Source organism: Devosia aquimaris (genome assembly GCF_020169335.1).
Lineage (GTDB): Bacteria > Pseudomonadota > Alphaproteobacteria > Rhizobiales > Devosiaceae > Devosia > Devosia aquimaris.
The window spans coordinates 385,097-495,101 of sequence record NZ_JAIEZN010000001.1 but is presented as its reverse complement, the minus strand read 5'-3'; the positions used below and the strand labels follow the sequence as shown (position 1 = coordinate 495,101).

At 64.9% G+C, this 110,005-nt stretch carries 116 protein-coding genes (2 of these 116 cut by a window edge); 40 read left to right on the top strand and 76 right to left on the bottom strand.

Annotation, left to right across the window (positions count from 1 at the left end; all coding sequences use genetic code 11):
- The 21 genes from K1177_RS02445 to K1177_RS02350 all read right to left on the bottom strand — a co-directional run.
- Positions 1-527, bottom strand: partial view of a DUF2163 domain-containing protein gene (locus tag K1177_RS02445; RefSeq protein WP_224701735.1) — the 5' portion only. The gene continues 364 nt to the left of window position 1, outside the view; only the first 527 of its 891 coding nucleotides appear in the window; its start codon is at positions 525-527; its stop codon lies off the left edge, out of view.
- Complete coding sequence (locus tag K1177_RS02440) at positions 524-1,144, bottom strand: DUF2460 domain-containing protein (protein WP_224701734.1); 621 nt, start codon at positions 1,142-1,144, stop codon at positions 524-526. The genes K1177_RS02445 and K1177_RS02440 overlap by 4 nt, the downstream gene beginning before the upstream one ends.
- A 116-nt stretch (positions 1,145-1,260) precedes the next feature.
- The gene (locus tag K1177_RS02435) at positions 1,261-1,809 is read right to left on the bottom strand and encodes a phage tail tape measure protein (protein ID WP_224701733.1); all 549 of its coding nucleotides are present in this window, start codon (positions 1,807-1,809) and stop codon (positions 1,261-1,263) included.
- Positions 1,799-1,990 (bottom strand): rcc01693 family protein, encoded by a 192-nt coding sequence (locus K1177_RS02430; RefSeq protein ID WP_224701732.1) that lies wholly within the window; start codon positions 1,988-1,990, stop codon positions 1,799-1,801. Before K1177_RS02430 ends, K1177_RS02435 begins: the two co-directional genes overlap by 11 nt.
- A complete protein-coding gene (locus K1177_RS02425) occupies positions 1,987-2,301 on the bottom strand; it encodes a gene transfer agent family protein (RefSeq protein ID WP_224701731.1) in 315 nt (104 codons plus the stop codon). The genes K1177_RS02430 and K1177_RS02425 overlap by 4 nt, the downstream gene beginning before the upstream one ends.
- A 17-nt stretch (positions 2,302-2,318) precedes the next feature.
- The gene (locus K1177_RS02420; RefSeq protein WP_224701730.1) at positions 2,319-2,732 is read right to left on the bottom strand and encodes a phage major tail protein, TP901-1 family; all 414 of its coding nucleotides are present in this window, start codon (positions 2,730-2,732) and stop codon (positions 2,319-2,321) included.
- Positions 2,733-2,769: 37 nt separating this feature from the next.
- Positions 2,770-3,168: a DUF3168 domain-containing protein gene (locus K1177_RS02415; protein WP_224701729.1), complete on the bottom strand. Its 399-nt coding sequence runs from the start codon at positions 3,166-3,168 to the stop codon at positions 2,770-2,772.
- Between the two features lie 3 nt (positions 3,169-3,171).
- Positions 3,172-3,513 carry a phage head closure protein gene (locus tag K1177_RS02410; protein ID WP_224701728.1) on the bottom strand — a complete coding sequence of 114 codons (342 nt, stop codon included), beginning with the start codon at positions 3,511-3,513 and terminating at the stop codon, positions 3,172-3,174.
- Entirely contained in the window at positions 3,510-4,076 is a 567-nt protein-coding gene (locus K1177_RS02405) for a head-tail connector protein (protein WP_224701727.1), read from the bottom strand. The genes K1177_RS02410 and K1177_RS02405 overlap by 4 nt, the downstream gene beginning before the upstream one ends.
- Positions 4,077-4,239: 163 nt before the next feature.
- Positions 4,240-5,460 (bottom strand): phage major capsid protein, encoded by a 1,221-nt coding sequence (locus K1177_RS02400; RefSeq protein WP_224701726.1) that lies wholly within the window; start codon positions 5,458-5,460, stop codon positions 4,240-4,242.
- A gap of 14 nt (positions 5,461-5,474) precedes the next feature.
- Positions 5,475-5,960: an HK97 family phage prohead protease gene (locus K1177_RS02395; protein ID WP_224701725.1), complete on the bottom strand. Its 486-nt coding sequence runs from the start codon at positions 5,958-5,960 to the stop codon at positions 5,475-5,477.
- Positions 5,960-6,088 carry a hypothetical protein gene (locus K1177_RS18325; RefSeq protein ID WP_263574750.1) on the bottom strand — a complete coding sequence of 43 codons (129 nt, stop codon included), beginning with the start codon at positions 6,086-6,088 and terminating at the stop codon, positions 5,960-5,962. The genes K1177_RS02395 and K1177_RS18325 overlap by 1 nt, the downstream gene beginning before the upstream one ends.
- Positions 6,089-6,092: 4 nt before the next feature.
- Positions 6,093-6,281, bottom strand: coding sequence for a hypothetical protein (locus tag K1177_RS02390; RefSeq protein ID WP_224701724.1), 189 nt, complete (start codon positions 6,279-6,281; stop codon positions 6,093-6,095).
- 62 nt (positions 6,282-6,343) lie between these two features.
- The gene (locus K1177_RS02385) at positions 6,344-6,676 is read right to left on the bottom strand and encodes a hypothetical protein (RefSeq protein ID WP_224701723.1); all 333 of its coding nucleotides are present in this window, start codon (positions 6,674-6,676) and stop codon (positions 6,344-6,346) included.
- Between the two features lie 365 nt (positions 6,677-7,041).
- Complete coding sequence (locus K1177_RS02380) at positions 7,042-8,193, bottom strand: phage portal protein (RefSeq protein WP_224701722.1); 1,152 nt, start codon at positions 8,191-8,193, stop codon at positions 7,042-7,044.
- 41 nt (positions 8,194-8,234) lie between these two features.
- Complete coding sequence (locus K1177_RS02375; RefSeq protein ID WP_224703673.1) at positions 8,235-9,449, bottom strand: DNA-packaging protein; 1,215 nt, start codon at positions 9,447-9,449, stop codon at positions 8,235-8,237.
- A gap of 22 nt (positions 9,450-9,471) precedes the next feature.
- Positions 9,472-9,924, bottom strand: a complete 453-nt coding sequence (locus K1177_RS02370) for a hypothetical protein (protein ID WP_224701721.1) — start codon at positions 9,922-9,924, stop codon at positions 9,472-9,474.
- A 121-nt stretch (positions 9,925-10,045) separates the two neighbouring features.
- A complete protein-coding gene (locus tag K1177_RS02365; RefSeq protein WP_224701720.1) occupies positions 10,046-11,323 on the bottom strand; it encodes a DUF2254 domain-containing protein in 1,278 nt (425 codons plus the stop codon).
- A gap of 120 nt (positions 11,324-11,443) precedes the next feature.
- On the bottom strand, positions 11,444-12,700 hold the full coding sequence (locus K1177_RS02360; RefSeq protein WP_224701719.1) for an Hsp70 family protein: 1,257 nt from the start codon (positions 12,698-12,700) through the stop codon (positions 11,444-11,446).
- 95 nt (positions 12,701-12,795) lie between these two features.
- Entirely contained in the window at positions 12,796-13,452 is a 657-nt protein-coding gene (locus tag K1177_RS02355; RefSeq protein ID WP_224701718.1) for a diguanylate cyclase domain-containing protein, read from the bottom strand.
- Positions 13,453-13,546: 94 nt separating this feature from the next.
- A complete protein-coding gene (locus K1177_RS02350) occupies positions 13,547-14,002 on the bottom strand; it encodes a YcgN family cysteine cluster protein (protein WP_224701717.1) in 456 nt (151 codons plus the stop codon).
- A 132-nt stretch (positions 14,003-14,134) separates the two neighbouring features.
- Between K1177_RS02350 and K1177_RS02345 the strand changes: the two genes are divergently transcribed.
- From K1177_RS02345 to K1177_RS02335, 3 genes are all read left to right on the top strand, one after another.
- Positions 14,135-16,294 carry a transglycosylase domain-containing protein gene (locus tag K1177_RS02345; RefSeq protein WP_224701716.1) on the top strand — a complete coding sequence of 720 codons (2,160 nt, stop codon included), beginning with the start codon at positions 14,135-14,137 and terminating at the stop codon, positions 16,292-16,294.
- A gap of 109 nt (positions 16,295-16,403) precedes the next feature.
- Complete coding sequence (locus K1177_RS02340) at positions 16,404-16,976, top strand: DUF1214 domain-containing protein (protein ID WP_224701715.1); 573 nt, start codon at positions 16,404-16,406, stop codon at positions 16,974-16,976.
- Positions 16,973-17,518, top strand: a complete 546-nt coding sequence (locus K1177_RS02335; RefSeq protein WP_224701714.1) for a DUF1254 domain-containing protein — start codon at positions 16,973-16,975, stop codon at positions 17,516-17,518. Before K1177_RS02340 ends, K1177_RS02335 begins: the two co-directional genes overlap by 4 nt.
- A 66-nt stretch (positions 17,519-17,584) precedes the next feature.
- Here K1177_RS02335 and K1177_RS02330 read toward each other — a convergent pair whose 3' ends face one another.
- From K1177_RS02330 to K1177_RS02315, 4 genes are all read right to left on the bottom strand, one after another.
- Positions 17,585-18,628, bottom strand: a complete 1,044-nt coding sequence (locus K1177_RS02330) for a S66 family peptidase (RefSeq protein WP_224701713.1) — start codon at positions 18,626-18,628, stop codon at positions 17,585-17,587.
- 70 nt (positions 18,629-18,698) lie between these two features.
- Positions 18,699-19,895, bottom strand: a complete 1,197-nt coding sequence (gene chrA / locus K1177_RS02325) for a chromate efflux transporter (RefSeq protein WP_224701712.1) — start codon at positions 19,893-19,895, stop codon at positions 18,699-18,701.
- 18 nt (positions 19,896-19,913) lie between these two features.
- Positions 19,914-20,705: a hypothetical protein gene (locus tag K1177_RS02320; protein WP_224701711.1), complete on the bottom strand. Its 792-nt coding sequence runs from the start codon at positions 20,703-20,705 to the stop codon at positions 19,914-19,916.
- A gap of 25 nt (positions 20,706-20,730) precedes the next feature.
- Positions 20,731-20,898: a hypothetical protein gene (locus K1177_RS02315; RefSeq protein WP_224701710.1), complete on the bottom strand. Its 168-nt coding sequence runs from the start codon at positions 20,896-20,898 to the stop codon at positions 20,731-20,733.
- A gap of 246 nt (positions 20,899-21,144) precedes the next feature.
- Between K1177_RS02315 and K1177_RS02310 the strand changes: the two genes are divergently transcribed.
- A complete protein-coding gene (locus K1177_RS02310) occupies positions 21,145-22,233 on the top strand; it encodes a DUF2336 domain-containing protein (RefSeq protein ID WP_224701709.1) in 1,089 nt (362 codons plus the stop codon).
- Between the two features lie 34 nt (positions 22,234-22,267).
- Here the strand turns inward: K1177_RS02310 and K1177_RS02305 are convergent, their stop codons facing one another.
- The 3 genes from K1177_RS02305 to K1177_RS02295 are packed head-to-tail and all read right to left on the bottom strand — an operon-like array spanning position 22,268 to position 25,584.
- Entirely contained in the window at positions 22,268-22,606 is a 339-nt protein-coding gene (locus K1177_RS02305; protein WP_224701708.1) for a DUF1491 family protein, read from the bottom strand.
- The gene (locus tag K1177_RS02300; protein ID WP_224701707.1) at positions 22,607-23,776 is read right to left on the bottom strand and encodes a peptidoglycan-binding domain-containing protein; all 1,170 of its coding nucleotides are present in this window, start codon (positions 23,774-23,776) and stop codon (positions 22,607-22,609) included.
- Entirely contained in the window at positions 23,773-25,584 is a 1,812-nt protein-coding gene (locus K1177_RS02295) for a PAS domain-containing sensor histidine kinase (protein ID WP_224701706.1), read from the bottom strand. The genes K1177_RS02300 and K1177_RS02295 overlap by 4 nt, the downstream gene beginning before the upstream one ends.
- Before the next feature lie 342 nt (positions 25,585-25,926).
- On the opposite strand from K1177_RS02295, the gene K1177_RS02290 reads away from it, so the two are divergent.
- The gene (locus K1177_RS02290) at positions 25,927-26,220 is read left to right on the top strand and encodes a hypothetical protein (protein ID WP_224701705.1); all 294 of its coding nucleotides are present in this window, start codon (positions 25,927-25,929) and stop codon (positions 26,218-26,220) included.
- A 177-nt stretch (positions 26,221-26,397) separates the two neighbouring features.
- Complete coding sequence (locus tag K1177_RS02285) at positions 26,398-26,823, top strand: SufE family protein (protein WP_224701704.1); 426 nt, start codon at positions 26,398-26,400, stop codon at positions 26,821-26,823.
- A 16-nt stretch (positions 26,824-26,839) separates the two neighbouring features.
- Here the strand turns inward: K1177_RS02285 and K1177_RS02280 are convergent, their stop codons facing one another.
- The 10 genes from K1177_RS02280 to mbhE all read right to left on the bottom strand — a co-directional run bounded on the left by K1177_RS02280 (position 26,840) and on the right by mbhE (position 34,411).
- Positions 26,840-27,328, bottom strand: coding sequence for a DUF6456 domain-containing protein (locus tag K1177_RS02280; protein ID WP_224701703.1), 489 nt, complete (start codon positions 27,326-27,328; stop codon positions 26,840-26,842).
- A complete protein-coding gene (locus K1177_RS02275) occupies positions 27,318-27,692 on the bottom strand; it encodes a helix-turn-helix domain-containing protein (protein ID WP_224701702.1) in 375 nt (124 codons plus the stop codon). Before K1177_RS02275 ends, K1177_RS02280 begins: the two co-directional genes overlap by 11 nt.
- 211 nt (positions 27,693-27,903) lie before the next feature.
- Complete coding sequence (locus K1177_RS02270; RefSeq protein ID WP_224701701.1) at positions 27,904-28,326, bottom strand: MucR family transcriptional regulator; 423 nt, start codon at positions 28,324-28,326, stop codon at positions 27,904-27,906.
- A gap of 116 nt (positions 28,327-28,442) precedes the next feature.
- A complete protein-coding gene (gene mnhG, locus K1177_RS02265) occupies positions 28,443-28,802 on the bottom strand; it encodes a monovalent cation/H(+) antiporter subunit G (RefSeq protein ID WP_224701700.1) in 360 nt (119 codons plus the stop codon).
- Positions 28,799-29,095: a cation:proton antiporter gene (locus tag K1177_RS02260; RefSeq protein ID WP_224701699.1), complete on the bottom strand. Its 297-nt coding sequence runs from the start codon at positions 29,093-29,095 to the stop codon at positions 28,799-28,801. The genes mnhG and K1177_RS02260 overlap by 4 nt, the downstream gene beginning before the upstream one ends.
- Positions 29,092-29,571 (bottom strand): Na+/H+ antiporter subunit E, encoded by a 480-nt coding sequence (locus K1177_RS02255; protein ID WP_224701698.1) that lies wholly within the window; start codon positions 29,569-29,571, stop codon positions 29,092-29,094. Before K1177_RS02255 ends, K1177_RS02260 begins: the two co-directional genes overlap by 4 nt.
- Complete coding sequence (locus tag K1177_RS02250) at positions 29,568-31,130, bottom strand: proton-conducting transporter transmembrane domain-containing protein (RefSeq protein WP_224701697.1); 1,563 nt, start codon at positions 31,128-31,130, stop codon at positions 29,568-29,570. Before K1177_RS02250 ends, K1177_RS02255 begins: the two co-directional genes overlap by 4 nt.
- Position 31,131: 1 nt before the next feature.
- Complete coding sequence (locus tag K1177_RS02245; protein WP_224701696.1) at positions 31,132-31,509, bottom strand: Na+/H+ antiporter subunit C; 378 nt, start codon at positions 31,507-31,509, stop codon at positions 31,132-31,134.
- Positions 31,509-31,934, bottom strand: a complete 426-nt coding sequence (locus tag K1177_RS02240) for an MnhB domain-containing protein (RefSeq protein ID WP_224701695.1) — start codon at positions 31,932-31,934, stop codon at positions 31,509-31,511. The genes K1177_RS02245 and K1177_RS02240 overlap by 1 nt, the downstream gene beginning before the upstream one ends.
- Positions 31,931-34,411, bottom strand: coding sequence for a hydrogen gas-evolving membrane-bound hydrogenase subunit E (gene mbhE / locus K1177_RS02235; protein WP_224701694.1), 2,481 nt, complete (start codon positions 34,409-34,411; stop codon positions 31,931-31,933). Before mbhE ends, K1177_RS02240 begins: the two co-directional genes overlap by 4 nt.
- A gap of 234 nt (positions 34,412-34,645) precedes the next feature.
- Here mbhE and K1177_RS02230 point away from each other — a divergent pair, with 234 nt between their 5' ends.
- From K1177_RS02230 to K1177_RS02220, 3 genes are all read left to right on the top strand, one after another.
- Entirely contained in the window at positions 34,646-36,742 is a 2,097-nt protein-coding gene (locus K1177_RS02230) for a S9 family peptidase (protein ID WP_224701693.1), read from the top strand.
- A gap of 78 nt (positions 36,743-36,820) precedes the next feature.
- Positions 36,821-37,426: a superoxide dismutase gene (locus tag K1177_RS02225; protein ID WP_224701692.1), complete on the top strand. Its 606-nt coding sequence runs from the start codon at positions 36,821-36,823 to the stop codon at positions 37,424-37,426.
- Between the two features lie 173 nt (positions 37,427-37,599).
- Positions 37,600-38,145 carry a response regulator gene (locus K1177_RS02220; RefSeq protein ID WP_224701691.1) on the top strand — a complete coding sequence of 182 codons (546 nt, stop codon included), beginning with the start codon at positions 37,600-37,602 and terminating at the stop codon, positions 38,143-38,145.
- A 36-nt stretch (positions 38,146-38,181) separates the two neighbouring features.
- On the opposite strand, the gene K1177_RS02215 is transcribed toward K1177_RS02220, so the two are convergent.
- Complete coding sequence (locus K1177_RS02215) at positions 38,182-38,742, bottom strand: LOG family protein (protein WP_224701690.1); 561 nt, start codon at positions 38,740-38,742, stop codon at positions 38,182-38,184.
- Positions 38,743-38,747: 5 nt separating this feature from the next.
- On the bottom strand, positions 38,748-40,247 hold the full coding sequence (locus tag K1177_RS02210; protein WP_224701689.1) for a helicase HerA-like domain-containing protein: 1,500 nt from the start codon (positions 40,245-40,247) through the stop codon (positions 38,748-38,750).
- A 117-nt stretch (positions 40,248-40,364) separates the two neighbouring features.
- Between K1177_RS02210 and K1177_RS02205 the strand changes: the two genes are divergently transcribed.
- Positions 40,365-41,666, top strand: coding sequence for a TIGR03808 family TAT-translocated repetitive protein (locus K1177_RS02205; protein ID WP_224701688.1), 1,302 nt, complete (start codon positions 40,365-40,367; stop codon positions 41,664-41,666).
- A 9-nt stretch (positions 41,667-41,675) separates the two neighbouring features.
- Here K1177_RS02205 and K1177_RS02200 read toward each other — a convergent pair whose 3' ends face one another.
- Both K1177_RS02200 and K1177_RS02195 read right to left on the bottom strand, forming a co-directional pair.
- Positions 41,676-42,680, bottom strand: coding sequence for an asparaginase (locus tag K1177_RS02200; protein ID WP_224701687.1), 1,005 nt, complete (start codon positions 42,678-42,680; stop codon positions 41,676-41,678).
- A gap of 122 nt (positions 42,681-42,802) precedes the next feature.
- Positions 42,803-42,988 (bottom strand): hypothetical protein, encoded by a 186-nt coding sequence (locus K1177_RS02195; protein WP_224701686.1) that lies wholly within the window; start codon positions 42,986-42,988, stop codon positions 42,803-42,805.
- Between the two features lie 204 nt (positions 42,989-43,192).
- On the opposite strand from K1177_RS02195, the gene K1177_RS02190 reads away from it, so the two are divergent.
- The 8 genes from K1177_RS02190 to cysG all read left to right on the top strand — a co-directional run bounded on the left by K1177_RS02190 (position 43,193) and on the right by cysG (position 54,652).
- The gene (locus K1177_RS02190) at positions 43,193-44,062 is read left to right on the top strand and encodes an NAD-dependent epimerase/dehydratase family protein (RefSeq protein WP_224701685.1); all 870 of its coding nucleotides are present in this window, start codon (positions 43,193-43,195) and stop codon (positions 44,060-44,062) included.
- A 92-nt stretch (positions 44,063-44,154) separates the two neighbouring features.
- On the top strand, positions 44,155-44,745 hold the full coding sequence (locus K1177_RS02185; RefSeq protein ID WP_224701684.1) for an ANTAR domain-containing response regulator: 591 nt from the start codon (positions 44,155-44,157) through the stop codon (positions 44,743-44,745).
- An 8-nt stretch (positions 44,746-44,753) separates the two neighbouring features.
- A complete protein-coding gene (locus K1177_RS02180; RefSeq protein ID WP_318153266.1) occupies positions 44,754-45,968 on the top strand; it encodes a CmpA/NrtA family ABC transporter substrate-binding protein in 1,215 nt (404 codons plus the stop codon).
- A gap of 331 nt (positions 45,969-46,299) precedes the next feature.
- Positions 46,300-47,706, top strand: a complete 1,407-nt coding sequence (locus K1177_RS02175) for a CmpA/NrtA family ABC transporter substrate-binding protein (protein WP_224701682.1) — start codon at positions 46,300-46,302, stop codon at positions 47,704-47,706.
- 63 nt (positions 47,707-47,769) lie between these two features.
- On the top strand, positions 47,770-48,849 hold the full coding sequence (locus K1177_RS02170; RefSeq protein ID WP_224701681.1) for an ABC transporter permease: 1,080 nt from the start codon (positions 47,770-47,772) through the stop codon (positions 48,847-48,849).
- 9 nt (positions 48,850-48,858) lie between these two features.
- On the top strand, positions 48,859-50,610 hold the full coding sequence (locus tag K1177_RS02165) for an ABC transporter ATP-binding protein (RefSeq protein WP_224701680.1): 1,752 nt from the start codon (positions 48,859-48,861) through the stop codon (positions 50,608-50,610).
- A gap of 3 nt (positions 50,611-50,613) precedes the next feature.
- A complete protein-coding gene (locus K1177_RS02160; RefSeq protein ID WP_224701679.1) occupies positions 50,614-53,256 on the top strand; it encodes a nitrate reductase in 2,643 nt (880 codons plus the stop codon).
- Complete coding sequence (gene cysG / locus K1177_RS02155; protein WP_224701678.1) at positions 53,225-54,652, top strand: siroheme synthase CysG; 1,428 nt, start codon at positions 53,225-53,227, stop codon at positions 54,650-54,652. The genes K1177_RS02160 and cysG overlap by 32 nt, the downstream gene beginning before the upstream one ends.
- Before the next feature lie 8 nt (positions 54,653-54,660).
- Here the strand turns inward: cysG and K1177_RS02150 are convergent, their stop codons facing one another.
- The 10 genes from K1177_RS02150 to K1177_RS02105 form a co-directional block, all read right to left on the bottom strand.
- A complete protein-coding gene (locus K1177_RS02150) occupies positions 54,661-55,404 on the bottom strand; it encodes an ABC transporter permease (RefSeq protein WP_224701677.1) in 744 nt (247 codons plus the stop codon).
- On the bottom strand, positions 55,401-56,336 hold the full coding sequence (locus tag K1177_RS02145) for an ABC transporter ATP-binding protein (protein ID WP_224701676.1): 936 nt from the start codon (positions 56,334-56,336) through the stop codon (positions 55,401-55,403). The genes K1177_RS02150 and K1177_RS02145 overlap by 4 nt, the downstream gene beginning before the upstream one ends.
- Positions 56,333-57,523, bottom strand: coding sequence for an ABC transporter permease (locus tag K1177_RS02140; protein ID WP_224701675.1), 1,191 nt, complete (start codon positions 57,521-57,523; stop codon positions 56,333-56,335). The genes K1177_RS02145 and K1177_RS02140 overlap by 4 nt, the downstream gene beginning before the upstream one ends.
- 95 nt (positions 57,524-57,618) lie before the next feature.
- Positions 57,619-58,530, bottom strand: coding sequence for a glycine betaine ABC transporter substrate-binding protein OsmF (gene osmF, locus K1177_RS02135; protein WP_224701674.1), 912 nt, complete (start codon positions 58,528-58,530; stop codon positions 57,619-57,621).
- Positions 58,531-58,779: 249 nt separating this feature from the next.
- Entirely contained in the window at positions 58,780-59,115 is a 336-nt protein-coding gene (gene rhaM, locus K1177_RS02130) for an L-rhamnose mutarotase (protein ID WP_224701673.1), read from the bottom strand.
- Positions 59,112-60,107 (bottom strand): ABC transporter permease, encoded by a 996-nt coding sequence (locus K1177_RS02125; RefSeq protein WP_224701672.1) that lies wholly within the window; start codon positions 60,105-60,107, stop codon positions 59,112-59,114. The genes rhaM and K1177_RS02125 overlap by 4 nt, the downstream gene beginning before the upstream one ends.
- Positions 60,104-61,081 (bottom strand): ABC transporter permease, encoded by a 978-nt coding sequence (locus K1177_RS02120; protein WP_224701671.1) that lies wholly within the window; start codon positions 61,079-61,081, stop codon positions 60,104-60,106. The genes K1177_RS02125 and K1177_RS02120 overlap by 4 nt, the downstream gene beginning before the upstream one ends.
- Entirely contained in the window at positions 61,078-62,586 is a 1,509-nt protein-coding gene (locus K1177_RS02115) for a sugar ABC transporter ATP-binding protein (protein ID WP_224701670.1), read from the bottom strand. Before K1177_RS02115 ends, K1177_RS02120 begins: the two co-directional genes overlap by 4 nt.
- Positions 62,587-62,855: 269 nt before the next feature.
- Positions 62,856-63,842: a rhamnose ABC transporter substrate-binding protein gene (rhaS, locus tag K1177_RS02110; protein ID WP_224701669.1), complete on the bottom strand. Its 987-nt coding sequence runs from the start codon at positions 63,840-63,842 to the stop codon at positions 62,856-62,858.
- Positions 63,843-63,878: 36 nt separating this feature from the next.
- A complete protein-coding gene (locus K1177_RS02105; RefSeq protein WP_224701668.1) occupies positions 63,879-64,685 on the bottom strand; it encodes a DeoR/GlpR family DNA-binding transcription regulator in 807 nt (268 codons plus the stop codon).
- A gap of 182 nt (positions 64,686-64,867) precedes the next feature.
- Between K1177_RS02105 and K1177_RS02100 the strand changes: the two genes are divergently transcribed.
- Both K1177_RS02100 and rhaI read left to right on the top strand, forming a co-directional pair.
- Positions 64,868-66,967 carry a bifunctional rhamnulose-1-phosphate aldolase/short-chain dehydrogenase gene (locus K1177_RS02100; protein ID WP_224701667.1) on the top strand — a complete coding sequence of 700 codons (2,100 nt, stop codon included), beginning with the start codon at positions 64,868-64,870 and terminating at the stop codon, positions 66,965-66,967.
- Positions 66,968-67,116: 149 nt separating this feature from the next.
- Positions 67,117-68,406 (top strand): L-rhamnose catabolism isomerase, encoded by a 1,290-nt coding sequence (gene rhaI, locus K1177_RS02095; RefSeq protein WP_224701666.1) that lies wholly within the window; start codon positions 67,117-67,119, stop codon positions 68,404-68,406.
- 74 nt (positions 68,407-68,480) lie between these two features.
- On the opposite strand, the gene K1177_RS02090 is transcribed toward rhaI, so the two are convergent.
- Both K1177_RS02090 and K1177_RS02085 read right to left on the bottom strand, forming a co-directional pair.
- Positions 68,481-68,942 carry a DUF5680 domain-containing protein gene (locus K1177_RS02090; RefSeq protein WP_224701665.1) on the bottom strand — a complete coding sequence of 154 codons (462 nt, stop codon included), beginning with the start codon at positions 68,940-68,942 and terminating at the stop codon, positions 68,481-68,483.
- A gap of 73 nt (positions 68,943-69,015) precedes the next feature.
- Positions 69,016-70,512, bottom strand: coding sequence for a CoA-acylating methylmalonate-semialdehyde dehydrogenase (locus K1177_RS02085; protein ID WP_224701664.1), 1,497 nt, complete (start codon positions 70,510-70,512; stop codon positions 69,016-69,018).
- Positions 70,513-70,865: 353 nt separating this feature from the next.
- Between K1177_RS02085 and K1177_RS02080 the strand changes: the two genes are divergently transcribed.
- Positions 70,866-71,741, top strand: a complete 876-nt coding sequence (locus K1177_RS02080; RefSeq protein WP_224701663.1) for a LysR family transcriptional regulator — start codon at positions 70,866-70,868, stop codon at positions 71,739-71,741.
- Between the two features lie 70 nt (positions 71,742-71,811).
- On the opposite strand, the gene K1177_RS02075 is transcribed toward K1177_RS02080, so the two are convergent.
- Positions 71,812-72,714, bottom strand: a complete 903-nt coding sequence (locus K1177_RS02075) for a LysR substrate-binding domain-containing protein (RefSeq protein WP_224701662.1) — start codon at positions 72,712-72,714, stop codon at positions 71,812-71,814.
- 117 nt (positions 72,715-72,831) lie between these two features.
- Here K1177_RS02075 and K1177_RS02070 point away from each other — a divergent pair, with 117 nt between their 5' ends.
- Together K1177_RS02070 and ybaK are read left to right on the top strand one after the other, a co-directional pair.
- Entirely contained in the window at positions 72,832-73,050 is a 219-nt protein-coding gene (locus K1177_RS02070) for a hypothetical protein (protein ID WP_224701661.1), read from the top strand.
- Between the two features lie 20 nt (positions 73,051-73,070).
- A complete protein-coding gene (gene ybaK, locus K1177_RS02065; protein WP_224701660.1) occupies positions 73,071-73,544 on the top strand; it encodes a Cys-tRNA(Pro) deacylase in 474 nt (157 codons plus the stop codon).
- Positions 73,545-73,710: 166 nt separating this feature from the next.
- Here the strand turns inward: ybaK and K1177_RS02060 are convergent, their stop codons facing one another.
- The gene (locus K1177_RS02060; RefSeq protein WP_224701659.1) at positions 73,711-73,857 is read right to left on the bottom strand and encodes a DUF1127 domain-containing protein; all 147 of its coding nucleotides are present in this window, start codon (positions 73,855-73,857) and stop codon (positions 73,711-73,713) included.
- Between the two features lie 307 nt (positions 73,858-74,164).
- Complete coding sequence (locus K1177_RS02055; protein WP_224701658.1) at positions 74,165-74,887, bottom strand: Crp/Fnr family transcriptional regulator; 723 nt, start codon at positions 74,885-74,887, stop codon at positions 74,165-74,167.
- 145 nt (positions 74,888-75,032) lie between these two features.
- Here K1177_RS02055 and K1177_RS02050 point away from each other — a divergent pair, with 145 nt between their 5' ends.
- The 3 genes from K1177_RS02050 to K1177_RS02040 are packed head-to-tail and all read left to right on the top strand — an operon-like array spanning position 75,033 to position 77,897.
- Positions 75,033-77,288, top strand: a complete 2,256-nt coding sequence (locus K1177_RS02050) for a heavy metal translocating P-type ATPase (protein ID WP_224701657.1) — start codon at positions 75,033-75,035, stop codon at positions 77,286-77,288.
- Complete coding sequence (gene cueR / locus K1177_RS02045; RefSeq protein ID WP_224701656.1) at positions 77,285-77,695, top strand: Cu(I)-responsive transcriptional regulator; 411 nt, start codon at positions 77,285-77,287, stop codon at positions 77,693-77,695. Before K1177_RS02050 ends, cueR begins: the two co-directional genes overlap by 4 nt.
- Position 77,696: 1 nt before the next feature.
- Complete coding sequence (locus K1177_RS02040; protein ID WP_224701655.1) at positions 77,697-77,897, top strand: heavy-metal-associated domain-containing protein; 201 nt, start codon at positions 77,697-77,699, stop codon at positions 77,895-77,897.
- A 118-nt stretch (positions 77,898-78,015) separates the two neighbouring features.
- Here K1177_RS02040 and K1177_RS02035 read toward each other — a convergent pair whose 3' ends face one another.
- From K1177_RS02035 to K1177_RS02025, 3 genes are read right to left on the bottom strand one after another with little or no spacing between them, the layout of a single operon-like run.
- A complete protein-coding gene (locus tag K1177_RS02035; protein ID WP_224701654.1) occupies positions 78,016-78,966 on the bottom strand; it encodes a substrate-binding domain-containing protein in 951 nt (316 codons plus the stop codon).
- A 48-nt stretch (positions 78,967-79,014) separates the two neighbouring features.
- Positions 79,015-80,016 carry an ABC transporter permease gene (locus tag K1177_RS02030; protein WP_224701653.1) on the bottom strand — a complete coding sequence of 334 codons (1,002 nt, stop codon included), beginning with the start codon at positions 80,014-80,016 and terminating at the stop codon, positions 79,015-79,017.
- Positions 79,997-81,538, bottom strand: coding sequence for a sugar ABC transporter ATP-binding protein (locus K1177_RS02025; RefSeq protein WP_224701652.1), 1,542 nt, complete (start codon positions 81,536-81,538; stop codon positions 79,997-79,999). The genes K1177_RS02030 and K1177_RS02025 overlap by 20 nt, the downstream gene beginning before the upstream one ends.
- Positions 81,539-81,734: 196 nt before the next feature.
- Between K1177_RS02025 and K1177_RS02020 the strand changes: the two genes are divergently transcribed.
- Positions 81,735-82,763 (top strand): LacI family DNA-binding transcriptional regulator, encoded by a 1,029-nt coding sequence (locus K1177_RS02020; protein WP_224701651.1) that lies wholly within the window; start codon positions 81,735-81,737, stop codon positions 82,761-82,763.
- 34 nt (positions 82,764-82,797) lie between these two features.
- Here the strand turns inward: K1177_RS02020 and copM are convergent, their stop codons facing one another.
- Positions 82,798-83,166 carry a CopM family metallochaperone gene (gene copM / locus K1177_RS02015; RefSeq protein ID WP_224701650.1) on the bottom strand — a complete coding sequence of 123 codons (369 nt, stop codon included), beginning with the start codon at positions 83,164-83,166 and terminating at the stop codon, positions 82,798-82,800.
- 164 nt (positions 83,167-83,330) lie between these two features.
- Between copM and cobF the strand changes: the two genes are divergently transcribed.
- From cobF to cobM, 7 genes are all read left to right on the top strand, one after another.
- A complete protein-coding gene (cobF, locus tag K1177_RS02010) occupies positions 83,331-84,071 on the top strand; it encodes a precorrin-6A synthase (deacetylating) (protein ID WP_224701649.1) in 741 nt (246 codons plus the stop codon).
- Positions 84,072-84,133: 62 nt separating this feature from the next.
- Positions 84,134-85,312: a precorrin-3B synthase gene (cobG, locus tag K1177_RS02005; protein ID WP_224701648.1), complete on the top strand. Its 1,179-nt coding sequence runs from the start codon at positions 84,134-84,136 to the stop codon at positions 85,310-85,312.
- A gap of 2 nt (positions 85,313-85,314) precedes the next feature.
- Entirely contained in the window at positions 85,315-85,947 is a 633-nt protein-coding gene (locus K1177_RS02000; protein ID WP_224701647.1) for a precorrin-8X methylmutase, read from the top strand.
- On the top strand, positions 85,944-86,666 hold the full coding sequence (locus K1177_RS01995) for a precorrin-2 C(20)-methyltransferase (protein ID WP_224701646.1): 723 nt from the start codon (positions 85,944-85,946) through the stop codon (positions 86,664-86,666). Before K1177_RS02000 ends, K1177_RS01995 begins: the two co-directional genes overlap by 4 nt.
- On the top strand, positions 86,663-87,424 hold the full coding sequence (locus K1177_RS01990; RefSeq protein WP_224701645.1) for a precorrin-3B C(17)-methyltransferase: 762 nt from the start codon (positions 86,663-86,665) through the stop codon (positions 87,422-87,424). Before K1177_RS01995 ends, K1177_RS01990 begins: the two co-directional genes overlap by 4 nt.
- Positions 87,421-88,626: a precorrin-6y C5,15-methyltransferase (decarboxylating) subunit CbiE gene (gene cbiE / locus K1177_RS01985; RefSeq protein WP_224701644.1), complete on the top strand. Its 1,206-nt coding sequence runs from the start codon at positions 87,421-87,423 to the stop codon at positions 88,624-88,626. The genes K1177_RS01990 and cbiE overlap by 4 nt, the downstream gene beginning before the upstream one ends.
- Positions 88,623-89,381 (top strand): precorrin-4 C(11)-methyltransferase, encoded by a 759-nt coding sequence (cobM, locus tag K1177_RS01980; protein ID WP_224701643.1) that lies wholly within the window; start codon positions 88,623-88,625, stop codon positions 89,379-89,381. The genes cbiE and cobM overlap by 4 nt, the downstream gene beginning before the upstream one ends.
- 27 nt (positions 89,382-89,408) lie before the next feature.
- On the opposite strand, the gene K1177_RS01975 is transcribed toward cobM, so the two are convergent.
- The 12 genes from K1177_RS01975 to phnG all read right to left on the bottom strand — a co-directional run bounded on the left by K1177_RS01975 (position 89,409) and on the right by phnG (position 101,681).
- Positions 89,409-91,853 (bottom strand): bifunctional diguanylate cyclase/phosphodiesterase, encoded by a 2,445-nt coding sequence (locus tag K1177_RS01975; protein WP_224701642.1) that lies wholly within the window; start codon positions 91,851-91,853, stop codon positions 89,409-89,411.
- A 120-nt stretch (positions 91,854-91,973) separates the two neighbouring features.
- Positions 91,974-93,323: a phosphonate ABC transporter, permease protein PhnE gene (phnE, locus tag K1177_RS01970; RefSeq protein ID WP_224701641.1), complete on the bottom strand. Its 1,350-nt coding sequence runs from the start codon at positions 93,321-93,323 to the stop codon at positions 91,974-91,976.
- A 3-nt stretch (positions 93,324-93,326) separates the two neighbouring features.
- The gene (gene phnE / locus K1177_RS01965; RefSeq protein ID WP_224701640.1) at positions 93,327-94,298 is read right to left on the bottom strand and encodes a phosphonate ABC transporter, permease protein PhnE; all 972 of its coding nucleotides are present in this window, start codon (positions 94,296-94,298) and stop codon (positions 93,327-93,329) included.
- Positions 94,299-94,362: 64 nt separating this feature from the next.
- Positions 94,363-95,274 (bottom strand): phosphonate ABC transporter substrate-binding protein, encoded by a 912-nt coding sequence (gene phnD / locus K1177_RS01960; RefSeq protein ID WP_224701639.1) that lies wholly within the window; start codon positions 95,272-95,274, stop codon positions 94,363-94,365.
- A 76-nt stretch (positions 95,275-95,350) separates the two neighbouring features.
- The gene (gene phnC / locus K1177_RS01955; protein ID WP_224701638.1) at positions 95,351-96,181 is read right to left on the bottom strand and encodes a phosphonate ABC transporter ATP-binding protein; all 831 of its coding nucleotides are present in this window, start codon (positions 96,179-96,181) and stop codon (positions 95,351-95,353) included.
- 163 nt (positions 96,182-96,344) lie between these two features.
- Positions 96,345-96,959, bottom strand: coding sequence for a DapH/DapD/GlmU-related protein (locus K1177_RS01950; RefSeq protein WP_224701637.1), 615 nt, complete (start codon positions 96,957-96,959; stop codon positions 96,345-96,347).
- Complete coding sequence (gene phnL, locus K1177_RS01945) at positions 96,956-97,657, bottom strand: phosphonate C-P lyase system protein PhnL (RefSeq protein ID WP_224701636.1); 702 nt, start codon at positions 97,655-97,657, stop codon at positions 96,956-96,958. Before phnL ends, K1177_RS01950 begins: the two co-directional genes overlap by 4 nt.
- A gap of 81 nt (positions 97,658-97,738) precedes the next feature.
- The gene (phnK, locus tag K1177_RS01940; protein WP_224701635.1) at positions 97,739-98,518 is read right to left on the bottom strand and encodes a phosphonate C-P lyase system protein PhnK; all 780 of its coding nucleotides are present in this window, start codon (positions 98,516-98,518) and stop codon (positions 97,739-97,741) included.
- A 76-nt stretch (positions 98,519-98,594) separates the two neighbouring features.
- The gene (locus tag K1177_RS01935) at positions 98,595-99,473 is read right to left on the bottom strand and encodes an alpha-D-ribose 1-methylphosphonate 5-phosphate C-P-lyase PhnJ (RefSeq protein ID WP_224701634.1); all 879 of its coding nucleotides are present in this window, start codon (positions 99,471-99,473) and stop codon (positions 98,595-98,597) included.
- Positions 99,474-99,534: 61 nt separating this feature from the next.
- Complete coding sequence (locus tag K1177_RS01930; RefSeq protein ID WP_224701633.1) at positions 99,535-100,623, bottom strand: carbon-phosphorus lyase complex subunit PhnI; 1,089 nt, start codon at positions 100,621-100,623, stop codon at positions 99,535-99,537.
- Between the two features lies 1 nt (position 100,624).
- Positions 100,625-101,224 (bottom strand): phosphonate C-P lyase system protein PhnH, encoded by a 600-nt coding sequence (phnH, locus tag K1177_RS01925; protein ID WP_224701632.1) that lies wholly within the window; start codon positions 101,222-101,224, stop codon positions 100,625-100,627.
- Position 101,225: 1 nt separating this feature from the next.
- The gene (phnG, locus tag K1177_RS01920) at positions 101,226-101,681 is read right to left on the bottom strand and encodes a phosphonate C-P lyase system protein PhnG (protein ID WP_224701631.1); all 456 of its coding nucleotides are present in this window, start codon (positions 101,679-101,681) and stop codon (positions 101,226-101,228) included.
- Between the two features lie 76 nt (positions 101,682-101,757).
- Here phnG and phnF point away from each other — a divergent pair, with 76 nt between their 5' ends.
- Positions 101,758-102,483 (top strand): phosphonate metabolism transcriptional regulator PhnF, encoded by a 726-nt coding sequence (gene phnF / locus K1177_RS01915; RefSeq protein ID WP_224701630.1) that lies wholly within the window; start codon positions 101,758-101,760, stop codon positions 102,481-102,483.
- Here the strand turns inward: phnF and phnN are convergent.
- Together phnN and K1177_RS01905 are read right to left on the bottom strand one after the other, a co-directional pair.
- Positions 102,480-103,043: a phosphonate metabolism protein/1,5-bisphosphokinase (PRPP-forming) PhnN gene (phnN, locus tag K1177_RS01910; protein ID WP_224701629.1), complete on the bottom strand. Its 564-nt coding sequence runs from the start codon at positions 103,041-103,043 to the stop codon at positions 102,480-102,482. The two genes, phnF and phnN, sit on opposite strands and share 4 nt — an antisense overlap.
- Positions 103,040-104,188 carry an alpha-D-ribose 1-methylphosphonate 5-triphosphate diphosphatase gene (locus tag K1177_RS01905; RefSeq protein WP_224701628.1) on the bottom strand — a complete coding sequence of 383 codons (1,149 nt, stop codon included), beginning with the start codon at positions 104,186-104,188 and terminating at the stop codon, positions 103,040-103,042. The genes phnN and K1177_RS01905 overlap by 4 nt, the downstream gene beginning before the upstream one ends.
- A gap of 204 nt (positions 104,189-104,392) precedes the next feature.
- Here K1177_RS01905 and K1177_RS01900 point away from each other — a divergent pair, with 204 nt between their 5' ends.
- The 5 genes from K1177_RS01900 to K1177_RS01880 all read left to right on the top strand — a co-directional run bounded on the left by K1177_RS01900 (position 104,393) and on the right by K1177_RS01880 (position 109,679).
- A complete protein-coding gene (locus K1177_RS01900) occupies positions 104,393-105,733 on the top strand; it encodes an extracellular solute-binding protein (RefSeq protein WP_224701627.1) in 1,341 nt (446 codons plus the stop codon).
- A gap of 72 nt (positions 105,734-105,805) precedes the next feature.
- Entirely contained in the window at positions 105,806-106,690 is an 885-nt protein-coding gene (locus K1177_RS01895; RefSeq protein ID WP_224701626.1) for an ABC transporter permease subunit, read from the top strand.
- A 10-nt stretch (positions 106,691-106,700) separates the two neighbouring features.
- Positions 106,701-107,618, top strand: a complete 918-nt coding sequence (locus K1177_RS01890; protein WP_224701625.1) for an ABC transporter permease subunit — start codon at positions 106,701-106,703, stop codon at positions 107,616-107,618.
- 8 nt (positions 107,619-107,626) lie between these two features.
- On the top strand, positions 107,627-108,742 hold the full coding sequence (locus K1177_RS01885) for an ABC transporter ATP-binding protein (RefSeq protein WP_263574737.1): 1,116 nt from the start codon (positions 107,627-107,629) through the stop codon (positions 108,740-108,742).
- Positions 108,743-108,767: 25 nt separating this feature from the next.
- On the top strand, positions 108,768-109,679 hold the full coding sequence (locus K1177_RS01880) for a TIM barrel protein (RefSeq protein WP_224701624.1): 912 nt from the start codon (positions 108,768-108,770) through the stop codon (positions 109,677-109,679).
- Between the two features lie 198 nt (positions 109,680-109,877).
- Here the strand turns inward: K1177_RS01880 and mce are convergent, their stop codons facing one another.
- Positions 109,878-110,005, bottom strand: partial view of a methylmalonyl-CoA epimerase gene (mce, locus tag K1177_RS01875; protein ID WP_224701623.1) — the end only. Its footprint extends 283 nt past the window's final position; the window shows 128 of its 411 coding nt (coding positions 284-411); its start codon lies off the right edge, out of view; the stop codon is at positions 109,878-109,880.

The following is a 110,005-nucleotide window of genomic DNA, read 5'->3' as shown; positions in this document are numbered from 1 at the left end:
ACGACGGTTGCCGTGCCGCGCCATGTGCTGCTGGCGAGGCTCACCCCGCATCGGCTGTCGCCCAGCCGCGCATCACACAGGCTCTGGTAGATGCGGCCATGGGTGGCGTTGAGCCCCTGCTGGGCCGAGCGCAGTTCGGCGCGGAACACGCCATCTTCGCGGGCGATCTCGCCAATGCTGTCGCGCCGCAGCAGCAAGCGCTGACTCACATTGGCCCAGTTCACCCGCCAGGTCTCGACTGCCGCGCCGTCATAGCGCCCGAGCAGAATATCGTCTTCGCTGATCGCCTCGGCGTCGAGCACGCCCAGAACCTCGGCGGTATCGACCTGGCTGCCCAGCCGCGCCGGCACCGTGCCACCATCGAGCCCATTGGCAGGCGAGAAACTGGTGCCATCAAAGCTCAGCGTCCCGTCATGGTCTGTGAAGCCCAGCACCAGTCCGTCGCGCCGCGTCAGCCGCCAGCAATGGCACAGCGTCGTTTCGCCCTGCGCCAGATGGCCGGCAAGGCCGGGGTCGAGCTGTCTCATGGCAGGATCTCCACCAGGGGAATGCTGGGCGCCTCGGCGCCGTCAAAGCTGGTTAGCTCCACATCGAGCCGGTCGGTGTCAAAGCGCACCGGCACGTCGAACAGAAAGCCCGCCGTGACCGCCGCGCCGCTGGCGGGCGGAACGGCAAAGCTGATGACACCCGTCGTACTGCTGACACTCCAGCCGCTCGTCCGCTCCACGCCCGCGACGGCCACCCGCACCGAACCCGCCACCGGCTTGCTGATCGGGCGCAGATAGGGGTCGAAGCTGGCGCCATAGCGCTTGATGAGCTGGAAACTGGTGCGGCTGCCGTCGCCGGTGCCGATCAGCTGGTCGGTCGGCAGCGGCACCGGCCCGCCGCTCGAATGGTCGAGCCCGTCGCGCCACAAGAAACCATGCAGCCGCCCGCGTCGCTCCTCGAAAAACGCCAGCACGACCGCCATGTCGGCCCGCGACTTGACGCCATAGCCGGCGTTGTAGCGGCGGCGGCTGTGCTGCCAGCGCCCATTGCGCTGCTCGCCGCCGCCCGCCAGCGTCACCACATCGGTGCGCCGCTCTGGCCCACCCCGCGCCCCCAGCGCAATATCGAGCGGAAAGCGAATGGCATGAAAGGCCATGTTGGAGTCCTTTGGATAGAGCACCGGTCATGCAGTCTGCCTCCCCTCCCCCTTGAGGGGAGGGGTCGGGGGTGGGGGTCGTTGGATGTATCCCCGACGTCGCCCACCCCATTGCCTCAACTCCCGCGCGTGCCGCGCCGAACGGCCCGCAACAGCATGGCGCTGAGGTCGGCTTCGGAGGCAGCAAAGCTGCGCGCGTCGCTGGCAGTGACATTGAACGTGACGTTGACCGCACCGTTCCCGCCGCCCACGCCCAGCCGCCCATCCGCGCCGCGTTGCAATGGCAACACCGCCTCGGGCCCCGCCTCGCCCATCAGGCCGAGGCCCCCGCCATGCGGAAAATAGCGCGGCGTGGCGATCACACCGCCCTTGGCAAAGGGCGTCACGCTGCCCAGCGCCGGATTGGTGGCGGTGAAGAGTTGCCCCACCAGCCCGCCGAGCAGATCGCCCAGCGGCTTGACCGCCGCCTTGAGCGCAAGATCGGCAAAGCTGCGGGCAATGTCGCCCAGCAGCGACTTGAATGACTTGCCCTCGGTGAGCGCGCCGCGAAACGCCGTCGAAATGCTGCGCGCCACGCCATTGGCGAGGTCGCCGATGCGATCGAGCTCGCTGGCCACGCTGCCCAGCTCGTCGCGGAACCCGTCGGGAAACAGTTCACCGGCCATCGGGAAAGCGCTCCATCAGTCCATCGAGATCGCGCCGCTCCAGCGGCCAGGCCCGGTCACCCATCAGCGCGCCCCAGGCCGCCGCCAGCTCGCGCGGCGTCATGCGCCAGAACTGCTCGGGCGGCAGGCGCAGCACGCCCAGGCCAAAGCGCATGGCGTCAGTCCAGGGAAAGGGCGTCATGCCGCCTCTCCAAAGCTCGCCTTGAGCAGGCGCACGGCGATCTCGGCGGCACCCTTGAGCCCGCCCTCGATGCTCAGCCGCGCCAGATCGTCATCGGTGATGGCGTGGCCACCGCCGCGCAGTCCGGCGCCCAGGATTGCCGTGAGGTCTCGGGCCGAGATGCGTCCGGCGCTGAAGCGTTCGGCCAGCCCCACCAGATCCCCGGCCTCCAGCCGGCTTTCGAGCTCCGCCAGCGCGCCCAGCGTCAGGCACAGCGTCATCACCTCGCCGCCAATGGTGGCGTCGATCTCGCCCCGGTGTGCAATGGCCATGGATCAGTCCCTTTCTGTCAGATGGCGGCAAAGCCGAGTTCGCCGGCGCTTTCCAGCGCCAGCTCGAAGGTCACTTCCCCGGCATGGTCGGCGGCAAATTCCAGCGCCACGATCTGGAATGGCCCTTCGACCACGCCGAAATCGGGCAGGATCAGCTGCCAGTTGCGGATGGTGCCGGCAAAGAACAGCGCGCGGATCTGCGCATCCGACGCCGCGTCCTTGAACACGCCGCTGCCCGAGACCGAGGCGCGCTTGACGCCGCCGCCGGCCAGCAATTCGCGCCAGCGCCCGGCGCTTTCCTGGTCGGTGGTGTCGACGCTGGCGGCGTTGAAGGCGAGGCTCCGCGTGCGCAGGCCGGCCACGGTGAGAAAGCTGCCCGCCCCGCTCTGGTCGAGCTTGAGCAGCATGTTGCGTCCGCTTTGGGCGGCCATGGTTGTGTCCCCTGTGATTGAGTTTGATGGCCGGCCGCTAGCCTGCCTCGCTGAACATCCGCAGGCTCACGGCGGCCCTCGCCAGCCCGGTGTCGGCGTCGATCCCGCTTTCGGTGCGCACATGGTCGATGTGGCTCAGCACCAGCCCCGGCGCGTTCAGCGTCAGGGCCAGCGCCACCACGCGCTCGGCCATGTCCAGCGCCCGCTTGCGGCTGGGCTGGTCGCCCCAGCAGGCCAGCAGCAGCCGATGCTCAAAGCCAGGCGTGGCGTCGCCATCGTGCGGCAAGAGGTCATGGCGGGCGATCACCACATAGGGCGGCGGCCGGTCGCGCGGCGCCGCGTCGAACACGCCGTCGGGTCCGGTGATGGCCAGCAGCGCCGGATCAGCCTTGAGCGCTGCCACCAGCGCCGTCTGCACAAGCGCAATGGGATGCATGGCCTACCCCGTGAAGCTGGTTTCGCTGCAGGCGCAGCTCAGGAAAGCCCGCCGCCCGTCGAGGTCTGCCGCGCTCACCACATCGAGAGCGCGGTCGCGATAGACGATGCGGTCGCCAGGGGCGATGTCGCTGCGAAAGCGCAGCACCACCGCGTGCGAGATTTCCACCGCGCGGCCGTCGGCGCTGGTGCCCTGCCGCCCGCGCAGCGAGCGCACCCGCGCCCAAGCGCTGGCCAGCGGCACGAACAGCGCCACATGACCGCCTTCGGGCTGGCTCACCATTTCGCGGCGCTTGAGCGCCACGCGGTCGGTCATACTGCCGATGGGCGGGCGTTCCTCGCTCATAGCCGCACCCGCTTGTAGCCGGCCACCAGCCGGTCAAACCCCGATGGCATCACGGCGCCCGACCCCGCCACGATCACCGCGTCACGGTGCTCGAACCAATAGCCGAGCAGGACCAGCATGGCCTGGCGGATATCCTGCGGCACGTCATCGGCGTCCGTCCCGAAGCCGGCCCGATAGTCGATCTCTAGCCCCTGCCGCTCGCGCAGCGCCGGCATGCCGGCGACTGCCGCCGGCAGCACCAGCGCCTCGGGCTCGCGCAGAAATTGCGCCAGCGGCACGGCGTGGCCCGCCCCGGCATCGTCATAGGCGGTGATGGCGATGACATTGAGCAGCGGCCCGACCGGCAGCCGCACATGGCGGTTGTCCGGCCAGGCGTCGAGCACGACCCGCCAGTCCTGCGCCAGCAGCGCCCGCCCGGTCACGCCCTCGATATGCAATCGCGCCGCGCCGATGAGCGTGGTGATCAGCCCGTCCTCGGCACTGTCATCCACCTTGAGAAAGGCCCTGGCCTCGGCAAGCGAAACCGGCTCCTGCGCGGGTCCCGCCAGAAGATAGGAAATCATGGTTCTGCCTTTCGGCTCTCTGTTGGGGGCACGGCGCCGCGATGTGAGGTCCGTCAGCCTGAGTCAGATGGAGTGGAGGCCCGCGCACCGGAGCGGAGCGTACTGTGAGTACGTGAGCACCGGAGCACAGGGCCTCCGCTTCAGATGGCCAGGCTCACGGACCTCAAGAGACGGCGAACTTGAGGAGCTTGATCGCGTCATAGTCTGCAATGCCGCCGCCGACGCGCTTGGTGGTGTAGAACAGCACATAGGGCTTGGCGCTGAAGGGGTCGCGCAGCACGCTCACGCCCTGGCGGTCGACGATCAGATAGCCGCGGCGGAAGTCGCCGAAGGCGATCGACAGCGAGTTGGCGGCGATATTGGGCATGTCCTCGGCCTCGACCAGGTCAAAGCCCATCAGCCGCGCCTTGCCATCGGCCGTGGCCGCGGGCTGCCAGAGGTAGTTGCCGTCGGCGTCCTTGAGTTTGCGCACGGCGCCCTGCACCTTGCGGTTCATCACCCAGCTGGCGTTCTGGCGATAGCCGGCCTTGAGCGCATAGACCAGATCGATCAGCACGTCGCTGGCATTATTGGTCGGCAGCGCCCCGGCCGCGCCGGTGGCGATATAGCCGAGGTTCCCCCAGCTCCAGCTCGCCTCGGCCACAGCCGTCGCCGCCAGGAAGCCATTGGGCTTGTTGACGCCATTGCCGGTGACAAAGGCCGTGGTCTCCTGCGCGGCAAAAGCGGCATTGACCTCGTCGGCGATCCACTGGCCCACGTCCACGGCCGCATCATCGAGAAAGGCCGAGGTCGCGGCCGGCATGGCATAGAGCTCCATGGTGGGGTAGCTCAGCTCGGCCAGCGTCTGGGACGCCGTGATCGGCCGCGCCGCCGTCTCGCCCACCCAGCCCACCGCCGGCCCGGTCACCGAAATGGGGCGCTTATAGACCGCGCCCGACACCTGACGTACGCCGGCAATGGCGCGGATGGGCGAGAGCACCGTCATCAGCCGGGTAATTTCCGTCTCGGTCTCGGGGGGCACCACATAGCCGCCATCGGCATTGACGCCGATCGAGAGCGCCTTTTCCTCGCCGCGCTTCACATAGGCCGAAAAGGCCGCCTTGTGCTCGCTGTCGGTCGGGGCACCCTTGCCGTCGAGCTGCGGGCGGGCGCGGTCGATCAGCGCGCGGTCCATGGCCGCCTTGTTGCTGTCGAGCACGGCGTTGAGCCGGTCGAGCTTGCCCTCCAGCAGCCCATCGGCGCTGCCGCGCTTTTCCAGCTCGCCCAGGCGCTGGTCATTGGTGGCCTTGAACTCTTCAAAGGCGGTCGAGAACTCGGCGAAGAGAGCGGCAATATCGCCCCCTGCGCCGGCCTTGGTTTCAAGGCCATCACTGCTGGTGGTCATCAGGGTCTGTCCTGTCAGTTGCGGATGGATTGGGTGGCGGCCGCAATGGCGGCGCCGGTCGCCAGGTCGGGGCGCGCGATGCGCGCGTCCTCGAGCATGGGAAAAGTCACGATGGAGATTTCATAGAGGTCGATCTGCCAGAGCTGGCGCAGGCCATTGGCCTTGGTCGCCCGCACGGTGCGAAAGCCGATGGACAGGCCGTCCAGGGCCCCCTCGCCGATCAGCCGCCGCAGCGCATCGGCGCGTTCGACGCCGGGCACCAGATGGCCGGCGACGAACAGGCCATGCCCATCTTCGACCAGGCTGTCCCAGATGCCCACCGGCTCCTTGGGGTCATGCTGGAACAACATGCGGATGCGGTTGCGCCGACGGGCAAGGCTGCGGGCAAAGGCCCCCGGCATCACCACGTCGCCGCCGTCATCGCGGCGATTGAACACGCTGGCATAGCCGGAAAAGCGCCCGTCGGCATCGAGCGGAATGCGCCCTTTGGTCGGCGCCATCAGCGCTTGCCGCCCGGCTTGCCGGGCGTTGGCGTGCTCGTCTTGGGCTGGGCCAGCGTGCCGGCCAGATTCCAGGCGAACTGACGGAACGTCTGCTGCGCCGTCTCGCGATTGCTCTTGTTTGCCATGAGCTTAGTCCTCTTTCCGGAAAAGGCGATTCAAAGCGGCGATCTCCCGCACGAAGTCGTTGAAGTGTTGATTCACCCTGGCCATCTCCCGCAGCGCCCACACCAAAAGCGCGCTGGCACCGCTGGCCCACAGGAAGAGCGCGAGATGCGCCAGGTCGCCACGCTCGATGACGGTGCGTGTGAGGTCGTCCATGAGACCCTCCGGAAAAAGAAAAGCCCGCCGAGGGCCGGCTTTCAGCCAGGCGCTATGTGCTATCAGCCTGTCGCAGCTGCTATCGAAAACAGCGTGCCCTGCCTATCGACGAGATAGTGTTCTTGAGCGCTCCAGGTGAACCGCGGCATGAAGTAAAACTGCGATCCATCCGGCAGCTGCGCCAAAGCCCACGGCGAGGCGAGGCCTTGAGAATAGACAGGCCCGCACATGTAGCCGGGTTCAAATCCCGGCACGGGTGTCCCATCGGCATCGGCGTGGTTTGAGACCCAAACCAGTGCGAAGACCTCGCCCGGATCAGCCCTGAAAGCCAGACGCTTCCGACGGAAGTGGGGTGCCGCCCGTTCGGTCAGCGAGATGTTTGTGATCAGGATCATCTCTACACCCCTAGAGTGGCGCGGCGGGCCATGTTGGCCTGCAGGAGACCATCGCGTTCACCTCAATGGTGATTTGCCGACCAAGCGCGTCCACGTAAATACAATGCCTGACTAACCCTGCGTCGCCAACGCCAACGCGCTGACCGACAAGTACGGCACCCAGGGCAGTCCTGATCCGTTCACCGAGTTGCCCTTCATCCGCGCTTGTCCACCGCCCTCCTTCCGGCGTTCCTCGTGGTGTTCTCGGCTGATCGGAGCGATATTTGCAAGCCAAGGCATTGAGTGCGTCGGCAAATCGCCGCTGCGCGAAACTCAGCCGCAGATCGGAAAAACCGACCCTCGCCTCCAGTAACCTGCCCATTCCCTCAAATCCCCAACATCGCCCGCTTCTCCGCGTCGCTCAAAAACGCCGCCCCGCCCACCCGGCTCCACAGCGCCGCGCGATCTTCGGCCAGGGCCTCGACGCCGTCGAAATCGGGCACCAGCGTTGCGCCCTCAAAGGCCGGGGCCAGCCAATTGCTCAGCTCCTCCGCCACACGGATCACCAGGGGGATCAGTGTCTGGCGCCACAGCGCCCGATGGGCCTCGGCCAGATTGGCATAGGTGTTGTCGCCCGGCAGGCCCAGCAGCATGGGCGGCACGCCGAAGGCCAGGGCGATGTCGCGCGCGGCGGCATGGCGGGCCTCGATGAAATCCATGTCGCGCGGCGTCAGCGCCAGCGCCTTCCAGTCCAGCCCGCCTTCGAGCACCATGGGCCGCCCGGCATTGGCCGCGCCCGAAAAGCTGGCTTCCAGCTCCTGCTTGAGCCGGGTGAACTGATCCTCGGTCAGGTTCTGCCCGGCCGAATAGACCAGGGCGCCGCTTGGCCGCGCCGCATTGTCGAGCAGCGCCTTGTTCCATTGCGCCGAGGCATTGTGGATATCCAGACTGGTCTGCGCCGCCTCCAGCGGGGCCATGCCATAGTGGTCGTCGAGCGGATGAAACAGCGCCATGTGCAGCACGCTGGGCACCGGGCTCAAGTCCTGGCGCAGACGCAGCGTCCGCCCGCCGGCGGTATAGTCATAGGCCATCGGCCAGCCATCGCTGCCGGCCACCACTTTCATGCGGTCGGGCCGCAGGCAGAACAGCCCGCGCACCGTCCCATCGACCACCCCGGCCTGCAGATAGGCATTGCCCGCCGTCTGCAGATAGGCATAGACCGCCTCGAGCAGTTCCCCGCCCGATTGCCGCCCATTGGGCCGCGCCAACAGGGTCGCCAGCGGGTGGCTGTCGAGGCGCCGACCATTCTCGGCCACCACCATCGGCACGCGATTGGCGGTTTCGGCGATCAGCCGCACGCAGCGATAGACCACCGGATTGCGCCCAAAACCCTCGCCGGCGAGGCTGGCAAAGCCACGCTGGCTCCAATTGGCCGCACCCAATTGGCTGAGGCTGAACAGCGTATGCCCGGCAAAAGCCTTGCGTTCAGCCGGCGCATTGTCCCGCCCGCCAAGCAGGCGGTTGATCCAGTTCGGCATGGTGTTGTTTTCCTGTTCTCGGTCGAGCCTGGCGCCCTGCCCTAAAGCCCGCGCACCCTGGGCATATTCTGGTTGAGCAGCAGTTCGGTCAGCGCCCACACCAGCGCATCGACGCGGTCGGGCGAATGGCCGTCGCTGCGGCCGTCGGCGCCAAAGCTGCACATTTCGTCTTCGAGCGCCACGAGGCCAGGGACATGGCGCACCAGCCCCCGGGCATAGAGCGCCGCCACCGGTTCGGCGCGCAGCCATTTGCCGCGATTGGCATGCACGGCGCGCACCGGCACGCTGGGGTCCACCTGCGCGATCACCGCCTTGACCAGATCGCCGCCCTGGTTGACCTCGGCGACGATGGCGTCAGCCTTGTGGGCGTGAAAGGCCGCCACGGCGCGCCGCGCCCAGGCCAACGGCGCCGCAGGCTTGAGCGTACAATCCTCCAGCACCACCGCGCCCTCGCCCACCCGCGCGGCCACGACAATGCCACAGGCATCGGACCGCGCCGTGCCGGTCACCGGTGGGTCCACGGCCACGATCACGCGCCCCGTCTCGCCGCCGGCAAAGGGCATGAACATGCCCCGCTGCCACAGCGCGCCCGGGTCGTCATCGATCAATTCGCCGTCCAGCTCCTGCCGGCCCAGCACGGTGCCGCGATAGCGCTCGACGACGCGCTCCAGAAATCCCCGTGCCAGAAAGCGGTTCTGGTCAGTGCGCTGCCGCGTCACTGCGGTTTGCGGATCGTCCAGCAGCCGCCGGATCAGCCTGGTCGGCCGCGGCGTGGTCGTCGCCATCTGGCGCGGCCGCTTGCCCAGGCGCAGGCCGAATTGCAGCATGTCCCAGGCCGCTTCCGCCTGAGGCCATTTGCCGATTTCGTCAGACCACGCGGCCGCGAACTGCGGGCCGCGAAAGCCCTCCGGATTGCTGGCCGAAAGGACGCTGGCCGTCACGCCATTGGGCCAGGTCAGCGTCTTGTCGCGCAGCACCGGCATCTCTGCCTTGGGATGGACGCTGAGCAGGCCACTCGGCCCGCACACCATAACGGCCAGTGCTTCGGTCATGGTCTGGCCCACCAGCGCGATGGGCGTGACGCCGTCCATGGCCAGACGGCGCACCCATTCGGCGCCGGCCCGTGTTTTTCCGGCGCCGCGGCCACCGATCATCAGCCAGGTGGTCCAGTCGCCTGCGGGCGGCAACTGCGCCGGCTCGGCCCAGGTCAGCCAGTCGAAATAGAGCTTGTCGAGGTCGCGCGCGTCGAGGGCCATCGCCAGGGCGATGTCGGGGTCCTTAATTCTGCTGCTTGAGCTGTTCAATGCGGGCAACCAGTTTGTTGCGGATGTCGCTGGTCTGCTTGTTCTGCGTCGGCCGGTTCGCCCGCTGCGCCGTGTCGAGCTCGATCAGCTTCTCCAGCGTGCGGGACATGGTGCCGAGCAGCGCCGCGTTCCGGTCCAGCCGTGCCTCGGGCCGGCTGTTGTCGGCGTCGTCTTGCTTAGGGTTCATGATCGTCTCCAATTGCCGCACCTGGTCGTCCAGCACACGCAGCATGCGGTTGATCATGGGCGCAACGCGCTGGCTCCAGTCGTGGCGCGGCTTCCAGTTCTGGGTTTCGCGGCGATAGCGCAGCTGCGCTGCCGTCACGCCGTAGCGGGCGTAAATGTCGACCACCCGGCCATTGTCCTGCTCATAGTCCCGCCGCACCGCCTCCCAGTCCACGGTGTCGGTTGACGTCTCTTCCAGCATGGCTGTCTCGCTGCCGCTGCGGCCACTGCCGCCTTACCCAGTTCTCCGACTATGCCTCAAACCTAACACGCCTCCGTCACGCGGGGATTTGTTGCATAGATTGAGTGGCGTCGGCGGGCGGCTATTTGGCGGTCTTGCGCGGCCTGGCCTTTGTTTCCCGGGCAAAGTCCGATGCTTCTTCAAGCACTGCCAGGTCGCTCTCGGCCGTCAGGGCCTGCCGGGCGCGGGCAGCAGCGTCCCGGGCCATCGCCATGGCCGGCTCTTCCAGCATGGGATTGGCCGCCGCGATCATGCGCAGCGCCACCAGCAGGCGCAGCACCACCTCAATGGTGCCGGCGCCGTCCCGGGCGATGGGGCGGAAGCCGTCATGGATCAGGTCGGCCGGATCGAGCGGGGCGACGCTCACCCGGTCATAGCGCGGCTTGCCGTCGCCATCGGGGTCTGAATCGGCCTCGGGCGGCCGGGTCACCAGGACGCGCACCAGCGTGCCGATCACGTCGATGGCCGTGCCCGGGTCATTGATGCCCGGCGACAGCGCCTTGCTGGCGATTTCGCCCAGCACCACCAGGCCGAAGCGCGGGTCGCTGAAGAATGTCCGGCTGTCGCCCAGCACAAAGGCGCCCAGCAGCGCATCCACCGCCTCATCCGGCACCACGCCGCTGACGCGCAGCAACGGGCGGTCGGGGCCGACATAGGCGCCCGGCCGGGCCATCACGCCGACTTTGAGGTCGTGTTCCTCGGCAATGCGCTGCAACACGCCCGCATCGAAATGCTGCACATAGCCCACGTCCCTGGCTGGGATCGCCATGCCCTCGGGCGCCACCACCTGCTCCACGCAGTCAAAGCAGGGATGGGCGGACAGTGTCTTGAAGGCATCGCGCGCCGCCTTCTCCACGCGGTCAATGGTGTGGCCGACCCGGCCAATGGCCGAGATCTGGCCGATCCAGCGGATCAGCGCCGTCACCACCAGCAACAGGACTGCCAGCGTCACCGCGAACAGGAACAGCCGCCCCGCCTCGCTATAGATGCCCGAGGACAGGCCGATGATACCCACCACCGAGAACAGGAAAGCGCCGATGAACACCGAGATCGAAGTCTGGGCGCTGCGGTCGCCGATGATCAGCGGCACGGCCCGCGGCGTCGTCGCCGAAGACGCACTGACCAGCGCGCTGACCATGGTGGAAAGCGCAAAGACCGCCACCGTCAGCAGGCTCGATGCCAGAATGGTCAGGATCGACATCAGCCCGCTTGAAGGCACCGTGAAGGGCAGTGAATCCGGCGCAAACTGGGCCAGCACATAGGCGATGGCGATACTGGCCACGGCGACTGCCGAAAAGGCGGCCGGCAGGAACCACATGCGCTGGGCAAACTGGCGCAACTGAAAGGCAATCTGGCTCATCGCAACTCCTTGCGCCCGCCTGGGCGGGCGGGCAAAGAAAGACACTTGTCCAATTTGCCCGCAATTGCCAGCGCTGCGGCGCTGATTGGCGCCATCTGCGCCGCTGCGTCCCTGGGTCCGTCAGCCAAACTTGCGGCGGGCATCCATGGCCAGGCCCAGGCCCACGCTGCCCAGAACGTCGGTGCGGATCAGCTCGGCTTGCGGGAACATGGCCTCCAGCCGCCTGGCGATGGCCGGCACCTGGGTGGAACCACCGGTCAGGATCAGGCTGTCGATATCGGCGACAGCAACCCCGGCGCGGCGCAGCGTCTCGGCGATGGTGTCCTCGATGCGCTGTACCGACTGGTTCAGCGCCGTGGTCAAGTCGTCCAGCGTCATGGTGGTGGCAATGGTCTGGTCGCGGACCGGAAACACAAAGGGTGTGCTGTCGGCGTCGGAAAGGGCAATCTTGGCCGCTTCCACCGCGCCAACCAGGCGGTGGCCGAGCCGATCCTCGATCAGCGCGATCATGGTCTCGACGCGGGCGCTCTGCTCCGCCTCGTTGCGCGTGCTGCGCAGGTCGCGCAGCGCCTTGGCATTGTAGAGCCGGTTGATGCGGTGCCAGGTAGACAGGTCATAGTAAGGCGCCACCGGCAGGTGCCGCTTGCCGTCGCGGGTCATGCTGCCCAGGCCCAGCTCGGGCATCACCTTGGTCATCGACAGCAGGCGGTCGAAGTCGGTGCCGCCGATGTGCACGCCGGCCGTGGAGAGAATGTCGGCGGCGCGGTCGGTGGCGCGGGCGCGTTCGGGCGAGACGCGCACCACCGAAAAGTCCGAGGTACCGCCCCCCAGGTCGACGATCAGCGCCAGGCGCTCGCGCGAGACCTGCCGCTCATAGTCCAGGGCGGCGGCGATGGGCTCAAACTGGAAGTCGACATGGTCAAATCCCTGCGCCCGTACGGCCCCGGCCAGCTGCTCCTGCGCCTGCGCGTCGGCCACCGGATCGTCATCGACAAAATGCACCGGCCGGCCACAGACGACGCTGTCGACGCGGCGGCCCAATTCGGCTTCGGCGCGTTGCTTGAGCTGGGCAATGAACAGGCCCAGGATTTCCAGAAAGCCGTAGCTGGTCGCCTTGACGCGGGTGGTGTCGCCGATCAGCGCGGTCCCCAGCACGCTCTTGAGCGAGCGCATCAGCCGCCCATCGGCGCCAGTGACATATTCAGCCACGGCGGCGCGGCCGAAATGGATGGAATCATCCTCAAAGCCGAAGAAGATCACGCTGGGAATGGTTGGCTTGCCGTCCTCGAGCGCCAGCAGATGCGGTGTACCGTCGGCGCCCACGCGGGCAAAGGTGGAATTGGACGTGCCAAAGTCGAGGCCGCAAGCTTGGGTCATGCCGATCATCCATGGGAAAGCCGGCGCGCTGGCGCCACGGGGGACGGCTCTCTTAAGGGGTCATGGCGCGGGACGCAACCTGTCCGGCTAGAGGATCAGGCGCGGCGGGCGCGCTTGCGTTCCTGGGCGGGGCGCAGGTCCACCGTCTCGATACGGCCCAGGCCCTTGCGCTGCGCCTTCTTGACCGCCTCGGCGGCGGCCTCGAAGAACTTGCGGTCATAGGTGCCGCGCGGATTGCTCACCGCCAGGCCCATGCTGGCGGTCACCAGGCCCGCGTGGCTTTCCTTGTGCTGCAGGCCCAGGTGGCGGATGGCCTCGTGATATTTGGCGGCCGTGGCGCGGGCCATCAGCACCGGCATGTCGGGCAGCACCACCACAAAGCTGGATTCGCCCAGGCGCAGGCAGGTGTCGGCAGGGCGGGGCAGCCCGCGCACCAGGGCAGCGGTCACTGCCTGAATGCAGTCGTCGCTGGCATCCTTGCCATAGGCAACCAGATATTCGTTCATCAGGTCGAGTTCGATGACCAGCAGGCTCAGCGAGACATGGCGCGCCGCGGCGCTGGCCCAGCCAGAGGCGAGTTCGGCGTCGATCTGGGCGCCCAGCTTCTGCTTGAGCCCCATGGCGCGGGCCATTGCCGCCTGCCTGTAGCCCATGCTGGCGCCCGATCGCATGGGGTGGAGGTTTTCGAGCGCTTCGCGCACCCGCAGCCAGAAGTTACCGTCAGCGTCCTTAGCCAGCGAATAATCGGTCATCTGATGCCCATCCTAGGCCCTACGCAGCCCGTCTGCCCGCTGATCTGGACACAAGATGGTTAATGAGCCGTAAACCACTGTGGGCGCTGGACGGCTAGAGCCGGTCGGGCGGCTCATATTCGGGCCAGTCCACCGCATGGGTTTCCCAGGTGTCGGGCTCCACCTCGGTTTCGAGGAATGTGCGGCCCGTTACCGATACGCCCACGTCCACCACGGTCTGTGGGTCGCCCGAGATCAGCGGATGCCACCAGGCCAGGCCCTTGCCCTCGGCCAGCCGCCGATAGGCGCAGGTGGTGGGGATCCAGGCGATTTCGGTGACATTCTGCGGCGTCAGCTTGATGCAGTCGGGCACCTTGGCCTGGCGCCCGGGATAGTCGGTGCAGGCGCAAGTGTCGCCGTCCAGCAGCTTGCACCTGACATCGGAGGTGATGATCTGGCCGCTGTCCTCGTCTTCAAGCTTGATCAGGCAGCAGCGGCCGCAGCCGTCGCACAGGGCCTCCCATTCGGTCTCGCTCATTTGATCGAGCGTCTTGTCTTCCCAGAAGGCCATTTTAACCCAGTCATCTTAAAGCTGTTGCCGGTTTGCGCTTGTCTGGCGCCAAGGGCAATCATATTGCAGCGATAGCGTTGCATTGCCACGCCTTGCGGACAACACTGCGTGAGGCGCCTAGTGGGGAAATCGGTGCAGGACCCGTTCTATACCAAGCAGAAGCGGAAAAAGGGCTCGAGCCTGCTGGCAGCCGATGCCTGGCTGGATTCTTCGCTGTACGAGTCCGCCCAACGCATGGGCCGGGGCTGGACGCGGCTGCAGGATGCCTTCTCGGTGTTCCGGGTCAGCGGGTTCAAGCGCCTGTTCGTGGAAATCCTCTCCGACGGCTTCTCCTTTTTCGCCATCGGCTGTGTGCTGATGGTGGCGCTGGCCCTGCCGGCCTTCAATGCGACGGCCCTGGGCGAGTTCAACCGCGCAGAAGACTATTCCGTCGTCTTCATGGATCGCTTCGGCAATGAGATCGGCCGCCGCGGCATCCGCTCTGACGATTCGGTGGCTCTGGCCGACATGCCCGACTATCTCATCAAGGCTACCCTCGCCACGGAAGACCGGCGTTTTTATGACCATTTCGGCATCGACGTGGTCGGCACGCTGCGCGCCCTGGTCAGCAATGCGGGGGGCGACAGCTCCACCCAGGGCGGCTCCTCGATCACCCAGCAGCTGGCCAAGAACCTGTTCCTGAGTTCGGAACGCACCATCGAGCGCAAGATCATCGAGGCGTTCCTGGCCGTCTGGCTCGAGTGGCACTACAGCAAGGACCAGATCCTCAAGCTCTATTTCGACCACGCCTATATGGGCGGCGGCAATTTCGGTGTCGTGGCGGCGGCCGACTATTATTTCGGCAAGAAGGTGCAGGACATCAACCTGGCCGAGGCTGCCATGCTCTCGGGCCTGTTCAAGGCCCCGACCCGCTATGCCCCCCATGTCGACCTGGCGGCTGCGCGCGGCCGCGCCAATCTGGTGCTGTCCAACCTGGTCGCTGCCGGCTTCCTCACCGAGGGGCAGGTGTCTGCTGCCCGGCGCCATCCGGCAACCCCGGTGGATCGTGCGGTCGACGCCAATTCGCCCAATTATTTCCTCGACTGGGCCTTCGCCGAAGCCAAGAAGATCATCGAGGCCAGCGGCACCACCGGCAATAATTTCGTCGTCCGCACCACCATCGACACGACACTGCAGAAATATGCCGTCGATGCCGTTGTCTCCACGGTGCATGAAGGCACCGAGCAGTATGATGTCGGCCAGGCGGCCATGGTGGTCACCGATACCCAGGGCGCCGTCCGCGCCATGGTGGGCGGCACCGACTACGGCAAGAGCCAGTTCAACCGCGCCATCGTCTCCACGCGCCAGCCGGGCTCGGCCTACAAGATCTTTGTCTATTCGGAAGCCTTCGAGCAGCTTGGCCTGACGCCCAAGGATGTCATCACCGACCGCCCGGTGTGCATCGGGGACTGGTGCCCGCAGAACTATGGCCGCAGCTACAAGGGCTCGGTGACGCTGGCGAGCGCCTTTGCCCAGTCGCTCAATACGGTGCCGGTGACGCTGTCGATCAAGACCGGTCGCGACACCATCGCCTCGCTCAGCCATCGCATGGGCCTGCAGGCCGATTATCCGGTGACCCGCTCGCTGGCGCTGGGCGTTGCCTCGGTCTCGGTGCTGGACATGACCTCGTCCTATGCGGTTCTGGCCAACCATGGCTACAAGACGCCCGCCTTCGGCATCACCCGCCTGTCCACGCTCGATGGCACCGTGATCTATGACTATGATCCCGATGCCCCGCGCGAGCGGGTGCTGAGCGAAACCACCGTGGCCAATATGAATTCCATGCTGCGCGGCGTGGTCACCGGCGGCACGGGCCGGCGCGCGCAGATCGAGGGCGTCCCCGCGGTCGGCAAGTCGGGCACCACGTCATCGTATCGCGATGCCTGGTTCTGCGGCTTCACCGGCAATTACGTGGCCGCCGTCTGGTTCGGCAATGATGACTATCACCCGACCAACAATCTGACGGGCGGCACATTGCCGGCCATCGCCTGGCAGAAGTTCATGGCCTATGCCCACACCAATATCGAGATCAAGCCGGTGTTCGGCGTCGATTTCACGCCCGAGCCGACCATTGTGGCGGCCAGCGACGCGGAAGCGCTCGAGACCGAGCAGGAACAGCGCCCGCCCAGCCTGACGCCGCAGGCGGCGCGCAAGCTGGTGGTGCTGGCCGACATGTTCAAGTCCGATCTGGCGGCGGGCGGCGGCAAGGTGGAGGCCAGGGCGTCTGTTCCGACAGCGGTCGAGGGGCTCTGACCCCTTGTTGCACCCTTTCGACTCCGCGCCCCCCTTGCTATAGGCTGAACACTGTCCTTGCGCAGGTTGCCGCCGCCCATGCCGTTTCCCGATCCGAGCTGCTGACCCGATGCGCTTCGTCCTCTATCTGCTGATGATGTGCACCGTGGCGCTGGGGGTGGGCTTCGGGCTGAGCTATTACGCGCTCAACGACGGGCGCATGTTCGGTGCTGTCGAGATCGGCCCCTGGGCTGCCTGGCCCGATGCCGGCTCGCCCACACCCAATCCCTATACCCGCAGCTTTCTGGTGCGCGAAGGCGAGTTGCAGCTTGGCCAGGCCGAAGGCATCCGCTTCACCGCCAGCACGGATAGCGCCGGCGATCCACTCACCCGTGACTGCACCTACAAGGTCGTGGGGATGACGCCCCTGGCCACCGGATGGACGCTGGTGGCCCTCGATGAGGACGGCATCAATATCGCCGCGCCCGATGCTGATCCGGTCCTGCGGTCCAATGGCCTGTCCCGGCCCAACGACGGCTCGATCGCCATAGCCATCGGCAAGCATCTTTCGGCGGGCAACTGGCTGGAACTGAGCGGTGACGGCCCGTTCCGCCTGGTGCTCAGCCTTTATGACACCGCAACTTTCTCGGGCTTTTCGAGCGATTCCTCGATGCCGGCCATTACCAAGGAGGCTTGCCCATGACGCGCTTCCTGCTCTGGCTGGCCGGCGGCGTGGTGCTGGGCGGCATCATCCATCTGGTCGTCATCCTCACCCTGCCGCGCCTGGCCGAAGACACGATTTCCGCACACATCGCTGCGCTCGATGCCGCCGATCGCATGGTCATCCTGCCCCCGGTCGAGGCCGGCCAGCCTAATCCGCTCGGGCTCGATCCGGCGCTGATCTATGGCGTATGCAGCATCGATCTCACCGCCGGGCCGGCCTATCTCAATGGTGTGCTGCCCGAGGCGCCCTGGTCGGTGGCGCTGTTCAAGAGCGATGGCGTGGTGGCCTATTCCACCACCAATCGCGACGGCATCAACCAGACCCTCAAGCTGGGCATTTTCAATGCCGCACAGACGCGCCTTTTGGCCCAGCAGACGCTGGATGTGCCCGATGGCCTGTTGGTCGTCGAAGCCGATGTCGATCAGCTTTTCGCCCTGGTGCGACTGATCCCCCCGCACGACGTCATGCGCCCCCGCTTTGCCGAGGCGCTGTCCAAGGTCACCTGCGGGCCAAGGCTCTAGCGTCGGACCGGACTGGACGGAACGTCAGTTTCCAGGGCCATCCAAAGGGTTTGCAAAAGCTGCGGCTCAGATGACGCCGGACGAAAGGATCGTGAGGCTCGCCGTCTCGCAATCGATCTGCGCCATGGCGCCATAGGGCAGCGTCAGCATGGGCTGGGTATGGCCGAAATCGAGCCCGCTCAGCACCGGCAGGCGTTCCAGCCCGGCTTCGGCCAGGCTTTCGCAGATGGCTGTTTCGAGCTTGTCCTGATAGTCGGCATCGCCCAGCGGGTCCGGGCGGGCGATCAGCATGCCGGCCAGCACCGGCAAGATGCCCTGTGCCACCAGATTGCGCATCCAGTACTTGATGTAGCGCGGCGGCGGCGCCTCTTCGGAGGTCTCGTAGAAGAGGATGGCGCCGCGCCACCTCTCGGGCCCCGGCCACCAGGGCGTGCCCTTGACCATTTCGATCACTTCGGCGCAGCCGCCCAGCAGATGACCGCTCACCTGTCCCTGCCCCTGCAAGAGGCGCGGGCGGCCAGCCGGATGCAGCCTTCGCTTCTGGCTCTGCAGCGCCGGGTCGGCCCAGTCCAGCCGCTCAGCCGTCCAGCCTTCGGTGTTGTCGGGCACCAGGCCCATCGGTGCGGGCGCAAAAAGCGCCTTGCGGACACCTTCCACGCTATAAGCATGCATGCCGGCATTCTCACCGAAGCCGGCCATGATGCTGGGGCCGTAAAAGCTCGAAAGCCCTGCCGTCAGGCATGCGAAATGCAGCGAGGTCGTATCCGAAAAGCCCAGAAACACCTTGGGATTGGCGCGGATCACGTCGAGGTCGAGGTAGGGCAAGAGGCGAATGCAGTCATCGCCACCGATGGTGGAGAAGATGCCGGCAATATCGGGATCGGCAAAGGCCGCCATCAGATCGTCGGCACGCGCCTTGGGATTGGCGGCAACAAACTCCGGCGGCGCCAGCGTGTGGGGCATTTCCACCACCCGCAGGCCGAATTCTGCCTCAAGCTGCGCCTTCCCCGCCGCATAGCGCTGCGGAAACGTCCCTGGGCCGCCCCAGGAGGGCGATACGGTGGCGATGGTGTCGCCCTTCTGCAGGCGGCGGGGCTGGATGAGCTGCACGATTGTCTCGCGAACCGAATGGATGTCTGGCCAGCACCATCGCCGCATGGGCCGGCCAAAGCAATGGCCCCTACCCCATCAGCCCGATCAGCCCGCCAGCGATCGCCAAGGCCAGCACCACCACCCAGGGCGGCGCCTTCCAGACAATGAGGGCGACAAAGCCCGCCGTCGCCAGGGCCATATCAAGCGGCGTCAGCACGGCGCTGGTGATCACGGGGTCATAGAGCGCGGCTCCGAGCACGCCCACCACGGCAGCATTGGCGCCGCGCATCCCGGCCTGTGCCAGTGGCGCGGCCCGCAGGCGATTCCAGAACGGCAGCACGCCCACCAGCAGCAGGAAGCCCGGCAGAAACACCGCTATGAGTGCCAGCGCGGCCCCAGCCCAACTCTGGGCCAGCATGCCCAGATAGGCGGCGAAGGTGAAGAGCGGTCCTGGCACCGCCTGGGTGGCGCCATATCCGGCCATGAAGGCGTCGCGGCTCAGCCAGCCGCGCGCCACCGTCTCGCTTTCGAGCAGCGGCAGCACCACATGGCCGCCGCCGAACACCAGCGCCCCGGCGCGATAAAAGCCATCAAAGAGATCCAGTCCCGGCCAGTTGGTCACCCCGGCCAGCAGCGGCAGGCCCAGCAGCAGGATGGCAAACAGCGCCAGCGCAGACCATCCTGCCCGCGCCGACACCGGAAAATGCGTCACCGACACCGGCGCTTGTGCGCCATCGCGGCAGACCGCCAGACCACCGATGACGCCCAGCACAATGGCCGCAATCTGCCCGATTGCGCCCGGCAGCAGCACAACCGCGGCAATGGCGATCACGGCCAGCGTCGCCCGCTGCCGGTCCGGCGTCAGGCTGCGCGCCATGCCCCAGACGGCCTGGGCCACCACGGCGACCGCCACCAGCTTGAGCCCATGCACAATGCCCAGCGCCAGAGGCCCCTCCAGCGTGCCGGCGATGATGGCAAAGGCAACCAGCAGCAGGGCCGATGGCAGCGTAAAGGCCGTCCAGGCGGCGAGTGCGCCCAGCGGCCCGGCCCGCAGCAGGCCAAGGGAAAAGCCGACCTGGCTCGAAGCGGGGCCCGGCAGGAACTGGCAGAGGGCCACCAAATCCGCATAGGCCGCCTCGTCCAGCCAGCGGCGGCGCAGCACCAGTTCGTCGCGGAAATAGCCCAGATGGGCGATCGGCCCGCCGAAGGCGGTCAGGCCCAGCTTGAGGAAGGCGCCAAATACTTCGCCGGGCGTGCCGCTGCGATGCTGGGCTGGGTTGTCCATGTTACGCTCCGGCAGACGCTACTTCTGCAGCACGATCTCGGTGTCGCCCTTATGTTGGTAGCGTGACGGTATGACGACATTGCTGTAGCCGGCCATCTGGCCGCCATTGCCGCAGAAGTCGTGCCGGTTGGCGCGGCCGACATAGACCGAGAGCCGACGCAGCGTCTCGTCCACCGCCAGGGATTGCTCATGCGGTGTTTCCACCAGCAGGCTGTCGAGCGCGAAATTGTAGCTGTCGTAGCGATAGTTGAGCGCGCGCACGAACCAGGCGATGAAGGCATCGTTCTCGGCGCGGCGTGCCGCCACTTCCGCTGCCGCCGTTTCGGGCAGGCGCGGCGACAGATTGCCCAGCGCAATGGCGCGCTGCTGGTCCACCGCAATCACCGCGCAAATGGCGGCAAAGGTGGTCGGCAGCGTTTCGATGTCGATGCTGGCGTGGTTGCCCACGGTGCTGTAGCGGGTGCGCGAGGATTGATATTGCGTGCGCTTGAGCCAGGCGTAATAGCGGTCGGTGGTGTAGCGCTCGTCGCGCGGCGGAATGATGCGGGTGCGCTGCAGCTCCACGGAGCTGTCGAAAAGCCAGTCCTGCGCATGCGGGGCCACCAGGAAGCGCCAGACGCGGTCATGCATCTCCCGCTCCTGGTCGGTGATATTGAAGCGGGAGACCGGCTCCTTGCGGGCGCGGGCCAACATATCCCCGGCCATCGGCATGGCCGTATCATGCACGATGCCCGGCTCGGCGCGGCCGAAGTCACCCGTCGGGCGGGCGACACAGGCAAAAGCCAGATTGGCCAGGACGAGGATGCTCACACCGCGCCCGAGGGCGCGCAGAACATCAGCCACGCTTGCGCTTGGTTGACGGGTCGATGGTCTTGGTCGGCTTGCCAGGCGTGCCGCGTTCATAACGCACTCCGGTGAACATCAGGATTTTTGCGTCACCCGGGAGCGTCTTGCCGGGTGTGGATGCCGTCCGTCGTTCGTTGATACTGAAGAGCTTAGCCAAGCTATCCTCCGTGGGTCCCGCTCCTCCTTCCCCTGGAGGCCGCGCTTCGTGTTGCAAATCAGTCCGCACTTCGCCCCAGTGCGTTCTGTCCCCATTAAGAGATCGTCAAGGTTAACAGTCTGCTAACGAATTGCCGGCAAGAGTGGCTGTGCATCGAATGTGATGCGATTCCGATATGACGGTCCCCACGATATGCTTGGTTTTCAGCCTTACGAGACGTTTCAACTGCTGATTGAGTCCGGCGGCGTGGACCGGACGAACACGCTTCTGATTGCCGCCTGTGACGCCTATGCGCGCCGCGGCAAGGCCACTGCTCCCGAAATGGAACAGTTTGAAGCACTTGCCAGCCGTCTGTTCCCCATTGCCGGCCCACAGGCCCGTGCCAAGGGCGCTGCCATCCTGGGCCGCGCTGCCGTGCTGTCGCCGGTGCTGGAAGCGCTGGTGGTGGAAAATATCGGCGAGGACCTCAACACTTTCCTGACCACGGCCGTCGAACTCAGCGAAGCCACGATGCTGGAGATCATTGCCCGCTACGACGTTCCGGCGGCGGCCACCCTGGCCGCCCGTCCGGACCTGTCCAACATCGTGCTGGCCAAGCTGTTCCAGATGAATTCGCGCAAGGTTTACAGGGCCTTGGCTGCCAATACCCATATCGTGCCGCGCGGCGCCTATCTCAGCGCCCTGGCCCGTTCCGCCCAGATGGACCACATGGTCGCCGAGTCGCTGGCCAAACGCAGCGACTTCGACGCGGCCCTCCTGGCCCCGGCCTTCTTTGACCTCTCCGATGCCGACCGTCTCAAGGTCATCCAGGCCTTCGCGCATCGCGATACCCCTGCCGCGCCGATCAAAAAGACCATCGAGCAGCTCACTGTGGCCAATGCCGAGCTGACCCTGGCGCTGATGAAGCTGTTCTCGGAAAATCGTCGCCCCGAAGTCACCAAGCTGCTCAGCCAGATCACGGGTCTGGATGAAGTGCGCTGCGGCCAGATCGCCCACGACGTCACCGGCGCCTCGCTCTTTGTCATGCTGCGCGCCTTCGGCTGCAGCGCCTATGACGGGCTCAAGGTGCTCATCCACGCCACCAGCCACGACAGCGAGCGCTCGCGCGCCCTGGCCGATTTCGCCACCATGTTCGGCAATGTCTCGCCGGACTCGATGGCCTATCTGATGAGCGCCTGGCGCGGCGAGGTGAACCTGCTCGAGCTGGCCAAGCCCGAATACAAGCCCTTCACCGAGACCAGCCGCCGCACGCCTTCGCTGGCCCCGGCGCACAATCCGGTCGTCGAACAGGCCATCGAAGCCCTCGCCCGCATCGGCATCAAGCGCGCCAGCTAAAGCGAGCAGCATCGGCCCAATGCGGGCTCAGACCCTATTTGACCAGGTCAATCCCAAGGTCATCGCCGCGCAAATCCAGGCTCAATACCCAGAGGTCGGGGTCAAACTCGACCTCGCGGGCAATACGGTCGCGCACCTTGGCGGGTTCGACGTGGTGGAACCGGCATTGGAACACCAGGCCTGCGTCATCCTGCTGGCGACTGGCGATCGGCGCGGGGGTGTAGAGCGAGGCGGTGCCATCAAGGTGGTCGACCTCGATGAACACCTGTCCGGCAATGGAGTCGCCGCGGCGCGACACCACACACATGTGCCCCAGGTCGTTGTGCCTGCGCACAAACACCCCACACCACAGGTCGGCGCGTAGTAGGCTCACCTAGAGTGTTGCGCCGGCATTGCGCAGCAGCTCAACCAGGTCCGGCTTGACCTCGCCGGTCAGCTTGTAGCTGTTGAAATTCTCGAACTCGCGGATCGCGCGCGCCGTGGAATCGCCGGGATGCCCGTCGATGGCGCCATGATAGAACCCCAGGCTGGCCAGGCCGCGCTGAATCTGGGTCACCAGCTGCACATTGTTGGCCGGGTTCACCGGTGGCGCCACGGTCTGCGGCGAAATGTCGGCGACGCGTTGCACGGCCTGCTCGGGCTGGGCCGGCGCGACGCTCTGGGCCTGCGCGGGCACAGTGGCGGCCGGTGTCCTCGCCGGATTGAGCGCCGGCAGGGCAGCGCGCGGCGTCAGCGGTGTAGCCGGGCTCGATTCAAACGCGGCGACGATGGAATCGATGGTGGTTTCGGCAGCGTTGCCGACCACGTCGACAGCGTTATCCACCGGGGTCAGGTTCTGCGTGGTCTGCACCATGGGCTGGGGCTGGGGCGCGACGCTTGCCTGGCGCACAGGCTGGGGCTGCACCACGACCGGCGCGGGTTGCACCTGGGCGACTGGCTGGGCCACCGGCTGCACCACCGGCATGCGCCCTGCAGCATCGGACTGGAGAATAGCGTCGACCACCGAGGGTGTCATCGCCCCGGTCGGCTCAAGGCCGTTGCGCTGTTCAAAGGCGCGGATGGCATTGGCTGTCATGGGGCCATAAAAGCCGTCCACCGTGCCCTGGAACAGGCCCAGTTCGGTCAGCTTCTTCTGCACGGCAAAAGCCTGCTTGTTGCCCACTGGGGCGTCGGGCACCACCGGCGCGGTGACGCTGCCCGTGGTTTCATTGGCCACAACAGGGGCCGGCACCATACTGCGCTGCGCCGGGATCACCGGCAGCGCCGCCGTCTCGTCCTGGCTGGGCTGTGGTGCGGCCTGAGGCACAACGTCGAGCGATGCGGTCTGTGCCGGTGCAAAGAACGGCGCCGGGTGCCGCTTGGTCTGGAAATAGAGGGCATTGCTGCCGGCCAGCGCCGTCAGGGTCACCAGGGCCATCAGCCCGGTGGACGCCAAGGGGGCCCGCATGTAGTGCGTCAGGGCCCAGCGACCCGAACGACCCAGGGCAGCCAGAAGGGCGCTGCCAGCCGCCAGAGGCAGATGAGAGAGGGTGCTAGCCGTCATTGCGCTTTTCTTTTTTCGTCTTGCCATGAGGAGATGGAGGTGGCGACCGATTCTTTGCGGATGGGCGTGATGGTGGCAGTCTCTTCGGCTTTTATTGCCGGACCGTTTATGGGCAGCAACACCGTCATGGTTGTCCCCACCCCGATTTCAGACATGGCCCTGAGCGTGCCGTCATGCAAGTCCACCAGGCCCTTGACGATGGACAGGCCCAGTCCCGTTCCCTCATAGCGGCGATCAAGACCGTCATGAGCCTGGAAGAAGGGCTCGCCAACGCGGGCCAGCGATTCGGGTGCCATGCCGATGCCATTGTCGCTGACCGACAGGTTCAGCGACTGGCCCTGCCGCTTGATGCTGACAGTCACAGTGCCGTGCGGGCGGCTGAACTTGACGGCATTGGACAGCAGATTGATCAGGATCTGGCGGCAGGCGCGTTCATCGGCCATCAGCATGGGCACGTTGGGGCTGATGTCGGCGACGAGGCGAATGTCCTGCTCGCGTGCGATCACGCCCACCATGCTGAAGCAAGGCTCAATCAGGTCCTGCAGCTGGAGCTGCTCGGTCTGCAGCTCGAACTTGCCGGCCTCCAGCCGCGACATGTCGAGCAGCATGCGCACCACTTCGAGCAGATGCTTGCCGCTCTGGTGAATCAGTCCGGCATATTCCTGATGCGTCGGCGACAGTTCGCCGCCGATGCCGCTGCTCATCATTTCCGAAAAGCCGACGACGGCATTGAGCGGTGTGCGCAGCTCATGGCCTATCGTTGCCAGGAAGCGCGACTTGGCGCTCGAGGCCTCCTCGGCAACACGGCGGGCTTCGGCCATCATGGCCTCATCGTCCTTGCGCTCGGTGATGTCGCGCAGCAGTGCCACCACTTCAAAGCGCAGCCCGTTCATGGAGCTTTCCATGACCGGCGAGAAGCACACTTCAACCCAGATGAAGGTCGGCAGCGCAGCGCCCGAGTGCGGATCGTCGCGGCGCATGCGCACTTCGATGGTGCGCGACTGGCCGCCCTGGTTGGCGTCGGCAAAGGCTGTCAAATAGAGGGGCCGGTCCAGCACATGCAGCCGTTCGCCCAGCCCACTGCCGGTCAACTCGTAGCGCTGGCAGCCGAACAGCTTTTCCGACGAGCGCGAGGCGAGCAACAGTTCGCCATCGCTGGAGAAGCGGATCACGGCATCCTGCACATGTTCGATCAGGTGGCGATAAGCTGTCACCTGGGATTTGTCATAGACTTCGTAGGCGCCGCCAATACGGCTGGCGGTGTGAACCAGCACCACGACACTGCCCAAGAACGCCATGCCACCGGCCAGCCACCACGAGGGCGTGCCGGCCACAACAGCGGCCAGGCCCAGCATGCTGCCGATGGCGCCCAGCGCCAGCACCACGCCAGCCATGATCCAGCTCTGGCAACGCAGGTCCTTGCGTCCCAGCAGGGCAGCCAGCACGGGCGCCAGCACGGTCACCGCCATGCCCATGTCGCCCAGTTGGGGATCGGCCAGCGTCATCACCAGGCCCAGCAGCAGGATCGTATAGACCTGCCCGGCCGCGGCCTGTTCGAACAGCCGGCGCTGGTGCAGCGCCAGGGTGATCATGCCCGAAGCCAGCGACATGATGACCAACACGAAGGGCAAGGCGAAGCCGGTGACGAGGAAATAGACGGCCACAGGAATGGCCAGGGCGCTTGCACCGATGGCGATGCGCGCGTTGTCGGCGAGCGTCTTGCGGCGCAGCGCCTCTGGCCGGTGGCCACTGCCGGCAACCGCCTGGGAGATCTCTTTGCTTGCGCTGAAAGAGAACGGGCTACGCATACGCACTACTCTCACTAACGACCCCGCTACTCTGGGGCCGGAACACGTCGGGCTTGATCCCCGGAGGGATCGCGCAGGGCCTGAATCGTCTCCGGGCCTTGTTGCGCCCACACTGGCCGCCAAGAGCTAAAGCGGCCTTAAATGTCTGGCCCGTAACGGCTTGTGCGGGTCGAACGGGGGGCCTTTTTCCGGTTAGCGTAAACAAGGCGTTGCACCCGCCGCCGCGGTGCCGCGCATTTGCATCTAATTTTATCGAAATGTCCCAATAGCGCTTAAGGGGGGCCCGATAGCGTGGGTATCAACGGGGCGAGCGATGCCCTGCCCATAGGTTCGGGACTGGTTATGTTTGTGGTTGTTCGTTCTGTTTTCTGGCTCACGGTTGCCTATCTGGTGATCCGTCCAGGCGCTGATCTGCCCGATACGGGCGCCATGGCGGCACAGGCCATGGCAGCGGGCAGCCAGGTCGTTGCCAGCCAGGTCAACGCCATCGAATGCACCAGCCTGACATGCCTGGGCGGCAAGGCCGTGGTTGCTGCCACGCTGCAGCAGACCGCCGCCGCCCTGCCCCCCACGACGCCCGCCAGCAGCGGCATTGTGGCCCCCATTCCCCGTCCGAGACCGGATCGGGCCGGCTGACCGGGTTCGCCCGGCGCCAAACGTCATCCAGGGTTGCCCGTTTCCCCAAGCGGCGCTCTCCAAAGGCCCTGGGACTGCCCCAAGCACGCTGCCCCGTGCTTGGGGCTTCTTTTTATCGGCCACACCATCCTGGGGTGCGCACTTGCCTGCGCGGCCCCACCCTCCTAGATAGACGGCATGACCGAGCCAGCAGCCTTCCAGGACATTGCCGAAAATCTCTCCTTCCTTGACGACTGGGAGGATCGCTATCGCTATCTGATCGAGCTGGGCCAGGCCCTGCCCCGGCTGGCAGAGAGCGAAAAGTCCGACGCCAATCGCGTGCATGGTTGCGTCTCGCAGGTGTGGCTTTCGGCCAGCACCCAGCAGGACAATGGCCAGACCATTCTCTCCTATCGCGGCGAAAGCGACGCGATGATCGTGCAGGGCCTGGTGGCCGTGCTGCTGGCACTCTATTCCGGTCGCCCCGCCGGCGAGATCGCCGACACCGATGCCATTGCCATCTTTGACCGCCTGGGCCTGCGCGAGCATCTGACGGCGCAGCGCTCCAATGGCCTGGTCGCCATGGTCAACCGCATCCGCGCCGAAGGCCAGGCGCTGCGCTAGCCTGGCTGCCGGCCCGTCAGTCCGCAAGCGGCGGCACGATGGGCAGGCGCTGTTCCATCCATGCGTGTGCGCGCGCCGTCTCGGCCCCCTGCGCCGCGCCGTCCAGTCCCCACGCCGTTGCCAATTGGCTCAGGGCTATGCGCAGCACCAGCTTGGCGCTGCGCCGCGGCCAGCGCCGTTCGCTCTCTATGGTCTGCAGGCCTTTTCCCAATCCACAGACGTCAAACAACACGCTCCAGCAATCGACTGGCAAGGTGCCGGCCAGCTGATTGAGCCGGCGTCGGGCGTCGAATGCACTGTCACCGAGATCGACGCCACCATCACCGCCCGGCTGGCGCCCGATGCGCGCGGGGTCATAGGCCATGGTCACCCGCTGCACCAGTTGCGCGCGCCGGATCAGACCTTCGAGCCGGCTGGCGGCCAGCAGCTGTTCGGGCGACAGGAACGCCGCTTCGCCGGCGCTGGCGGTGGCCAGCCGCGTCAGAACAGTGCCCTCACCAGCCATGGCCGCCCGCCTCCCCTGCTGCCTCTTCGAGCCGCCGCTCGTAGCGGCTGACTTCGGCGTCAAAGCCGGGATCATCGCGCAAATCCTCGATCAGCGCGCAGGCGTGGGAGACTGTTGTCCTATCCCGACCAAAGGCCCGGGCGATCTCGGTCAGCGAATGGCCCATCACCACATGGGACAGATACATGGCCAATTGCCGGGCCCGGGCAGTGGCGCGGCGGCACCGCGACGGATGCACAAGCAAATGCGGCGGAAGATTTTTTTCCTGGGCAACCAGCGCAATCACAGCGCTGCAGGAGCGCGCGTCGCGGCTGGCCACCGGCGGCAAAAGCGCCGCGCGGAGGGGGGAAACGGAATGCAACATGACAATGCCTCGTTCGCAATATAGGAATGATTTCCTAGATATTGCGGCTTGGCAAGGGGGCGGGGATAAGTGGCACCGATCGGCACCCCTGAAACGTCAAACGGCCGCCCCATGGGGCGACCGTTTGACACTAGCTGTCGCCGGGGTTCGGAACTGCGCTTGGGAGCAGGTGATCGAACGCGACGTTTCGTGGTGTTGGCGTAAACGCCTTTTAAGCGGCCTTGCGGCCCAGGCCATTGTCCTTGGCCAGCTTGGAGCGGGTTGCCGAATAGCTCGGGGCAACCATCGGGTAGTCGGCCGGCAGACCCCACTTCTCGCGGTATTCTTCCGGCGAGAGATTGTAGTGGGTGCGCAGGTGGCGCTTGAGCGACTTGAACTTCTTGCCGTCTTCCAGGCAGATGATGTAGTCGGGCGCCACGGACTTGCGGACAGGAACTGCGGGCTTGAGCTCTTCGACGGCAACGACGACTTCGTTGGTCGACAGCGAACGCAGCGCACTGTGAACGTCGGAGATCAGCTTGGGCAGATCGCCGGGGCTCATGGCATTGTGACTTACATATGCCGAGACAATTCCGGCGCTGAGTTCGATCAAATCTTGCTCAAAGCCGGCTCCCGAACCGGTGTTCTCATTCATATTTCAACCTTTCAGATAGGTGGCCATCCATTCGGTCTATGTTGGCCAACGACGTGTACTACGACCGTTTAGTACCGCAAGCAAGCGGACCAACATTAAATTGCACAAAGCAAATTTTACTGCTCGAGAGTGCCTTTACTCGGGGACGCAGCTGCCAACTCATCAATAAACATTGTGGTCTGAGTATGATACCCGCCACGATGGCTGACGCGCGCCAGCAGATGAGCAGAAACCGGCGTGGTGAGAAGCAAAAAGGCAGCGCCGATAACAGCGCGCAGGGCAATACTTGCGTCAAAACTGACCAAAGCCACCGCCACCAGGATCATTCCGCCGCCGACGGCGCCCGCCTTTGAGGCAGCATGCATGCGCGTGTACAGATCCGGCAGGCGCAACACGCCCACTGCACCAAGCAGTGCAAAGCATGAGCCCAACAGGAGCAGAATACAGCCCAGAACCGTGGCCAGCAAAGCTGTCATGGCTGATCATCCTCGTCCTTGATGCGCGACAACATATAGCGAGCCAGGGCCACGGTTGCAAGAAAACCCAATAGCGCCAGACTGATAGCTATATCTAAATACAACATTAACCCTGTTCGGATAGCGATCGCGGCGACAAACCCCATGGCGATGACTGTGAGCAAGTCGAGCGCAAGAATTCGATCCGATAGTGTCGGGCCAATCACCACGCGGATAATGGCGATCAACATGGCGATCCCCAGGATCACCAGAGAAATGGTGGCGGTCAGGGAAAGCAGTTCGGCCGCCGTCATTCGAACACCTCCTGCACCTTGCGCTCGAAGCCATTGGCAATCTCGGCGACCAGTGCGTCGCGATCCTTGAGATTGAGGACATGCACATAGAGCGTGCGGCGGTCCTCGGACACGTCGACACTGAGCGTACCCGGCGTGAGCGTAATGAGATTGGCCAGCAGGGTGATCTCCCGGTCGGTGGTCAGCTTGAGCGGGAATGCCACGATGCCCGGACGCAGCGCGGCGCGGATGTTCGGCGTCATCACAATGGCGGCAACGCGCACCGCCGAGACATTGAGCTCCCAGAAAAACAGCAGCGCCAGCGAGACAATGCGGCGCAGCCGACGCATCACGCGCGGATGGGCAATCCACTTGCGCAGGAGCATGCTGGTCAAAAGACCGATGGCGGCACCGAACAGCAGGTTGAGCGGGCTGAAATTGCCATTGATGGCGGCCCAGGCCAGGGCCAGGCCGGTGATGGTCAGGGCCAGGTTCATGGCGTCACCTCCGCAAGGCCGACGGCACTGACATAGCGCGCTGGGTCCAGCATATCGGCGGCGCCGCTGCGCACCACTTCCATCATCGGATTTGGCCACAGGCCCGCCGCGATGATGAGAGCGAACAGCACACCCGATCCCAGCCAATGCAGCCGCCCGATGGGCAGAGGCTCACCCGGCGTCGCCTCGGCGGGAGTGGGCGCTGCACGCCAGAACATATGCGCCCATAGGCGTGTCCCGGCGATCAGCGTCAGCACGGCATTGACCAGCAATGCTGTGACAAGCAGACCACCGATCCAGCCGCCGGTCTGAAGGCCCCCTTGCAGCAATTGCACTTTGGGCCAGAACCCCAGTGTCGGCGGCACGCCGGCCGCGGCGAGCACCAGCACGAGAAACAACACCGACAGGGGCGCGCTGGTGGCATAGAGCCCACCGATGTAGCGCGTGTCGGACTGTCCGGTTTGCCGCTCGATCAGTCCAGCAACCAGATAGAGTGCCGTCATGGTCAGCATGGCGTGGAAGATATAGAGTCCCGCGCCGCTGACACCGGCCAGATTGGGCAAGGCGATGCCAGCCATGACCGCGCCGATGCCACCGATGACGATGAAGCCCAGCGCGCGACGCAGATTGGTTTCGGCGATGGCGCCCAGCGGACCGATCACCAGCGTGGCGATCGCCACGATGATCAGCACGGGCTCCAGCACGTCACGCGTCGCCGGCAGAACAGCAACCAACGTGCGCAGCAGGGCATAGATGCCCACCTTGGTCAGAAGACCGGCCATTAGAGCGGAAATCGCAGCCGGTGGCGCGTGATAGGAGGCCGGCAGCCAGGCGTTGACCGGGAAGGCGGCCGCCTTCATGCCGAACGCCAGCAGCATCAGCGCGGCAACGCCGGCCATGGCGGCGGGATTGGCCTGGGGCGCCACGCGCATTACGTCGGCCATGTTCAGCGTGCCGAGCAGGCCATAGAGCAGGCCCAGCGAGAGCAGGAAGATCGTGGTCGCGAGGAAATTGAGGAAGCCATATTTCACCGTGCCGTCCAGCTGCACCGCCCGACCGCCCAGCACCATCAGGCCGAACGAGGAGATCAGCAACACCTCGAACCAGACATAGAGGTTGAACAGGTCCCCGGTCAGGAACGAACCGGTGACACCGGCCAGCAACAGCAGCACCAGCGCATAGAAACTGCCCCCGCCCACCGCCGAAGGGTGTTCGGGTTCGGCATAGATCAGCACCACCAGTGTCACCACGGCAGCGGCTAGGGCAAAGCTGGCGCCGAAGGCATCTGCCGTAAAGCTGATGCCGAACGGGGGGAGCCACTTGGCCATGGTCATGCTCACCGGGCCGCTCTCGAAGACGTGCAGCAGCAGGGTGATCTCGCAGGCGATGATGGCCAGCACGCTCACCAGCGCGAGGACAAAGCTCAGCCCATGCGAGCGCCGAACAATCAGCAGGAGGGCTGCGCCCATCAGGGCCAGCACGAGCGGCAACACCACCACCCAGGCCATGGGCAGGGTCGCAGTCTCGATCATGGCAGGCGGCAGGTCATGTGCGGCCATGTCAGTAGCTCAACGGCGGTTGGGGCGCATCGACCGGTTCGGCCAGGCGCATGGTGTCGGTATTGTCGGCATCGAGCGTCTGATAGGTGCGGAAGGCCAGGACCAGCAGGAAGCTGAACATGGCAAAGCCAATCACGATGGCGGTCAGGATCAGCGCCTGCGGCAGCGGATTGGCAATGGCACCATCGGGCTGGTCGAGTCCGGGCGGGACAATGGGCGCGATCTGCAGCGTCAAACGCCCGGCGGTGAAAATCAGCAGATTCACCCCATTGCCCAGGATCACCACGCCCAGCAGCATGCGAATGAGCGAGCGTGACAGCAGCAGATAGACGCCCAGCGCCACAAAGCAGCCCACGAGCGCGGCGAGCACATAATCCATTACGGCTCCTCCCCTTCATTGCTTTCCAGCCCCAGGGCGATCGAGGAGATAGTGCCGAACACCACCAGATAGACGCCAATGTCGAACAGCAGTGGGGTGGACAGCGGCACTGTCGCCTCACCCAGTTCGAGATAGAGCCAGATGCTGGTCATGAAGGGACTGTTGTTGAAGACCGAGACCAGCCCGGTCAGGCCGGCGAGCAGCACGCCAAAGCCGGCAATCGAAAGCGGATCGAAATAGAGCGCCTTGCGCGCCTGGGCAGCGCTTGATGCCATGCCCAGCACGGCAATTGCCGAAGCCGCAATCAGCCCACCAATGAAGCCGCCGCCCGGCTCGTTGTGGCCGCGCAGGCAGACATAGATGGAGAACACCAGCATGGTGGCCACGATCAGCGGCGCAATGGTGCGGAAGATGACGGTGTTCATGACGCGGCCTTCCTGCGGCGGGGGCGGCGTGCCGGCGCGGGTTCGACAGGGGCGACCGGGGCAACAGGCGCGACCGGCGCCACCGGCGGCGTGGGTGAATCGACGGTCTTGACCGAGGCACTGGCCTTGCGCCCACGACTGCTGAGCAGCGCCATGATGGCGATGCCAGCCGCCATGAGAACCGAGATTTCGCCCAGCGTATCAAACCCGCGGTAGTCCACCAGGATGACATTGACGATGTTGTGGCCATGCGCGATCGGCACGCTGGTCGCCGTGAAGAAGTCCGAAAGACGCGTGTCGAGGTCGCCGGTGAGCACCACCATCAGCAACAGGGCAACGCCCGTGCCGCACACCAGCGCCAATATGCCGTCGCGGGCCCAGTCCTCGAAGGGGCGCGGGTCTTCATCCTCCAGGCTCAGCCGGGTCATGACCAGCGCCAGGATCACCACCGAGAGGATTTCCACCATAAACTGGGTGAAGGCGAGGTCAGGCGCGCCAAAGATCAGAAAGATCAGCGCCACTGCGGTGCCCTGGATGCCCAGCGCCAGGATGGAATAGAGCCGCTTGCGCGAGATCACGATCACCAGCAGGCCGATCAGGGCCAGGCCGAACACGCCCCATTCATGGGGGGCCAGGGGCGGCCAGTTCAGCCGCACGCCCCAGTTGCCGAGGTCGGCCGTGGGCAGCAGCGCATGGATGCCGCCCAGCGCAAACAGCGGCAGCATCAATGCCAGCGCCAGCATGGCGAAGGCGGTACCCAGGTAGACTTCGAGCCGCCCGTGATGCAGCAGTCGTGTCAGTGCACCGGCGAAACGGATCAGGCCGAACATTGCCCTGTCGAACAGGTCATCGGCAGTGAATCCAAGCCCAGTGGCGAAGCGGCGCATCAGCGTGCGCAGCATGGCAGCCTGTCGATAGGCCCAGAAGGCGAGGCCCCATGTTGCCACCGACATCCACAACACCGGGTTGGTTGGGTCGATCATCCAGGTGAGGTGGCTCTTGACGGTTTCGTTGAGAATGGCGCCTGCCCCGGGCTCGAGCACATAGTGGCCGAAATCGCCCAGCAGCAGCGCCGCGACGATGCTGATGCCCCCCAGAAGCACCGGCCCCACCAGCATGGCGATGGGGGCTTCATGCGCGGATTTGGGCGTTGCCACCTCGGCACCCAGGAAGGGCTTGATTGCAACCAGCGCGCCGATGGCAGCCAGCAGTGCATTGCCGGCCACCAGCACCACCAGCACGGTGATGTCCTGCCACTGCGGCGCCAGGAGGCCGAGATACATTTCTTCCTTGGCAAAGAAGGCAATCGTCGGCGGCAGGCCGACCATGCCCAGGGCGCCCAGCCCGGCAGCAATGAAGGTCACCGGCATGCGGTCAGCCAGACCGCCGAGCGCGGTGATATCGCGCGTGCCCGATTCATGGTCGATGGCACCCACCACCATGAACAATCCGGCCTTATAGAGGGCATGGGCCACGAAATAGATGATGACGCCGGCAATGGCGGTTTCGCTGCCCAGTCCGATCAGCAGCACCAGCAGGCCCAGCGACGCGATGGTGGACTGCGCCAGCATCTGCTTGAGGTCGGTCTGCTTGAATGCGGCCAGTGCGCCCCACAGCAGTGTCACCGCGCCAAAGCAGACCAGCAACGTCATCCAGATCGCCGTGCCGCCCATCCAGGGCGTGATGCGGGCCAGCAGATAGACGCCAGCCTGCACCATGGTCGCAGAATGGAGGAAAGCCGAGACCGGCGTTGGCGCTTCCATGGCGTTGGGCAGCCAGAAGTGCAGTGGAAACTGCGCCGATTTGGTGAACGCTGCCAGGAGGAAACAGGCCAGTACCAGACCATAGAGCCCATGCCCGCGCATGCCGTCTTCGATCCCGCGCAGCGCGCTCAGCTCCCACTGGCCAGTGATCTGCTGCACCAGCAGCACGCCGACCAGCAGCGCCATGCCGCCGATATTGGTGATCACCAGCGCCTGGATGGCGCCACGCCGCGCTGACTGCCGCACGGCGTCAAAGCCGATCAGCAGGAACGAGGTCACCGCCGTCAGTTCCCAGAATACGAACAGCGCCAGCATATTGTCGGCCAGCACGAGACCAAGCATGGCGCCCATGAAGCCAAGCAGGAACGCCATGAAGCGCCCCAAATGCTCATGGCCACGCAGATAGCCGCCCGAGTAGACAATGATCAGCGCGCCGATCCCCGAGATTGTCGTGGCAAACGTCAGGCTGAGCCCATCGACATAAAACGACAGGTCGAGCCCCAGGGAAGGCACCCAGCCGATACGCGCCGAGATGGCCCCCTCGGCGAGGACCTGCGGCGCGAGCGAGACCAGGAAGGCAAATATCGCCGCCGGAATCAGCGCCAGCAGCCAGCCGGAGAACGGTCGCGTATAGCGATGCAGCAATGGCGCCAGCGCGGCGGCAACAAGTGGCGCAATCGCCACCAGTGCAATGCTCGCGTCAATGTTTGGCACCAACTTGCATTCTCCCGTCCAATGCGGACCTTCGGCAGTCCTTTTCCGGTGCGACCTTAACCATAGATCGTCCATGGACAAGGCAAAACGGACAGAGCGCGACGATGTGTCAGTATCTGCTGGGGAAATCGCCGGGCTGGCATTCGGCGCGCACCCGCCCTATGTGTCAGCTGGTTTCCTGCGGGCCATCCGGTGTTTGCCGGCCCGCCACCTGCCCTGAGCCCGGATCGTTTCATGACCAAGCCCGTCCCGCCTGTCGCCGCCAAGAAATCGCATCGTGTCTCCTTCCACGGCATTGAGCGCGACGATCCCTATCACTGGTTGCGCGCGCCGAACTGGCAGGAGGTCATGCAGAAGCCGGAGACGCTGGATCCGGAAATCCGGGCCTATCTCGATGCCGAGAACAGCTATTTCGAGGCTGCCTTCGGCACGCCCACCGCCGCGCTGCAGGAGACGATCTACAAGGAGATCCGCGGCCGCATCAAGGAAGACGACAGCGGCATCCCGAGCCCGGATGGTCCGTTCGCCTATAATTCGCGCATGCTGGAAGGCAAGCAGTATCCGCTGATCGTGCGCACTGCTCGCGAAGGTGGCCCGGAAACCGTGCTGCTGGACTGCAATATCGAGGCTGGCGACGGCTATTTCGGCTTTGCCGGCGCCGAGCATGATCGCTCACACAACCTGCTGGCCTGGGCCGCCGACCGGGCAGGCTCGGAATACTATGACATTGTCATCAGGGATCTGGCGACCGGCGTGGACAGCCAAGACGTCATCGCCGATACCGCCGGCTCCTACGTCTGGAGCAATGACAGCAAGTCGATCTACTACACCGAATATGACGACAACCACCGCCCCTATCGCGTGCGCCTGCATGTTCTGGGCACCGATCAGGCCAATGACCCCATCATCTTCGAGGAGCAGGACCCCGGCTTCTTCGTCGGTGTTGGCCGCACGCTGAGCGACAAGTTCATTGTCATCGACGCGCATGATCACCAGACCAGCGAATGCTGGCTGATCGATGCCGAGACGGGTGGCGCACCGCGTCTTGTCGCGCCCCGCGTCACCGACCGCGAATATGACATCGAGGAGCGCGACGGCCAGCTCTTCATCCGCACCAATGCCGATGGCGCCGAGGACTTCAAGATCGTCGTGGCACCGGTCGACAATCCCGGTGCCGAGAACTGGACCGATCTCGTGCCGCACCAGCAGGGCGTGCTGATCCTCGACACCATCGTGATCAAGAACCATTTGTTGCGCCTCGAGCGCCACGAGGGCCTGCCGCGCATTGTCGTCCGCGATCTGCGCACCGGCAAGGAAGAGACCGTGCGGTTCGAGGAAGAGGCCTATAGCCTAGGCATGTCCGTGGGCTACGAGTTCGACACCTCGGTGTTCCGCCTTACCTATTCCTCGCCCACCACGCCCTCGCAGACCTTTGACGTGGACCTCGAAACCGGCACGCGCACGCTGCTCAAGGAGCAGGAAGTGCCCTCGGGCCACAACAAGGCGGACTATGAAACGCGCCGCCTGTTCGCCAAGGCCAGCGATGGCGAGCTGGTGCCGGTGACGGTGCTCTATCGCAAGGGAACCCCGCTCGATGGCACGGCCCCGGCCCTGCTCTACGGCTATGGCGCCTATGGCATGTCGATGCCGTCCAATTTCTCGATCTCGGCGCTGTCGCTGGTCGACCGCGGCTTCATCCATGCTACCGCGCACATTCGTGGCGGCATGGAAAAGGGCTATCGCTGGTATGTCGGCGGCCGCCGCGAAAACAAGACCAATACCTTCACCGACTTCATCGCCGCGGCCGAAATGCTGATTGCCGAGAAGTTCACCGCCAAGGGCCGCATCGTCGCCCAGGGCGGCTCGGCGGGCGGCATGCTGATGGGTGCCATCGCCAATCTGCGGCCAGACCTCTGGGCTGGTATTCTGGCGCAGGTGCCGTTCGTGGACGTGCTCAATACCATGCTGGACGAAACCCTGCCGCTGACCCCGCCGGAATGGCCCGAATGGGGCAATCCGCTGGCCTCGGCCGAGGACTATCGGCGCATTGCTGCCTATGCGCCCTATGAGCAGGTGGCCGCAAAGGACTATCCGCCCATCTTTGCACTGGCCGGGCTCACCGATCCGCGGGTGACCTATTGGGAGCCGGCCAAATGGGTGGCGCGCCTGCGAGCCGTGCGCACGGGTTCTGCGCCGCTTTATTTGCGGACCAACATGGGTGCCGGCCACGGCGGCGCGTCGGGCCGCTTTGACCGCCTCAAGGAGACGGCCATGTGCTACGCTTTTGCGCTGAATGCGGTCGGCGTGGAAGGAAGTTTGCCAAGCAACTAATTGTTGCCGCTATCAAAACGCCATATACCAGTTTCACTATCCCCCACAGACGTCACGTCATTATCAATGGAGGCTACCATGTCGACCAAGTTCACCCTGCCGCCCCTGCCCTATGCCTATGATGCGCTGGGTCCCTACATGTCGGCCGAAACGCTGGAATACCATCACGACAAGCACCACCAGGCCTATGTGACCAATGGCGAGAAGCTGCTGGAAGGCTCGGGCCTGGAAATCCTGCCGCTCGAAGACATCGTCAAGGAAGCCTTCGGCAAGAACGCGCCGCTGTTCAACAACGCCGGCCAGCACTACAACCACGTGCACTTCTGGAACTGGATGAAGCCCAATGGCGGCGGCAACAAGCTCCCCGGCAAGCTGCAGGCAGCCATCGAATCCGATCTGGGTGGCTTTGACAAGTTCCGCGCCGATTTCATCGCCGCCGGCACCAGCCAGTTCGGCAGCGGCTGGGCCTGGCTGTCGCTGAAGAACGGCAAGCTGGAAGTCACCAAGACCGCCAATGGCGAATCGCCGCTGGTGCACGGTGGACATCCGCTGCTGGGCGTCGACGTGTGGGAGCACTCCTACTACATCGACTACCGCAACGCGCGTCCGAAGTACCTGGAAGCCTGGTTCGACAATCTGGTGAACTGGGAACATGTCGAGCTGATGTTCGAAGAAGCCAAGTAAGCATCCGACCACCATATCGGTTTGCAATTGGACCCCGCTGGCAGGCAACTGCCGGCGGGGTTCGCTTTTTGGAGGGTGGCGCTTTTCCCCGGGAAATTAGCCATTCCCAACCCGCCCCCTTCTACAGCCCGCTCTCCCATGTTAACGAAATGTTCATAATGTGAGGGAGTCCCGTGTCCGAAACCGCCAAGGTCATTGCCATCATTGCGGCAAACCCTGCCCTGTCGTCCCTGCTGGCGATGGTGGTGGCCGGTGACTCACGCCTCAAGGTTCGGGTCTTCGACACCGAGATCGAGCTGCTTGCCTATATGCGCATTGCCCCTGTGGACATGCTGGTGTGTGACTTCGACCGCGAAGGCCAGCCGGCCCATGAGATGGTCGAGGGCATTCGGCTCAATGCCGGTCTGATCAGTCAGGACGTGCCGGTCATCGCGCTCACCCGACAGATCACCGCCCCGATGCGCCACCAGGCCATCAGCGCGGGCATTGACGAAGTCATCATCAAGCCGATGTCGCCACGCCACCTGCTGCAGCGCATCCAGGCTCGCCTGCGCACCCGCAGCGTTGTGGGCGTGCTCGGCGGCTATCGCGGTCCAGAGCGGCGCAATCGCGTGACCACGCCGGTGCCGCAGCCGGTTCCCGTCCGCCGCGCGACCGACAATGTGGTGTCGCTGTTTCCCGACCGGCGCAAGCCGCAGCATCCCGGCCTTGAAGGCTAACCGAAGCGACCAAGCCGGCTCGTCGCCAGACTTCGCCTAGCGGGACTCCAGCACCAGCCGGCTGATGCGGCTCCACAGATCCTCGACGGTATCGGCGAACTGGATAGCCCGTTCATGACCCGGCAGGCCTGGCGACAGAACGTCGGCAGCATAGCCGCGCATGACCTCGAAGGCTTTGTGGCGATTGAGCATGACCACCGGGATTGGACGGGCGCTGGCCCGGGCGGCCGCCCAGGTGCCAAACAGTCCCGACGCCGAGGCGAGTGAGCCCGGCAGCGCCACCAGACCCTGGGCCAGCTCAGCGATGCGCGCAAAACGCTCGGCCTGGGTTGGCAGAATTTCGATGGTCACGCCAGACAGGGCCGGCGGCAGCACGCTGCTGGCATCGCCGACAATCTGCACCTGGCCGCCAGCGGCGCGAGCCGCGGTAATAAGCGGAATGGGGATGATGCCGTTTTCAGCCAAGCAGATCAGCCGGGCGCCGCGCTTGGCCAGGTAGGTGCCGGCCTGGCTCATCAGGGAAGCGCGTTCAGGGTCCCCAGGGCCCTTGTTGGCGGCAAATACCGCCAGAACGACGGGCGTTGTTGAGCTGTCCATCTGGTTTATCGCCCCCGCTTGAGGCTGCCGAGAATGCCGCGCACCAGCGCGCTTCCCAGCCGGTTGGCGACCGTGCGCGCCAGGGAGTACATGGCTGCCTCGGCCGGTGTCTGCCGCGTCGAGCGGCGCACGGGGCGATCATCCTGATAGCGGCGCTCGGCCTTCTGGGCCGCCTTGGCGTCTTCTTCCTCACGCTGCTGGCGCTCTTCGGCCAGCTGCTTGTCACGGGCCCGGCGAGCCAGCACTTCGAAGGCGGAATCACGATCGACCGGCGTGTCATAGACGCCGGCGACGGGCGAATTGGCGATATAGCTGCGGCGCTCCTCGGGCAGAATCGGACCAACCTGGGCCGAGGGCGGCCTGATCAGCGTCCGGCCGACCATAGACGGCACACCCTTGGCTTCGAGCACCGACACCAGGGCCTCGCCTATGCCCAACTCGGTGATCACGTCTTCTGTCGAGAACGCCGGATTGGGACGGAAAGTCTCGGCGGCAACACGCACAGCCTTCTGCTCGCGCGGCGTATAGGCGCGCAGGGCATGCTGGATGCGGTTGCCCAGCTGCGCCAACACCGTCTCCGGAATATCAACCGGGTTCTGGGTGACGAAATAGACGCCCACGCCCTTGGAGCGCACCAGGCGCACGACCTGTTCAACCTTGTCGATCAGGGCCTTGGGCGCATCGTCGAACAGCAGATGCGCCTCATCGAAGAAGAACACCATCTTGGGTTTGTCTGGATCGCCCACTTCGGGCAGTTCCTCAAACAACTCCGAGAGCATCCACAGCAGGAAGGTCGCGTAGAGGCGCGGCGCGCGCATCAGCTCGTCGGCGGCAAGAATGGAGATGAAGCCGCGCCCATCGCGATCGGTGCGCATGAGGTCGTTGATGTCGAGCGCCCGCTCACCAAAGAAGTTCTCGGCGCCCTGTTGCTCAAGCACCAGCAAGGCACGCTGGATGGCGCCGATCGAGGCCGTGGTGACATTGCCGTATTGGGTCGAGATTTCCTTGGCCCGGTTCTGCAGATCCACCAAAAGGGCGCGCAGATCTTTCAGGTCGAGCAGCAGCAGGCCTTCGTCGTCAGCCACCTTGAAGGCAATGTTGAGCACGCCTTCCTGGGTGTCATTGAGCTCGAGCATGCGGCTGAGCAGCAAGGCGCCCATTTCCGAAATGGTGGCGCGGATGGGGTGGCCCTGGCGCCCGAACAGATCCCAGAAGATCACGGGGAACTGCGCATCGCTGAACTCGGTGAAGCCGATCTCCTGGGCGCGCTGGGTCTGCCAGGATTTGGCATGGCCCATGTTGGCGACGCCGGAGAGATCGCCCTTGATGTCCGCGGCAAACACCGGCACGCCGGCGGCGGAGAAACCCTCTGCCAGCACCTGCAGGCTCACCGTCTTGCCGGTGCCGGTGGCCCCGGTAATCAGCCCGTGCCGGTTGCCATATTTCAGGACGAGATATTCCGGCTGGGTGCTGGTTCCGAGGAAGATCTTGTCGTCAACGAGCATGGTCCGGCACCCCTGGAAACTGCGTTCTTATAGACGTCATGGCGGCCGGGGGACAACTCGTAACTCTGTTTTCCAATGTCAATGGCGCATGCGGTGCGCTTGGGGCATGATGGCATCATGACCCAATTCCCCAAGCTGACCCGCCGCAGCGCCATGACCGGCGCCGCTTCTGCCCTGGTGCTGCTTCCCGCCGTGGCGCGCGCAGCCGACGTGCTGGACGCGACCACGCTGGGCGTTGTCGGCGACAGCGGTGATGATCAGGGCGCAACCCTGCAGGCGGCACTGGACCAGGCCGCGGCCAGTGGCCAATCGCTGCGCCTGCCGCCTGGCACGATCCGGGTGCAGGGGCTGGACCTGCCGGGCAATATGGTGATCACCGGCACACCAGGCAGCACGGAAATCGCGCAGCTCGGCGACGGCGCAGGCATCAGCGTTGCAGACCGGGGCAGCCTGGTGATCCGTGATGTGGGCTTTTCGGGTGGCACCACCGCACTCACGATCGGCGCCAGCGACGACATCCGCCTGGAGGGTTGCCGCTTCCGCAACAGCGGTGTCGGCATTGCCATCAGCGACGCCAGCGTCACCATCACTGCCTGCCATTTCACCGAAATGGGCGATGCGGCCATCCATGCGATGGACAGTCGCGGGCTGATGATCTCGGGCAATCGCATCGACTATTGCGGCAATGCCGGGGTGCGCATCTGGCGCAGCGAAGCCGGCAACGACGGCTCGAGCGTGGTGGACAACACCATCAGCAATATTGACTGGCGCGAGGGCGGCAATGGCCAGAACGGCAATGGCATCAACATCTTCCGGGCTGACGCAGTGATCGTTGCCAACAACCACTTGAGCGATTGCGCCTTTACGGCCGTCCGGCTCAACGCTGCGCGCAACAGCCAGGTGAGCGGCAATACCTGTTTGCGATCAGGCGAAGTGGCGATCTTTTCGGAGTTCGAGTTCTCCGGTTCGATCATCGCCAACAACATCATCGATGGCGCAGCGACCGGCATTTCGATCACCAATCTGGACGTTGGCGGTGCGCTGGCCGTGTGCATGGGCAATCTGGTCCGCAACATCACCCCGATGTCGGCGGTCAATCCGGACACCATTCCGCTGGGCATCTATGCCGAGGCGGACACCGCCATCTCCGGCAATACGGTGGAGAATGTGCCCGGCGTCGGGATCGGCGCCGGCTATGGGCCCTATCTGCGCAATGTGGCCATCACCGGCAATGTGGTGTCCAAATGCCTGATCGGCATTGGCGTCAGTGTGGTAGATGGCGCGGGCGCCGTCACCGTGTCCGGCAATAGCGTCTCGGAGGCGCAGCACGAGATTGCCGGGTTGGCGTGGAAGGACATTGTCGAGCCCGACCTGGCCGGCCACGCAGCCGACCATCCCAATGTGCGCTTTGACCGCTGAGGGTTGAGATCAGACGGCTGCCGCAGCCCGCAGTTCGCCGACATGCGCGCCGCGCACGCTGCGGATGGGCTGGTGGGCCAGACGCTCCAGCACCAGGCGCTGCTCCTGGTCGGGATCCGCGATCTTGAGCAGAAGGCCCGCCAGCATCGCCTGCGACGCCGCGATATTGCCGTCGTCGCACTTGAGGGCATAGCCCCAGCCCTTGTCGCGAATGGCGCCGCATTGCACGCCTTCGGCGCCCACCTTTTGCATCAAGCGCCCCTTGAAGACGCTCATCAGCTGGGTGTCGGCATGGTCGGTGCCGGCAACGAGATGCGGGTGGGCGGTGGCGGCGTCAAACAGTCGGCGGGCCGCTGCGGCAAGATCGGGCGGCAGGCCCTTGCCTGTGGCCATGCGGGCAAAGCCGAAGGCGAAGGCGCGCAGGGGCGCGGCGAACGTGGGGATGGAACAACCGTCGGTGCCGCACTTGCCCTCTGTCAGCGGCTCGCCGATCACCGCCTCAACGGCCGCCCGGACCTGCTTCTGCACGGCGTGCTCGCGGTCGACATAGCCCACGGGTGAAACGCCCATGGCCAGGGCAACGCTCAGCATGCCCGAGTGCTTGCCCGAGCAATTGTTGTGCAGCGCGCTGGGCTCGAGCCCCTGGGCGCGCAGGGCGTCGCGGGCGGCGGCATTGGTGGGCGGGTGGGCGCCGCATTCGAGATCAGCCACAGACAGGCCCAGCTTGGCCAGCAGGCCGCTGGCGGTCGCCACATGGTCGTCCTCGCCATGATGGGAGGCGCAGGCGAGGGCCAGTTCGGCCGAGGTGTGGTGGAACTTGTCTTCGGCATGCTGCGCGAAGATGGGCAGGGCCTGCATGGACTTGATGGCCGAGCGCGGGAAAATGGCGCGCTCGATGTCACCGGCCGAGGCGATGATCTTGCCGTCGGCATCCATCACCGCAAAGGCGCCGCGATGGCGGTTCTCGACCCAATTGCCACGAATGGTCTCGGCGAGAATGGGGTTTGCATCCATGACAAAAAACTCCGGTCCAGGCTGTCTTCATCACAGCGCAGGACCGGAAAAGTCAACAGTGCATGGGAGGCTGGAGGTCGGCACGGCACGTCAGGGTCTGCGATTGCGCCGGATCGAAGGGATCAGCGGTTGGTCGAGGACCAGAGGTTGAGCTTGAGAACCTGACCACTGTGGCTGCTGGCATAGGGGGCAATGCGGTCGCTGCTGCGCATGCTGGCGACGGCGGGCTGCACGGCATAGGCGGCCACGGCGCTGATCACCAGTCCGCACAGGGCGGCGACGAGAACTTTTTCCTGCTGCTTGGTCATTTGTCTCTCCCTCAAGAGCGTTGCGATCCATGACCCGACAATGCCCTGCCCCATTTGAACCCATGCTGAGATCGCCGTTCAGATTGGGTTCATCGACGGCACCCGGCCAATGCCGCGCCCGTGAGCGGCTTGGCAGCGGGGGCGAACCATGCAAACCTTGTGGTCAATCGGGGCAAGAAACCCCTGCAAAATGAGGAGGTTGGTATGCGCAAGGTGCTGGTGACGGGTGGCAGCGGCAAGCTGGGGCGCGCCGTGCTGCGCGACCTGGTGGAGCATGGCTGCGCCGTGCTCAATATCGACCAGGCGCCGCTCAACAACCCGATCTGCAAGAGCGTGAAGGTTGATCTGGCCAATTTCGGCGAAGTCGCCGCCGCCATTCTGGGTGGCATAGACGAGCGCGGCGGCCCGTTTGATGCGGTGGTGCATCTGGCCGCCATTCCGGCACCAGGCCTGGCCAGCAACGCTAGAACCTTCGCCAACAATGTGCCGGGCACCTACAACGTGCTCGAGGCCTGCCGACTTGCCGGCATCAAGAATGTCGTCATCGCCTCCAGCGAGACCGTGCTCGGCCTGCCGTTCGACACGCCGCCGCCCTATGCGCCGGTAGACGAGGAGTATTATCCGCGGCCGGAGTCCGCCTATTCGCTGGGCAAGCTGCTCGATGAGACCATGGCGGCCCAGTTCTGCCGGTGGGATCCGGCGCTGCGCATCTGCGCGCTGCGCTTCTCGAACGTGATGAACCCGGAAGACTATGCGGCCTTTCCCAAGTTTGACAGCGACCCCAAGGCGCGCAAATGGAACCTGTGGGGCTATATCGACGCGCGGGATGGCGCACAGGCCGTGCGGCGGGCGATCCAGGCGGACTTCACAGGCTTTGAGGCCTTCATCATCGCCAATGCGGACAGCGTGATGAGCCGCTCCAACATGTCGCTGCTGGCGGAGGTGTTTCCCGGTGTGCCCACCAAGGGCAATGTGTCGACCAATGGCACGCTGCTGTCGATCGAAAAGGCCAAGCGCATGCTGGGCTATTCTCCCCAATTCAGCTGGCGCAACGAGGCGGCCGCCAAATCCTGAGCACCGCCATCGGCGGCGGCAGACGAAAATGCATAGGCTTTGCGCATATTCGTCTCTTGCGCTGTTTCTAGGCATCGGCCTAAGTGTCGCCGATGCCGCATTCCGACCTGTCCATTCTGATCGTTGATGAAAACCGCATCCGTGCCTCGATCATCGAGGATGGGCTGCGCGAGGCCGGACATCGACGTGTTGCCAGCATTCACGACGTCAACGAGGTGGGGCGCACGATTGCCGCCAATCCGCCCGATGTCATCGTCATCGACCTCGAGAACCCCAATCGCGATACGTTGGAGCATTTCTTCTCGCTAACGCGCGCGGTGCAGCGGCCCATTGCGATGTTCGTGGACCGCTCGGACGGCGCCATGATCGAAAAGGCCGTAGAAGCCGGTGTCTCTGCCTACGTCGTGGACGGCTTGCGCAAGGAACGCGTCAAAGCCATTCTCGATATGGCCATTTCCCGCTTCAATGCCTTTGCCAAACTGACCCGTGAGCTGGAACAGGCCCGCAGCGAACTCGAAGATCGCAAGGTGATCGACCAGGCCAAGGGGATGTTGATGAAAAGTCGCAACCTCAGCGAAGCCGACGCCTATGCACTGCTGCGCACCACGGCCATGAACCAGAACCGGCGCATGGTGGAAATTGCCCAAAGTCTTGTGACAGCAGCCGCGCTGCTCGGCCCATAGGAATGCCCATGTCCCCGACCCCTATTACTGCCGGTTTCCTGCCCTTGCTCGACAGCATCCTGCTGGTGCTGGCGCGGGAAAAGGGCTTTGCAGCAGATGAGGGGCTCGATCTGCACCTGGTGCGCGAAACCAGCTGGGCCAATATTCGGGATCGCTCGGCGCTGGGGCATTTCGACATTGCGCAGATGCTGGCGCCCATGCCGCTTGCGGCCAGCCTTGGCCTGACGCCGCTGGGTACCGAGATGATCGCGCCGATTGTCTGCGGGCTGGGCAACAATGCCATCACGGTCAGCGCGGCGGTCTGGGACGGGATGGTGACCGCGGGCGCACCGGGCGATCTGGCGGCCGCCCCTGCCGGCCGGGCCCTGGCCGAAGTCGTCGCCACCTCCCGCCGCAAGTTGCGCTTTGGCGTGGTGCACCAGACCTCCTCGCACAATTACGAGCTGCGCTACTGGCTGGCCGCCAGTGGCATCCGCCCCGACCGCGACGTCGAGATCGTGGTGCTGCCCCCGCCCCTGCTGCCCGAGGCGCTGGGCAGCGGCGGCATCGATGGCTATTGTGTGGGCGAGCCCTGGAACTCGATCGGCGTTGCCACGCAGAAGGGCCGTATCGTGACGGCCAAGACGCTGATCTGGCAATCGAGCCCCGACAAGGTCATCGGCATGCGCGCCAGCTGGGCAGCCGATCATCCCGACATCGTTGCAGCGGTGATCCGCGCGGTCTACCGCGCCGGGCAATGGTGTGCCGAGCCGGACAATCTGGACGAGGCGGCCCGGATCATGTCCGGCCCGGCCTATCTCAATACGCCACCCGATATCGTGGCCCGATCGCTGACCGGCTGGCTCGACATCGGCAACGGGCAGCGCACCAATGTGCCCGGGTTCTACATCCCGCACTCCAGCGCTGCCAACTTCCCCTGGAAGAGCCACGCGCTGTGGTACTATTCGCAGATGGTGCGCTGGGGCGAACTGTCGGCCACCCCTCAGCACGCCGCCATCGCCGCCGCCTGCTTCCGGCCAGACCTTTATCGCGCAGCCCTGGCCCCACTCGGCGTGGCGCTGCCGATTGCCGATGGCAAGACCGATGGCACCCATGCCCAGAGCCACACCATGGCCACCAGTTCCGGCTCCGTGCTGATGGGGCCGGACCTGTTCTTTGACGGGGTCACTTTCGACCCCGAACAACTGGACGCCTATATCGAAAGCCAGCGCCAGCAGAGCTGAGGACGGATTGGGCACCAGACCCCATTTGGCGTCATAATAGGCAAATTGGCGCGGTTTTAGGCCGCTGCTGTTTTTCGGGTGACTGGCCGAACGGGCAGCCAATCCAGCTAAGGTGCTGATCAATCTCAAAATACCGCCCTGGAACGAACTTGGCACGCTTCGTGCAATGAAGGGATCGAAAGGCGCTCCTCCCAAGACGCTCCTTGAATAGACGTCCAAAGCTGGGCGTTGCCAGGCAAAGCTGCCAACAGGTTCCGCAAGTGGTCATTCGACCCTGCGCAGACCCGTTGGCGGCTTTTTTGTTTTCTGACCGGTGCAGATGGAGAACTCGATGATGCAGACGACCCCCAACCGCCAGCCCGCAAAACCCCGCCGCCGTAGCGTGCTGCAGGCCATTGCAGCCACGCTGCTGACCGCAGCGGCGTTCGCGCCCTTGGCGGCGCAGGCCGAGATGCTCGACGTCGAAAAGGATGAGCTCAAGTTCGGCTTCATCAAGCTGACCGACATGGCCCCGCTGGCTGTCGCCTACGAGAAGGGCTATTTCGAAGACGAGGGTCTGTTCGTCACCCTCGAGCCGCAGGCCAATTGGAAAGTGCTGCTGGACGGGGTGGTCACCGGCACGCTGGATGGCGCCCACATGCTGGCCGGCCAGCCGCTGGCTGCCACCATCGGCTATGGCACCAAGGCTCATATCGTTACGCCCTTCTCGATGGATCTCAATGGCAATGCCATCACGGTGTCCAACGCCGTCTGGGAGATGATGAAGCCGAGCCTCAAGATGGGCGCCGATGGCCTGCCGGAGCACCCGATCAGCGCTGCCGCGCTCAAGCCTGTCATCGAGGCCTTCTCGGCCGAAGGCCGCCCGTTCAACATGGGCATGGTGTTCCCGGTCTCCACGCACAATTACGAGTTGCGCTACTGGCTGGCTGCCGGCGGCATCAACCCCGGCTTCTATTCGCCCGAGGACGTCTCGGGCCAGATCGGCGCCGAGGCCTATCTGTCCGTGACGCCGCCGCCGCAGATGCCCGCCACCATGGAAGCGGGCACCATCGATGGCTATGCCGTGGGCGAGCCCTGGAACCAGGCTGCCGTGTTCAAGAAGATCGGCGTGCCGGTGATCACCGACGACGAGATCTGGAAGAACAATCCAGAAAAGGTCTTCGGCATGACCGCCGAGTTCGTCGAGCAAAATCCCAATACGGCCATCGCCGTCACCAAGGCCCTCATCCGCGCCGCCAAATGGCTCGATGAGAACGACAACGCCAATCGCATGGAAGCGGTGGAGATCCTGTCACGGTCCGAATATGTCGGCGCCGACAAGGCGGTGATCGCCAATTCCATGACCGGCACCTTCGAGTATGAGCCCGGCGACAAGCGCCCGGTCCCCGACTTCAACGTCTTCTACCGGCACTTTGCCACCTATCCCTTCTACTCCGATGCCGTGTGGTACCTGACGCAGATGCGCCGCTGGGGCCAGATCGCCGAAGACAAGCCTGATGACTGGTATGCCGATGTCGCCAAGTCGGTCTATCGCCCGGATATCTACCTCAAGGCTGCGCAGATGCTGGTCGATGAGGGCATGATCGACGCCGCCGACATCCCCTGGGACAGCGATGGCTATCGCGCCGTCACGGCCGAGTTCATCGATGGCATTGCCTACGACGGGCACACCCCCAACGCCTATATCGACAGCATGCCGATCGGTCTGAAGACCGGCGAAACCGCCACCGACAAATAGCTCACGCGGCCAGGCCCATGGCGGCCCGGCCAACTGCCGCACGCCGAACACAGGAACTGCACCATGAGCATCGCCACCGACATCGCGCCCAAGGGCCGGGACAATCCGAGACGTCAGAAGCTGTTCGCGGGCATCAACCGGGCTGCTGCCTGGCTGAGCGCCCTGGGATTGGGATGGCTGACGCCATTGCTGCGCATTGCCGCCGGCGACGACCCGCGCCAGCAGCTGGGAGAACTGCGTGACAGCCTGCTGTTCCCGCTGCTGGGCATCGTCATGTTCGGCGTGGCCTGGGCGGCGCTGGCGCCACAGGTGCAGACGTCGCTGGGGGCTATTCCAGGCCCGGCGCAGGTCTGGGAGCAGGCCGGGGCCCTGTGGCAGGACCATGCGGCCGAAAAGCAGAAGGAGGCCGAGTTCTATGCGCGCCAGGACGAGCGCAATGCCACGCTGATTGCCGAAGGCCGCTCGGATGATGTCAAGCAGCGCGGCTACACCGGCAAGCCGACCTTTATCGACCAGATCTTCACGTCGCTCAAGACCGTGGGGCTGGGCTTTCTGATCGCCACGGTCATCGCCGTGCCCCTTGGCATCGCCTCCGGGCTGAGCCGCCCGTTCAACGGGGCACTGAACCCGCTGGTGCAACTGTTCAAGCCGGTGTCCCCGCTCGCCTGGCTGCCGATCGTCACCATGGTGGTCTCGGCAGTCTATGTCGACGTCAATGACGCGCTGCCCAAGGCGCTAGTGATCTCTGCCGTCACCGTCACGCTGTGCTCGCTGTGGCCGACCCTGATCAATACCGCCCTGGGCGTGGCCTCGATCGACAAGGACCTCGTCAATGTGGGCAAGGTGCTGCAGCTCTCCACCCTCACCACCATTTCCAAGCTGGTGCTGCCGTCGGCCATGCCGCTGATCTTTACCGGGCTGCGCCTGTCGCTGGGTGTGGGCTGGATGGTGCTGATCGCCGCCGAAATGCTGGCGCAGAACCCTGGACTGGGCAAATTCGTCTGGGACGAGTTCCAGAACGGCTCCTCGGACTCGCTGGCCCGCATCATCGTGGCCGTGCTGACCATCGGCATCATCGGCTTCATGCTCGATCGGGTGATGTTCACCCTGCAGACCGCCTTCACCTTCTCGTCCAACCGCTAGGAGGCGTGCATGTCCCCCATTTTGCAGATCTCCGATCTGGGCAAGCATTACGGCGATGGCGACAAGCGTCATCAGGTGCTCTCGGGCATCAACCTGGACGTCAAGGAGGGTGAGTTTGTCGCCATCCTGGGCTTCTCGGGCGCCGGCAAGACCACGCTGATCTCGCTTCTGGCCGGACTGATCCAGCCAGACCAGGGCAGCATCGCGCTGCGCGGGCGGGAGGTGACCGGCCCAGGGCCGGAACGCGGCGTGGTGTTCCAGTCCTATTCGCTGATGCCCTGGCTGACGGTGGGCGGCAATATCGATCTGGCCGTCAACGCGGTGCACAAATCCAAGAGCCGGCAAGAACGGTTGGCGCTGCGCCAGCATTATGTGCAGCTGGTGGGTCTCAGCCACGCCGTCGACAGGCGCCCGGCAGAGCTGTCGGGCGGCATGCGCCAGCGCGTTGCGGTGGCCCGGGCCCTCGCCATGCAGCCGGACATCCTCCTGATGGACGAGCCGCTCTCTGCGCTGGACGCACTGACGCGCTCAAAGCTGCAGGACGAGTTCGCGCTGATCTCGGAGGCGGAGAAGAAAACCATCATCCTCATCACCAATGATGTGGATGAGGCGATCCTGCTGGCCGACCGGGTGATCCCCCTCACCCCCGGCCCGGGCGCCACGCTGGGACCGAACTTCACCGTCGATATCGAGCGCCCCCGCGACCGCGCCGCGCTCAATGGCGATGACCGCTTCATCGCCCTGCGCCGCGACATCACCGAATATCTGCTCGACGTCGGTGCCGGACGCAATACGGCAGCCGAAAAGCCCGTGGCGCTGCCCAATGTGGTGCCCATCGGTCGCGGCAAGTCGCAGAAGCTGCCGAATGCCTATGCGGCGGCCGCTGCATCGCCGACCAAGGCCGGCTATGTCGAGTTCTCGCAGGTTTCCAAGATCTACCCCACGCCCAAGGGACCGCTGACGGTCGTTGACCGCTTCGACTTCAAGATGCGCAAGGGCGAGTTCGTGACGCTGATCGGGCACTCCGGCTGCGGCAAGTCGACGGTGCTCTCGATGGTGGCCGGTCTCAACCCGATCTCGGCGGGCGGCATCGTGCTCGACAATCGCGAAGTGGTGGGCGCCGGGCCGGAACGGGCCGTGGTGTTCCAGGCGCCTTCGCTGATGCCCTGGCTCACCGCCCGCGAGAATGTCGCTTTGGGCGTTGACCGGGTCTACCCCACCGCCAGCGCCGCCGAGCGTCGCGATGTCGTCGAATACTACCTGGCCCGCGTCGGGCTGGGCGATGCCATGCACCGGCTGGCCGGCGAACTCTCCAACGGCATGAAGCAGCGCGTCGGCATTGCCCGCGCCTTTGCTCTCTCGCCCAAGCTGCTGTTGCTCGATGAACCCTTCGGCATGCTCGACAGCATCACGCGCTGGGAGTTGCAGGATGTGCTGATGGAGGTCTGGGCCAATACCAAGGTCACCGCCATCTGCGTCACCCATGATGTCGATGAAGCCATCCTTCTGGCCGACCGCGTGGTGATGATGTCGAACGGCCCCAATGCCCGCATCGGCAATGTGATGGAGGTCAACCTGCCCCGGCCCCGCTCGCGCAAGGCGCTGCTGGCGCACAAGGACTATTACGGTTATCGCGAGGAGCTGCTGGGGTTCCTTGAAGCCTATGAAGGCGGCGCCAATCCCGACGAAGCAACGCTCGACCGGATCCGCGCCCGCCGCATCGAGCGCAGCGGCTCCACCCTGCCCCATTCGGCGGCCTGAGCCATGCAGCAGGGCGAGGCCAGCAAGACTGTTCGCACCACCTGCCCCTATTGCGGCGTCGGCTGCGGCGTGCTCGCCACGCCACAGCCGGATGGCAGCATGGCCATTGCCGGCGACCCTGAGCATCCCGCCAATTTCGGCCGGCTGTGTTCCAAGGGGTCGGCGCTGGGCGAAACCCTGGCATTGAGCAACCGCCTGTTGCAGCCCGAGGTTGATGGGGTGGTCACCAGCTGGGACGCGGCGCTCGAGCGGGTCGCCAGCACGTTCTCCCGCACCATCGCCGAGCATGGGCCCGATGCGGTCGCCATCTATGGCTCGGGCCAGCTGCTCACGGAGGACTACTACGTTGCCAACAAGCTGATGAAGGGCTTCATCGGCAGCGGCAATATGGACACCAATTCGCGGCTCTGCATGGCCTCCTCGGTGGCCGGGCACAAGCGGGCCTTCGGCTCGGATACCGTGCCGGGCAATTACGAAGATCTCGAACTGGCCGATCTGATCGTCTTGGTCGGGTCCAATCTGGGCTGGTGCCATCCGGTGCTCTACCAGCGCATCACCAAGGCCAAGGCCGAGCGACCCGGGATGCGCGTGGTGCTGATCGATCCGCGCCGCACCGCCAGCGCTGACCTCGCCGACCTGCATCTTCCCGTGCAGTCCGATGGCGACAGCGCACTCTTTGTCGGGCTGCTGTCCCATCTTTCGACCGCCGGAGCCATCGATGCCGGCTTTGTGGCCGACCACACCGAGGGCAGCACCGAGGCACTGGCCGTTGCGGACCATTGGCCGGTCGAGCGGGTGGCACAGGCCACTGGCATCCCCGAGACCGACGTACGGCGCTTCTACGACTGGTTTGCCGGCACAGAGCGCGTCGTCACAGTCTATTCGCAGGGCGTCAACCAGTCCGGCGTGGGCACTGACAAAGTCAATGCCATCATCAACGCCCATCTGCTGACCGGCCGCATCGGCAAGCCCGGCATGGGGCCATTCTCGGTCACCGGCCAGCCCAATGCCATGGGCGGGCGCGAAGTGGGCGGGCTCGCCAATACGCTGGCCGCCCATATGGATTTCACTCCCGAAGCCATCGACCGCGTCGGCCGCTTCTGGAACAGCACCAGCGTGGCGACAAAGGCGGGCCTCAAGGCCGTGGACCTCTTTGCAGCCGTGGCACGCGGCGAGGTCAAGGCGCTCTGGATCATGGCGACCAATCCGGTCGATTCCATGCCCGAGGCCGACGCCGTGCGTGCGGCCCTGGCCGCCTGCCCCTTTGTGGTGGTCTCGGACATGACCGACCGCACGGACACGGTGCTCCATGCCCACGTCCGCCTGCCCGCTGCCGGCTGGGGCGAGAAGGACGGTACGGTCACCAATTCGGAGCGCCGCATCTCGCGCCAGCGCCCGTTCCTGCCGCTGCCTGGCGCGGCGCGCCCCGACTGGTGGATCATCTCCCAGGTCGCCCAGCGCATGGGTTTTGGCGCCGCCTTTGACTATGCCGGACCTGCGGACATCTTCGCCGAACATGCCGCGCTCACCGCCTTCGAGAATGACGGAACGCGCGATCTGGACCTGGCAGGTCTTGTGGGGGCGGACTACGAGAGCCTCGCGCCCGTGCAGTGGCCCGTGCGGGCGCAATCCCGCACACGTCTTTTCGGCGATGGCCGCTTCTTCACGCCAGACCAGCGGGCGCGCTTCGTCGCCGTCGTGCCGCCCGAACCCATCCGCCCCGCGCCGGGACAGTTGATCCTCAACACAGGCCGGGTGCGCGACCATTGGCACACCATGACGCGCACGGGAAAGACGGCTCGCCTGTCGGCCCATTATGCCGAGCCCTTTGCCGAGCTGCATCCGCTGGACGCGGCAGAGTTGGGCATCACGCCGGCGACGCTGGTGCGTCTCGGCAATGCCCATGGGAGCGCGATTGTGCGCGCTCTGGTGACCGATCGGCAGCAGCGTGGCCACGTCTTCGCGCCTATGCACTGGACCGACCAGTTCGCCTCCAATGGACGCGTGGACGCCCTGGTCACCGCGCGCACCGATGCCATTTCCGGGCAGCCGGCGCTCAAGATGGCGCAGGTGGCGGCTATGCCCTTCATCGTGGAACGCTATGGCTTCTTCGTCGCGCGGCAGCGCCCGGCGCTGGCCACGGACTATTGGGCCATTGCCGAAGCGCCAGATGGTGTCCGTGGGGAACTGGGCTTTGTTGAAGAACCCGGCGACTGGGACGCCTGGCTGCGTGCTGCATTCGCTTTGCCCGCGGCGGCCCGCGTCCATTCGGTGATCGATTCCGGTTCCGGCCGGCGCAGCTTTGCCGTTCTGGCCGACAGGCAGTTGCAACTCGCGCTTTACGTCGCCGCCACGCCCGTCGCCGTCGCCCGCCAATGGGCCGTGGACCTGCTCAAGGCAGACGATGTCAGCGCATCCATGGTGCTGGCCGGTCGGCCCGGCGCTGACCGTCCCGATGCGGGAGCCATCGTCTGCTCCTGCTTCTCGGTGGGCCGCAACACCATTGCCGGGGCCGTCACCGAGCAGGGTTGCACAACTGTCGAAGCCGTCGGCGCCTGCACACGCGCCGGCACCAATTGCGGCTCATGCCGCGCCGAAATCAGGGGGATCATCGATGCACATCGTCTCGTCGCCGCAGCCGAATAGGCCCCGTATCGCCCCACTGGCTGTGTTGCCGGTGTTCTTTGATCTCAAGGGCAAGCCGGTGGTCGCCATCGGCGGGGGTGAGCCGGCGACCTGGAAGATCGAGCTGCTGGCGGCAGCGGGCGCCGAAGTGCGTGTCTATGCGCCCGCCAAGGAACGCTGCGCAGCGCTTGAGGCCATGGCCGACACAGCCGGCATTGCGCTCATCGACCGCGCCTGGACGCCCGCCGATCTCACGGGTGCGGCGCTGGCCGTAGCCGAGATCGAAGACGACCACGAGGCCGAAGCGTTCGTGGCTGCCGCGCGGGCCCTGGGCGTGCCCTATAATGTCATCGACCGGCCCGAGTTCTGCCAGTTCCAGTTCGGCGCCATCGTCAACCGCTCGCCGCTGGTGGTGGGCATCTCCACTGCCGGCGCCGCGCCCATTCTCGGCCAGGCGGTGCGTCGCCGCATCGAAACGCTGCTGCCAGCCACGCTCAGCCAGTGGGCGCAGTTGGCGCAGGAAGTGCGGTCCGAAGTGATTGCGCGCCTGCCCGCTGGACCGCACCGCCGCGCCTTCTGGGAACGCCTTGCCGCCCGTGCCTTTGGTGATCGCGGGCCGCAGGCTGATGATACACATATCGAGATGGACAGCGGATCTGCGCGCGCTGGTCGCGTGACCTTGGTCGGCGCCGGTCCGGGCGATGCGGACCTCTTGACCATCAAGGCCGTCCGCGCCCTGCAATCAGCCGATGTCATCCTGTTCGATGATCTGGTGTCATCCGAGGTGCTGGAGTTGGCGCGCCGCGAGGCCAAGCGCATGCTGGTGGGCAAGCGCGCGGCCCGCGAGAGTTGCAAGCAAGACGACATCAACGCGCTGATGCTGTCGCTTGCGCGCCAGGGCAAGCATGTGGTGCGCCTCAAGTCCGGCGATCCCATGATCTTTGGCCGCGCCGGCGAGGAGATCGACATGCTCGAACGGCATGGCGTGCCCGTCACGGTCGTCCCCGGTGTCACAGCGGCGCTGGCGCTGGCCAGCCGGCTCGGCGTCTCCTTGACCCACCGCGACCATGCGCAATCGGTCCGTTTCGTCACTGGTCACTCCCGCAAGGGCGTGCTGCCGGACAGTCTCAACTGGGCCGCCCTGGCCGATCCGGCAACAACCAGCGTCTACTACATGAGCCGCCGCACCCTGCCCGAAATCGTTGACCAACTGGCTGCGGGCGGCATGAGCCTCAGCACCCCGGCAATCATTGCCGGCAATGTCGGTCGCGCCGACGAACAGGTCTGGCGCGGCCCCCTTGCCGAGGCTGTTACGGCGGTCGAGCAGTTTCCGCTCTCCGCGCCAACCATCTTTGCCGTCGGCGATGCCTTGGCCCAACGCGGCGCCATGGCATTGGACGCCACGGGTACTGACTAGCCGCTGGGTCAGGCGCGCGTCTGGCCAGTGCGCGCCAGCAGAGAACGCTCCAGCGCGGAGAGACCGTCGTAGATGAGCACGGCGAGCACACCGACGATCAGGCCGCCTTGCAGCACAAAGGCGGTGTTGTTGGACAGCAGCCCGGCAATGATCACCTCGCCTAGCGTGCGGGCAGCGACGGTTGAGCCGATGGTGGCGGTGGCCAGCGAGATGACGACGGACAGCCGAATGCCCGCCAGGATCACCGGCAGCGCAATGGGCAGTTCCACGCGCAGCAGCCGCTGCCAGCCGCTCATGCCCATGCCCCGCGCCGCTTCGACGACGGCCGGCGGCAAGCCGGTGAGGCCGGTCAGCGTGTTCTCGAAGATCGGCAGCAGGCCATAGAGAAACAGCGCTACCAGCGTTGGCGCCGTGCCGAAGCCGAGCATCGGCACCGCCAGCGCCAGCACCGCCACGGGCGGAAAGGTCTGCCCGATATTGGCAAGGCTGCGCGACACCGGCAGGAACTCGGCGCCGAAGGGCCGGGTGACGATGATGGCGAGACCCACTGCAATGATCGTTGCGCCCAGCGTCGCCACCGCAACAATGCCGAGATGGCTCAGCGTGATGTCCAGCAGGTTGCCCTGGTTGTAGATCGCCGGCTGACCATTCGTCGTGAGCAGACCAAAGGCGCCGGAAAAGGCATCCGGCCAGAGCAGCAGCGCCAGAAGCGTCAACAGCGCCACCAGCCGGATCAGATTGCCCCAGCTCATTGCGGCCGCGCCGCCAGGCGTGCCAGGGCGGCCAAAGTCACCTGACCAACAATCTCGCCATCACGCGTGACCGGCAGCGCCGTGCGCGCCGACCACAGCAGTTCGGCATAGGCATCGCGCAGCGAGGCGGTCGTCGCAATGGGCGCGCCGCTGGCCGTGCCGGGTTCGATGTGGTCACCAACGCGCGACAGCGACAAGAGGCGGAACGGGCGCTCGCTGCTGCCGACCAGATCGGCAATAAAGTCATTGGCCGGACGGGCAATAATCTCGGCCGGTGGCGCGCTCTGCAGCAATTTGCCATGCGCCATCACGGCAATGGTGTCGCCCAGGTGAATGGCCTCTTCCATGTCATGGGTGACCAGGACAATCGTGGTGCCCAGCTTGCGCTGGATGGACAGCAGGTCGGCTTGCGCCTTGGCCCGGATCACCGGATCGAGCGCGCCGTAAGGTTCGTCCATGAGCAGGATATTGGGCTTTGCTGCCAGGGCGCGGGCGACCCCGACGCGTTGCTGTTCGCCGCCGCTCAGCTGATGCGGCAGGCGATCGCGGAAGCTGGCGGGATCGAGCTGGAACAGCTCGAGCAGTTCATCGACGCGGGCACGCGTCTTGGCGCGGTCCCAGCCGAGCAGGCCCGGCACGGTGGCGATGTTCTGCGCCACCGTGCGGTGGGGAAACAGGCCATGCCCCTGGATGGCGTAGCCAATGCGGCGCCGCAGCTCATAGGCGGGAATGCCGGCGATATCCTCGCCATCGATGCGCAGGCTGCCGCTCGACGGATTGACCAGCTTGTTGATCATGCGCAGCAGCGTGGTCTTGCCCGAGCCCGAGGTGCCGACGATGACGCAGACCGTGCGTGGCTGGATGGTCAGGGTCACCTGGTCCACCACGGCGCGGCCGTCATAGAGGCGGGAAACGTCGTCGATTTCGATCATGTTCGGGTCCCCCGCGCCGTCATGTCCACCAGGGCGTCCAGCACCACGGCCGCAGCAAAGGCCAGCGCCACCGTCGGCACTGCCCCGAGCAGCACCAGATCCATGGCGGTCTGGCCAATGCCCTGGAACACGAAGACGCCAAAGCCGCCGCCACCGACCAGGGCGGCAATGGTGGTCAGGCCAATGTTCTGCACCAACACGATGCGGATACCGGTCAGAATAACCGGAAACGCCAGTGGCAGTTCCACCGACAGCAGACGTTGCCAGCGGGTCATGCCCATGCCGCGCGCCGCATCGATGGCGGCCGGCGACACGCCCACTAGCCCCACCACCGTATTGGCGACGATAGGCAGCAGTGAATAGGCGAACAGCGCCACCAGCGCCGGTGTCGCGCCGATGCCCGAGATGCCGATGGCCTTGGCGCCCGGCACATGCGCAGCCACCCAGGCCAGTGGCGCAATCAGCAGGCCGAACAGGGCAATCGAGGGAATGGTCTGGACGATGTTGAGCAGGTTGAGCACGCTGGCCCGCAGTGCCGCGAATTTGTAGCAGACCATGCCGAGCGGCACGCCGACCAGCGTGGCGATGGCCACCGATCCGAAGGCCAGCCCGAGATGGGTCTGCGCCTCCGACCAGAAGGATTGGGCGCGATTGGCATATTCGCGCAGCATGGAGAGATCATTCCACAGCCCGCTCCAGAGCAGCAGCGCCATCGCGGCCGCGACCGCCAGCAGCATGGCGACACGCTGCCAGGGGCGCAGGGCCAGCCGGGTCAGCGCATCAGTGACCAAGAGTGCAAAGGCAAAGGCGAGAACCCAAAATCCCGCACCGGGCGAGACACGGGCGAAACTGTCGCCATCGGGCGTGAGATGACTGGCCGACAGCCCAGCGAGCACGAAGAGCATACCGACCACCACCAGCCCCACCGCCAGCTTGAGGTGCGCAGGCCAGCGCAGCAGCGCGGCGGCAAATCCGCCGATGAGCGTTGCAACAAGCAGCAGCGCCAGGTGTAGCGGCAGCGCCGCAAACAGGCCCATGGCCTCGCCCGGCACGATACGGTTGGCGCGGAACAGCGCAAAGGGCAGAGCAATGCCAATGCCGGCGGCCACGGCGACCAGCACACCGAGCTTGTCGAGTGCCAGCCAGGTCGGTCGGGGGCGGTCTATGGCGGGGGCAGCAAGGCTCATGCGGGCTCGGGTCCTCGGTCGCCAGCATGGCGAGGGGCGATCAGGCCGTCAGGCAGCGGGGGAGGAGGCGCAAAGCCCCTCCCCCATAATGCGGGCTAGTTCAGGAAACCGCCCTTGGTCAGGTAGTCGGTGGCGACGGCTGAGGAGGCTTCGCCGCCCACCTGCACGCGACCGTTCAGCTCCTGCAGCACTTCGAGCGTCAGGCCTTCGAACACGGGCTTGAGCAGTTCAGCGATCTGCGGATACTCGTCCAGCACCGCCTGGCGGATGATCGGGGCGGGCTGATAGACCGGCTGCACGCCCTTGTCGTCTTCGAGCACCTTGAGGCCCGAGGGGGCGATGCCGCCATCGGTGCCATAGACCATGGCGGCGTTGACGCCATTGGTCTGCTGCGCGGCAGCGGCAATGGTGGCCGCCGTGTCGCCACCCGAAAGGGTCACCAACTGGTCGGGCTTGAGGGTGAAGCCATAGACTTCCTGGAACTTGGGGAGCGCGGCCGGCGAGTTGACGAACTCGGAAGACGCCGCGAGCTTGACCTCGCCGCCACCGGCGACCCAGGCGCCAAACTGGGTGAACGTGGTCAGATTGTTGGCTTCGGCCACGTCATTGCGCACCGCGACAGCCCAGGTGTTGTTGGCGGGCGACGGGGTCAGCCAGACGATCTGGTTGGCGTCGAGATCGAGCTTGGCCGCTTCGGCATAGGCCGCGGCGGCGTCGTTCCACAGCGGATCGTCGGCCTTCTCGAAGAAGAAGGCGGCGTTGCCGGTATACTCGGGGTAAATGTCGATCTCGCCCGCGGTGATGGCCTGGCGGACGATGGGCGTGGCGCCCAGCTGGATGCGATCCTCGACCGGGATGTCGTTGGCCTCGAGCACCTGCTTGATGATATTGCCCAGAACACCGCCTTCGGTGTCGATCTTGGACGACACCACGACCTGTGCGTTGGCTGCGGTGATGGTCATCGCCAAAGCGGCGACGGCGCTCAAAAGCATGGACGTGCGGCGCATGGAATTCTCCGTTTTTCTGGTGTGCTGGCGCAAGGACCAGCCTGGATCTGTGCATCGGGTCGCAGCGCAAGACGCTGCCGCGGATCAGACCGCCCGGCGGGGACGCTCTCCTATCAACCAATACTGACAAGCCATGTCAGCATGGCGGCATATTGCCGCCCGATCAACCGTTGATACGCACCGCCTGTCGATCCGGACCAATGGCAAATGGCCGGGACAGCAGACTATTCGTTCGCCTTGGCGCGGAGGTTACTTCATCCAGAACATGGGCGTGAGATCGACCGAGATCGGCTCGTTCTTCTCGTTTGTGGCCATGACATCGGCCATATGCGCCCACCAGCGCTGCATCACCGCCGTGGCCGGCAGCTCCGCCATGGTGTTGTCCCTGCGGCGCCACAGCACGCCGAACAGGATATTGGTGTCTTCATCGAGATGGATCGAATAGTCCTTGACGCCGGCTTCATGCAGCAGGTCGACCAGCTCGGGGAAAATCTCGTCGTGGCGCTTCTTGTATTCGGCTGCCATGCCGGGATTGAGCTGCATCTTGAAGGCATGTTTCTCGTAGTCGCCATCGGTGATGATCATGCGCGCTGCCTCCACATGCGGAACAGGATGGGCAGCGCGATCACCACGATCAGCAGGCCGCCGATGAAGATGGACATCACAATACCAGGCACATTGAGCAGGCCCAGTCCGAAGGTGACAAGACCCATGATGATCGCGGCCAGCACGACGCCGAGAATGGAGCCCGCGCCACCGACAATGGAGACGCCGCCTAGCACCACCATGGTGATGGCCTCCAGCTCCCAGCCCTCGGCAATCGAGGGCCGCGTCGAGCCCAGGCGCGCCGTCAGCAGCACGGCGGCGATGCCGCTCATCAGGCCGGTGAGGCAGAACAGCACGAATTTGATGCGATCCACGCGCACGCCGGAGAACTGCGCCGCCACCGCATTGTTGCCGATGGCAAAGACGCGGCGGCCGAAGTTGGTGCGGTGCAGCAGCACGAAGTAGATGACGGCGCAGAGCACGAACAGCACCAGCTCGAACGAGATCACGCCCCAGACATAGCCCTGGCCGAACCAGGAGAAGCTCTTGGGATAGCCCTTGAAGCTCTGGTCGCCCAGGATGATGAAGCTGATACCCCGGAAAAGGCTCATCGTGCCGATGGTCACCACGATGGAGGGCAGCTTGAGCCCGGTGACGAGGAAGCCGTTGACGGCACCGCAGGCGATGCCGGTGCCCACGCCGATGGCCACCAGCACAGGGGTGTCCGCGCCATATTGCAACGCCAGGCCCATCAGGGTCGAGGCCAGCGCGATGATGGCGGCCACCGACAGGTCGATCTCGCCGGCGATGATCAGCAGCGCCATGGCCAGCGCGATCAGCGCCTTTTCGGTGAAGTTGAACGTGAGATCGCTCAGGCTCCAGGCGTTCAGGAAATAGGGCGAGGCGAAGGAATTGACGATGAAGATCACCACCGCCACCAGCACCAACAGGCTTTCCCAGCTCAGCAGGGCCGAGCGGAGCGGATTGTCGAGGCGGTCGGGCAGCGAACGGTGGAGCGAAGTGTCGGTCATGCTGTTTCTGCCGTCTTGAGGATGATGCGGCCCTTGCTGCGTTCGCCGCGCGCGTTGAGCACCACAGCCAACAGGATCGCCGTGCCGGAAATGGCCATCTGCCAGAACGGGGAAATGTTGATCACCGGCAGGGCGTTGTTGATGACGCCGAGGAAAATGGCGCCGAGCAGCACGCCGCCGACGCTGCCGATCCCGCCGGCGATGGAGACGCCGCCAATGACGCAGGCGGCAATAATGGTCAGTTCATAGCCGCCAGCGACTTCGGTGGAGGCGATGACATAGCGCGAAATCCAGAGATAGCCGCAGAGCCCGGCCACGGCGCCCGAGATGACGAAGGCCATGAACTTGGTGCGGCCCACATTGATGCCGGTATAGACCGAGGCCGTCGGATTGACGCCGATGGCGTAGAAGGCGCGTCCCAATGGCGTGCGGGTCATGAGCACATAGAACAGCGCGGCCACCACAATGGCGAACCAGCTCAGAACCGGCAGGCCCAGGAACACCGCGCGCTGGAAGGCAATGAAATCCGGGCTCATCTGGGCCGCATTGACCCAGGCGCCGCCGGAAATGACGAAGACCATGCCGCGGAAGATCGTCAGCGTGCCCAGCGTCACGACGATGGGCGGGATGTCGAGCTTCCACACCAGCACGCCGTTGAAAGCGCCCAGGCCCGCGCCGATGAGTACGGACAGCGCCATGAGCGCCGGGATCGGCACGCCGGGGAAAGCAGCGTTGAGCATGGCAACGATCATGCCGGTCAACGCGAGGTTGGAGGCCATGGAGAGGTCGATCGAGCGGGTCAGGATCACCGCCATCTGTCCCAGCGCCAGCATCATCAGGATGGAGGTGTCGTTGAAGATGGTCAGCAAATTGGTCGGCTGGGCAAAGCGCGAGAAGCGCAGCGTCACCAGCACGACCACCAGCACGATGGCCAGGGCCAGCCAGACTTCGCGGTGTTTCATCAAGCGGTTCATGCGGCCATGTCCTCGGCGATGCCGGCGGCCAGGCGCACCAGCGTTTCGGGCTTGAGCCCCTTGTTGTCGAGCGTGTCGACCATCCGCCCCTCGCGCATGACGACGATGCGGTCGCTCATGCCCAGCACTTCGGGCAGTTCGGAAGAGACCATGATGACGCTGAGGCCCTGGGCGACCAGTTCGGCCATGAAGTCATGCACGGCGGCCTTGGAGCCGATGTCGATGCCCTTGGTCGGTTCATCGAGGATGATGACTTTGGGCAGCGTTGCCAGCCACTTGGCGATCACCACCTTTTGCTGGTTGCCGCCCGACAGGGTCGAGACATTCTGGCTGAGCGAAGAGGCGCGCAGATCCAGCCGCTCGGTATAGGTGCGGGCCAGGGCAAATTCCTCGGCCAGGCGCAGGAAGCCAGCGCGGCTGGTCGTGCCCAGCGATGGCAGCGAGACATTCTTGAAAATGGGTTCGCCGGTAATGACGCCCTGCTTGCCGCGCTCCTCGGGGACATACACGATGCCGGCCTCGACGGCATCGGCGGGAGAGCGGGGTGTGATTGTCGCGCCATCGAGCGACAGCGTGCCGGCGGAGGGGCGCGTCAGACCGAACACAGCCTGCATGACCTCGCTGCGGCCGGCGCCGACCAGGCCATAGAAGCCCAGGATTTCGCCCTTGCGCACAGAGAATGAAATGTCATTGAATTCAGTGGGATGGCTGAGGCCCTTGGCCTCCAGCACCACATCGCCGCTGGCCGCTTGGCGGGACGGGAAGATGCCTTCGACCGGGCGACCGACCATCATCTGGACGATGTCGCTCTGGCTGGTGTCGGCGATCATGCCCTTGCCGACCTGCTCGCCGTCGCGGAAGACGGTGAAGCGATCGGCGATGCGATAGATCTCATCGAATTTGTGGCTGATAAACAGGATCGCCTTGCCGTCCTGCTTGAGCAGGTCGATCAGGACGTAGAGCTCCTCGATCTCCTTCTGGCTGAGGGCGGCGGTGGGCTCGTCCATGATGACGACGCTGGCGTCGATGGAGAGCGCGCGGGCCACGGCGACCAGGTGTTTTTTGGCGATGCCGAGTTCCCTAAGCTTGATGTCGGGGTCAATGCCGGCGGCCATGGCGTCGAGGGTCAGCCTGGCTTCGCTGCGCATCTTGCGCCAGTCGATCAGGCCGAACCGATTGCGGGGGGCGTGGCCGAGATAGATGTTCTCGGCGACGGTCAGCTCGTCGAACAGCACGGTTTCCTGATGGATGGCGGTAATGCCAGCCGCAGAGGCAGAATGCGCCGTCGGCAGCGTAACCTTCTGGCCGTTCACGGCAATCTCGCCCGCGTCGGGCTGGTAGATGCCCGTCAGGGTCTTGACCAGAGTGGACTTTCCGGCGCCGTTCTCCCCGATCAGCGCGGTGACCTGGCCGGCATAGAGCTCGAGCGAGACATTGTGCAGCGCCCGCACGCCGGGGAAGCTCTTGGAAATGCCCGAGAGGGTCAGGATGGGTTGATCGGTCATGGGTCTTAGCTTCATCCTTCACCGCTGGCTGCGGTGGTGCAGTCGACACCCTCCCCTTGCGGAGCGGGATCAAGAGTGGGGGGCCTCGGTGATCCGTCGAACGACCCTCAGCCTGGCTCTGCCGCGGCGATGTGCAGGATAGGTCCCCTCTCCCCTGAGGGGAGAGGGTTAGGGTGAGGCGTTCAGTGCCGCGGCAAAAGCTCAGGCTCCGAACCTCTCACCCAACCCAACGGGTCGACCACTCCCCCTCTGGGGAGTGGCAAAGGACCTCAATAGATCTTGGAGAACTCTTCGATGTTGGACTTGTCGAAGGTGAAGGGAGCGGCCATGGCGCCCGAGTTGGTGTCGTCCAGGGTCAATTCGCCCATGCGGCCCATCGAGAGCTTGGCACCGGGCTTGGCTTCGTCGCCCTTGACCAGATCATTGGCCAGCATCACGGCTGAGTAGCCCAGGTCGATCGGGTTCCACAGGGCAACGGCCTGGCTCGCGCCATTGTCGATGAACTGCTTGAACTCGGACGGCAGGGCAAGGCCGGTGACATTGATCTTGCCGATCAGGTTCTGGTCGGTCACCACCTGGGCAGCGGCCACGACGCCCACGGTGGTGGGGGCAATGATGGCCTTGAGGTCGGGATAGGAGGCGATCAGGCCCTTGGCTTCGTCGGTCGACTTGACCGAGTCATCGTCGCCATAGACGACCGAGACGAGATTGATGTTGGGGAACTTCTCGGGCAGCACGGCCTTGGCCGCATCGATCCAGGCGTTCTGGTTGGTCGCCGTGGAGGCAGCCGAGAGGATCGCCACGTCGCCCCCCTCGGGCAGGTAATCGGCAGCCAGCTTGATGATGGTCTCGCCGATCAGGGCGGTTTCGGACGGGTTCAGGTGCAGCTGGCGGCCTTCGGGGGCGACGCCGGAATCCCAGGAGATCACCTTGATGCCGCGTTCCATGGCCTTCTGCAGCGCCGGCACAAGCGCGTCCGGATCGTTGGCGGAGATGGCGATGGCGTCAACCTGCTGGGCGATCAGCGCATTGATGACTTCGATCTGGGCTTCGGCGGTTGCGGCGGTCGGGCCGGTATAGATCACTTCGACATCGCCAAGTTCGGCAGCAGCTTCCTGCGCGCCCTTGTTGGCGGCATCAAAGAAGCCATTGCCCAGCGACTTGACGACCAGCGCGATGCGGGTCTGGGCGAAGGCGGGCGTAGCGAGCAGTGCGGCAACGGCGGTGGTGGCCGCCAGCAGTTTAATCAGCTTCATTGAGGTTTCCTCCCTGGGGTCGTCTTGCTTGGTTTCTCAGGCGACGGTCTGTTGCTTGTCCGCCTGAGCCGTTGTTTCCGCCACGATGAGCCGCACGCCTGCCGTTTCCAGCATTTGACGGTCTTCGTCGCGGATGCCGCTGTCGGTGATGACGGCGGCTATTCGGTCGAGCCCACATAGAATGAGGCTTGAGCGTCCCGAAAATTTCGATGAATCGGCCAGCACGATCAGCTCGTCGGCCTGGCCGATCAGGCCCAGCTCGGACTGCACGATCATGGGGTCGGCTTCCATCAGCCCATGCTGGCCGATGCCCTGGCAGCCAATGAACATGCGCTTGGCATAGAAGTGGCTCGCCACCACCCCGCCGAAGGGCGAGAGGATGACATTCTGCTCGCGATAGACCGTACCGCCGGGGATGACGACGGAATTGCGCGAGTTGTGGATGAGATATTCGGCAATGGCGAAGCTGTTGGTGAACACGCTCATGCGCCGCTGCGTCAGGTGATGCACCATCTGGTAGGTGGTGGTGCCACCATTGATGATGATCGGCTCACCATCCTTGCACAAGGCGGCCGCTGCGCGGGCAATTGCGCGCTTCTGCTCGATATTGATGGTTTCGTTGACCGAGAAGGGCCGCCCCATCAGCGCGCTCTGCTCGGGCGGGTTGACGGCCTCGGCGCCACCGCGCACCCGCCGCACCTCGCCCCGTACATGCAGGGCCGCAATGTCCCGGCGAATGGTGGCTTCCGAGGAGCCGGTGACCTCGCACAGATCCGCCACCGTCGCGACAGGACGCGACTGCACGGCAGCGATAATCACTCTGTGGCGTTCGGTTTCGTGCACGGCTTGTCTCTCCCTGGCAGCATAGTTTCCATTCATTCCAATCACTGTCAATCATGAAACCGTCAAATTCGAAACATGTCAGTCTCTGATGCGCGTTTCTGACTGTTTATGATTGACACTGCAGCTTTATCGTGGCCATCTCCGGCAAAAATCCGAGTTACCACCCTGTGGGAGGAGTCTGCATGTCGACCACCGCGCCCAAGCGCCTTGCCAATCTTTGGGATGATGCGAAAGCCGCCGCCATGAGCGAGCCGGAACGCCTCGTCTATCGTTCGAACCTGCTGGGCAGCGACAAGCGCGTGACCAATTATGGTGGCGGCAATACCTCGTCCAAGATCTGGCAGAAGGACCCGCTGACCGGCCAGGACGTGGAAGTGCTGTGGGTGAAGGGCTCGGGTGGCGACAGCGCCTCGATCAAGCTCGACGGCTTTTCGACGCTCTATATGGACAAGCTGCGCGCGCTCAAGGGCCTCTATCGCGGCGTGGAGTTCGAGGACGAGATGGTGGGCTATCTGCCGCACGCCACGTTCAACCTCAATCCCCGCGCAGCCTCGATCGACACCCCGCTGCATGCCTATGTGAACCGGCCGTTCGTCGATCATATGCACCCGGACGCGATCATTGCCATCGCGGCCTCCAAGAACTCCAAGGAGCTGACCCAGCAGATCTTTGGCGACACCATCGGCTGGTTGCCGTGGAAGAAGCCGGGCTTCGAGTTGGGCCTGTGGCTGGGCAAGTTCTGCGAAGAGAACCCCAACGCCAAGGGGCTGATCCTTGAGTCCCATGGCCTCTTCACCTGGGGCGACACGCCCAAAGAATGCTACGAGACCACTATCGGCATCATCAACCAGGCCATCGAATGGTTTGAGAAAGAGACCGAGGGCAAGACCATTTTCGGCGGCGCCGCGGTCACCGCCCTGCCGGCTGACCAGCGTCGCGCCATCGCGGCCAAGCTGATGCCCAAGATCCGCGGCCTGATCTCCGCCGACAGCCACAAGCTGGGCCATTTTGATGACAGCGCCGCGGTGCTCGAATTCGTCAATTCCAACAATCTGCGCCCGCTGGCCGCGCTGGGCACCTCGTGCCCGGACCATTTCCTGCGCACCAAGATCCGCCCGCTGGTGATCGAGTTCGATCCGGCCAATCCCGATGTGGACGCCGTGATTGCTCGTCTCGCCGATGACGTCGCCGCCTATCGCGCCGACTACCAGGCCTATTACGACCGCTGCAAGCACGACAACTCACCCGCCGTGCGCGACCCCAATGCGGTGGTCTATCTGATGCCGGGCGTGGGCATGTTCACCTTCGCCAAGGACAAGGCCACGGCCCGCATCTCCGGCGAGTTCTATGTCAACGCCATCAATGTGATGCGCGGCGCCTCGACGGTGTCGACCTATGTCGGCCTGCCCGAGCAGGAAGCCTTCGACATCGAATATTGGCTGCTTGAGGAGGCCAAGCTGGCGCGCATGCCCAAGCCGAAGTCGCTGGCCGGCAAGATTGCGCTGGTCACCGGCGGCGCCGGCGGCATCGGCAAGGCCACGGCCGTGCGGCTGCTGCGCGAAGGCGCCTGCGTGGTGCTGGCCGACATCGACCAGGCAGCGCTGGCGGCAGCCAATGAGGAACTGGGCAAGGTGTTCGGCGCCGATTTCGTGCGCCCCGTGCAGCTCAATGTGACGCAGGAAACCGTCGTCATCGCCGGCTTTGCCGAGGCGGTGGTGGAGTTCGGCGGGCTCGACATTCTGGTCTCCAACGCCGGCATCGCCTCCTCCGCACCGATCGAGGAGACCTCGCTCGAGCTGTGGAACAAGAACATGGATATCCTCAGCACCGGCTATTTCCTGGTGTCGCGCGAGGCGTTCCGCCTGTTCCGCGCCCAGAAGATCGGCGGCAATGTGGTGTTCGTGGCCTCCAAGAATGGCCTCGCCGCGTCGCCCAATGCCTCGGCCTATTGCACCGCCAAGGCGGCGGAAATCCACCTGGCCCGCTGCCTGGCGCTGGAAGGCGCATCCGAGCAGATCCGCGTCAATGTGGTGAACCCCGACGCCGTGCTCCGCGGCAGCAAGATCTGGGCCGGCGAATGGCTGGAACAGCGCGCCTCGACCTACAAGACCGACAAGGATGGCCTGGAGGAAATGTACCGCGAGCGCTCGATGCTCAAGCGCAGCGTGTTCCCCGAGGACATCGCCGAAGCGATCTATTTCTTCGCCTCGGAGGCCTCGGCCAAGTCGACGGGCAATATCATCAATGTGGACGCGGGCAACGCCCAGTCGTTTACGCGCTGACGCAGTGACGGGGTCGACAGATCCCCTCACCAACCCTCCCCTCAAGGGGAGGGAGGGTCCAGATAGCACACAGAATATGCGGCTCCATCGCCTCCCTCCCCTTGAAGGGGAGAGACTGAGGGAGGGGACCGCCGAGGGAGGCACATACAATGACCGATACCATCATCGACCCATCCGTCGTTGACGCGAACAATGAGAAGCGCCTGGCGGACCTCAATGTCGACTATGACACGCTGGGCGAGCGGCTGGACCGCCGCGGCGTCGATATCGACGCCATCAAGTCCAAGGTTGCCGCCTTCAACGTGGCCGTGCCCTCCTGGGGCGTGGGCACCGGCGGCACGCGCTTTGCGCGCTTCCCCGGCGTGGGCGAGCCGCGCGACATCTTCGACAAGATCGAGGACTGCGCCGTGATCGCCCAGCTGACGCAGGCGACGAAAACCGTGTCGCTGCATATTCCGTGGGACAAGGCTGATCCCAATCGCCTCAAGCAGTCGGCCAGCCGCTTTGGCCTGGGCTTTGACGCGATGAACTCCAACACCTTCTCGGACGCCAAGGGGCAGTTGCAGAGCTACAAGTTCGGCTCGCTCAGCCATGCCGACAAGGCCGCGCGCGACCAGGCGATCGAGCATAACCTCGAATGCATCGAGATCGGCAAGACCATCGGCTCCAAGGCGCTGACGGTGTGGATCGGGGATGGCTCGAACTTCCCCGGCCAGGTCAATTTCGCCCGCCAGTTCGAGAATTACCTGGACTCCATGAAGCAGGTCTATGCCGCCCTGCCCGAGGACTGGCACATCTATACCGAACACAAGATGTATGAGCCGGCGTTCTATTCGACGGTGGTGCAGGATTGGGGCACCAATTACATCATCGCCAAGGAGCTGGGCGACAAGGCGCTGTGCCTGGTCGACCTCGGCCACCATGCGCCCAACGTCAATATCGAGATGATCGTTTCCCGCCTGGCCCAGTTCGGCAAGCTGGGTGGCTTCCACTTCAACGACAGCAAATATGGTGACGATGACCTCGACGCCGGCGCCATCGACCCCTATCGCCTGTTCCTGGTGTTCAACGAACTGGTCGACATCGAGGCCGGCGACGCCGACTTCCACCCGGCCCATATGCTGGACCAAAGCCACAATGTGACCGACCCGATCGAGTCGCTGATGCTGTCGGCCTCCGATGTGCAGCGCGCCTATGCGCAGGCGTTGCTGGTGGACCGGGCAGACCTGTTGGCGGCGCAGCAGGGCAATGACGCGCTGGCGGCAACGCAAGCGCTGCGCCAGGCCTACCGCACCGATGTCGAGCCGATCCTGGCCATGGCTCGCTTCGAACAGGGCGGCGCGATCGACCTGCTCAGCACCTATCGCGCCTCGGGCTACCGCCAGAAGGTCGCCGACGTGCGCCCGGCGGTCGAGGGCGGCTCGGGCGGCATCGTCTAGTTCAGCAGTTGCTCCTCCCAGAGCGGAAAGGCCCGGTGAGTCATCACCGGGCTTTTCGTTTGTGCGGGGGCGCCTCAGGGCCGGATGAGGCCGCCGAAATAGTCGAGCGAATAGGCTTCGGTGTCGCCGACGCGGATCATTTCGCGGCCGTGAAAGTGCGCGGCGTCGCCCGTGCTGGTGTCGATGTAGCGGCCATGCGGGCCGGTCCAATCGAAGCCCCCGAGGAAGCGTCCTTCCCCATACATGGCGGTCAGCGCCGCCTTGATGGTGGCGCCGGCGCGCTGGCCATCGATCAAGTCGGGGCGCTGGATATAGCCATAATAGTTCATGGCCCAGACCGGCTCGCCGTCATGCCAGAGCGTTTCCTGGCCGATGAAATCGGTGCCGCCGAAATAGCTGTCGAGATAGCGCCAGGGGCCCTGGCTCCAGCCCAGGTCATGCGAGCCCGGGCGCGAGGGCGGCGCGCTGGTGCCGCCGCCGACATAGGTGGCCGCCTTGGCGGCGACGATGATGGGTGTGAGATCGTCGATAGGCATGGGCCCTCCAGTGGTGTGCTGGAGGGCCTTGTAGAAATGGGTCTTGTCAGAGGCTGGCAGCAGGCGCCGACGCCTACTTCATGGTCGGCATCTGGAATTCGGCACCGTCCTTGATGCCAGAGGGCCAGCGGGCCGTGACGGTCTTGGTGCGGGTCCAGAACTTGATGGCGTCGGTGCCATGCTGGTTGAGATCGCCGAAGGCGCTCGCCTTCCAGCCGCCGAAGCTGTGATAGGCCAGCGGCACGGGCACGGGCACGTTGATGCCCACCATGCCGACATTGACGCGGGCGGCAAAGTCGCGGGCGGCGTCGCCGTCGCGGGTGAAGATGGCCGTGCCATTGCCATAGGGATTGTCCATGGTCAGCTTGAGCGCCTGCTCATAGGTCCTGGTGCGGACGACGCTGAGGACGGGGCCAAAGATTTCTTCCTTGTAGATGTCCATCTCGGGCGTGACGTGATCGAACAGGCTCGGTCCGACGAAATAGCCGTTTTCATAGCCCTGCAGCGTAAAGCCACGACCATCGACCGCCAGGGTCGCGCCCTGGTCGATGCCGGACTGCACGAGGGCGTCGATGCGGTCCTTGCTTGCCTTGGTGATCACCGGGCCCATTTCGCTGGCGGCATCGGTGGCGGGGCCAACCTTGAGCGCCTCGATGCGCGGCTTGAGCGCGGCAATGATGCGGTCGGCGGTCTCGTCGCCCACCGGGACGGCGACCGAGACGGCCATGCAGCGTTCGCCGGCCGAGCCGTAACCGGCTCCCATCAGCGCGTCGGCGGCCTTGTCCATGTCCGCGTCGGGCATGATGATCATGTGGTTCTTGGCGCCGCCAAAGGCCTGCACGCGCTTGCCCTCGGCTGCGGCGGTTGCATAGACATAGCGGGCAATCGGGGTCGAGCCGACAAAGCTCACCGCGCCGATGTGGTCGTGATGGAGAATGCCATCGACCACCGCCTTGCCGCCATGGACGACATTGAGCACGCCCTTGGGCAGGCCGGCCTCGATGGCGAGCTGGGCCAGGCGCACCGGCACGGAGGGGTCGCGCTCGGAGGGCTTGAGGATGAAGGCATTGCCGGCCGCGATGGCGGGCGACAGCATCCACAGCGGGATCATGGCGGGGAAGTTGAATGGGGTGATGCCCGCGCCGATGCCGACCGGCTGGCGCATGGAATACATATCGATCGCCGGGCCGGCGCCATCGGTGAACTCGCCCTTGAGCAGGTGCGGCGCGCCGGCGACGAATTCGGCCACTTCCAGCCCGCGCTGGATATCACCCTTGGCGTCCTCGATGGTCTTGCCATGCTCGGCGCTGAGCAGGGTCGCCAACTCATCCATGTGCTGGTTGATCAGGGCGACAAAGCTGAAGAACACACGGGCGCGGCGCTGCGGATTGGTGGCAGCCCATTTGGGCTGGGCAGCGGCGGCCGAGGCCACGGCGGCGTCGAGATCGGCCTGGGTGGCCAAGGCCACACGCGCCTGCACCTCGCCGGTGGCGGGGTTGAACACGTCCTGGAATTCGGCGGAATTGCCTGAAGTTTCGATGCCGTCGATAAAGTGGCCGATGGTGCGCATGAAGGGCTCCCTTGTTTGGCGGGAGGTTAGGCGCTACAGATTACGCAGTGCAACGCGATAGATTTTGCATCTGATGTGCGAAAATTGAAGCTCAAATCTGGTATGGTGCTGCAGCCCCACCTACCCGCTCCCCTGTTGGGCAGAGTCGCCGCAACTCCCTGCCCGCCAACCCTCCACCGCCCCGTCATTGCCCGACTCGTCCGGGCAATCCAGCCTCGCCCGTCTGGCCGGTGCTCGGTGGATCACCCGGACAAGCCGGGTGATGACGTTGATCACGTCACTTCTGCGCGACTGCACCTTGGGTACACTCCCTGCGGGACCACGGCGGAAAGGCCCAATACCAGGAGACACAAATGAACTGGGATGACGTTCGCGTTTTCCTCGCCGTTGCCCGGTCTGGCCAAATCCTGGGGGCGGCCAGGGCGCTGGGGCTCAATCATGCGACGGTGGCGCGGCGGTTGACGGCGCTGGAGTCGGCGCTGGGCAGTACGCTCTTCACCCGCAAGACAAATGGCTCGGAGTTGTCCGGCGCCGGCGAGCGCTTTCTGAGCCATGCCGAGGCCATGGAAAGCGCCATGCTGGCGGCCAGCGCCTCGGCCGGGGCCGACAGCAAGGTTGAGGGCACCGTGCGCGTGGGCGCGCCGGACGGTTTTGGCGTGGCATTCCTCGCGCCACGGCTGGGCCAATTGATCGAGCGGCACAAGGGGCTGCGGGTGGAACTGGTGCCGGTGCCGCGCACCTTTTCGCTGTCGCGGCGCGAGGCCGATATTGCCGTGACGCTGGAGCGGCCGCAGGAGGGGCGGCTGGTGGCGCGCAAGCTGACCGACTATCGCCTGGGGCTCTATGCAGCACAAAGCTATCTCGACCGGCACGGCGCGCCGGCCGATCTTGCCGCGCTCGAACAGCATAGTCTCGTGGGTTATGTCGATGACCTGCTGTTCACCCAGTCGCTCGACTATACCGGCGAGTTCCTGAGGGGTTGGCGCTCGAGCCTGGCGGTGTCATCGGCCATGGGGCAGACCGAGGCGGTGCGCGCCGGCGCCGGCATCGGCATCCTCCATGCCTTCATGGCCGGCGGCGACGCCGGGCTGGTGCCGGTGCTGCCACAGCACCAATTGATCCGCAGCTATTGGACCGTGGTGCACGAAGACCTGCGCGCCATCCGCCGCGTGGCGCTGGTTGCTGAATTCCTCGGCGAGATCGTGGCGCGCGATCGCGCCATGTTCTAGATCGCTTCACGCTCCGGTGGACCTGCGGCTCCTTTGCCTCGGAACCGCGGCAATCCAAACGTCAGACGATCTAGGCGGATTGCCGGAGCGGCTCGGTGGCGGCCAGCAGCCAATCGCGGAAGGCCCTGATCTTGGGCACATTGCGCCGAGCCTGCGCATAGACCAGATAATAGCCCCGCCCGTCTGTCGCCAGAAGATCGAACGGCTGCAACAGCCGCCCCGAAGCGATCTCATCGTGGAAGAAGCCGGGCGTCAGCACAGCCACACCCCGCCCCGCAATGGCCGCTGTGCCCAAGAGGCTCTGCAAGCCAAAATGGCTGATTGGCCGTCCCTCGCTTGAATAGCCGGAGACGCCGGCGGCCTCGAACCACTGATCGATCCAGCGATCCTGCGGATCAAGTATTGGCAGGCGCAACAGGTCTTCGGGGCGGTTGACGCCGCCGATGCTTGCGGCCAGGGCCGGACTGAGCAGCGGCGAAAAGTCGGCCTTGATGAGCAGGTGGCTGACCAGGCCCCGGCCCGGCTCGGGTGTGGGCTGGGTGCGGATGGCCAGGTCGAAATCATCATGCAGCAGGTCGACCACATGGTCGCTGCTGTCCAGGCGCACAGCGATATCGGGATGAGCAATCTGGAACAGGCCCAGATTCTGCGCCAGCCAATTGCTGGCAAAGGTGGGCACCGTGGTGATGCTGAGCAGCCCGTCGAGCTTGCCGCGTGTTTCGGCGAAGGCGTCGCGCAACAAGGCAAAGGCCTTTTCGACCGATGGCGCGAGCAGTGCCCCGGTTTCGGTCAACGCGATCTGGCGCGGCTTGCGCAGGAAGAGCGGAGCGCCGACGCGCTCTTCCAGAATGCGCATCTGGTAGCTGACCGCCGCCTGGGTCATGCCGAGCTCCTCCGCCGCGCGGGTGAAGCTGAGGTGCCGGGCAACCGCCTCGAAGGCGCGCAGGGAGGACAGTGGGGGCAAAGCGGCCATACATAAACACCCCTTATGGATAGTCATCGGAGTTTAGTTGGAAGTTCGCCTAAAGACCAGCGATCCTGCACATCATGCAGCGATCTGGTTTCGATGCAGCATAAGGAGATTACCACCATGACCTGCACCGAAAGCGACGTGATCCCAGCTGCCCGCCGCCCGGCCCTATGGCTTGAGTGGGTGTCTGTGGGCTGGCGTGCCGCCCTGCTCCGCAAGCGCCGCCGCCAGGCCACCATCGACCTCATTCACGGCTCGCCGCATCTGCTGCGTGATATTGGCCTGGAGACAGGCGCCGCTGTCACGCGCGACCAACAGGCCGCTTGCCCTTGGCGATAGCGGCGGTAAAACTGGACATCATGTCCAAGACCACGCCCGCCACACTCGCCCTCGCCAAGACCGGCTTTGCTTTCGCCACAGCCACTTATGACTACGATCCCGACGCCGACCGCGTTGGATTGCAGGCGGCAGAGGCCATGGGTGTTTCACCCTCGATTGTGCTCAAGACGCTGATGGCCGAGGTGGACGGCAAGCCGGTGTGCGTGGTGGTGCCGTCGGACGCCGAAGTGAATATGAAAAAGCTGGCAGCGGCCTTTGGCGGCAAGGCGGCGCATATGATGAAGCCGGCCGACGCCGAGCGGCTGACCGGCTACAAAGTGGGCGGCATCAGCCCGTTCGGGCAGAAAAAGGCCGTGCCGACGGCGGTGGAAGAGCTGGCCACGCTGGAAGACGAAATCTTCCTCAACGGCGGGCAGCGTGGCTTTCAGATCCGCATGAAGCCCGACGATCTGGTGGCGGCGCTAGGAGCCAAGGCGGCTGACCTGATCCGCTAGATCGTTTCACCCTTCGGTGGATTTTCGGCTCCTTTGCCTCCCTCCCCCCTTGAGGGGAGGGAACGAGGGAGGGGGTCCATCGGTGGTGCTCAGACACAGCCCAGAAAAGACAAAAGGCGCCCGGATGGACGCCTTCATCTCAAGTCTGATCGGCAGATGGCTCGGATTAGCGAGCGTATTCGCCGCGAGCGATGTTCTTGATGTCGCCCTTGGTGATGCCCAGATCGCTCAGCTGACGGCTGTCGAGAGCGTTGAGTTCGCGCATCGTGCGCTGGTACTGAGCAAACTGTGCGATTTTCTGGCGGATGTTCATTTCGGTTCCCCTTCGTTTGATGACCCTTATGTAGACCCACCCTGTCGTGATTAGAAGACAGCCTTTGTGCACATCCGTTATGCAGTGAGTGCAAACAAAAGAGGCAATCCCGTCATCTACCGTTCATGCACGCGGCGCGATTGCGGCGCAAAAGCGGCCGGCGACGAACAGCTACACCATTGATATACAAACACAAAAATCAGAAACGACGCCCAAGGGCGCCGTTAATGGATTTTTGACCATCTGGAAAAGAGGTATGCGCCCGATGTAGGGCCCATTTCAGCGCGGCGGCTGTTGCAGGGCTATTTCAGCCGCAGCGACCGCGCAGGCGCCCCAAGTCCGGCACGCGCACATGCCGGTAGTTCTCGATCTCGATGACGCCGTCGGCCTTGAGCTTGCTCATCTGGCGGCTGACCGTCTCGATGGTGAGCCCGAGGAAGTCCCCAATGTCGGCCCGGGTCAGGGGCAGATCGAACGTCGCCGAGACTTCGCTGCGGGTGGGATCGATGTGGCTGGCGATCAGATAGAGGAAGCTGGCGACCTTTTCGGCGGCCGTCTTGCGCCCCAGGGTCACCATCCAGTCGCGCGCCTCGTCCAGTTCGCGCAGCGTCTGCTGCATCAGGCGATGCTCGAGCGCAGGATTTTCCTGCACCAGCCGCTCCAGCGCGGACTTGGGCACCATGCAGATATCGACATCGGAGGCCGCTTCGGCCGTGACGCGGCTTTCCTGCGCAAACAGGCGCCCCAGCAAATCGGGTGCAAACTGCAGCCCAACCACCTGCTGGCGGCCATCCTCAAGCACCTTGGAGAGCTTGACCACGCCGCGCATGACGTTGCCGTAGCCGGTGACCGGCATGGATTCGGCCACCATTTCGTCGCCTGCACTATGGCGGACGCGACGGGTCTGCTTGGCCAGCGCCGTCAGCTGTTCAGCATCGAGCGCGCCGCACATGCCCTTGTGCCGGGCCTCGCAGCTCTGGCACAGCACGGGAATATCGGAGTTGTGAATGTCGATACGCGCAACGGCCATGAGCGAGTCTCCTCGTGTTGCTATCTATAATGGCATGATGCCAATAGTTTGAACACCTAAAGGGAAGACGCGCCAACCTGACGCAGCCGGTGTTGACCTTACCATTGTGGGAAGGTTTATATGTGGTGTCGAAAGGGGATCACCCATGACCGACCACACCCATACCGCCCCCGTAAGCATCGATATCGACGGCATGACCTGCGCCTCCTGCGTGGCGCGCGTGGAAAAGGCGCTGCTGAAGGTTCCGGGCGTTGAAAGCGCCAGCGTCAATTTCGCCACGGAACGGGCCACCGTACATAGCGCCTCGGGCGAAACGGCCCCGCTTCTGGCCGCCATCGAGAAGGCCGGCTATTCCGGCAAGATGACACCGAGCGCCCATGCGCATCACGGTGGCGGCCATCAGCACCATGACGAAGACGCGGCCGTGTTGCGGCGCGACGTGATTCTGGCGGCCATCCCCACCCTGCCGCTGTTGGTGCTGGAGATGGGCGGACACCTCTACATGCCGTTCCACATGGCGGTTATCTCGGTGGTGCCGCAGAGCGTGCTGCACCTGATCTACTTTGTGCTGGCGAGCTTTGTGCTGTTCGTGCCGGGACGGCGCTTCTTTGTCTCGGGCATCCCCGCGCTCCTGCGTGGCGCGCCGGAGATGAATGCGCTGGTGGCCCTGGGCTCGGGCGCGGCCTATCTCTATTCGGTGGTGGCCACCTTTGCCCCACAGCTGCTGCCGAGCGCCGCACAATATGTCTACTACGAATCGGCGGCCGTGATCGTGACGCTCATTCTGGTGGGACGCTGGCTCGAGGCGATCGCCAAGGGTCGCACTGGCGAGGCCATCCAGCGGCTGGTGCGCGAACAGGCGCGCAGCGCTCGGGTCGAACGCGACGGCGCAGTGCAGGAACTGCCCGTTGAGCAGGTCGCGGTAGGCGATGTCATCATCGTGCGTCCCGGCGAGAAGATTGCGGTCGATGGCGAAATCATCGACGGCGCCAGCCATATCGATGAATCCATGATCTCGGGCGAATCGCTGCCGGTATCCCGCGGCGTCGGCGCGGCGGTGATCGGGGGCACGCTCAATACCTCGGGCAGCTTCCGCTTCCGCGCCACCAAGGTGGGTGGGGACACGACGCTGGCGCAGATCATCCGCATGGTGGAGGAAGCCCAGGGCGGCAAGCTGCCCATCCAGGGGGTGGTGGACCAGATTACCGCCTGGTTCGTGCCGGCGGTGATCGTGGCGGCCATCGCGACCTTTGCGGTCTGGGCCATGTTCGGGCCCGAGCCGGCCTATGTCTTTGGCATGGTCAATGCCGTTGCCGTGCTGATCATTGCCTGCCCCTGCGCCATGGGGCTGGCGACGCCGACCTCGATCATGGTGGGCACCGGCCGCGCAGCAGAGCTGGGCGTGCTGTTCCGCAAGAGCTCGGCGCTGCAGCAGCTGCGCGACGTCGCTGTCGTGGCCTTTGACAAGACCGGCACGCTGACCGAAGGCAAGCCGGTGTTGACCGACTTCATCCTCGACGATGATTTCGAGCATGACGAAGTGCTGGCGCTGGTGGCGGCGGTGGAAGCCAAGTCGGAGCATCCGATCGGTAGCGCCATCGTGGCCGCGGCCGAGAAGGCCGGGCTGGCGCTGGGCCAGGTCACCGATTTTGCCGCCGACGCCGGCAATGGCGTGACGGCCCGCGTGGATGGTCGGCTGGTATCGGTGGGGTCGCAGCGGCATTTGGGGCACCTCGACTATTCCGACTTCTCGGAAGCCATCGAAGCCTTTGCCGATGCCGGCAAGACGCCTGTGTTCGTGGCCGTCGACGACAAGCTGGCTGCTGCCATCGTGGTGGCCGACACGCTCAAGCCGACCAGCGCCGACGTCATCGCAGAACTGCATGCGCGCGGCCTCAAGACCGTGATGATCTCGGGCGACAACCAGCGCACGGCCGAAGCCATTGCCCGGCAACTGGGCATCGACGAGGTGCGTGCCGAGGTGTTGCCGGCCGACAAGGTGGCTGTAGTCAAGGGGCTGCGCCAGTTTGGCAAGGTGGCCTTTGTGGGCGACGGCATCAATGACGCGCCGGCGCTGGCCGAGGCCGATGTCGGCATTGCCGTGGGCACCGGCACCGACGCTGCCATCGAGAGCGCCGATGTGGTCCTGCTGGGCGGCGATCTCAGGGGCGTGCTCAATGCGCTCACGATGAGCCGAGCAACGATGCGCAATATCTGGGAGAACCTGGCCTGGGCCTTTGGCTACAATGTCGCGCTGATCCCGGTGGCTGCCGGGGTGCTCTATCCGGCGTTCGGCGTGCTGCTGTCACCCATGATTGCAGCGGGCGCCATGGCGCTGTCGTCGATCTTTGTGGTCAGCAATGCCCAGCGGCTGCGGGGCGTGAAGGGAAGTACGCGATGAACATTGGCGAAGCGGCCAGCGCCTCGGGCGTGTCGGCCAAGATGATCCGCTACTATGAATCGATCGGGCTGATCCGCCCGGCGCAGCGGACCGGGAGCAATTATCGCGTCTATGGTGGCGAGGAGGTGCATCTGCTGCGCTTCGTCAAGCGCGCCAGGGCGCTGGGCTTTTCGGTGGATGAGACGGCGGCGCTGCTGGGGCTGTGGCAGGACAAGTCGCGCGCCAGCGCCGAGGTCAAGACCATCGCCGTCAACCATATAGCGGCTCTGGAAAACAAGATTGCCGATCTTGAGGGCATGGTGCGCACGCTCAAGCACCTGGCCCATTGCTGCGGCGGAAACGACCGCCCCGACTGCCCCATTCTCGACGACCTGGCCGGCGAGGCCCATGCTGCGAAAGGACACTGACATGGATACGACCACTCAACTGACCGTCAACGACATGACCTGCAACCACTGCGTGGGCACGGTGCGCAAGGCACTGGAAGAGGCCCTGCCCGGCGCCGAGATTTCGGTGGACCTGGCCAGCCACAAGGTGCGTTTCACCGGCGACCGCGCCAAGGGCGAAGCGGCCATCCGCGAAGCGGGCTACACGCCCGAACCGGCCTAATCGAACGCCATATAGAAATGAACAAAGGGCGCCCTGGGGCGCCCTTTGCCTGACCTGTTCTGAAGACTTGCCGCAAATCGCGAGACCGACGCGACTTGCCCCAAGAGATGGCTCGGCGTCAGAACGGACTGGAGGGATCGAGGAACTCGGCCGCATTGTCCTTGGTGATCAGGGTCGAGTCGAGGATGTAGCGACCCGCCACCTGGATGCCGCCGGTGAAGTGCGATGTGGTCAGCTCGATGGCCGTGGCGATCATGGCCGGGCTGTAGCTGACGTCCACCGGGGTGAGCGTGCTGCCATCGGCAACGGCCTGCAGGATCTGCTGCATGCCGGCGCCGCCAACGATGAACATCTCGTTCTCGCGGCCAGCCTGCTTGATGGCCTCGATGGCGCCCAGGGCGATGTCGTCATCCTGCGCCCAGACACCCTTGATGTCGGGGAAGCGGGTCAGGAAGTCCTGCATCACCTTGAAGCCGTCATCGCGGTTCCAGTTGGCGAACTCATCATCCAGCACCGTGATATTGGTGCCTTCGATGCCGGCCATGAAGGCGTCGAAGCGCTGGGCGTCGATCGGGATCGGCAGGCCGCGCAGGATGACGATGTTGCCGCCCTCGGGCATGACCGACTTGAAGTATTCGGCCGAGTTGGCGCCCAGGCCCGGATTGTCGCCGGCCACATAGAGGTTTTCCACGCCGTCGATCGACAGCTGACGATCCACGACCGTGACGAACTTGCCGGCATCCTTGACCTGCTTGATCGCCGAGGTCATGGCGTCGGGGTCACCCGGCAGGATGACCAGGGCGTCGATGTTGCGGGTCGAGACCATGTCCTCGATGTCGGCGATCTGCTTGGGCGCGTCGGGCGCCGAGGCAAAGACGAAGTCGACATCGGGATAGGTGGTCTTGAGGCGGTCGATGGCCTGCTGGGCAAAGTAGTTCACCCCGCCCGTCCAGCCATGGTCAGCCGCCGGCACAGACACGCCGATGGTCACCTTGTCCTGGGCGATGGCGACGCCACCGAGGCCGGTGGCGGTGACCGCCACTGCCAATAGGGATTTCACCAGTTTCATTTCAGTCCTCCCGTGAGTGCCCGTTGCGGGCGATGTAAGCCTTGTCGGCTATCTGCGGCGGCCGCGCTGCAACAGCACGGCCAGAATGATGATGACGCCCTGGAAGGCCCCGTTGAGATAGGGGCTGATCAGGCTCTGCAAGTTGAGGATGTTGCCGATCAGGCCGAGGATGACGACGCCCACCACCGTGCCCCAGACGCGGCCATAGCCACCCTTGAGCGTGGTGCCGCCGATGATGACGCCGGCGATGGCTTCGAGCTCCCACAAGACGCCCGTAGTGCTGGAGGCCGAGCCCAGGCGCGGCACATAGAGCAGCACGGCGACGCCCACCAGAACACCCTGCAGGATGTAGGTCAGCAGGCGGACGTTATCGACATTGATCGAGGAATAGCGGGCCACCTGCTCGTTGGAGCCAATCGCGGCGCAATAGCGGCCGAAGGCAGTCCGGCGCATGATGATCTCGCCGCCGATGGCCACCAGGGCAAAGACGATGATGGGATAGGGCACGCCCAGCAGGCCATCGTAATAGACCGGGCGATAGACGTCGGCGACCTGGAAATTGAGCGACAGCGTGCCGCCATTTGCAAGGAAGGTCACCAGCGAGCGGAAGATGCCCATGGTGCCCAGGGTGACGATAAAGGCCTCGATACGACCGCGGGTGATCATCAGGCCATTGCCGACGCCGGCGACGCCGCCCACCAGAATGCCCACCGCCATGCCGGCCAAAACCACGCCCCAGCCGATGCCCATGGTGGGGATCAGCCAGTTCATCACCATGATCATGACACCGGCGATCACCGCGGCCATCGACCCCACCGACAGGTCGAGCCCGCCAGCGGTGATCACAAAGGTGGCGCCAATGGCAATGATGCCAATGAAGGATGAGCGCGCCAGCACATTGGTGAGGTTGTTGTAGCTGAGGAAATTCTCGTTGAGGAATATCCCCAGCAACACGAGCAGGGCCAGCGCGACCAGGGGACCGGCCGTCTTGAGGTCGATGCGGAAGCCGCGTGCGGGCTTGGCCGCCATGTCAGGCGCTGATGCGCTCATCGTGTCCACTCTGTTTGATGCCTGCGGCGTACCGCATGATTTCCGATTCCGTGATCTCGGCGCCTTCGAGCACGCCGGCGACGCGCCCCTGACGCATCACCACGACGCGATGGCTGAGCCCGATCACCTCCTGCATCTCCGAGGAGATGACGATGACCGATTTTCCCTCGGCAGCGAGGGCGGCGATGATGTGATAGATCTGCTGCTTGGTGCCCACGTCGATGCCGCGGGTCGGCTCGTCCATGATGATGATGTCGGGCTCGCTCTCCATGGTCTTGCCCAGCATCAGCTTCTGCTGATTGCCGCCCGAAAGGCGACCGACCGCCACGCTGGCGTCGCGGGCACGCACGTCGAAGCGCCGCACGGCGCGCTCGAGCGCCCGGGCCTCGCTGGCGCTGTCCAGAAAACCGGCGCGCAGATGTTTCTTGAGCGTAAGCAAGGTGAGATTGGGCTGCAGGCCCATATTGAGCAGCAGGCCCTTGCCCTTGCGATCCTTGGTCATATAGGCGACGCCGGCGTCGACGGATTGGGAAACCTGGGAGAAATCGACCGGCTTGCCATTGAGTTCGATCTCGCCGCTGCTGCGGCCGGTCAAGCCGACAACGGCCTCGGCCACGGCCGTGCGGCCCGAGCCGATGAGCCCGGCAAAGCCAAGAATCTCGCCACGGCGCAGATCAAAGGAAATGTCGTTGACGCCCTGCGCGCTCAGATTGCGCACGCGCAGCACCACCGGTGCATCCACATCGGGCTCATGCTTGGGCGGATAGAGATTGGAGAGTTCGCGCCCCACCATCATCTGGGCAATGGAATCGGGCGTGAGCGCCTGGGTGCCGATGGTGGCGATGAGCTGGCCATCGCGCAACACGGTGACGCGCTCGGCCAGTTCCATGATCTCGTCGAGCTTGTGCGAGATGAAGATGACGGCAACGCCGCGCGCGGTCAGACGGCGGATTTGCTCGAACAGGGTCTGCGTCTCGCCCACCGAGAGCACGGCGGTCGGTTCGTCCATGATCAGCACGCGCGCATCGCGGCTGATGGCCTTGGCGATTTCGACCATCTGCTTGTCAGCGACCGAGAGCGAACCGATGCGGGCATCGGGATCGACTGGCACATGCAGGGTCGCCATGATCTCAGCGGCGCGCCGGCGCATCTCGGCCTGGTTGAGAAAGCCATAGCGCTTGATCTCGCGGCCCAGGAAAATGGAATCGGCAACCGTCAGATGCTCGGCCAGGTTCTGTTCCTGATGGATCAGCACGATGCCCATGGCCTCGGCAGCCCCATTGGGCGGCAAGGTCACCGTCTGGCCATCAAAGCTGATGGTGCCCGAGGTGGGCTGTTCGATGCCGGACAGGATCTTGATCAGCGTCGACTTGCCGGCACCGTTTTCGCCGATGACGGCGTGCACTTCGCCGGGGCGAATGTCGAAATCGATGGAGAAGAGAACGGGGATATCGCCGAACGACTTGCTGATCCTGTGCGCAGACAGGATGGCAGGCGCAGACGTGCCCATGGCACCAGACATGATCGACCCCCTCCTCCGAGCGTGGCAGGCTTTGGCCCGTCTCTGCGCTCATGACCGAAGATGTAAAGGTTTTCATGATCCATGTAAAGGTTTACACTGCGCATAAAAGGCGTAAGCCACAGGGAGGAGCTGGCGCTGCCTGACCCATCTGCTAAAGGCAGGCGGAGCGGGCGCCAGAGTGCGGACGAGGCACAGATTGCAGCAGCAGAAACTGGCGACCATCGAGGACGTGGCGGCAATTGCCGGCGTATCCATCGCCACGGTCAGCCGGGCGATCAATGAGCCGACCAAGGTGGCCGATGCAACGCGGCGGCGGGTGAACGAGGCTGTGGCCCGCACCGGCTACACCACCAATGCGATGGCGCGCTCGCTGCGCATGCGCCGCTCCAACATGATCCTGATTCTGGCGCCGGATGTCGGCGACCCGAACTTCTCCAATATCCTTGTTGGCCTGGAGACCGAGGCCAGCAAGCGCGGCTATGGCGTGCTGATCGGCAATACGCAGAACGACCCCGAACGCGAGAGCGACTATCTGCGCTTCATCAATTCCAACCAGGCCGATGGGCTGATCCTGTTCACCGGGCACCTGCCCTATGGCGTGGGCGCTGGCGAAGAGGGCGGCACCCGCCTGCCGCCGATGGTGGCGGTCAACGAGCCGGTGACCAACAGCGCCGTGCCCTATGTGGGCGTCGACAATTTCGAGGGTGCCCGCATTGCCGCCGAGCATCTGATTTCCCAGGGGCACCGGCGCATCGCCTTTATCGGCCACTCGACCACCAAGGCGGTCAATGGCCTGCGTGAACAGGGCTATCGCGCGGCGCTGGCCGGCGCCGGACTGAGCATTGATCCCAGGCTGATCCTGGATGGCGACGGCACCACCGAAAGCGGGCGCGCCGCCACCGAGCAGATGTTTGTGCGCGATGTGCTGCCGACGGCGTTCCTGTGCGTCAATGATGCGACCGCGCTGGGTGTGATCATCTCGCTCAATGCCCGCAAGTATGATCTGCCGCGCGAATTCTCGGTGATGGGCTTTGACGACATCTCGTTTGCCAGCTTCGTCACGCCGTCGCTGACCACGATGAAACAGCCGCGCCTCAAGATCGGCGAGGAGGCTATGGATCTGCTACTGGCGCTGTTAGCAGGAGAACAACCTGCGCGCACGGAAGTGCTGCTGCGCAGTGAGCTGATCGTGCGCAATTCGGTGAGCCGCGCCGCGCGGGAGTGAGGGGCGCTGCGCAGCGCCCCCGCACCGACCGGTCTTACTGACCGTGCTTGGCCAGCCAGGCCTGCATCCAGGCGATTTCTTCTTCCTGCGCCTTGATGATGCCCTCGGCCAGAGCCTTCACTTCGGGATCGGTGCCATATTCGAGCACGATCCGGGCCATGTCCACGGCGCCCTGGTGATGGGGAATCATGCCCTTGATGAAATCGACATCGGCATCGCCGGTGTAGTCGATGGCCATGTCCTCGTGCATGCTCATATTGGCGGCCATGTAGGCCTCGGTGGCCGGGCTGGTTGCGGCAGCCATGGCGCCGTGGCCATCATGGGCAGCGGGGGCAGCGTCCTGGGCCAGGGCGGGAAGGCTGAGGCCAAGGGCCAGGGCGCAGGCGAGAATGGAACGCTTCATGGTTACTCCGAAAGCTGAAAAGACGTGACGATGGTGCGGGCTTACCGCATGGGAAGGTCAAGCGGGCACGCCAGCGCGCGCGACAATGTTACCGGCGGGGGTCTGATTGACTTCACCGGGAGCGGCTGGCTACTGAGGGCCATGGCACCGCGCGGACAGCAGCAATGAAGACCATTCTGATCGTCGGCATCGGCGCCGGGCATCCCGACCATATCACCATCCAGGCAATCAAGGCGCTCAACCGCGCCGATGTGCTGTTCGTGCCCGACAAGGGCGCGGCCAAGGCCGATCTGGCCGGGCTGCGGCGGGACATCATCGCGCGCCATGTGACCAATCCGGCAGCAAGGGTGATCGACTATGCCGTGCCGCAGCGCGATGCGGCCAACCCCAGCTATGGCGCGGGCGTGGACGACTGGCACGGCGCACTGGCCGCGCTTTTTAGCGAACTGCTGGCCGAAGTGCCAGAGGGCGGTAGCTGCGCCTTTCTCGTGTGGGGTGACCCGGGGCTCTATGATTCCACCATCCGCATCGTCGAGCGGCTGCGCGCGACCATCGAATTGGCCATCGAGATTATTCCGGGGATCACCGCCATCCAGGCGCTGACGGCGGCGCATGGCATTGCGCTGAACCGCATTGGCGCACCGGTGCACATCACCACCGGGCGGCGGCTGGGGCCGGTGGAGGAGGACACCATCGTCATGCTCGACGGGCAGACGGCCTTTGCCGAAGCGGACCCGGACCTCGACATCTTCTGGGGCGCCTATCTCGGCACACCCGACCAGATAACCATTGCCGGGCGGCTGGGCGATATGCGCGACAGCATCATCGCCACGCGGCAGGCGGCCCGGGCGCGCCACGGCTGGATCATGGACACCTATCTGCTGCGAAAGCGCGGCGAAGGCTGACGCCCTGCGCCGAAAGGCCACTGTTTCCCCGCCCGGCGATCGGATAAACCAGAGCGATGTCCATGGCTCAGTCCCCTGCCCCCATAGCGCCGACGCGGCGCGGTGCCTGTCCGTCGCTTGATGTCCCCATGGCCACGGGCGATGGCCTGCTGGCGCGGCTGCGCGTGGCGGGTGGGCGGATGACGCCGCAGCAACTGGCCGGGATCGCGGCTCTGGCCGCCCAGCATGGCAATGGGCTGATCGAGATCTCAGCGCGCGGGAATCTGCAGGTGCGCGGGCTGACGCCGGCGACGGCGGGTCCGTTTGCGCAGGCGGTGGAGAAGCTCGTCGGAACTGAACGCGGTCTCGTGGTGGAAGTGCCGCCGCTGGCGGGCGAGGATGCCAGCGAGATCGCCGATCCAAGGCCCCTCGCCGCAGCGATCCGCAACGCGGCGCTGCCGCTGGCGGGGCAGCTTGGGCCCAAGGTGACGGTGATTGTCGACGGTCGCGGGCAAATCGGGCTTGCGCAATCCAAGGCCGATGTGCGGCTTGAAGCCGTCGCGCCCGACAGCTGGGCAGTCAGCATCGGCGGGCGGGCTAGTGGCGTGCGCAGCGCGGCGGACGCCGTAGCGGCAACGCAGGATTGTCTTGAAGCGCTGGCCGAACGCGGTGTCGCAGCGCGGGCAAGCGATTTACCGCCCCCTGCCGCGATCGGCGCTCGCGTCGCAGCGTCGACGCAGAACGCCGACCCCATGCGGACCTTTGCGCTGGTTGACGGCACGCCGGTGCGGCGCGTGGCGCTGGCCTATGGCAGTGGCGATCATTTTAGCCTGGCCGCGCTGGCGCAGGCAGCAGCGGAGCATGGCGTGAGGCAGTTCCGCCTGGCGCCACAGCATAGCCTCCTGGCCATTGGCGTATCGGAGAGCTTTGTGGCGCTGGCGCGCGGGCTGGGTTTTGTCACCGATTCCGGCGATCCGCGGCGACGCATCAGCGCCTGTATCGGCAGCGCGGGCTGTGCCTCGGGCCTTGTCCCGGCGCGCGAAACGGCCGACCGGCTGGCCCCGGGACTGCCGGAAAACCTCTATCTCCACGTCTCGGGCTGCAGCAAAGGCTGTGCGCATCCGCGCCGCGCCGATGTGACTCTGGTGGGGCAGAGCGGCGGTTACGGACTTGTCATCGCGGGCAGCGCGGGCGATACGCCACAGGCGCTGCTGGCAGCGGACCAGCTTGAGTCCGCCCTTGCCACTGCCGGGCAAGGATGACGATGACCGACTACGACTATATCAAGGATGGCGACACCATCTACCGGCATTCCTTTGCCATTATTCGCGCCGAGGCCGATCTGTCGGCTTTTGCCGAGGATGAGGCCGAGCTGGCAGTGCGCATGATCCATGCGGCCGGATCTGTAGAGGCCGCAAAGGCGTTCAGCTTTGGCCCCGGTTTCGTCGCTGCGGCGCGCAGTGCTTTGGCGGCTGGCGCGCCCATCCTGTGCGACGCCGAAATGGTGGCGCGCGGGGTCACCGCGGCCCGGCTGCCGGCCAATAATGAAGTCATCTGTACGCTGCGCGATGCGCAGACGCCGGTGATAGCCGCCGAGATCGGCAATACGCGCTCGGCGGCAGCGCTGCAGCTCTGGCTGCCGCGGCTGGCCGGTGCCGTCGTGGCCATCGGCAATGCGCCGACGGCGCTGTTCTATCTGCTCGAACTGCTGCGCGACGGCGCGCCGAAGCCTGCGGCGATCCTGGGCATGCCAGTGGGCTTTGTCGGCGCAGCCGAATCCAAGGCGGCTCTGGAAGAGAATTCCTATGGCGTGCCCTATGCAGTGGTGCGCGGACGGCTGGGCGGCTCCGCCATGACGGCGGCGGCGCTCAATGCCCTGGCGAGGCCGGGACTATGAGCGGGCGGCTGATCGGGGTGGGCACGGGTCCGGGCGATCCGGAACTGCTGACGCTCAAGGCGGTGCGGGCCATCGAAAGCGCCGATGTGGTGGCCTATTTCGCCAAGCAGGGCAATGTCAGCAACGCGCGCAGCATTGTGGCCGATCTCATCACCAGCCAGATCGAGGAGCCACTGGCCTATCCGGTCACCACCGAGATCGACCGGCGCCATGCCGATTATAAATCGGCCACCGGCGGCTTCTATGAGGAGGCGGCCGCGCGGGTCGCTGCTCATCTGGACGCCGGGCGCACCGTGGCCGTGCTCAGCGAGGGCGATCCGCTGTTTTATGGCAGCTATATGCATATCCATGTGCGGCTGGCACATCGCTATCCCACCGAGGTGATCGCCGGGATTACCGCCATGTCGGGCTGCTGGTCGCAGGCCGGGCTGCCGCTGGTGCAGGGCGATGATATTCTCTCGGTGCTGCCGGGGACGCTGGAGGAGGATGACCTGATCCGCCGGCTCGACAATACCGATGGCGCCGTGATCATGAAGGTGGGGCGCAACATGGCCAAGATCCGCCGCGCCATTGCCGCCGCGGGACGCCTGGAGAGCGCGGTCTATGTCGAGCGCGGCACCATGGCCAATGGCCAATCCCTGCGACTGGCCGACAAGCCGGACGATGTGGCGCCCTATTTCGCGCTGATCCTGGTTCCGGGCTGGAGCACGCGGCCATGACGGGCAGGCTCTATGTCGTGGGCACCGGACCGGGTAGCCCCGAGCAGACCACGCCGGAGGCGTTGGCGGCGATTGCGGCCAGCCATGTATTTTTTGGCTATGGGCCCTATCTCGACCGGCTGGTGCTGCGCGATGACCAGCGCCGCGTCGCTTCGGACAATCGCGAGGAACTGGCTCGGGCCAAGGATGCCCTGATGACGGCAGCGAGCGGTGAGCAGGTGTGCGTGGTGTCGGGCGGCGACCCCGGTGTCTTTGCCATGGCGGCTGCCATCTGCGAGGCCATCGAGGCGGGGCCACCGGCGTGGCGGGCGCTGGAGGTGACCATGGTGCCCGGCGTCACCGCCATGCTGGCCGTCTCGGCGCGCGCCGGGGCGCCGCTGGGCCATGATTTCTGCGCCATTTCGCTGTCGGACAATCTCAAGCCCTGGACGGTGATCGAGGAACGGCTGCGCGCGGTGGCCGGCGCGGGTCTCGTCATCGCGCTCTACAATCCCATCTCCAAGGCGCGGCCGTGGCAGCTGGGCACGGCCTTTGCCATCCTGCGCGAAGTGCTGCCCTGGACAACCCCGGTGATCTTCGGGCGCGCGGCGGGCCGACCAGACGAGAATATTCGCGTGGTGTCGCTGGCCGATGCCGACCCGGCCACGGCCGACATGGCCACCTGCGTCATCATCGGCTCGCCCGAGACACGCGTCATCGAGCGGCCGGGCCTGGCGCCGCTGGTCTATTCCCCGCGTTCGATCGGGGCGATCAAATGAGCTGGCTCTCCATCGTTGGCATTGGCGAGGATGGGCTGGAGGGGATCGGCAGCGCCGCCAAGACCGCCATTGCCGAGGCCGACATTGTCTTTGGCGGCGCGCGTCACCTGGCGCTGGCATCACCCGTAATCAGCGGCGTGGCCCAACCTTGGCTCTCGCCGTTCTCGGCCTCCATCGAGGCGGTGCTGGGGCAGCGCGGGCGCAAGGTGTGTGTGCTGGCCTCGGGCGACCCCTTCCATTTCGGCGTTGGCGCGACGCTGGTGCGCCATGTCGATGCCAGCCAGATGGTGGTCTATCCACATCCGTCGGCCTTCAGCCTTGCGGCGGCGCGGCTGGGTTGGCCGCTGCAGGACGTGGTGACGCTGTCGCTGCATGGCCGTCCACTCGACCTGCTGCGGCCGCACCTGCATGCCGGGACGCGCATCCTGGCGCTGACCTCGGACGAGAAGGGTCCGGCCGAGATTGCCGGGCTGCTGACCGAGGCCGGCTTCGGAATTTCCATCGTCACGGTGCTGGAGGCCCTTGGGGGTCCGCGCGAGACGGTGCGCAGCCAGGTGGCCATGGGCTTTGGGCTCGATACGATCGACCCGCTCAATATCTGCGCCATCAGCGTGGTGGCCCTGCCCGGCGCGCGCGTGCTGCCGCTGACGCCGGGGCTGGACGATAGCCTTTTCGAGCACGATGGCCAGATCACCAAACGGCATGTGCGGGCGATGACACTGTCGGCGCTGGCGCCACGACGGGGCGAGTTGCTGTGGGACATTGGCGCCGGATCGGGATCGGTGGCCATTGAATGGATGCTGACCGATCAGAGCCTGAAAGCCATCGCCATCGAGGCCGATGCGGAGCGCGCCGCGCGCGTGGCGCGCAATGCGGCGCACATGGGCGTACCGGATCTGACGGTCCACGTCGGTACGGCGCCCCAAGCTCTGGCCGGGCTCGAGGCGCCGCATGCGATCTTCATCGGCGGCGGCGGCTCTGACCCCGGTGTGCTGGATGCCGCCATGGCGGCGCTGCGTCCCGGCGGGCGGCTGGTGGCCAATGCCGTGACGCTGGAGCTTGAGGCGTTGCTGCTGGCGCATCATGCCAGCCACGGCGGCAGCCTCAGCCGGATCGGCGTGGCGCAGGCCGATGCGGTGGGCAGTATGACGGCGTGGCGCCCGGCCATGCCGATCACGCAATGGGTGTGGAGCAAGCCATGACGGTGCATTTCATCGGCGCCGGCCCCGGCGCGGCGGACCTGATCACCGTGCGCGGGCGCGACCTGTTGGCGACGTCCCCGGTGTGCCTCTACGCCGGTTCCATCGTGTCGCCGGAAATGCTGGCGTGGTGCCCGCCGGACGCGCGGCTTGTGGATACGGCGCCGCTGTCGCTTGAGGACATCGTCGCCGAATGCGCGGCAGCGCATGACCAGGGGCTCGATGTGGCGCGGCTGCATTCGGGGGATCTGTCGGTGTGGAGCGCGGTGGCCGAACAGATGCGCGAACTCGAAGCCCGCGGCATTCCCTATAGCCTGACACCCGGCGTGCCGGCTTTTGCTGCGGCGGCTGCCGCATTGGGACGCGAACTGACCATTCCGGGGGAAGCGCAAAGCCTGGTGCTGACCCGCATTTCGGGCCGGGCCTCGCCCATGCCGGCTGGCGAGACGCTGGCCGGATTTGGCGCCACCGCCGCGACGCTGGCCATTCACCTGGCCATCCATGGACTTGAGCGTGTGGTGGCGGAACTGACGCCGCTCTATGGCGCGGATTGCCCGGTCGCCATTGTCTATCATGCCAGCTGGCCGGACGAGGCGATCATCACCGGAACACTGGCCGATATCGCCGAGCGTTTTGCCGAGGCGCCGGTTGAGCGCACGGCGATCATCTTCGTAGGCCGTGGCCTGGGGTCAGCGGATTTCCGCAAGAGTGCGCTCTATGACGCCGCGTACCAGCGCCGGTTCCGTGGCCGCGCCTGAAGCCCGCCATGCGGGGCCAGGAACAGGCTAGGCCTTGACCTTTTGACGGGGCTTGTCGTTGGCGTGCCAATTGATGGCCTTGGGGCGCCCGAGCAGATAGCCCTGGGCTTCGTTGCATCCTTCGGCGCGCAGCACATCGAGCTGCGCCTCGGTCTCGACGCCCTCGGCCAGAACCGGGATCGAGAGGCTGCGGCCGAGCGCGAGAATGGCGCGGACAATGGCCTTGGACTGCTCGTTGAGATCGACCTCGGTCATGAAGGAGCGATCGATCTTGATCTTGTCGAATGGGAAGCTGCGCAGGGTATCGAGCGAGGAATAGCCGGTACCGAAATCGTCGATGGCAATGGCCACGCCCATGGCCTTGATCTGGCGCAGGACATGGAGGGCGCGCGCCTTGTCGGCGATGATGGCCGTCTCGGTAACCTCCAGCTCCAGCCGCGAGGGCGCAAGCCCGGTGAGCATGAGCGTGTCGCGCACGGTGTCGATCAGCTCGATCTGGCTGACCTGGACGCCGGAAATATTGACGGCGATGCGGTATTTGTCCGGCCAGGAGGCAGCGTCCATGCAGGCACGGCGCAGCACCCAATTGCCGATGGCGCCGATGGCTCCGCATTCCTCGGCGACCGGAATGAAATCGGCCGGGCCTACCGCGCCATAGCCGGGGCGGTTCCAGCGCAGCAACACCTCATAGCCGGTCACCTCGTCGGTCGCGACGGACTTCTGCACCTGGTAGACGAGGTGAAACTGGTTCTCGGCCAGGGCCGTCCAGAGATCCTTGGCCATGGCTCGACGGGCGCGGGCATGCTCGTCCATTTCGGCTTCATAGTAGCAGACATGGCGGTCGAAATCGTTCTTGGCGCGATACATGGCCAGATCGGCATTGTTGAGCAGGCGCGAGCGTTCATCGCCATCGTCGGGATAGATGGCCACGCCGATGCTGGCGGCGCCGGTGATGGTGATGCCGCCGGCGTCGAAGGTGGAGAAGAGCGCAGCCTCGATCCGGCCGACGAACTCGCGCAGGCTTTCGACATTGCTGAACATCTTGAGCGCGGCAAACTCGTCGCCGCCGACACGTGCAATGATCTCGCCATCACGAACGGCAGCGCTCAGCCGCATGGCCAGGCCCTTGAGCACCTCGTCGCCCACCACATGGCCGTAGGTGTCGTTGATTTCCTTGAAGCGGTCGAGATCGATGGCCAGGACGGCGAAGTTGAGATCGCTGGTTTCAGCGGTCGTGAGGGCCTGATCGAGCTGCTCGTTGAAGGCGGTGCGGTTGAGCACATTAGTCAGCGAGTCGTGGAAGGCCAGATGGGCCACTGCCGCCTGGGAGCGCTGCTCGCTGGTGACATCGTCAATGGTGGTGACCCAGCCGCCGTCAACGGTCGGATTGTGGATGAAGCGAATGATGCGGCCGTCATGCATGGTGCGCATGTAGTCGAGCGTTTCACCCTTGCCGATGCTGGTCAGCATACCGTCGATGCGGGCCTCAAGCTCGGCGCGCTCCTCGGGCGAGGTGGATTCGTCGTTGCCCTGCAGGGCCAGCGCCAGATCGTGGAAATGCAGCTGATGCTTGTCGCCTTTGGAGAGCAGGTTGCCCACCAGCTTGGCGGCCCGTTCGTTGTAGTATTCCAGGCGCCCGCTGGCGTTGAACAGGCACAGGCCCTGCAGCATGTGGGTGGTGGCCAGTTCGAGCAGGGTGCTCAATTCCTTCAGGCGCGCCGCGTCGGCGCGTTCGCGGGCCTTTTCGCGCGCAGTGCGACGGCGGTCGGCCGCATCGAGCACGATGCTGCCCAGGGCAGCGCCGAGCACCAGCAGCGACATGATCGCCACGCCCACCGAGAGCAGTTCGTTGCTCAGCTGGCCATCGGCGCGGATGGGGAAGCATTGGGAGAAATCGGCAGCGCCCATGGCGGTGAAATGCATGCCGCAGATGGCCAGGGTGAGCAGCACGGCGCCAAGCAGGCGTCGCCGGCGCATGGCCGCGACGAAAGCGAGGCCGCCCAACACCATGCCCGCAAGGACGGACAGCGCGATCAGCGGCACGTTCCAGCCGATCTCCCCGCCCATTACCAGAGCCGCAATGCCCGTATAGTGCATGGCCGAAATGGCGATGCCCACGACGGCGCCACCAAGGAACTGATCGGCGAGGCCCTGGCCGCGCGTGGTCATGGCGATGCCCAGGCACCCCAGCACCACGGCAATGAGCAGGGAGACGCCTGTGAGCGCCAGGTCATAGTTGAGGCTGAAGCCGGGGCGGAAGGCCAGCATGGAGACAAAGTGGGTGGCCCAGATTCCCAGGCCAACCGCTGTGGCGCCAAAGCCGATCCAGATCCACTGCATGGGGCCATGCGCGCGATTGGCATGGCGCAGCAGGCTGACGCAGGCAAAAGCCGAGACCAGGCAGATCAGCGCAGCCAGAGCGACAAAGCGCAGATCGTGCTGAAGCAGGAAAAAGTCGAACGGGTTGGGCACTGCGGAGTCCGGGCTAAACACAAGCCCAAGATTATCCCGCCCGACTTAAGTCCGGCTTACGCAAAGAGGTTGCCAAAGGGTTATTAAGGCCCGCCGAAATGTCCCGGCATGGTACAGGTGTCAGTGGCGCGTGGTGCCAATCAGGCGGGAGCGGATGGCATTGGAGAGATTGTCGAACAGGAATACCACGATCAGGATCAGGATCACCATATAGGCGACATTCTCCCAATCCTGGTTGGTCCGCATGGCCTCGATGAGCTTGAGGCCGATGCCCCCTGCCCCCACGGCGCCAATGATGGTGGCCGAGCGCGTGTTGCTTTCCCAGAAATACAGCACCTGGCTGATGAACACTGGCGCTACCTGCGGCACGACGCCATAGCGGTGCACCGCCATGGGGCTGGCGCCGACCGAGCGCACGCCTTCGCGCTGACGATCATCGACGTTCTCCAGCGCCTCGGTGCTGGTCTTGCCCAGGGTGCCGGTGTCGGTGAAGAAAATGGCGGCGATGCCGGGGATGGGACCGGGCCCGAAGCCGCGCACGAAGAACAGCGCCCAGATCAGCATGTCTACCGAGCGCAGGAAGTCGAACACCCGCTTCATCAGCCAATTGCCCAGCGGATTGGGCGTGATGTTGCGGGCGGCAAGGAAGGCCAGCGGAAAGGCGACCACGGCGGCAAAGAGCGTGCCGACAAAGGCCATGACAATGGTCTGGAGCAGCTTGTCCAAGACATCGAGGTGCTGCCACTCGGAATTGTAGAGGAAGTCGAGCGCCATGGCCTGCCAATTGGGGCGGGCGGGATCAAGACGATCTGGAGACAGGGCAGCCTGCCAGAGCTGTCCGGCATCCATGCCGAAGAAATCGGAGCTGGGATCGAAGAAGAAATTGGCCCAGCCGAAGAAGCGATGGCGCACATAGACCTGGGTGTTGCGGACTTCGGCCAGGCCGGCGAACCCATAATCGACGGTGACGCGGCCGCCTTTGAGCGACATGCTGGCCGGGGCATTGGCCGGCAGCACGGCGCCATCGGCCGTAACGGGCACAGGATAGCGGACGCCGTCGATTACAGCGACAACGGCGGTCGGGCTGATCTCAACGCTGTTGTCGGGGCTGCCGAAGCTGGTGGTGTAGCTGTCCGGGCCGGTCTTGACGATCCAGTCAGGGTCAGGGTTCGGCCCCAGCAGCGAGCGGGTCCATTCCAGTTCGACCGACCCGTCCTTGAAGCGGAAGCGCGGCGTTGCCTCCCAGGAATACCAGTCGGCCACATAGGTTCCGGCCCGGTCCCACTGGGCATTGTCGAGCACGGCGGGGACGTTGAAGAAGAAGAAGCAGAAGACGAGATAGGCCAGGGTGCCCAGCAGCATCAGCGGCGCCAGCAGGCGCTTGCCCAGGGGGCGGTGGAACACATGGGCGTGGCGCTGGCGCAGCGCCGCGGCGGCATGGGCGGACAGGGCAATGGGGGCCGTGGACATGTCTCAACCGCCGATGGTGAAGGCTGCCTGGCCGACCAGCCGCTTGCGCAGCGTGCCAGAGATCCAGTCGATGCCGATGATGGTGAGGAACAGCAGGAGTATGATGGCGTAAGTCTTGGCGGCATGGTCGCGACCAATGGAGAGGCGGAAGACCTCGCCGATGCCGCCGCCACCGACGGCGCCGATGATGGTGGAGGCGCGCACATTGATCTCGGTGCGCAGCAACGCGTAGGAGACGAAATTGGGCAGCACCTGGGGCACATAGCCGAAGCGGACGCGCTCGAACCAATTGCCGCCCACGGCGCGCAGGCCTTCGTCTGCCCTTGTGTCGGCATTCTCGATGACTTCGTAGAAGAGCTTGCCGAGCGAGCCAACAGTATGGACGCTCACAGCGACAATGGCGGCGATGGGCCCTATCGAGAGGATCGCCACCAGCATGCCGGCGATGACGATCTCGGGGAAGGCGCGCATCAGCTCGAGAAAGCGGCGCACAACAAAGCGGACGGTGCGGGCGCCGGTGACATTGCTGGCGGCAAAGAAGCTGAGGCAGAAGGCGAGCGTGACCCCGATGAGGGTGGAGATCACCGCAATATTGATGGTGACCAGCATCTGGTAGAAATATTCGGGGAGGTAGACATCGCCGAACAGATAGACCCGACCCACTTCGTAATCATATTTGAACGAGCCATCGGCAAAGGGCGAGGGCAGGTCAAACAGCGCGCGCACGATTTCCATCGGCTCGTCGGGCTGGAAGTGGATGAAGAAGTCGAAGAAATAGGGCAGCCGGTCAAAGAACTGGCCGGCATTGGACTTGTCGGCATACCAGAGTGCGACCGCCAGGAAAGCCAGCACACCGCCCACGGCCAGAAGCGTATAGGCGCGGCGCGTGCGCAGCAGGGCGCGATAGTGATCGTGCAGCTGGGTGATCTGGCTGGTGATGGGAGGTTGCCCCCCGGCCGACAGCGTGGTGCTCATGGCATGCCCTTAAGAAAGCGCCGGCGACGTTGTGGAAACGCCGCCGGCTTGGGGTATGGGGCAATCAGCCGCCGATGGTCGCCTTACGGGCGTCGATGATGGGCTGGTAGAACTCGGGGGTCACAGGGGCATAGCCCTTGAAATCACCGCGTTCGATGGCCGAGAAACAATCGGGGTGGGAGACCGGCAGATCGTTGTAGAAGGCGACGATTTTGTCCTGCATCTCCTTGGGGAGCTTGGAGCTCATGACATTGGGGCCATTGGGGATCAGCGGCGAGAGCCAGAGCTGGTTGACGTCTTCCATGTCCAGCATGCCCTTGTCGACCATCGAGCGGGTGTTGCCCGAGGTGTAGCCTTCGGCGAATTCGCCAACGCCCGACGTCCAGGTCACGGCCACGTCGACCTTGTGGTCGAGCAGGGCGAGAACGTTGTTCTCATGACCGCCATTGAAGGAGGTCGCCGAGAAATACTGGTCGTTCGGCATGCCGGTTTCCTGCGGCATGGTCACCAGCGGGATCAGGTAGCCCGAGGTGGAGTCCGGATCGGCATAGCCCAGGGTCTTGCCCTTGGCGTCGGCCAGGGTGGCAATGCCGGAATCCTTGCGCGACAGCAGGATCGAGTGATAGCCCATCGAGCCGTCAGTCTGGACGGTGGTGTTGAAGGGGATCACGGCTTCCGGGTCGGCCAGGTAGATCTTGGCATAGCCCGAAGCACCCAGGCCAGCCACGTCCAACGTGCCGCCGAGCAGGCCCTGGATGACGCCGTCATAGTCGGCAGCCGGGAAGAGCTTGACTTCCTTGACGCCCAGCGCAGCCGGCATCAGATCGATCAGGCACTGGTTGTTGGCCAGGCGGTCGGCTTCGTTCTCACCGCCGAGCAGGCCGACGCGGATGACATCGATCTCCTGGGCGAAGGTGGGCGCAGCAATGCCGGCCAGGGCAACGCCAGCCAGCAGGACGGTACGGATTGCGGTCATGGAAGTCTCCTTTGGTGACGCAATGTGTCGGCGGACTGGCGGGCCTTGCCCGTGCCAGTCGCGGAACGCTTGAATTTCAGGGCACTTCAGCCAGTTCGCGCAGCCGCTCGGATGGGCGCACAGCGGGCAGCAGGCTGGTGGAGGTCATGGCTTCGGAAAAGGCTTCCTCAAGCCCGTCGGCGCCATAGAGCTGGCGCGCCACGTCGGTGGTGAGCTGGTCGGGCGTGCCGTCAAAGACCACCCGTCCTGCCGCCATGCCGATAATGCGTCCGCAATAGGTGCGGGCAGTGTCGAGCGTGTGCAGGTTGGTGATGACGGTCAGGCCATTTTCCCGATTGATGTCGGCCAGGCTGTCCATGACGATCTTGGCATTGCGCGGATCGAGGCTGGCAATGGGCTCGTCGGCCAGGATGAGCTTGGGACCCTGCATGAGCGCGCGCGCGATGGCGACGCGCTGCTGCTGACCACCGGACAGGGTCTGCGCCCATTGCGTGGCCGTCTGGGCGATGTCGAGGCGCTCGAGGGCCTGCAGGGCCATGAGCTGCTCGGACTCGGTGAAGATCTGCAGCAGCGACAGGATGGTCGGGCGGTGGTTGAGGCGCCCCAGCATCACATTGGTGATGACGTCGAGCCGCGGCACGAGATTGAACTGCTGGAAGATCATGGCGCAGTCGCGCTGCCAGTTGCGCAGAGCCTTGCCGCGCAGGGCCGAGACTTCCACGCCGTCGAAGGCAATGCTGCCCGAGGACACATTGGTCAGCCGGTTGATCATGCGCAGCAGGGTCGACTTGCCGGCGCCGGAGCGGCCAATGATGCCGACCATCTGGCCTTGCGGAATCTCCAGGGTCACGCCGTCCACGGCGAGCTTGTCGCCAAATCGTCGCGAAACATTGGAGATCTTCAGCATCAGGTCGCCCCGCTCTTTGACTGTGGCAGACCTAGGGCGGGCAGATTACGTGCGCATGTAAGATTGGTGACGGTTCAGTGACGATGCACCGCAGACTTGCGACCATTTGCCATGATCGTTGCCGGGCCTGTTTCGCCCGGCATGCTGGTGGCTGGAACAGCGCCTAGCCTTCGTATTTGTCTAGAAACGCCTCGATCGACAGCTTGCGGAAATCGGGCAATGCCTGGTGCAACTGCTCGTGGCTCCAGTCCCACCATTTGAGCGCGTCGAGGCGGCTGGCGATGGGGTCGCTGAAGCGCTGCTTGATGGTCCGCGCCGGCACGCCGACGGCAATGGCAAAATCCGCCACGTCCTTGGTGACCACGGCATTGGAGCCGATGATGGCGCCATTGCCGATGGTGATCCCCGGCATGATGACAGCGCCATGGCCGATCCATGTGTCGTGGCCGATGGTGATGGGGGTGGAGGCGCGCCAGTCAAAGAAAGCCTGGTCATCCGTTTCGCCGTCGAAATACTGCGCCGAGCGATAGGTGAAATGGTGCAGCGAGGCGCGCTCCATGGGGTGCATGGAGGCATAGATGCGCACATGGGCCGCGATATTGGCGAACTTGCCGATCTGGCTATAGGCGATCTGGGTGCCGCTGACGCAATAGGAATAGTCGCCCAGGCTCGACCGATAGATGGAAGAGCCGGCGCCCACCTCTGTGTAGCGGCCCAGGGTGGAGTCTTTGACCTTGGCGGTGGGGTGGATGGACGGTTCGATACCAAGCGTTGTCATGCGGCGATCCTCGGGGCAAAGGCGGTGACGTCGATGATGCGGTCGGCCACCTGGGCGCGGACTTCCTCATCGTGGAAAATGCCGAGCAGGGCGACGCCCTGGGCTTTCTTCTCGCCGATCATGGCCACGACGACGGCGCGATTGGTGGCGTCGAGCGAGGCGGTGGGCTCGTCGAGCAGCAGCACGGGATGATCGGTGATGAAGCCGCGCGCAATGTTGACGCGCTGCTGTTCGCCGCCCGAGAAGGTGGCCGGCGGCAGGCTCCACAGCCGCTCGGGCAGATTGAGCCGGGCCAGCAATTCCCGCGCCCTGCCCTGCGCCTCAGTCTTGTCGACGCCGCGGATCACCAGCGGCTCGGCGACCACGTCGAGCGCGGAGACGCGCGGTACGGTCCGCAGGAACTGGCTGACATAGCCGATGGAGTCGCGACGCAGGGTGAGCACCGTGCGCGGATCGGCGGTGGCGAGATCGACCGCTTCGCCGTGGTGCTGGATGGTGATGGCGCCGGCATCAACGCCGTAATTGCCATAGACCATCTTGAGGATCGAGCTCTTGCCCGCCCCCGATGGACCGCCCAGCACGACGCATTCGCCGGGCTCGACGTGGAAATTGACGTTCTCGACCACCGGCAGGACGACGCCGTCGCGCAGGTGCATGGTGAAGGTCTTGCTGAGGTTCTGGACGGACAGGGCAGTCATGGGAGGACTCCGAAGGTTCAGTCGACACCCTCCCCCAAGTCTGGGGGAGGTGCTGCGCGGCGCTGGGGTGGGCCCTGGGCCTCACACCTGCAGGATCGAGCTGACGAGCAGCTGGGTATAGGGTTCGCGCGGATCGTCGAGAACGCGGTCGGTGAGGCCGGATTCGATGACGTGGCCGTTTTTCATCACCATCATGCGGTGGCTGAGGAGACGGGCCACGGCCAGATCGTGGGTGACGACAATGGCGGCCAGGCCGAGTTCCCCCACGAGGCCACGCAGCAGATCGAGCAGACGCGCCTGCACCGACACGTCGAGGCCGCCGGTGGGTTCGTCCATGAACACCAGGCGCGGGCCGGTGACCAGATTGCGGGCGATCTGCAGGCGCTGGCGCATGCCGCCCGAGAAGGAGCGCGGCTGGTCATCGATGCGGTCGGCAGCGATCTCGACGCGGCCGAGCCAATCGAGCGCGGTGGCGCGGATATTGCCATAGTGACGGTCGCCCACCGCCATCAGTCGTTCGCCGACATTGGCGCCCGCCGACACCGTCATGCGCAGGCCATCGGCCGGGTTCTGGTGCACAAAGCCCCAGTCGGTGCGCACGAGGAAGCGCCGCTCGGCTTCGCTCAGATCGTAGATATTGCGCCATTGCCCATCCCGCATGCGATAGAGCGTCTCGCCGGCGCTGGGCTCCAGCGTCGCCGACAGGGCATTGAGCAACGTGGTCTTGCCCGAGCCGGATTCGCCGACGATGGCGAGGACTTCGCCGGGCCAGAGCTCAAAGCTCACATCGGCACAGCCCAGGCGGCTGCCGTAGTATTTGGCGAGATTGCTGACGCGGAGAAGGGGTTGTTCGGCGGTCATCGGGCTTGCTCCTGGACGCGATCTTTCGCTCCCCTCCCCCTTGAGGGTAGGGAGGGGCGACTGCACATGTGAGCCATCATTCTGCCGCCTCCTGGGCCACGCCCAACGGGCCGACATGGCCGGCGCCGCGGCGGTCCTCGCAGTGGTCGGTGTCCGAGCAGACGAACATGTGCCCGCCGTGGTCATCGAGAATGACCTCGTCGAGATAGACCTCGCGCGCACCGCACAGGGCGCAGGGCTCGGGGAAGTGCTGGATGGTAAAGGGATGATCCTCAAAGTCGAGGCTCGCCACTTCGGTGTGCGGCGGCACGGCATAGATGCGATGCTCGCGGCCGGCGCCGAACAATTGCAGCGCCGCGCTCATGTGCATCTTGGGATTGTCGAACTTGGGCGTGGGGCTGGGGTCCATGACATAGCGGCCCTCGACCTTGACCGGATAGGCGAAGGTGGTGGCGATCCGGCCGTGACGCGCGATGTCCTCATAGAGCTTGACGTGCATCAGGCCATATTCCTCGAGCGCGTGCATCTTGCGCGTCTCGGTCTCGCGCGGCTCGAGATAGCGCAGCGGCTCGGGGATCGGCACCTGGTAGACCAGGATCTGACCCTTGCCCAAGGGCTTCTCGGGAATGCGGTGGCGCGTCTGGATGATGGTGGCCTCAGCCGTTCGGGTGGTGGTTTCCACCTGCGCGACCTTGGCGAAGAAGGCGCGGATCGAGACGGCATTGGTGGTGTCGTCAGCGCCCTGGTCGATGACCTTGAGCACATCGGACGGCCCGATGATCGAGGCCGTGACCTGCACGCCGCCGGTGCCCCAGCCGTAGGGCATGGGCATTTCGCGCGAGCTGAACGGCACCTGGTAGCCGGGCACGGCCACCGCCTTGAGGATGGCGCGGCGGATCATCCGCTTGGTCTGCTCATCGAGATAGGCGAAATTGTATTGGGCGACGGTGGTCATGAGAAAACCTCGCGGACAAGCGGAGATGTGTGGGCGCGGCCCAGGCTGGAAACAGGACCCATCATTCCGCTGCCTCCTTGAGCGCAGCCGCGTCGTGTTCGGCGCGCATGCGGCGGATGAGGTCGAGATCGGCCTGGAAATCGACATAGTGGGGCAGCTTGAGGTGTTCGACGAAGCCGGTGGCCTGGACATTGTCGGAATGCGAAATGACGAATTCCTCGTCCTGCGCCGGGGCGACGATGTCCTCGCCCAGTTCGCGGGCGCGCAGCGCGCGATCGACCAGCGACATGGCCATGGCCTTGCGCTCGGCCTGGCCGAAGACCAGGCCATATCCGCGGGTGAACTGCGGCGGCACCTTGGCAGAGCCCTTGAACTGGTTGACCATCTGGCATTCTGTGACGCGGATGCGGCCCAGGTTCACCGCAAAGCCCAGCTCGGGCACGTCGAACTCCACCTCCACCTCGCCGATGCGGATTTCGCCCACGAAGGGGTGGTTGCGGCCATAGCCACGCTGGGTGGAATAGGCCAGGGCCAGCAGGAACCCTTCGTCGCCCCGGGCGAGAGCCTGCAGGCGCAGGTCGCGGTCGAGCGGGAAATCGAGGGGTTCGCGGGTGAGATCGCCCACGGGGCGATCGGGGTCCGTCTCGCCATCGGGCTCGATCAGCCCCTGGCGGCCAAGCAGATCGGTGACGCGCGGCGCGGCAGCGTCTTCAGCCGGGCGAGTGACCGGGGCCGGGACAGCATCGTCCAAAATTCCGGCATCGAGCAGGCGGTGCGTATAGTCGAAGGTCGGGCCCAGCATCTGCCCACCGGGCAGATCCTTGAAGGTGGCCGAGATGCGGCGCTCGATCAGCATGGCCTCGGTGCGCACTGGGTTGGAATAGCCAAACCGCGGCAGCGTGGTGCGGAAGGCGCGGACCAGGAAGATGGCCTCGATGAGGTCACCGCGGGCCTGGACCAGCGCGAGGGCGGCCAGTTCGGTATCATACAGTGAGCCCTCGCCCATGGTGCGGTCGACGGCCAGGCCCATCTGCTGGACGATCTGGTCGAGACGCAGGCCGGGCACCGAGCGGTCGCCGCGGCGGCGGTCGGCCAAAAGGGCATGCGCATTGGCGATGGCGGCTTCCCCGCCTTTGACGGCTACATACATGTCACTGACCCTCAGCGATGCGGGTGGAACGGGGGAGACCGAGCACCTGGCCATCAGCGACCAGCAGCAGATCGATGCCGCGCGGGAAGAGTTCGCGATTTGCCACCCATTGCGCGAGGAAATCGGCGGGCAAGCCTTGGGGGCTGACCGCGATCTGATCCTTGATGCCAGGGCCGCGCAATACGAGCGCTGGGCCGCCGCCGAGGGCGGGCACGGCCAGCACGATGGTGGTGGAGCGATCGGGATATTCCTGGGTGCCCAGGTTGAACTGGTCGAGTGGCGGCAAGTGATTTGCCGAAGAGGCCGCTGCGAACGTCGCGGCAGCGGCACTGTCGGTCAGCGGCGCGGCGGTGTGGAAGGCGAGGAACTCCACCAGGGCACCATCGGCGCGCAGGGCGGGATCGAGCCAGAGGCTGGTGTCATGATCGCACAGGGTCAGCAGGATGCTGACCAGTTCGGCGCCCATTCCATTGGGCGCGGCCTGGGGCATGGCCAGGGTCTGCAGCGTGCCGGGATTGGCCAGCGCATCCAGCACGGCGCGGAAGGCCGTCTGGGACTGCAGCACGGGATCGGCGAAGCCGCCGTCGAGCAAAGCGTCCATCTCAGTTGTCTCCCCGGACCATGGTGAAGAAATCGACCCGCGTGGCGGCGGCTTCGTCGCGGCGCTTCTGGTCGGCGGCGGCGATGGCCTTGCGCAGCGGCGCGATGATCTCAGCCTCAACGGCTTTGGGATCGCGCTGGTAGAGCGCGTCGATGGTGGCAATGACCTCGGCCTTGGCGAGATCGCGGCCCAGGCAATAGCCGTGGCCGGTTTCGCCGCTGGCGAGGCGCAGGCTGGCGCGGCTGACCGTGGCTTCACCGAGGTTGAACGGGGCACCGCCGCCACCGGCGCGGCCACGCACCATCACCAGCCCCACCTCGGGACCGCGCAGCCTGGTGGTGGCCGGCTTGTCGGACCAGGCATCCCAGACGGCGGCCAATTCGCGGGCCGGGGCGGCCGCCAGCACGTCGAGCGCGCGTTTGCGGTCGGGGGCCGGATGATCAGATGCGATGTGCATGCTTGCCTCAATTTGTCTAATGAACTAGACAACTAGTGTCGTGATTTCCCTCTTAGGCCTCTCGTGTGAAAAAGCAATGACAGACCCGAAAGATGTGTTGGGCGGGGTCGCGCTGTGGCGACGGATCGCCGATGCCATCCGGCTCGACATCATCGGCGGCAAGCTAGCGAGCGGGGATCGGCTCCCCACCGAAGCGGTTCTGGCCGAGCGCTTCTCGGCCAATCGCCATACAGTGCGACGGGCGCTGGCCGTATTGGCCGACGAGGGCGTCGTGGGCGCCGAACAGGGGCGCGGCACCTTTGTGCGTAGCGCGCGGCGACTAAGCTATCCGATCGGCAAGCGCACACGTTTTTCCGAGAACCTGGCCGGCCAGGCTCAGACGCTGACATCGCGCCACCTCAGCGACCGGCTGGAGAATGCCAGTGCGACGGTCGCGCAGGCACTGGGGCTGAAGGCAGGCGCCAAGGTGGTGCGGGTGGAAGGCCTGTCCAGCGCGGACGGGCGGCCTTTGTCGCGCGCCACCACCTGGTTGGACTATCGCAAGTTTCCCGATTTCGCGGCACGGCTGGTGGCGCTGCATTCCACCACGGCCGTGTTCGCCAGCTATGGCATTGACGATTATGTGCGCGCCTCGACGCGGATTTCGGCGCGCCATGCCGATGCGGAGGAAACCCAGTTGCTGGGTCTCTCCGCCGGCGCGATCCTGCTGGTGTCGGAGGCGATCAACGCCGGGCTTGACGGTAGCCCGATCTCCTATGCGCTCAGCCGCTTTCCCGCCGAGCGCATGGAACTTGTCGTCTAGCCACGCACGCCCTGGCTGGCGAGGTCTTCGAGCAGATGCACGAATTGCTGGCCGGCGACGGCGAGGGCGCCGGAGTTGTCGATCTGCACGGTGCTCGAGGGCAGGCGCTCGGCGACACGGCGATCCATGCGGTTGCGGATGGATTCAGGCGTTTCGCGCCCGCGCTGGGCCAGCCGGCTCTCGATGACATCGCGATCAGCTGTCACGTTGACCACCACGGTGTCGGGATAGCGGGCGACCAGCGCCGGGATCATGGCGCGGGATAGATTGGCGATGACAACGCGGCCAGCGCGCAGATCGTCCTCCAGCGAGATCGGCAGTCCATAGCGCAGATCATGGGCCGCCCAGGTCAGCGCAAAGGCGCCGTCGCGTTCGGCCTGGTCGAAGCTGGCGTCATCGAGGCTGTCATGATCCTCGCTGCCGCCATCAGCCTTGCGGGTGACAACACGGCGGACAAAACGCACCTGCCCCCCTGCCCCGAGTTTTTCGCGGGCATAGGCGATCAGGCTGTCCTTGCCGGCGCCGCTGGGGCCGACGACCGCGACAAAACTGCCTCTCATATGACGCGGCGCCCCTGTCGCCAGACGGTCAGCACGATGGGAATGCCGTCCTCGACCCGCAGATGCACGAAGTCCGCGCGCTTGCCGATGGCGATCTCGCCGCGATCATGGAAACCGGCGGCTTCGGCCGGGCGCTTGGTGACCAGCTGAATGGCCTTGGACAAGCTGACGGTGTCGACGGCCTGGGCCAGGGCAAATGCCGACTGCAGCATGGAGAAGGGAATGTAGTCGGACGACAGAATATCGAGCAGGTCGGCCTCGGCTAGGGCGCGGGCCGAGACATTGCCCGAGTGCGAGCCGCCGCGCACCATATTGGGGCCACCCATCAGAATGGCCATGCCGGCCTGGCGCGAGGCGCGGGCGGCCTCCAGCGTGGTGGGGAATTCGGCAACTTCAATGCCGAGCGCCACCGCTTCGTCGACGTGATCGCGGGTGGCGTCATCGTGGCTGGCCATGACAATGCCGCGCTCCTGGCAGGCGGCAGCGAGCGCGCGGCGGTGCTTGCCGGCATAGCGAACGGAATCGGCGTTGCGGCGCTCGACGAAACCGTTGAACTCGTCGTCGCTCATCTTGCGCTTGCCCTGATAATAGGCGCGGCAGGCGTCCATGCTGGTGAACTGGCGCTGGCCCGGCGTGTGGTCCATCAGTGAGGCCAGGCGCACCTGGGGATCTTCGAGATAAAGGGCGAAACTGTCCAGGCAATCTGCGGCAGAGACTTCGCAGCGCAGGTGAATATGATGTTCGGCCCGCAGGCGCCCGGCCTGGCTGCCGGCAGCGATGGCATCGGCGAGGATGCGCATCTCGGTGGCGGTAACGTCGGTATCCTCATCGAGGCCGACGCGGATCGCATCGAGCACCGTTGTGATGCCCGAGGCAGCAATCTGGGCGTCATGCGCCTGCACGGACGCAACGGGATTCCACCGCACGCGCGGACGCGGCGCATAGTGGGTTTCCAGGTGATCGGTGTGCAGTTCGACCAGGCCGGGAATGAGATAGTCGCCATCGAGGTCAACGCCTGTGCGGCTGGGCGTGCCCACATCGCTGATCACGCCGCCATCGACCCGAACCGAACCCTCCACAACCTCGTTGGCCAGGACGATACGGGCGTTGGTGAGGACCAGGTCCCCAAGGGCGACGGAGTTCATAGGCGGGCCATTTCTACTTCTGGTTTCGAGCGTGCAGACCTGCCTGCGCTAGCCGATTTTGATGACATTTTGGCGACCGAGCCCCTGTCATCGGCGAGTCATCAAACTGTCGGTGAATGGTCACTGATCCGCAAGGCAAACGTCAAGAAGCCCGCATAGGAGTCCGCCCGCCGCCCTTGGCACCCCTATTCGGAGACGACACAAATGACACGCAATTGGCTGCTCGGTGCAGCGTCCTCCCTCACCGTTCTGGCGCTGGCTTCCGTTCCGGCCATGGCGCAGACCAAGTTCGACTTCTGGTATGGCCTGTCGGGCGACCTGTCCGACCGCATCCAGGAAATGTGCGAGGATTTCAACGCCTCGCAGTCCGACTACGAAATCGTCTGCACCAGCCAGAACGACTACGACACCAATCTGCAGAACACCATTGCGGCCTTCCGCGCCAACAAGCAGCCCACGATCAGCCAGATCTTCGACGCCGGCACGCTCGACCTGATGCTGAGCCAGGCCTATCTGCCGATCAAGGACCTGATGAGCCAGAACGGCTACGACATCGACTGGAGCAACTATTTCTCCGGTATCGCGTCGTACTATTCCACCTCCAAGGGTGAACTGCTGTCGATGCCGTTCAACTCCTCGACCGCGATGATCTATTACAACACCGACGCCCTGGCCAAGGTTGGCTTCGAAGGCCTGCCGACCACCTGGACCCAGGTGGAAGACGTCGCCCGCAAGATGAAGGCTGCCGGCTATGAATGCCCGGTCGCGTTCGACGCTGCCGGCGTGTGGCAGTGGTACGAGCAGTTCTCGGCCATCCACAACCAGCCGATCGCCACCCTGGGCAATGGCTTTGGTGGCCTCGATGCCGAAATGGCGGCCAGCAAGGGCCTGTTCGTGGACCAGCTGACCTGGATCAAGAAGATGTACGACGAGGGTCTGTTCATCAACAAGAGCAAGGAAACCGGCGAGACCGAGCTGGACTCCTTTGCCAATGGCCATTGCCAGGTGTTCTCGGGCTCGGTTGCCGGCCACGGCAGCGTGACTGCCAAGGCCATTCCGGAGCTGCATTGGGACGTCGCCATGCTGCCCATGATGGAAGGCCATGAACGCACCAACAGCCTCGTCGGCGGTGCTTCGCTGTGGACCCTCAAGGGCAAGACCGAAGAAGAATACAAGGGCGCCGCTGCGTTCTTCAACTTCCTCGCCACCCCCAAGCAGGCCGAATGGTGGTCGACCGTGACCGGCTACATCCCGGTGACCAACACCGGCTTTGAGGCCATGAAGGCCAATGGCTTCTACGACGCCGCCCCCTATAAGGGCCGCGAAAAGGCCATCGAAAGCCTGACCTTCACCCCGCCGACCGAGAACACCCGCGGTATCCGTCTGGGCAACTACGCCTCGATCCGCGCCGAAATGGTCAAGACCATCCAGGACGTGCTGTTCAACAACAAGCCGGTCAAGGAAAGCCTCGAAGCCTTCGACGCCAAGGGCAATGAAATCCTGCGTCGCTTCCAGGCCACCTACAAGGACGCTCAGCTCCCCTGATCTGAACGACCCGCGCGCGGACAGCTCCGGCTGTCCGCGCGTCCCTTCTTTTGACAATTTGGCGGATGTCCAATGGAACGACGCGCTTTCTATCGCAATGGCACACTGCCATGGCTGCTCATCGGCCCGCAGCTGCTGCTGGTCCTGGTGTTTTTCTACTGGCCAACCTCGCAGGCGCTCTACTGGGCCTTCACGCTCGAGCAGCCCTGGGGTGGCGGGAATACCTGGGTGGGCTGGGACAATTTCGCCGCCATCTTCCGCGATTCCGAATACTGGACCGTAGTGGGCCGCAGCACGTTCTACGCCACCGTAACCACCTTACTGTCTATGGCCGTGGCGCTGACGCTGGCGGTGTTTGCCGACCGGGCACTCAAGGGTACCAAGCTGTTCCAGTCGGTCTATGTCTGGCCCTATGCCATTGCCGCGCCGGCCGCCGGCGTTGCGTTCCGCTTCATCTTTGCCCCCGAATCCGGGCTGATCGGCGCCATCAATCAGATGTGGCCGGGCATCTGGAACCCCGCCATCAATGGCTGGCAGGCGCTGGGCATGGTCATTGTCTGCCACGCCTGGCTGGGCATCGGCTACAACTTCATCTTCTTCCTGGCCGCCTTGCAGATGATCCCGAAGTCGCTGTCGGAAGCCGGGGCCATGGATGGCGCCCGCCCCTTCCGTCGCATGCTGGACCTGCAGTTGCCGCTGATCGCGCCGACGGTGTTCTTCCTGCTCATCATGAACCTGATCTCGAGCTTCACTGACAGCTTCGGGCTCATCGACACCATGACCGAGGGCGGCCCGTTCGGGTCCACCGAAGTGATGGTCTACAAGATCTATTTCGACGGCTTCAAAGGCTTCGACTATTCGGGCGCCGCTGCCCAGTCGATCGTGCTGATGCTCCTGGTCATTGCGCTGACCATCATCCAGTTCACCTGGGTTGAAAAGCGCGTTCACTACCATTGAGAGGCCGATCATGATCGAACGCTCCCCTATTTTTGACGCCATCAGCTATGGCGTGATGATCCTGGGCCTGATGCTGGTGCTGCTGCCGTTCTGGATCACCTTCGTGGCCGGCAGCCAATCCATCCAGGAAGTCACCCAGGTGCCGATCAACCTGTGGCCCTCCTCGCATCTGCTGGAGAACCTGCAGGCCGCTTGGGACCGCGCCGACCTCGGCCCCAAGATGCTCAACAGCTTCCTGGTGGCTTCGGGCGTGACCATCGGCAAGATCGTGCTGGCATCGCTGTCGGCCTTTGCCATCGTGTTCTTCAACTTCCGCGCCCGCATGGTCTGCTTCTGGCTGATCTTCATGACGCTGATGCTGCCGCTCGAAGTGCGCATCGTACCCACCTATGCCATTGCCGCCAATGCGCTGCAGCCGGTGCAGGCGATCCTTGATGTCACGGGCATCTCCTGGCTGCTGCAGACGCTGTCGGGCGTGCAGGTGTCGCTCGAATGGAACCTGCTCAACTCCTACCCGGGCATGATCCTGCCGCTGGTGGCGACAGCCACGGGCACCTTTCTCTATCGCCAGTTCTTCATGACCATCCCTGACGAACTGGTGGAGGCCTCCAAGATGGATGGTTCGGGTCCGCTGCGCTTCTTCTGGGAAGTGCTGATCCCGCTCAGCCGCACCAATATGCTGGCTCTGGCCACCATCATGTTCGTGTCGAGCTGGAACCAGTACCTCTGGCCGCTGCTGATCACCACCGACCGGGCCACCTATGGCACCGTGGTGATGCAGCTCAAGGCGCTGATCCCCGACCCCACTGGCCTGCCTGACTGGAATGTCACCATGGCAGGCGCCCTCATCATCATGCTGCCGCCGTTGCTGGTGGTTGCCCTTATGCAGCGCTGGTTCGTGCGCGGCCTTATTTCCAAAGACAAGTGAGACCCACCATGTCAGCCATCAGCCTTTCTGGCGTCAAGAAACGCTACCAGAAGAACAATGTCGTGCACGGCGTGGACGTCGAGATCGAAGCCGGCGAGTTCGTCGTCATCCTGGGCCCCTCGGGCTGCGGCAAGTCGACCCTGCTGCGTATGATCGCCGGCCTTGAGGATATCACCGAAGGCGAAATCGCCATCGGTGGCACCGTGGTCAACAAGCTCGAGCCGCGCGAGCGCGGCTGCGCCATGGTGTTTCAGAACTATGCGCTCTATCCCCATATGAGCGTGCGCCAGAACATCGGCTATGCGCTCAAGGTGGCGGGCATGCCGCGCGCCGAACGCGACGCCAAGGTGCTCAAGGTCGCCAAGTCCGTCAGCCTGGATCCCTATCTCGACCGCAAGCCGGGCGAGCTGTCGGGCGGCCAGCGCCAGCGCGTGGCCATGGCCCGCGCCATGGTGCGCGAGCCCAAGGTGTTCCTGTTCGACGAGCCCTTCTCCAACCTCGATGCCAAGCTGCGCGTCGCCATGCGCGCCGAAGTGCGCAACCTGCATCGCAGCCTGGGCGTCACCTCGGTGTTTGTGACGCATGACCAGACCGAGGCCATGACCCTGGCCGACCGGCTGATCATCATGAATGCCGGCGTGGTGGAACAGGTGGGCAAGCCCAGCGAGGTCTATCACAACCCGGCAAGCCTGTTTGTTGCCGACTTCATCGGTTCGCCCGCCATGAACCTGGTGCGCGGCTTCTTTGGCGAGGATGGTTATTTCCGTCATGGCCAGGGCGGCATGATCCACCTGCCGAGCCTCGGCCAGGGCCTGGTGAGCCGCGAAGTGTCATTGGGCGTGCGGCCCGAGCTGGTGCAGCGCGTCAGCGCCGAGACCAAGGGCGCCATCACCGCCGTCGTGGACTACATCGAAGAACTGGGCGCCTCGCGCCTGATCTACGCCAATGCCGATGGCAGCCGCCTGATCGCGGTCGATACCAGCAACGATGCCCTGGGCACCGGGATGCCGATCCATCTCAGCTTTGCGGCGGTGGACGCCCATGTGTTTGACCACGACACCGGCCGCCGCGTCGACCTGGGCGACGCCAACAGCGCCGCCACCCGCGCCCGCATCAACGCCTGACCCTCACCCCCTGGGAGACTTTTTGATGAGCAATATAATTGCGACCGGCTTCAATGCCGGCTCTGACGACGGCGAGCTGTTCAGCCTGGAAGCCGATCTGCGCCGCCTGGCCGATATCGGCGTGGACACGGTAGAGCTGGGCCTGACCAGCATCGACCTAATCACCGGCGGACGCATCCTGCCCGAGCGGCTGGAGCGCCTGGTGGCCATCACCAGCCAGTTCGATTTCCGCTACACCGTGCATGGCCTGGTCTCCTCCAACTTCATGGACCCCGAGACCCTGCCGTTCCAGCTGGCCGCCGCCAAGGCGCTGGTGGAGGTCTGCGACCGCATCGATGCGCGCATCCTTGTCCAGCACAGTGGCGCCCTGCGCGCCGACCAAATCGTCGAACGCGCCAATGCCGACCAGCGTGAACGCGAAGCGCTGACCGAGCTGGCCGAGTTTGCCCGCCCCTATGGCGTGCGCATTGCGCTGGAAAACATCTTTACCACCGAGCTGGGCCAGTATCGCCAGACGCCGACCCAGGTGGCCGAGACCGTCAGGGCGGTGAACCACCCCAATGTCGTGGCGCTGATCGACTTCAGCCACGCCTATATCGAGAGCACCTACAAGGGCCTCGATTTCCGCGCCGAAATCGCCGCCATGGCGCCTGTGACCGGGCATCTGCACGTGCATGACAGCTTCGGCCGTCCGCAGGGCTTCTACAAGCCGTTCTTCCCGCAAGAAAACACGGCCATGGGCATTGGCGACCTGCATATGCCGCTCGGCTGGGGCGATATCGACTGGGACGGCATCTTTGCCGATCTTAACGTGCTGCCCGGCACCGTGATGATGATGGAAATCGGCCGCCGCCACCGCAGCGAACAGCCCGAAAGCCTGCGCCGCGCTCGCCAGCTGGCTGGCCTGGACCAGCCGCAGGCTGTGGCCGCACAGTAGAGGCATGTTGGCTTTATGCACCCGCGCCGGGCTGGCCTGAACGGCCCGGCGTATGCGGTTGGCACACACCCTTACCGCAAACTCGATCCCCGTCATCACCCGGCTCGTCCGGGTGATCCATCGGGCCGGGCCCAGATGTCAGTGCTGGATTGCCCGGACAAGCCGGGCAATGACGGTGGCAAAGGCCTGCGTGGCTCCCTAACCCCGCACCTCTTCCAGCTCGATCAGCGTGCCGTCGAAATCCTTGGGGTGCAGGAACAGGACCGGATTGCCATGGGCGCCGGTCTTGGGCTTGCCGTCACCGAGCACCCTGGCACCGCCGGCGG

Excerpts from the sequence above, each read along its gene's own strand:
- K1177_RS02440 (WP_224701734.1), bottom strand. The coding sequence starts at position 1,144 with ATGGCCTTTCATGCCATTCGCTTTCCGCTCGATATTGCGCTGGGGGCG.
- K1177_RS02435 (WP_224701733.1), bottom strand. The coding sequence starts at position 1,809 with ATGGCCGGTGAACTGTTTCCCGACGGGTTCCGCGACGAGCTGGGCAGC.
- K1177_RS02430 (WP_224701732.1), bottom strand. The coding sequence starts at position 1,990 with ATGACGCCCTTTCCCTGGACTGACGCCATGCGCTTTGGCCTGGGCGTG.
- K1177_RS02425 (WP_224701731.1), bottom strand. The coding sequence starts at position 2,301 with ATGGCCATTGCACACCGGGGCGAGATCGACGCCACCATTGGCGGCGAG.
- K1177_RS02420 (WP_224701730.1), bottom strand. The coding sequence starts at position 2,732 with ATGGCCGCCCAAAGCGGACGCAACATGCTGCTCAAGCTCGACCAGAGC.
- K1177_RS02415 (WP_224701729.1), bottom strand. The coding sequence starts at position 3,168 with ATGCATCCCATTGCGCTTGTGCAGACGGCGCTGGTGGCAGCGCTCAAG.
- K1177_RS02410 (WP_224701728.1), bottom strand. The coding sequence starts at position 3,513 with ATGAGCGAGGAACGCCCGCCCATCGGCAGTATGACCGACCGCGTGGCG.
- K1177_RS02405 (WP_224701727.1), bottom strand. The coding sequence starts at position 4,076 with ATGATTTCCTATCTTCTGGCGGGACCCGCGCAGGAGCCGGTTTCGCTT.
- K1177_RS02400 (WP_224701726.1), bottom strand. The coding sequence starts at position 5,460 with ATGACCACCAGCAGTGATGGCCTTGAAACCAAGGCCGGCGCAGGGGGC.
- K1177_RS02395 (WP_224701725.1), bottom strand. The coding sequence starts at position 5,960 with ATGGCGCCGACCAAAGGGCGCATTCCGCTCGATGCCGACGGGCGCTTT.
- K1177_RS18325 (WP_263574750.1), bottom strand. The coding sequence starts at position 6,088 with ATGGCAAACAAGAGCAATCGCGAGACGGCGCAGCAGACGTTCCGTCAG.
- K1177_RS02390 (WP_224701724.1), bottom strand. The coding sequence starts at position 6,281 with ATGGACGACCTCACACGCACCGTCATCGAGCGTGGCGACCTGGCGCAT.
- K1177_RS02385 (WP_224701723.1), bottom strand. The coding sequence starts at position 6,676 with ATGATCCTGATCACAAACATCTCGCTGACCGAACGGGCGGCACCCCAC.
- K1177_RS02380 (WP_224701722.1), bottom strand. The coding sequence starts at position 8,193 with ATGCCGAACTGGATCAACCGCCTGCTTGGCGGGCGGGACAATGCGCCG.
- K1177_RS02375 (WP_224703673.1), bottom strand. The coding sequence starts at position 9,449 with ATGGCCCTCGACGCGCGCGACCTCGACAAGCTCTATTTCGACTGGCTG.
- K1177_RS02370 (WP_224701721.1), bottom strand. The coding sequence starts at position 9,924 with ATGCTGGAAGAGACGTCAACCGACACCGTGGACTGGGAGGCGGTGCGG.
- K1177_RS02365 (WP_224701720.1), bottom strand. The coding sequence starts at position 11,323 with ATGAGCCAGATTGCCTTTCAGTTGCGCCAGTTTGCCCAGCGCATGTGG.
- K1177_RS02360 (WP_224701719.1), bottom strand. The coding sequence starts at position 12,700 with ATGACCCAAGCTTGCGGCCTCGACTTTGGCACGTCCAATTCCACCTTT.
- K1177_RS02355 (WP_224701718.1), bottom strand. The coding sequence starts at position 13,452 with ATGACCGATTATTCGCTGGCTAAGGACGCTGACGGTAACTTCTGGCTG.
- K1177_RS02350 (WP_224701717.1), bottom strand. The coding sequence starts at position 14,002 with ATGGCCTTCTGGGAAGACAAGACGCTCGATCAAATGAGCGAGACCGAA.
- K1177_RS02340 (WP_224701715.1), top strand. The coding sequence starts at position 16,404 with ATGCGCTTCGTCCTCTATCTGCTGATGATGTGCACCGTGGCGCTGGGG.
- K1177_RS02335 (WP_224701714.1), top strand. The coding sequence starts at position 16,973 with ATGACGCGCTTCCTGCTCTGGCTGGCCGGCGGCGTGGTGCTGGGCGGC.
- chrA (WP_224701712.1), bottom strand. The coding sequence starts at position 19,895 with ATGGACAACCCAGCCCAGCATCGCAGCGGCACGCCCGGCGAAGTATTT.
- K1177_RS02300 (WP_224701707.1), bottom strand. The coding sequence starts at position 23,776 with ATGACGGCTAGCACCCTCTCTCATCTGCCTCTGGCGGCTGGCAGCGCC.
- K1177_RS02295 (WP_224701706.1), bottom strand. The coding sequence starts at position 25,584 with ATGCGTAGCCCGTTCTCTTTCAGCGCAAGCAAAGAGATCTCCCAGGCG.
- K1177_RS02290 (WP_224701705.1), top strand. The coding sequence starts at position 25,927 with ATGTTTGTGGTTGTTCGTTCTGTTTTCTGGCTCACGGTTGCCTATCTG.
- K1177_RS02285 (WP_224701704.1), top strand. The coding sequence starts at position 26,398 with ATGACCGAGCCAGCAGCCTTCCAGGACATTGCCGAAAATCTCTCCTTC.
- K1177_RS02280 (WP_224701703.1), bottom strand. The coding sequence starts at position 27,328 with ATGGCTGGTGAGGGCACTGTTCTGACGCGGCTGGCCACCGCCAGCGCC.
- K1177_RS02275 (WP_224701702.1), bottom strand. The coding sequence starts at position 27,692 with ATGTTGCATTCCGTTTCCCCCCTCCGCGCGGCGCTTTTGCCGCCGGTG.
- K1177_RS02270 (WP_224701701.1), bottom strand. The coding sequence starts at position 28,326 with ATGAATGAGAACACCGGTTCGGGAGCCGGCTTTGAGCAAGATTTGATC.
- mnhG (WP_224701700.1), bottom strand. The coding sequence starts at position 28,802 with ATGACAGCTTTGCTGGCCACGGTTCTGGGCTGTATTCTGCTCCTGTTG.
- K1177_RS02260 (WP_224701699.1), bottom strand. The coding sequence starts at position 29,095 with ATGACGGCGGCCGAACTGCTTTCCCTGACCGCCACCATTTCTCTGGTG.
- K1177_RS02255 (WP_224701698.1), bottom strand. The coding sequence starts at position 29,571 with ATGAACCTGGCCCTGACCATCACCGGCCTGGCCCTGGCCTGGGCCGCC.
- K1177_RS02250 (WP_224701697.1), bottom strand. The coding sequence starts at position 31,130 with ATGGCCGCACATGACCTGCCGCCTGCCATGATCGAGACTGCGACCCTG.
- K1177_RS02245 (WP_224701696.1), bottom strand. The coding sequence starts at position 31,509 with ATGGATTATGTGCTCGCCGCGCTCGTGGGCTGCTTTGTGGCGCTGGGC.
- K1177_RS02240 (WP_224701695.1), bottom strand. The coding sequence starts at position 31,934 with ATGAACACCGTCATCTTCCGCACCATTGCGCCGCTGATCGTGGCCACC.
- K1177_RS02230 (WP_224701693.1), top strand. The coding sequence starts at position 34,646 with ATGACCAAGCCCGTCCCGCCTGTCGCCGCCAAGAAATCGCATCGTGTC.
- K1177_RS02225 (WP_224701692.1), top strand. The coding sequence starts at position 36,821 with ATGTCGACCAAGTTCACCCTGCCGCCCCTGCCCTATGCCTATGATGCG.
- K1177_RS02215 (WP_224701690.1), bottom strand. The coding sequence starts at position 38,742 with ATGGACAGCTCAACAACGCCCGTCGTTCTGGCGGTATTTGCCGCCAAC.
- K1177_RS02210 (WP_224701689.1), bottom strand. The coding sequence starts at position 40,247 with ATGCTCGTTGACGACAAGATCTTCCTCGGAACCAGCACCCAGCCGGAA.
- K1177_RS02205 (WP_224701688.1), top strand. The coding sequence starts at position 40,365 with ATGACCCAATTCCCCAAGCTGACCCGCCGCAGCGCCATGACCGGCGCC.
- K1177_RS02200 (WP_224701687.1), bottom strand. The coding sequence starts at position 42,680 with ATGGATGCAAACCCCATTCTCGCCGAGACCATTCGTGGCAATTGGGTC.
- K1177_RS02195 (WP_224701686.1), bottom strand. The coding sequence starts at position 42,988 with ATGACCAAGCAGCAGGAAAAAGTTCTCGTCGCCGCCCTGTGCGGACTG.
- K1177_RS02190 (WP_224701685.1), top strand. The coding sequence starts at position 43,193 with ATGCGCAAGGTGCTGGTGACGGGTGGCAGCGGCAAGCTGGGGCGCGCC.
- K1177_RS02185 (WP_224701684.1), top strand. The coding sequence starts at position 44,155 with ATGCCGCATTCCGACCTGTCCATTCTGATCGTTGATGAAAACCGCATC.
- K1177_RS02180 (WP_318153266.1), top strand. The coding sequence starts at position 44,754 with ATGTCCCCGACCCCTATTACTGCCGGTTTCCTGCCCTTGCTCGACAGC.
- K1177_RS02175 (WP_224701682.1), top strand. The coding sequence starts at position 46,300 with ATGATGCAGACGACCCCCAACCGCCAGCCCGCAAAACCCCGCCGCCGT.
- K1177_RS02170 (WP_224701681.1), top strand. The coding sequence starts at position 47,770 with ATGAGCATCGCCACCGACATCGCGCCCAAGGGCCGGGACAATCCGAGA.
- K1177_RS02165 (WP_224701680.1), top strand. The coding sequence starts at position 48,859 with ATGTCCCCCATTTTGCAGATCTCCGATCTGGGCAAGCATTACGGCGAT.
- K1177_RS02160 (WP_224701679.1), top strand. The coding sequence starts at position 50,614 with ATGCAGCAGGGCGAGGCCAGCAAGACTGTTCGCACCACCTGCCCCTAT.
- cysG (WP_224701678.1), top strand. The coding sequence starts at position 53,225 with ATGCACATCGTCTCGTCGCCGCAGCCGAATAGGCCCCGTATCGCCCCA.
- K1177_RS02150 (WP_224701677.1), bottom strand. The coding sequence starts at position 55,404 with ATGAGCTGGGGCAATCTGATCCGGCTGGTGGCGCTGTTGACGCTTCTG.
- K1177_RS02145 (WP_224701676.1), bottom strand. The coding sequence starts at position 56,336 with ATGATCGAAATCGACGACGTTTCCCGCCTCTATGACGGCCGCGCCGTG.
- K1177_RS02140 (WP_224701675.1), bottom strand. The coding sequence starts at position 57,523 with ATGAGCCTTGCTGCCCCCGCCATAGACCGCCCCCGACCGACCTGGCTG.
- osmF (WP_224701674.1), bottom strand. The coding sequence starts at position 58,530 with ATGCGCCGCACGTCCATGCTTTTGAGCGCCGTCGCCGCTTTGGCGATG.
- rhaM (WP_224701673.1), bottom strand. The coding sequence starts at position 59,115 with ATGATCATCACCGATGGCGACTACGAGAAACATGCCTTCAAGATGCAG.
- K1177_RS02125 (WP_224701672.1), bottom strand. The coding sequence starts at position 60,107 with ATGACCGACACTTCGCTCCACCGTTCGCTGCCCGACCGCCTCGACAAT.
- K1177_RS02120 (WP_224701671.1), bottom strand. The coding sequence starts at position 61,081 with ATGAACCGCTTGATGAAACACCGCGAAGTCTGGCTGGCCCTGGCCATC.
- K1177_RS02115 (WP_224701670.1), bottom strand. The coding sequence starts at position 62,586 with ATGACCGATCAACCCATCCTGACCCTCTCGGGCATTTCCAAGAGCTTC.
- rhaS (WP_224701669.1), bottom strand. The coding sequence starts at position 63,842 with ATGAAGCTGATTAAACTGCTGGCGGCCACCACCGCCGTTGCCGCACTG.
- K1177_RS02100 (WP_224701667.1), top strand. The coding sequence starts at position 64,868 with ATGTCGACCACCGCGCCCAAGCGCCTTGCCAATCTTTGGGATGATGCG.
- rhaI (WP_224701666.1), top strand. The coding sequence starts at position 67,117 with ATGACCGATACCATCATCGACCCATCCGTCGTTGACGCGAACAATGAG.
- K1177_RS02090 (WP_224701665.1), bottom strand. The coding sequence starts at position 68,942 with ATGCCTATCGACGATCTCACACCCATCATCGTCGCCGCCAAGGCGGCC.
- K1177_RS02085 (WP_224701664.1), bottom strand. The coding sequence starts at position 70,512 with ATGCGCACCATCGGCCACTTTATCGACGGCATCGAAACTTCAGGCAAT.
- K1177_RS02080 (WP_224701663.1), top strand. The coding sequence starts at position 70,866 with ATGAACTGGGATGACGTTCGCGTTTTCCTCGCCGTTGCCCGGTCTGGC.
- K1177_RS02075 (WP_224701662.1), bottom strand. The coding sequence starts at position 72,714 with ATGGCCGCTTTGCCCCCACTGTCCTCCCTGCGCGCCTTCGAGGCGGTT.
- K1177_RS02070 (WP_224701661.1), top strand. The coding sequence starts at position 72,832 with ATGACCTGCACCGAAAGCGACGTGATCCCAGCTGCCCGCCGCCCGGCC.
- ybaK (WP_224701660.1), top strand. The coding sequence starts at position 73,071 with ATGTCCAAGACCACGCCCGCCACACTCGCCCTCGCCAAGACCGGCTTT.
- K1177_RS02060 (WP_224701659.1), bottom strand. The coding sequence starts at position 73,857 with ATGAACATCCGCCAGAAAATCGCACAGTTTGCTCAGTACCAGCGCACG.
- K1177_RS02055 (WP_224701658.1), bottom strand. The coding sequence starts at position 74,887 with ATGGCCGTTGCGCGTATCGACATTCACAACTCCGATATTCCCGTGCTG.
- K1177_RS02050 (WP_224701657.1), top strand. The coding sequence starts at position 75,033 with ATGACCGACCACACCCATACCGCCCCCGTAAGCATCGATATCGACGGC.
- cueR (WP_224701656.1), top strand. The coding sequence starts at position 77,285 with ATGAACATTGGCGAAGCGGCCAGCGCCTCGGGCGTGTCGGCCAAGATG.
- K1177_RS02040 (WP_224701655.1), top strand. The coding sequence starts at position 77,697 with ATGGATACGACCACTCAACTGACCGTCAACGACATGACCTGCAACCAC.
- K1177_RS02035 (WP_224701654.1), bottom strand. The coding sequence starts at position 78,966 with ATGAAACTGGTGAAATCCCTATTGGCAGTGGCGGTCACCGCCACCGGC.
- K1177_RS02030 (WP_224701653.1), bottom strand. The coding sequence starts at position 80,016 with ATGAGCGCATCAGCGCCTGACATGGCGGCCAAGCCCGCACGCGGCTTC.
- K1177_RS02025 (WP_224701652.1), bottom strand. The coding sequence starts at position 81,538 with ATGTCTGGTGCCATGGGCACGTCTGCGCCTGCCATCCTGTCTGCGCAC.
- copM (WP_224701650.1), bottom strand. The coding sequence starts at position 83,166 with ATGAAGCGTTCCATTCTCGCCTGCGCCCTGGCCCTTGGCCTCAGCCTT.
- cobF (WP_224701649.1), top strand. The coding sequence starts at position 83,331 with ATGAAGACCATTCTGATCGTCGGCATCGGCGCCGGGCATCCCGACCAT.
- cobG (WP_224701648.1), top strand. The coding sequence starts at position 84,134 with ATGGCTCAGTCCCCTGCCCCCATAGCGCCGACGCGGCGCGGTGCCTGT.
- K1177_RS02000 (WP_224701647.1), top strand. The coding sequence starts at position 85,315 with ATGACCGACTACGACTATATCAAGGATGGCGACACCATCTACCGGCAT.
- K1177_RS01995 (WP_224701646.1), top strand. The coding sequence starts at position 85,944 with ATGAGCGGGCGGCTGATCGGGGTGGGCACGGGTCCGGGCGATCCGGAA.
- K1177_RS01990 (WP_224701645.1), top strand. The coding sequence starts at position 86,663 with ATGACGGGCAGGCTCTATGTCGTGGGCACCGGACCGGGTAGCCCCGAG.
- cbiE (WP_224701644.1), top strand. The coding sequence starts at position 87,421 with ATGAGCTGGCTCTCCATCGTTGGCATTGGCGAGGATGGGCTGGAGGGG.
- cobM (WP_224701643.1), top strand. The coding sequence starts at position 88,623 with ATGACGGTGCATTTCATCGGCGCCGGCCCCGGCGCGGCGGACCTGATC.
- phnE (WP_224701641.1), bottom strand. The coding sequence starts at position 93,323 with ATGTCCACGGCCCCCATTGCCCTGTCCGCCCATGCCGCCGCGGCGCTG.
- phnE (WP_224701640.1), bottom strand. The coding sequence starts at position 94,298 with ATGAGCACCACGCTGTCGGCCGGGGGGCAACCTCCCATCACCAGCCAG.
- phnD (WP_224701639.1), bottom strand. The coding sequence starts at position 95,274 with ATGACCGCAATCCGTACCGTCCTGCTGGCTGGCGTTGCCCTGGCCGGC.
- phnC (WP_224701638.1), bottom strand. The coding sequence starts at position 96,181 with ATGCTGAAGATCTCCAATGTTTCGCGACGATTTGGCGACAAGCTCGCC.
- K1177_RS01950 (WP_224701637.1), bottom strand. The coding sequence starts at position 96,959 with ATGACAACGCTTGGTATCGAACCGTCCATCCACCCCACCGCCAAGGTC.
- phnL (WP_224701636.1), bottom strand. The coding sequence starts at position 97,657 with ATGACTGCCCTGTCCGTCCAGAACCTCAGCAAGACCTTCACCATGCAC.
- phnK (WP_224701635.1), bottom strand. The coding sequence starts at position 98,518 with ATGACCGCCGAACAACCCCTTCTCCGCGTCAGCAATCTCGCCAAATAC.
- K1177_RS01935 (WP_224701634.1), bottom strand. The coding sequence starts at position 99,473 with ATGACCACCGTCGCCCAATACAATTTCGCCTATCTCGATGAGCAGACC.
- K1177_RS01930 (WP_224701633.1), bottom strand. The coding sequence starts at position 100,623 with ATGTATGTAGCCGTCAAAGGCGGGGAAGCCGCCATCGCCAATGCGCAT.
- phnH (WP_224701632.1), bottom strand. The coding sequence starts at position 101,224 with ATGGACGCTTTGCTCGACGGCGGCTTCGCCGATCCCGTGCTGCAGTCC.
- phnG (WP_224701631.1), bottom strand. The coding sequence starts at position 101,681 with ATGCACATCGCATCTGATCATCCGGCCCCCGACCGCAAACGCGCGCTC.
- phnF (WP_224701630.1), top strand. The coding sequence starts at position 101,758 with ATGACAGACCCGAAAGATGTGTTGGGCGGGGTCGCGCTGTGGCGACGG.
- phnN (WP_224701629.1), bottom strand. The coding sequence starts at position 103,043 with ATGAGAGGCAGTTTTGTCGCGGTCGTCGGCCCCAGCGGCGCCGGCAAG.
- K1177_RS01905 (WP_224701628.1), bottom strand. The coding sequence starts at position 104,188 with ATGAACTCCGTCGCCCTTGGGGACCTGGTCCTCACCAACGCCCGTATC.
- K1177_RS01900 (WP_224701627.1), top strand. The coding sequence starts at position 104,393 with ATGACACGCAATTGGCTGCTCGGTGCAGCGTCCTCCCTCACCGTTCTG.
- K1177_RS01895 (WP_224701626.1), top strand. The coding sequence starts at position 105,806 with ATGGAACGACGCGCTTTCTATCGCAATGGCACACTGCCATGGCTGCTC.
- K1177_RS01890 (WP_224701625.1), top strand. The coding sequence starts at position 106,701 with ATGATCGAACGCTCCCCTATTTTTGACGCCATCAGCTATGGCGTGATG.
- K1177_RS01885 (WP_263574737.1), top strand. The coding sequence starts at position 107,627 with ATGTCAGCCATCAGCCTTTCTGGCGTCAAGAAACGCTACCAGAAGAAC.
- K1177_RS01880 (WP_224701624.1), top strand. The coding sequence starts at position 108,768 with ATGAGCAATATAATTGCGACCGGCTTCAATGCCGGCTCTGACGACGGC.